Below are 109257 nucleotides of genomic sequence, written 5' to 3'. Positions count from 1 at the left end.
ACAGAGTCAACAACTTAATTCGTTAATTTTCTCTGTTCTCCCCGGCCACTCTGTGAAGTTGCTCACAGCGCCGTGTCGATGGATGCGCATTATAGGGAGCTGCTTCAGAATGGCAAGGGTTTATCGTAAAGTTTATTCCGTTTGCTGATTATTTGCGCTTTACGCTTATTTAACCCGCATTTTGATGGCTTTTGGTAGTTCTGCGAGGCTATTTAGCACCCAATCGGCCAGCGCTTCACCCGCTTCAGTTACGGGTTTACCGCTTCTCACCAGAACTTTAGTACCGACATTGGCAGCCAATGCGGCCTGCATGTCTTCAATTTTATCACCTACCATATAAGAAGCAGCCATATCGATGTTCAATTCTTGCTGTGCTTCTATTAACATGCCAGGTAACGGCTTGCGACATTCGCAGGTTTGACGAAACTCGTCGACACTTCCTTCCGGATGATGCGGACAGAAATAGATACCATCCAAATCCACACCGCGATCGGCCAGTGACCAATCCATCCATTCTGTCAGGCTGACAAACTGGGCTTCGGTAAACATGCCGCGGGCGATGCCAGATTGGTTAGTCACTAGCACTAAGGCAAAGCCCATTTCTTTTAATTCACGGCAAGCATCAATCACACCGTCAATAAACTGAAAGTTATCTATCTCGTGGACATAACCGTGGTCGATATTAAGAGTACCGTCACGATCTAAAAATATTGCGGGAACTGGCTGCGTCACTTATATGCTCCTGAGGACTGTAAACACCGCTAGTATTGCATGTTTCACCCATCATTGAGAATGAAGAGAAATAACCTTCCCAGTTGACTTAGACGTCTAGACGCCTTAACATCCGATCCATGCTTTGGTTTCACTAAAGTTTACTTTTTATCTAGCCACGGAAACTAACGATAAAATAAGAATAATATGATTAAACTCTCCAATATCAGCAAAGTGTTTCAGCAGGGATCGCGTGTTATTACCGCCCTCTCTGACGTGACTCTTCACGTCCCTGCCGGACAGATCTATGGCGTTATCGGCTCATCAGGCGCAGGCAAAAGCACCCTGATTCGCTGCGCCAATATGTTAGAGCGACCAACCAGCGGTCAGGTTCTGGTTGATGGTCAGGATCTGACTTCATTATCAGAACGCGAACTGACTCGCGCACGCCGTCAGATTGGCATGATTTTCCAGCATTTTAATTTGCTCTCCTCCCGTACCGTATTCGGTAATATTGCTCTGCCGCTTGAGTTGGATAACACGCCGCGCGCAGATATAAAGAAGAGAGTGCTCGAATTACTTGATTTGGTCGGTTTGGCTGATAAACAGGACGCCTATCCGGCTAACCTTTCCGGCGGACAAAAACAGCGCGTGGCTATTGCCCGAGCGCTTGCCAGCAATCCGAAAGTTTTATTGTGCGACGAAGCCACCAGCGCACTGGACCCAGCGACGACCCGTTCTATTCTGGAACTGCTGAAAGACATTAACCGTCGGCTGGGATTAACTATCTTGTTAATCACCCATGAAATGGACGTGGTAAAACGCATTTGCGATCAGGTTGCCGTTATTAGCGAAGGCAAGCTGATTGAGAAAGACAGCGTGAGCGAAGTGTTCTCCCATCCGAAAACGCCGCTGGCGCAGCAGTTTATTCATTCCACGCTGCATCTGGATATCCCAGAAGACTATGCCCTACGCATGAGCGCTGAACCTGCGTCTGACCGTGTGCCATTGCTGAAACTGGAATTTACCGGCAAATCCGTAGACGCTCCGCTGATTTCTCAGGCAGTACGTCGCTTTAACATCGATATCGGTATTCTGAGTTCACAAATGGATTATGCCGGCGGAGTTAAATTCGGCGTTATGTTGGCGGAATTGCACGGCGAAAGTGAAGATGGCCTGGCCGCAATCAAATTCCTGCAAGATCATCATGTAAAAGTAGAGGTTCTGGGTTATGTCTGAGGCAATGATGTGGTTAATGGGCCGGGGCATCTGGGAAACGATTGTGATGACCTTCGTTTCCGGCTTTTTCGGTTTTGTACTGGGCCTGCCAATTGGCGTGTTGCTGTATATCACACGTCCTGGGCAAATCAGCGCCAACAGTACCTTATATAAGACAGTCTCAGCGTTGGTGAATATTTTCCGCTCCATACCTTTCATTATTTTATTGGTTTGGATGATTCCATTCACTCGCATGATAGTAGGCACCTCTATCGGCCTACAGGCGGCAATCGTTCCTTTAACCGTAGGCGCTGCGCCATTTATCGCGCGTATGGTAGAAAACGCCCTACTGGAGATTCCATCTGGTTTGGTAGAAGCGGCTCGCGCCATGGGTGCCACGCCGTTCCAAATCATCAAAAAAGTATTATTACCAGAAGCTTTGCCCGGTTTAGTTAACGCGGCAACCATTACGCTGATTACTCTGGTCGGTTATTCCGCCATGGGTGGCGCAGTCGGTGCCGGTGGTTTAGGTCAAATCGGATACCAATATGGTTATATTGGGTATGACGCGACCGCAATGAATACCGTCTTAGTATTATTGGTTATTTTGGTCTATCTGATTCAGTTCTGTGGTGACCGGATCGTCAGAGCCGTGACTCACAAGTAATAATCAGCCTGCGATAGCGCTCACAGCGGCGCCTATTAAAATGAATGTCTATAGAGGAAAGGATATGTCTTTTAAATTAAAATCTATCGCGGCAGTCGGCGCGCTGATCGGAACCCTGCTTTTGGCCGGTTGTGGTCAGGAAGAAAAAGATACTAATCACATCAAAGTAGGTGTGATCGTTGGCGCTGAGCAGCAGGTTGCAGAAGTTGCGCAGAAAGTTGCGAAAGATAAATACGGTCTGGACGTTGAGTTAGTTGTATTCAACGATTATGTGTTGCCTAACGAAGCGTTGAGCAAAGGCGATATCGATCTGAATGCTTTTCAGCATAAACCTTATCTGGATCAGCAAATCATTGATCGCGGTTATAAATTGGTTTCCGTTGGTAATTCCTTCGTTTACCCCATTGCCGGTTACTCCAAGAAAATCAAATCACTGGACGAACTGCAACCGGGCTCCAGCGTCGCAGTACCTAACGATCCAACTAACCTAGGCCGTTCCCTGCTGCTGCTGGAAAAACAAAATCTGATCAAACTGAAGCCAGGCGTAGGCTTGCTGCCAACGAAGCTGGATATCATCGAAAACCCTAAAAACCTGAATCTGGTTGAGCTGGAAGCGCCCCAGTTACCGCGCGTTCTGGATGACCAGAAAATTGCGCTGGCGGTGATCAACACCACTTATGCCAGCCAGGTTGGTCTGACTCCGGCGAAAGACGGTCTGTTTGTCGAAGGCAAAGACTCACCTTACGTTAACCTGATCGTGGCGCGTGAAGACAATAAAGACGCGGAAAACGTGAAGAAATTCGTACAGGCCTACCAGTCTGAAGAAGTTTACGAAGCCGCGAATAAAGCCTTTAACGGCGGTGCTGTAAAAGGCTGGTAATTTTTCATTACTGATTTTAGTGAATATATCTTCAAGACGGGCTACGGCCCGTCTTGTTATTTGCATGATAGATTGCTTCAATAGCGCAACTTAAATATAAAAAGCAAAGGAATCTCTATGCGTGCGTTACCTCTCTGTTGGTTAGCTCTTTCGCTAACTGGATGTTCCATGCTGCAAACCGAATCATCCAATGGCGGGAAGATGTTGCCAAACCCACAGCCGACGGCCAAATCCACTCAAACTACGGCTCCGCGTTCTGCGCCGGTGAAACTGTATAAAACCGCCGAAGAGTTGGTCGGTAAACCTTTCCGTGATTTAGGGGAAGTTTCAGGTGAATCCTGCCAAACCAGCGCGCAAGACTCACCGCCGAATATTGCCACGGCGCGTAAGAGAATGCAGATTAAAGCCTCTTACCTGAAAGCAAACTCGGTATTGCTCCATGAATGTCAGATTATCAGCGGCGCGCCAGGTTGTTACCAGCAGGCGATTTGCCAAGGTTCTGCGTTGAACGTATCGTCAAAATGACCACGTTTTCCTTTGAGCAGATCGGCGTTATCCGGTCGCCCTATAAAGAAAAATTTGCAGTTCCTCGACAGCCGGGGCTGATTGAAGACGGCGGCGGTGAGCTACAATTACTGGCTCCTTATAATCAGCCAGAGGCAGTTCGCGGCCTGAATGATTTTAGCCACCTATGGATAATGTTTGTTTTCCATCAAACCATGGACGGCGGTTGGCGACCTACTGTGCGTCCTCCACGCCTTGGCGGCAATGCTCGTATGGGCGTATTTGCCACCCGATCGACTTTTCGTCCCAATCCCATCGGTATGTCGCTCATTGAGCTAAAAGCCGTGCGAGTGAAAGGTTCGGAAGTGGTGCTTGAGCTAGGGAGTCTGGATCTGGTCGACGGCACGCCGGTTATCGATATTAAACCCTACCTGCCCTTTGCAGAAAGCCAGCCGCTGGCTCGTGCCGGTTTTGCTCAATCAGCACCTGACGCCGATATGCCAGTAACATTTTCCGCTTATGCCCAACGGCAGTTAGCAGAAAATCAGGCGCGCTACCCGAATCTAGAGCGTTTTATTTCTCAGGTTCTGGCACAGGACCCTCGTCCGGCCTATCGGAAAAATGAAGTAGAAACGCGGGAATACGCAGTATTATTATTAGAGTTTAACGTTCGTTGGCGAGTTATTGGGCAGCAAACCGAAGTGTTATCCCTCGACCCACGCTAAATTTCGTGCTGTTCTCTTTTGACAACCGTTTCTCACTGGTAAACTAAGCTACTTTTACTGTTTTTGACTGCCTGACCAATCTCGGCAGCCTGTTGCAATTTGCAGTTCTAATGGAACCAAAACATCATGCGCACTAGCCAATATTTGCTCTCCACTCTAAAAGAGACGCCTGCCGACGCGGAAGTCATTAGCCATCAATTGATGCTGCGTGCCGGCATGGTTCGTAAACTGGCCTCAGGTCTTTATACCTGGCTGCCCACCGGTATCCGCGTTCTGAAAAAAGTTGAAAACATCGTTCGTGAAGAGATGAACAATGCGGGCGCTATTGAAGTTTCCATGCCGGTAGTTCAGCCCGCAGACCTGTGGCAGGAGAGCGGTCGTTGGGAGCAATACGGCCCTGAATTGCTGCGTTTTGTCGATCGCGGCGAACGTCCTTTTGTACTTGGCCCGACTCACGAAGAAGTGATTACCGATCTGGTTCGTGGCGAAATCAACTCTTATAAGCAGTTGCCGCTGAACTTCTTCCAGATTCAAACCAAGTTCCGGGACGAAGTACGTCCGCGCTTTGGCGTTATGCGCGCCCGCGAGTTTCTCATGAAAGATGCTTACTCTTTCCATACAACGCAGGAGTCTCTGCAAGAAACTTACGATGCCATGTATGCCGCATACAACCGTATCTTTGAACGTATGGGGCTGAACTTCCGCCCGGTTCTGGCTGATACCGGCTCTATCGGTGGCGACGCATCCCATGAGTTCCAGGTTCTGGCCGACAGCGGTGAAGACGATATCGTTTTCTCTACCGAATCAGACTACGCGGCGAATATCGAATTCGCGGAAGCCATGGCGCCAAACGAACCTCGCGCGGCCGCGTCGGAAGAATTGCGTGTTATTGATACGCCAAATGCGAAAACCATCGCTGAATTGGTAGACCAATTCCAGTTACCCATCGAAAAAACCGTCAAAACCCTGATGGTTCATGCCCATGAAGAAAGCGGCCATAAGCTGATTGCCCTGCTAGTACGTGGCGATCACGAGCTGAACGAAATCAAGGCGGAGAAACTACCGCAGGTTGCCAAACCGCTGACCTTCGCGAGCGAAGAAGAAATTCGCGCTATCGTAGGCGCAGGTCCTGGTTCTCTCGGCCCGGTGAACCTGCCAATGCCAGTGGTTATCGATCGCAGCGTTGCAGTTATGAGCGATTTCGGCGCTGGCGCAAACATTGATGGCAAACATTACTTCGGTATTAACTGGGAGCGCGATCTGCCGCTGCCGCAGATTGCTGATCTGCGTAACGTGGTTGAAGGCGATATCAGCCCAGACGGCAAAGGTACTTTGCAGATTAAACGCGGTATCGAAGTGGGTCATATCTTCCAGCTGGGCACCAAGTATTCCGAAGCAATGAAAGCGACGGTTCAGGGTGAAGATGGCCGCAATCAGGTCATGACCATGGGCTGTTACGGCATTGGGGTTTCCCGCGTAGTGGCGGCGGCGATTGAGCAAAATCATGATGACCGCGGGATTATCTGGCCAGATGCTATTGCGCCATTCCAGGTTGCTATTCTCCCTATGAATATGCACAAGTCTTTCCGCGTTAAAGAGCTGGCGGAAGAACTGTACGCCACTCTGCGCGCTAAAGGCATCGATGTCATTCTGGACGACCGTAAAGAACGTCCGGGCGTGATGTTTGCCGATATGGAACTGATTGGCGTGCCGCACAATATCGTTATTGGCGATCGCAACTTGGACAGCGAAGAAGTGGAATACAAAAACCGCCGTGCCAGTGAGAAGAAAATGATTAAAACCAGCGAAATCATTGAGTTCCTGCTGAGTGAAATCAAAGGCTAATCAGCCGAGAATGGATACCAAAAAGCCCTGTTTTTAACAGGGCTTTTTCTTTAGCTGAATCACTGAAAAACCAGTGAATAATCCGTCCGCTTACGATTATTTGCTATTACAGGTCTTACCCGCAGTGAACTTGATATTACCATCAGGAATCATGGACTTATCCCACTGTCCGTCTTCCATAGACGGTCGCATACCAAAATGTCCATTTAACGTCAGGAAAACCGGCTCGCCGGCGTTTTTCCGCGCATTCATATAACCGGTTTCCAACTCGACATTATTATCAACCGCGAAGCTATGGCCGGTAGCGCAGTCGGTAAACTGTGCCGCATCAGCCATATAAATATACATGCCGCGCAAAGGAATAGACGTCGTTGGCAAAGCTTCGCTGGCCGTTAACTGGTAGTTCAGAGAGGATTTAATCCGTTGTCCATTTTGATCCAACATTTCCAGATTCTTTCCTACCGGATGGAAATAGCGCTTCTCACCTTTAGCGCTGGTTAACACTAGCTTATCGGCGGTTCGCGCCCAGGTTCCCTGCTCTGAGAATGTCCTATCGCCATCTCTGGTATCGCGATAAGTTTCCTGCAATACGAAGGTGCCGTCAGCATCTAAAAATAAAGACGTATCCAGCCCACTGCAATCCGCGCAAGGCAATACGCCCTGATAACTTTGCAGCATCGGTTGTAAAGGTTGCTGTTTTGGCTGATAAAGGTTTTTACAGCCCAGCAGTGACAAAGCGCCAGCTGCTAATAACAAAGTAATACTGAGTTTTCTCACAGCTTATCTCCTACTGCGTACCAATCCTATGGACCCACACCCCTGCGGTATCAATCCTGATGTATTTTGCCGCGCAGCGCTTTAGTTGCACCTTTGCGGACTTTTCCTTCCACCCGCCGAATTTTAGAGCCTTTGGTCGGCTTGGTTGGTCGCCGGGTCTTCTCTACGACCATGGCTTGGCGAATCAGCGCCGCTAAACGGGCCAGAGCTGCCTCGCGATTCATATCCTGACTGCGGTATTCCTGAGCCTTGATAATCACCACCCCATCCGCCGTGACCAGATGATGATTCAGCGCCAACAGGCGCTGCTTGTAATACTCTGGCAGGCTAGAGGCCTTGATGTCAAAGCGCAAATGTATTGCCGTTGAGGATTTATTAACATGCTGGCCACCCGCGCCCTGAGCCCGGATCGCCGTTAGCTCTATCTCGCTGTCGGCCAGCGTCACGCTATTCGAAATATTTAACACACTTATTGCTCGCTGCCTTGCCATTCAGAAAAAGTGATTTCCAGATTATTCTGAGCATCAGAAAGCCAAATGGTTCCCTCTTGCAGGGTCGCCTGCAAATTCATGTTGCGAGCGGACATCGCAGCCAGTTTCGCCATTTGCTCATCATCCAGAAAACGTACCTGAAGATTTTCATGGCCGGAAAGTTTCTCTTTAACCTGCGGCCACCACACTTTCGCCGCGCGTTCCCCATAGGAATAAAGAACAACTTTTTTCGACTGATTGCAGGCTTTGCGCAAGCGCTTCTCGTCCGGCAGCCCTAACTCCACCCACAGCTCGATGCCGTTATGATCGTTACGCAGCCAGATTTCCGGCTCATCGTCCGCACTTAGGCCTTTGGTAAATAACAAACGCTCGTCCGCATGGCAAATCCACGCCAATAGCCGCAGCATCATGCGTTGATCGGTTTCGGAAGGGTGCTGTGCCACCGTCAGGTTAGTATCCATAAAGACATTGCGGTCCATATCGGCAATATTGACTGTGGCTTTGTGAATGGTTGCTTTTAGTGCCATGGGTGACCTCTTGATTTTCAGGAGGACAGTGTACTTGATCCCGCCTTTGCGCGCGCTGCTAACCCCACATAAACCGATTATTAATGGCTTTTAGTAAGCAAAGAAACCTTCCGCTGAACGCTGATATCTCTTCAACTCCTGTGCTATAGTCCTTATAAGTTCAGAGTTTATCTTCGTGGTTTTACAATGTGGTTTACCATTGAAAATCCACCGGGTTAAACTTTTCCGGGAGGATACCGTGCAACAATACTGTGAATTAGTACGTCGTTTTTATTCCGAGATTGGCAGTGGCGATCTTGGGTATGTGCCTGATGCGCTGGGCTGTGTATTGAAAGCATTGGACGAAGTTGCGGCAAATGACGCACTGCCGTCCTCCGTTAGGGAACAGGCGGCTTACGCCGCCGCTAACTTATTGGTGAGCGATTATGTCGATGAGTGAAGAGTATCAACCCATCAATTGCGATGATTACGATAATCTGGAACTCGCCTGCCAGCATCACCTGATACTGACGTTGAAGTTGAGAGGCGGTGAGATCGTAGAAGGTAAAGCCAGCGACCTGCTATTACGCAAGCATGTCGAATACCTGATTGTGGAAGAATCGGGGAAAATGCGCGAGTTACGGCTGGATCATATCGCCAGCTTCAGTCATCCAGAAATTGGAACTGTCGTGGTCAGTGCTTCGTAATCCTTTCGCCAAAAAAAACGGGCCGCTGAAAAGTGGCCCGTTTTGTTTTTAACCAAGGCGAAATATTAGGGTTTAAGGCTGGCATAGTAAGCCGCCAAATCAGACATATCCTCATCGGTCAAACCTGAAACATAGGCGCGCATCACCTCAGCCTGACCGCCAGAACGCCCGCCGGTTTTATACGCTTTTAGCGATTGCTCAAGATAGAGCGCATTTTGCCCTGCCAAATTCGGATACATCGGCACCGAAACCTTACCATTCATACCGTGACAGGCAATACAGGCGGCAGACTTCGCCTTACCGGCCTCAATATCATTTTTCGCCATTGCAGAAAAACTGCATAGGCTCAACGCCACTGCCAGACACACAACTGATTTCATCATTGATCCTCAAGACCGCTTTTATTATTCGTTATTTATTATGTTATTCAGCTGACGCCACTGAACGCACCAGCAGGCTCCGCCTTCTTCGGCTACGCCCTCTGGCGTGATAAATACGCCGATGGCGGCTATCAATTGCTCACCAAAATACAATAGCGGAATACGTTCGCGCTCCCAAGGCGGAATGCCTAATTCCTGCCACAATTTTTTAGCGCGCCGCGAATGCCGACGCCCAACGATTCTGATGTTCCCCTGTAGGCCAAAACGGACGCTAACAGGTTCATTTTCAGCGGGCACTCGGATTTTCTGTCCCTTCTCATCAGCCAGTTCCAAACGTCCCAGCCCGGCGGGTAGCTCCAACGGCGATGGCACAGACCACGGTAAAACTGTCGTAGTGATGGCTTCCAACTGCGGTAATACATACAAATATTGCCGAAAACGCCGTACCTGATGAGGAGCTAACTCCAGCACCGGTTCTGCATCAGCCCGCGCCAACGCCACTTCATTCCAAATTCGCTGTAGCTGTTCTCTGGCGGGCATCGCCACGCCTTTCTCTGCCAGCCAACGACGCAGCAAGGCACCGCGTTTAGCTTCCGACATTAGCGCTAAACCGTTGATCGCTAAAGAACCATCCGGTTGCCGTAGTTGCGCCAAGGGTTCAGATAATAGCTCATCTAACAATTGTTCCTGCTCAGCGCACAACTCCGCACTACGCGCCACCGATCGGGAAAAATGCGGCCAACGTTCGGATAAAACCGGCAATACTTTCAGACGCAGAAAATTACGATCGAAGCGATCGTCCTGATTGCTATCATCTTCTATCCATGCCAACTGGCAATCTTCGGCGTAACGCTCTAATTGTTTGCGAGAAATAGCTAATAATGGGCGCAAAATCTGCCCCTCAGCAAATGGCATAGCCGCAGCCATCGAAGCTAAACCCGCAGGGCCGCTGCCGCGTTTTAACGCCAGTAAAAAGGTTTCACTTTGATCGTCGAGATGCTGAGCGGTAAGTAAGGTTTCTCCTTCTGCCAAGTGGCTGGAAAAGGCCTGATAACGCGCGGTTCGCGCGGCGGCTTCTATCCCACTGTGGCGCGTATCGAGCTGTACCCGAACAACTTCAAATGGCACATTCCAGCCCTGACACTGTGCCTGGCAATGTTCCACCCAGTTTTCCGCCAGTGGATTCAAACCATGATGTATATGAATAGCGCGCAGGGTTAGAGACGGCAACAGACTGGCGCGCAGCTGCACCAAAGCGTGGAGCAACACGCTGGAATCAAGTCCACCGCTGAACCCCACCAGAAAACTGGTTTGCCCACGCAGGTTATCGGCAATATATTCAACGAGTTGTTGTGGCTGATTCATCGATACATCACCGAGACGGCTTCAATTCATACAGTTCCAACGGCAGCCCGTCCGGATCCTGAAAGAAAGTGAAACGCGATTGTGTATAAGGATCGATTCGCAGCGTTTCACAAGCCACGCCCTTCTCAGCCAATTGCTTAACGCTCAAATCAATATCATCTACCTGAAACGCCAGGTGACGTAAGCCACAGGCTTCCGGGCGGCTTGGCCGCGCAGCCGGAGCCGGGAAGGAAAATAACTCAATGATATAATTATCGTTTAATGCCAAATCGGCTTTCCAGGAATCACGCTCTGCGCGATAAACCTCACTCAGCAAAGTGAATCCCAATACGTCGCAGTAGAAATCCTTGCTGACCTGATAATCTGAGCCGATCACCGCAATATGGTGAATCTGGCGAATGTCCAACATGGCTGGCTCCATCATTATTTTTCACCCGCTGGCCAACGGGTGATGGGTTATCAACTGGTTTTCAGCACCTTAACCATATATCGTCCATCGTCGGCCAGATGAGCGCCGTGAATATCGGTTTCAAAGCCGGGATAGTGCTCGCCGATAGCACACAGCATCAGCAGGAAATCCAACACCGCTCGGCTTTCTTCGGTAATCATTTCACCCGGCATCACCACGGGTACGCCCGGCGGATAAGGCAGAATCATATTGGCAACCACTTTGCCAATCAGATCACCCATTTCACATTCTTCTATATTACCGCGGATTTGCTGTTGGAACATATCGTAAGGCGTCAGTTTCATTTCCGGCAATACGCTAAAGGACTGATGCATTAGACGCGGCAAGTCATGGTGACGAATAAGTTGATGTATGCCGGCGGCGAGATCCTGAATTCGCATATGACGATAAAAATCAGGATCTTCCGCATACAAATCCGGCAGCATATTTTTGACACGTAAATTCAGATCATAGGCGCGCTTAAACTCCATCAGCCCACGTAATAAACTCATGGCTTTGGTTTTATCTATACCAATACTGAACAGGAACAATAAGTTATACGGCCCGGTTTTCTCAACTATAACGCCACGCTCATCGAGAAATTTTGCCACTAGAGCGGCAGGAATACCTTCCTCCGTCAACTGCCCATCACTGTTCATTCCCGGCATCAGAATCGTGACTTTAATCGGGTCCAGATACATATGATCAGCGTCTGCCTTAGCAAAGCCATGCCAGTTTTCGCCCGGGTCTAGCGGCCAGCACTGGATGTCTTCAATATCATCTGGCTGCCAGACGTCAAAGAACCAGTTATCGCTTTCGGCTCTCAAGCGCTTAACTTCTTTACGGAAATGCATCGCGCGCTCAATAGAGCGCTGAATCAGCCGTTTGCCCGGTTTACCTCGCATCATGGCGGCTGCCGTTTCCATTGAGGCCACGATACCGTAATGTGGGGAAGTGGTCGTGTGCATCATATAGGCTTCATTAAAGGTCGATTCGTTATAATCGCCTTTTATATGAATCATCGAAGCCTGAGAAAATGCGGCCAGTAATTTATGCGTCGATTGGGTTTCGTAAATAACTTTACCGGGAATCCTATCGCCGCTCATTCCACTCTTACCATCGTAGATCTGGTGAAATTGAGTGTAAGGCACCCAAGCAGAATCAAAATGTATCGAAGGAACGTCCAGAGTCTGTTTAATATAATCGGTGTTATACAACAGACCGTCATAGGTTGAGTTAGTAATAACCGCATGGACAGGCCAGGTAGCCCCCGCCGTTTGCGCGATCTTTTCGTTGATGCTTTCGCGAGTAAACTCTCTCTTCGGTATTCCGCCCAAAATACCGTAGGCATTACGCGCAGGCCGCAAATATAGCGGCGTGATATCGCTCATCATCAATAAATGCGTCAGTGACTTATGACAATTACGGTCGATCAATATGCTGCAACCGGCTGGGGCAGAATACATGCCGACGATTTTATTGGCGGTCGACGTACCGTTGGTCACCATATAACTTTTTTCGGCGTTGAAAGTACGCGCGATATACTCTTCGGCTTCTAAATGCGGGCCGCTATGATCCAGTAAAGACCCCAGTTCGGTCACCGAAATAGAAATATCGGCTTTTAAGGTATTGGCGCCAAAGAAATCATAAAATAGGCTCCCCACCGGGCTTTTCTGAAATGCCGTGCCCGCCATGTGCCCTGGGGTGCAAAACGTATATTTTCCCTCTTTAACATAGTGAAACAACGCTTTGGTCAGCGGCGGCGTGATGACATCAATATACTCGGCGGTATACTGCTCAATATGCTGAGCAATATCATCGGCTGCGTTAAGCGCATATTCGAAGAAATACAGTGCCATGCGCATTTCATTCAGGCTGACATCCAGCGATGAGGTCGTATTGATAAAAGCATAAATCGGCAGGTATTCATTTAACTCGTTGATCTCGGTACACAGCGCCATGCTGTGCTGATCCCAATCGAAAATGACGCCAATAATCCGAGCGTTATGTTCAATCAGCTTGAGTAGATCCTGCCCATCTTTCGGGTAAACCAGTTGAAAACCTTTAGCTTGCAGAGCGCTGTGAAGCTCACGAATTGGCTCATCCTTATAGTAACCCCCCATTGGGCTCATAATGGCGATGATATTCATTTGTATAGTCCTCACATTTTTATTTATCCCTATAACAACATGAAAACTCGCCGCTGTGTACCTAATTAGATAATAATGTTGGAAATTCTATATCAGACACCATGCCATATATTGACTGCATTCTGGACAAAATAATAAATTTAATCACCGAGTGAATTAATCGGGCGAGATCAAAGCCACAATTAAAACTAAAAAAGAGAACGATCAGACAATAATAATTATCAAAACAAGCCCAGCCAGCAAATTAAATAACATCAAGTAATAATCAAAATGTAACTTATTTTAAGGCTTTTAAATTTTTGATTTACACTTAACACTTCACCATCAAAATATAATATTTTATTTCACAGGTTATAAGGATGGTGTTATGCAGGGAAAGTTTCTCTCTCTATTAATCAATACACTGTTTATTATTGGACTTCTATTTTTTTATATATCCGCCAGCTATGCTATTTACCCCGTTAACCTTGTATACCGCGCCGACACCCGGGACTTAGGGGAGATAAATGCAGCTAACGGAATGCGTCCTTGGGCAGGCCCACGCGTTGATTATGATCTTATACATCATTTTGATGGAGAATCTGTCGATGATTACACCAGTGCCTTTGTCTCTACCAGCGCTTCATTTCGTCATAGCATCGAGCACGCAGCATCACTTGCCAGAGCCAATAGCGAAGAGCCTTTTGAGGAAGACTTTCGAATTTTTATCTATGCCATAAGGCCAGAGTCAAACTTCTATGAAGTCGAAGGTTCTATCGCACATGCCAGAGATACCAGCGCCGAACACTCTCCACGACAAGCCGGATTATCAGCGCTATTGCATAATTATGGCGGAATGGAGGAATGGGTGGCGCTGGAAGGTATATCGGCGGAGCGGATCATTTCTTTTATCGAAATAACCGGAGAAATATTGCAGAATTATTATCAATCCGGTCAGCTATTTTCAAATGGCTTTTGGATAAATCGATGGCAGCCAAATTTAGGTTATAACTCAGCCAACGATGGTGATATCAGTAGCTCAGAATTTTATACCCATATTGGCAATCCGCGAGGTTATCGTGATGTAATACAAGGTGAAACACTGCCCCCATTAGCCGCCTCTTTTACTTGTATAACTCCCAACTCCAATTCCATGAAGAAAAGGCAGTTACAAAATAAAAGATGTAAAACCAGAAAAGGCAGACATTTTTATTTCGTCAACAGACTTATTGCGGCATTAGAGAATAACGTTGAATAAATAAACATATCTCAATGAGATATTAACCCACCATAATATAAATGATACACGGAGGTTATTTTGAATAAACCGATTATTTTTTCTCTGTTTGTTTCATTAACGCCTATTGCCTTTGCCGATGATACTCCTGGCTCCAGTTATGTCATCGATGGGACCGTCGCGGCCATTCGCGTATCGGATCAGGGGTGTCGGATTTCATTTAGTGAGAGAACCGAACCACGCGAAAATATGGTCTGGCATTTTAGTGACGTACCGATAATCTGTAATCTGGCTAAAACGGCTTATGTACTGCGGGAAAAGGTCAGAGTAAACGTGGAGATAAACCCGGATAAAAGTTACGTTAACACTATTTCTAGTATTATTCTTGGCGATACCAACTCAAAGTGGTTACCCAATAATCTCTGATTGAGCGGCTATTATTGCCCAATAAAAAACCCGGAGTCAAAGTGAGTCCGGGTTTTTGTCTGAAAGATTAAATCAGCAATAGCCGTAGTTCATCAACCGCTGGTAGCGGCGATTCAGCAACTCATCGTTATTCAATACATCCAGATCGCTCAGATCGGCCAGCAATTGCGCTTTCAGTGAAGCGGCAATGGCCTGATAATCGCGATGTGCACCGCCTAAAGGTTCAGGAATCACGGAATCGATCATCTTGAGCTCTTTCAGGCGTGGCGCGGTAATACCCATAGCTTCGGCAGCTAACGGCGCTTTATCCGCACTTTTCCACAGAATTGACGCACAGCCTTCCGGCGAAATCACCGAGTAAGTGCTGTACTGCAACATATTCACTTTGTCGCCTACGCCAATCGCCAACGCGCCACCGGAGCCGCCTTCACCGATAACGGTACAGACGATAGGCACATTCAGACGAGACATTTCGCGCAGGTTACGGGCAATGGCCTCTGACTGGCCGCGTTCTTCGGCGCCAACGCCAGGGTAAGCCCCCGGAGTATCAATGAAAGTAATGATCGGCAGCTTGAAGCGCTCAGCCATTTCCATCAAACGCAGCGCTTTACGGTAGCCTTCTGGAGCAGGCATACCGAAGTTGCGACGAATTTTTTCTTTGGTTTCACGGCCTTTCTGATGACCAATGATCATCACCGGACGGCCTTCCAAACGGGCAATTCCGCCGACGATAGCTTTATCATCAGCATAGGCACGGTCACCTGCCAGCTCTTCGAAATCCGTAAAAATGTTAGCGATATAATCCAGGGTATAAGGACGTCGCGGATGGCGCGCTAATTGAGCGACCTGCCAAGCCCCGAGGTCCGAAAAAATCTTCCGCGTCAGCTCAACGCTTTTCTCACGCAGACGCTGGACCTCTTCATCCAGATTAATATCTAATTTTTCGTCTTGACGGCTGACTGCAGTCAGCGAGTCAATTTTCGCTTCCAGCTCTGCAATCGGCTGTTCAAAATCAAGAAAATTCAGACTCATAGCATTCCTATTTTAGTCAAATTCCAGTTCCACCTGCTCATTACCAACCAGCGTCCGCAGGTCGATCAATAAACGGTCTGTCGGGGTAACACGCCACGTGGCACCAAATCGTAGTCTGGCGCGCGCATCTTCCCGTTGGTAATAAAGATGTACTGGGATCGTCCCCGATCGGTGGGGTTCCAACGATTGGCGGAGACGGTTCAAAAGCTGGTCATCAATTTGCCTGTCAGTCAGCGAGATAGCAAGCCCACGGGCATATTTTTCACGAGCTTCACTGATATCCATTAACTCACGGGCGGTCATTTTAAGTCCACCGCTAAAGTCATCAAAGCTGACCTGCCCACTGGCTATCAGGATACGGTCTTTTTCTAACAAATGCTGATATTTTTCCAACGCATCCGTGAACATCATCACTTCCAGACGCCCGGAACGGTCATCTAGCGTACAGATGCCGATACGATTTCCGCGTTTTGTTACCATCACGCGCGCAGCGATTACCAGCCCCACTGCTGTCGTCATTTTGCCCCGATCCGTCGGGTGCATATCTTTCAGGCGCAACCCACCGGTATAACGCTCGATTTCCTTTAGATACTGGGTAATCGGGTGACCGGTTAAATACAGCCCCAGCGTCTCCCTCTCACCGTCAAGAACCACCTGTTCCTGCCAGCGCGGTACGTTAGCATAAGATTGCTCGACCTGCTCAGGCGCATCCGCCAGTACGCCGAACATATCTGCCTGACCAATAGCTTCCGCTTTGGCATGCTGATCTGCCGCTTTCAGCGCTTCTCCGAGAGAGCTCATCAAGGCCGCACGATGCGGACCGAGACGATCGAAAGCGCCGGACATTATCAGTTTTTCCAGAATCCGTCGATTCAGTTTTTTGGTATCAACCCGCGCACATAAATCGAACAGATCTTTAAAGTAGCCGCCTTGGTTGCGGGCTTCCAGCATAGCTTCGATTGGGCCTTCGCCCACGCCTTTGATAGCGCCAATGCCGTAAACGATCTCGCCTTCATCGTTCACATGGAAATGATACAGCCCGCTGTTTATATCCGGCGGCAGGATTTTCAGCCCCATGCGCCAGCACTCATCCACCAAACCAACGACTTTCTCTGTATTATCCATATCAGCGGTCATTACCGCAGCCATAAATTCAGCCGGATAATGTGCTTTCAGCCACAAAGTCTGATAGGAAACCAACGCGTAGGCGGCAGAGTGAGATTTGTTAAAACCGTAACCCGCAAATTTTTCTACCAGATCGAAGATCTTAATCGCCAGTTCGCCGTCAATACCCTGACTTTTAGCTCCATCTTCAAACACGGAACGCTGCTTGGCCATTTCCGCCGGATTTTTCTTACCCATTGCGCGGCGTAGCATATCCGCCCCGCCGAGGGAGTAGCCCGACAGCACCTGAGCGATCTGCATAACCTGTTCTTGGTACAAAATAATGCCGTAGGTAGGCTCTAGTACCGGTTTCAGAGATTCATGCTGCCATTGGATATCTGGATAGGACAACTCTTCGCGACCGTGCTTACGGTCAATAAAGTTATCTACCATGCCTGATTGCAACGGTCCTGGGCGGAACAGCGCCACCAAGGCGATCATATCTTCGAAGCAGTCGGGTTTCAGGCGTTTAATCAGATCCTTCATCCCGCGGGATTCGAGCTGGAATACCGCCGTCGTTTCCGACCGTTGCAGCATATCAAAGCTCTTTTTATCCTCCAGCGGAATGGACGCGATATCGATGGGTTCCAGCCCGGTCTTGGCGCGACGGGCGTTGATCATCTCCAGCGCCCAGTTAATGATGGTTAGAGTACGCAAACCGAGGAAGTCAAACTTCACTAAACCGGCATATTCGACATCATTTTTATCGAACTGAGTAACCGGGTTATTCCCCTCGGCGTCGCAATATAGCGGCGCAAAATCGGTAATTTTGGTCGGCGCGATAACTACCCCACCGGCGTGTTTACCGGCGTTACGGGTAACACCTTCCAATTTACGCGCCATATCGATCAAGGCTCGAACTTCTTCGTCCGCTTCGTAAATTTCAGGTAACTGTGGCTCGGCGGCGAAGGCTTTTTCCAGCGTCATCCCCGGATCGGGCGGAATCAATTTGGAAATACGATCGACAAAACCATAGGGATGGCCCAGCACCCGGCCAACGTCGCGGATTACCGCTTTAGCGGCCATCGTACCGAAGGTAATAATCTGCGAAACCGCGTCACGGCCATACATTTCAGCAACGTGCTCAATCACCAGATCGCGTTTTTCCATACAGAAATCGACGTCGAAATCGGGCATGGATACACGTTCAGGGTTCAGGAATCGTTCAAAAAGCAGATCAAATTCCAGCGGATCCAGATCGGTGATTTTCAGGGCATAAGCCACCAGAGAACCTGCACCTGAACCACGCCCCGGCCCAACCGGTACGCCGTTATCTTTCGACCACTGGATAAACTCCATCACGATCAGGAAGTAGCCTGGGAATCCCATCTGGTTGATAACTTTAAGCTCGATATCCAGACGTTCATCATATTCAGGCCGCTTTTGCGCCCTGACTTCCGGATCCGGGAATAAAAATTCCAGACGTTCTTCCAGACCCTGTTTGGATTTTTCGATCAGAAAATCTTCGGTACTCATATCCCCGGTCGGGAATTGAGGCAGGAAATATTCACCCAGCCGAATTGTCACGTTACAACGTTTGGCAATTTCAACGCTGTTGATCAGCGCTTCAGGAATATCCGCGAACAGCTCGCACATCTGCTCTTCATCGCGCATAAACTGCTGAGGACTATAATTTTTTGGTCGTTTCGGATCGACCAAAGTGAAGCCATCATGAATCGCCACGCGAATTTCATGGGCATCAAAATCCGTTTCATCAATAAAGCGCACATCGTTGGTGGCAACCACGGGAATACCGCGTTCAGTCGCTAATGCTACCGCTACGTGCAGATAATTTTCTTCGTCCTGTCGTCCAGTACGGATTAGCTCTAAATAGTAGCTACCAGGGAAGTATTCATTGTAAAAATCAAGACATTGATCGACCTGAGCCTGATTGCCACGCAGCAAAAATTTGCCTACGTCGCCCATACGTCCGCCGGACAACAAAATCAGCCCTTCGCGGTGCTTAATCAGCCAGTCACGATCGATAACCGGCCCTGCGGGGCCATAGCCACGCTGATAAGCCTCGGAAATAAGCAGGGTAAGGTTTTGATAGCCTTCGTTGTTACGCGCCAGAATAGTCAGATGCGCAAACTCATCGCCCAGCATCTCGCTCTGCACACAGAAATCAGCGCCAATGATAGGTTTGATTCCCGCGCCGTGAGCGCTGCCGTAAAACTTCACCAAACCGCACAGGTTGGTAAAGTCAGTAATCGCTAACGCTGGCATGCCTAAGGCGGCAGCCCGCTTCACCAAGGGTCCAATCTTGGCTAATCCATCGATCATGGAATAATCGCTGTGAACACGCAGGTGGACAAAACGAGGTTCGGCCATATCCAGATACCAGAAATTAGTGGATTGAATCACACCCGCAGGACTGGGTGTCTCGGGGCATCATAACTATAACCTGTATCACGCAAACCATTGTATGGATGCAATTCGATATTCACTGGCTATACGTTGTTTCCATCAGGCAGTAGCAATGCGGGCCTATGCCAGCCCGAGCACGCGTTTAACCGGAGCAAAACTGCGACGATGGTGCTCTGTGGCACCCAATGCGGCCAACCGCTCTAGATGGAATGCGGTCGGATAGCCTTTATGCTGAGCAAAGCCGTAATCCGGAAACTCGGCATCCAGCAACGCCATTTCCCGATCGCGGGTCACTTTTGCGACGATAGACGCAGCGCTAATCTCAGCCACTCGGCTATCCCCTTTCACCACCGCGAGGGACGGCATCGGCAGTGCCGGACAACGGTTACCGTCGATTAAGACATAATCAGGCGCAATATGCAGCCCGGCAACCGCTCTCTGCATCGCCAGCATGGTAGCGTGCAATATATTCATATCGTCAATTTCTTCCGGCTCTGCGCGCCCCAGACTCCAGGACAGCGCCTTCTCGGTAATCTCGTCATAAAGCGCCAATCTGCGCTTTTCACTGAGTTTCTTTGAGTCTGCCAGCCCGATAATGGGTTGATTCGGGTCGAGGATCACTGCGGCGGTCACGACCGCGCCAACCAGCGGCCCGCGCCCGACCTCATCAACGCCGGCAATGAGATTTGCCTGCGGATAAATAAAAATATCGCTCATTGCTTCGCTAATTCCAATACCGCCTGTGCGGCCTGTTTGTCCGCATCGCAGCGAATGCTTTGGTGCAAGGCCAGAAAACGTGTTTTTAGTGCTTCAACCGCCTCGCCACCCTTCAATAAAGGTAATAAAGCGTCTGCCAATTTTTGCGGCTGACACTCTTGCTGTAGCAATTCGGGAACCAGTTCTTCGCCCGCCAGTAAGTTAGGTAATGAGACATAAGGCGTTTTCACCAAACGCTCCGCCAACCAGAAGGTGAAAGGCTTCATACGGTAACCCACAACCATCGGCGATTTGGCCAACATGCATTCCAGCGCGGCGGTGCCCGAAGCCAACAGAGTGGCATCGCTGGCGACCATTGCAGCTCTGGCTTTACCATCCAATAAATGGACGGATAATTCCGGTGCAACTTCGGCTTTTATACGTTCGAACTGTTCCCGACGCTTGCTGTTCACCAGCGGCACCAATACTTCTAAATCAGGGAATTGCTGCCGTAATATCTCGGCGGTGCGTAGAAAGTCGGCACTTAACATTTCGACTTCTGAATGCCGACTCCCCGGCAATAACGCCAGACAGTGGACATCAGTAGCGATACCTAATTCAGCACGAGCCGCCACACGATTGGCAACCAACGGCATGGCATCCGCCATGGTGTGACCAATAAAACGACAGGGAACGTTGAAACGATCGTAAAACGCTTTTTCGAAAGGCAGAAAAGCCAAAACCATATCTGTGGCTTTACCGATTTTGAAAACGCGCTTATGACGCCAGGCCCAAACCGAGGGACTGACGTAATGAATAGTGCGAATTCCGTTCTGCTTTAAGCGGCCTTCCAGGGTGATGTTAAAATCGGGAGCATCGATACCCACGAATACATCGGGAGAAAGCTCGCTGAAACGGCGCGTCAAATCCTTACGGATTTTAAGAAGACGCGGTAACCGTTCCAGCACCTCCACAACCCCCATCACAGCCAACTCTTCCATTTCGTACCAGGCTTCACAACCCTCGGCTTGCATTAAGGGGCCGGCAACGCCGACAAAGCGGGCATTGGGAACCTGAGCTTTAAGCGCCCGGATTAACCCTGCACCTAAAATATCGCCGGAGGTTTCTCCGGCAACTAACCCGATAGTTAATGGGCGATCGGCTGTCATGACAGGCTCTTGCATAAGTTAGCGGATAATACCGCGGGTCGAACGAGCGAAGAAATCGCTGAACGGCTTAACCGCAGGATGCTGCTCGGCCAATTCGGCAATTTCCGGCTTCACTTCATCCAAAGTACGTCCGCTGCGATACACTAGCTTGTAAGCATTACGGATAGCATGCAGAGATTCTTTATCAAAACCACGGCGTTTCAGCCCTTCGATATTAATACCGAACGGTGTCGCGTGGTTTCCTTGCGCTATGACAAAAGGAGGCACATCCTGCGCAACCCCGGAACAGCCGCCAACCATTACATGTGCACCGATCACACAGAATTGATGAACAGCGGTCATTCCGCCAATAATGGCATAATCATCCACTTCAACGTGGCCACCCAAAGTCGCGTTATTGGCAAAGATGCAGCGGTTGCCGATAATGCAGTCATGAGCGATATGGGCATTAATCATCAGTAGGTTATCGCTACCAACTTTCGTCACCCCGGTACCTTGTACCGTGCCACGGTGGATAGTCACACTTTCACGGATACGGTTACGATCGCCAATTTCCACCCGTGTCGGTTCGCCGGCATATTTCAGATCCTGGTTAGCTTCACCAATGGAAGCAAACTGGTAAATCTCATTATCGCGGCCGATTTTAGTCACGCCGTTCACGACAATATGGGATTTCAGTACTGTGCCTTCACCAATTTCCACCTGGGAACCGATATAGCAAAATGGGCCAATGTGAACATTAGCACCAATCACAGCACCTTCTTCAACGATAGCACTCGGGTGGATAAAGGCGGTTTTGTCAATCACGTATCAAGACTCCTTAGATGCGGGTACTGCTGCTGGTGCCGGTTTGCTGCGTGCGCACATCATGGTGGCAGTACAGACAATTTCACCGTCAACTTTAGCAACACCGGTAAAGCGGGTTAAACCACGACGCTCTTTGACGAATTCAACTTCCATAATCATCTGATCGCCAGGCACTACCGGGCGTTTAAAGCGGGCTTCATCAATACCAGCAAAGTAGTAAAGTTCGCCTGGTTCAAGTTTACCGCGGCTTTTAAATGCCAAAATACCGGTAGCCTGCGCCATTGCTTCCAAAATCAGTACGCCAGGGAAAATAGGCTTACCGGGGAAATGGCCTTGGAAAAAAGGCTCGTTGAAAGAGACGTTCTTCACTGCACGTAGAAATTTCCCTTCCTCAAAATCCAGGACGCGATCTACCAGCAAAAAAGGAAAACGGTGCGGCAGTAGATCTAAAATCTCTTCAATATGCAGAGTATGAGTGTCAGTAGTCAAAATACTCTTCCTGTCTAAAAAATTAATGCTATCAACGACACGGCCTGCTTTGACCCCAAAAGGAGATCATTAGGCAGGCCGCAAATTAGGAACTCTGTACGCTTCGGGCAGTAAGCGCCAATAGCTTTTGTTATTGGCTCAGAGTGGTAATTACTCTTTATCGATTTTACGTTCGACAGCTTTCAAACGCTTATTCATCTCATCGATATTCATCACCAGTGCTGCGGTTTTTCGCCACGTTTTATTTGGCTGCAACGGAATTCCGGAGGAGTATACCCCAGGTTCAGTGATTGGACGCATCACCATTCCCATTCCGGTCACAACAACCTTGTCGGCAATCTCCATGTGACCATTGATCACACTGGCACCACCGATCTGGCAATATCGGCCAACTTTCAGGCTTCCCGCCATGATAACGCCGCCCGCAACTGCGGTATTGTCGCCAATAGTCACGTTATGCGCAATCTGGCATTGATTATCAATGATGACACCATTACCGATAACCGTGTTATCTAACGCGCCGCGGTCGATAGTTGTACAGGCACCAATCTCCACGCGGTCACCAATTATTACGGTGCCAAGCTGCGGGATTTTGATCCAATTGCCACGATCGTTAGCGTAACCAAAACCATCTGCACCAATGACCGTACCGGATTGAATCAGGCAATGCTGCCCAATCTCAACTTCATGATAAACGGAAACATTGGCCCACAAACGGCTACCTGCACCGATACGTGCATTTTTACCGACAAAACAGCCCGCACCGATAACCACGTTATCACCCAGAACAACGCCGGACTCAATCACCGCATTTGCGCCAATTGATACCTGATTGCCCAAGGTTGCTTCAGGGGAAATCACTGCGCTTGGGGCGATGTCCTGAGCTGGCTGCGGAGTGGTATCCATAATCTGCGCCATGCGCGCATAGGTCAGATAGGGATTTTTAACGACTAAAGCAGCAACGTTACAATAAGGCAGATCTTCCTCGGTCAAAACCACGGCGCTAGCTTGGCAAGACGCGAGTTGTTCCCGGTAACGGCTGTTTGACAAAAACGTGATTTGCGCAGGTTTGGCAGAATGCATTGAAGCGATGCCGGTGATGACAATTTCGCCATCACCGTGCACTTGTGCATCCAACTGCTGGGCTAAATCAGCCAGTCGAATTGAAGGCATGTGTTATTTAACCTGTTTCAGCACGTCAGCAGTGATGTCTTTTGAGGAATCAGCGTATGCCACAGCATTCGCGTCGATAACCACATCATACCCACCTTTACTTGCAACAGATTTCACAGCGTCCTGAATACGGCTCAGGATTTTGTTACGCTCTTCCATCTGGCGACGACGGTTGTCTTGTTCAAACGCCTGCGCTTTTTGAGAGAAGGTTTCACGCTGCGCCATGACGTCTTTTTCCAGTTTGGTACGATCGCTGGCTTTCATGGTAGAACCGTCGCGCTGCAGCTTCTGCATTTTGGTCTGCAGATCGCGCTCCATTCCTTGCAGCTCGGTTGCACGGCCTTTGAATTCATTCTCCAGCTGCTTAGCCACGGTTTCACGCGCGGGTAATTGTTGGAAAATGCTGGAAACATTAACAATAGCAATCTTGTCAGCGGCTTGAACGCTGGCTGAAGCAGCCAATGCTAAACCAAGACCTGCGGCACACAACCACTTTTTCACTATAAACTCCTTACCATTACCCGTTTGTGTCAGAGACACCCTGAAATGCACTTGACGCCGGATTTATCCGATGCGGCAAAGGTAATACTAGATCACCTTTGCAACAGGGAGATCGGCGTCAGCGCGATCTTTACTTATCGATCAACAATTCTTGCTCAACTACTCAGTAGCCTGTTACCAGGTTTTACCGATGTTAAACTGGAACTGCTCGGATTTATCACCCGGATAGTCTTTGACCGGTTTGGCGTAAGAGAACACCAATGGACCCAGCGGTGACATCCACTGTAATGCTACACCCGCAGAAACGCGAATATTGCTTGGGTCGCTGTAGTCAGGAATCCCGGCGGCTCCCGTTGCCGCAGTGTTTTCCCAGTGGGTATCCCAAACGGTACCTGAATCGATAAAGATCGAAGTACGAACCGAGTTAGAATACTTTTCACTGATAAACGGCGTTGGCGTGATCAATTCGATACTCGCCACAGCCATGGCATTACCGCCCACAGCATCGGTAGATTTATTAACCGTAGCGCCATTATTCGCATAGTATGCAGCTTTAGGCCCGATGTTGTTCGAGCGGAAACCACGTACAGTGCTGGAACCACCGGCATAGAAGTTCTCATAGAACGGCATTTCTTTGCCACCGAGACCATCGCCATAACCTAAGCGCCCGCGACCTAACAGAACCCAAGAGCGATCCTGATCCAACGGCAGGTAGCCGGAAGTATCGAAGGTCACTTTGTAGAATTCATTATCGGAGCCAGGAACGGTTACTTTACCGTTAACCGAAGATTTTACACCGGAAGTCGGGAAGAAACCTCGGTCTAGGTTGTTATAAGTCCAACCAAGGTTCAGGGTAAAGTCATCAGCGGTGAAGTCAGCGCGGTCAGTATAGTTCGGCTTTTGGCCGACTGACTCGAGATAACGCCACATAGCAACCTGCGGCAACATGTCGGACAGACTGTTGTGCACATAGCCCACGCCTACGCGTAATGAGTTATTTTCGTTGATTGGGAACCCAAGGGTACCGTCAACACCGTAGCTGCTGTTGGTATAGCCAGACAGGTCTGCGTTATCCGCTTTAAAATCGTTGTAGAACACACGACCACCCAGACTCACACCGTCAACGGTGAAGTAAGGGTCGGTTAACGTAAATTCAGCATAGGTCTGGTAATCATTCTTAGTACCGTTAATCCCTACGCTGTTACCCGTGCCCAGCCAGTTATCCTGTTGAACACCCACCTGGAAACTCACGCCACTTTCAGTACCGTAGCCAATGCCGAAGTTCAGGCTACCGGTATTACGTTCTTTAACTTTGTAAACAATATCAACCTGATCGGCAGTACCCGGAACACGCTGCGTTTCCACATCGACGGTTTCGAAGTAACCTAAACGGTTCAGACGATCTTTACCTTGTTCAACCTGAGCGTTACCCAGCCATGCACCTTCCATCTGACGCATTTCACGACGAAGAACGGAATCTTTACTGGTGTCATTGCCTTCGAAGCGAACGTGACGCACATAGAAACGGTTACCCGCATCCACATTAATGTGCAGTTTCACGGTTTTATCCGCATCGTTGATTTCAGGCTGAGTCTGTACGCGTGGGTAAGCGTAGCCATAGCGACCTAACATCTTTTTGATGTCGTCTTCCATGCGCGTCACTTTACCGCCGTTATACAACTCGCCCGGCTCAATTTTGGTCAGCTTCTCAGCTTCAGACTGATGGCCCGCCAGATTCCCGTTGACCACCACGCTGCTCAACTTGTACTGCTCGCCTTCTGTCAGGTTGATTGTGATGTAGATGCCTTTTTTATCCGGCGTCAAACTCACCTGAGTAGAATCGATGTTGAAGCGTGCGTAACCGCGATCCAGATAGAAGCTACGCAGGATCTCAAGATCGCCTGCCAGTTTCTGTTTCTGATATTTACGGTCACCAACCACGTTCCACCAAGGCACTTCATCGCGCAGCTGGAAACGTGAAATCAGTTCGTCTGTGCTAAACGCATGGTTACCGACGATATTGATCTGCTGAATCTTGGCAGATACACCTTCGGTAAACACCAGCTTCAGATCGACACGGTTGCGCGGCAACGGCGTCACTACGGCTTTCACCGAAGCGCTGTATTTACCCACGCTGTAATAGAAGTCCTCCAGACCTTTTTCAATGCTGGAGATCGTTGTGCGGTCTAGTGCCTCGCCAACCCGAACGCCAGAGGCTTCAAGGTTCTGTTTAAGCATATCCTCTTTCACCGCTTTGTTACCGGAGAAAGTGATACTGGCGATCGTTGGGCGTTCTTTGACTTGAACAATCAGAGTATTACCATCGCGCAGAACGCGAACGTCCTCGAAGTTGCCTGTGGCAAACAACGCACGGATAGTATTACTGATGTCATCATCACTGACGGTATCGCCTACGCGAACCGGCATATTAAGTAACGCCGCACCGACGGCGACTCGCTGCAGGCCCTCGAAATGAATGTCTTTCACTACGAACCCGTCTGCACCGTATACGGTGGCGCTGCCAAACAGCAGCGACGCTATGAGCAACTTTTTCATCGCCATCGTTGTTATGCGTTCTTCCTAACCTATCCCCTGCCGTTAAAAGCGGGAGAAATCATTGAAAAGTGCAAGTCCCATCAACAGCATTAGCAATATCGAGCCAATGCGGTAGCTGAAATCTTGAACTCGCTCAGAAACCGGCCCACCCTTGAGCTTTTCTATCGCCAGGAAGAGCAGATGTCCACCATCTAATACCGGTAACGGGAACAGATTGATAATCCCCAAGTTGACACTAATCAGTGCCAAAAACATCAGGTAATAAACCAATCCGAACTCGGCTGAAACCCCTGCGCCCTGTGCAATGGAAATCGGGCCACTCAGGTTATTCAGCTTAACATCACCAGTAATCAGTTTACCCAACATGTTGACCGTCAACCGCATCAACTGCCAGGTTTTATCCCCAGCCTGATAGAGTGCCGTAAACGGACCATATTGGCGAATCGTTTTATACTCATCCGGAAGCGGTATAACTTTCGGAATTACGCCTGCAAAGCCTTCGGTTCTGTCTTTACCCGCCGATTTTGTATCTGGAATCAGGGTTAAAGACAAGGGAGAACCACCCCTTTCAATTTCAACTGCCAGCGGCTTGCCAGGATTTTCGCGTACCCGGCTGGCAAATGTCTGCCAACCTTCAACTAGCTGACCGTCAACTTTAACGATCCTATCCCCTGCTTGTAAACCCGCCTTTTGCGCTGCCGACTCTGTTTGAACCTCTTGCAGCACTGATTCAATCTGCGGGCCACGAGGAATAATCCCCAAAGTCACCACGGGGTCCTGCTTATCAGGCTCGAACGACCATTGACGTAAATCCAGAGTTTTCTGTACTACGTTATCAGAGCCAAAAGGGGCTACGCCAACTTGCACCTGCTGGTCGCCAATTTTACCGACCAGAGCAAGACGAACTGCAGACCAATCAGGCGTTTCGATACCGTCAACAGACTTAAGTTCCATTCCAGCAGAAATATCAGCCTGCGCAGCAATGGATTGTGGGGATATTTCACCCACAACCGGACGAAAGCTCGGGATGCCGATGATAAACACCAGCCAGTAGGCAAAAATAGCGAAGAGGAAGTTGGCGATAGGGCCGGCGCTGACGATCGCAGCGCGCTGGGCAATACTTTTATTGTTAAAAGCCTGATGGCGGAATTCCGGGGCAACGGCCTCGGCACGCTCATCCAGCATTTTCACATAACCGCCGAGGGGAATCAGGGCGATCACATATTCTGTACCTTGTCGATCGGTTCTGCGCCATAAGGCTTTGCCAAAACCGATAGAAAAGCGCTCAACACGGACTCCACAGCGACGCGCCACCCAAAAGTGGCCGAACTCGTGAACCGTAATTAAGATGCCCAGCGCAATGATAAATGCAGCCAGGTTCCAGAGTATGCTCATCATAATCCCTAAACTCCCCGTCAGTGACGGATTAAAACACTAACAGCATCAGGCAGGCAAATACCGGCACGGCTGCGGTCAGGCTATCGATACGATCCAGTATCCCGCCATGACCAGGAATCAGATGACCGCTGTCTTTGATTCCCGCTTCACGTTTGAACATACTCTCGGTCAAATCCCCGAGTACTGAGGCCAGAGCCGCAACCACAGAACACACTAACAGTTTTTCCGGAATCACATCCAGCGGAGCATAGCGGCCAAACAACCAGGCTATCAACGCCGATGACAGCAAGCCGCCTATCAACCCTTCCCAGGTTTTCCCGGGGGAAACTTTCGGTGCAAGCTTATGTTTGCCGAACATTTTGCCAAACATGTAGGCACCGGAATCCGCGCCCCACACCAGCAACATCACGTAAAGCAGCCACCAGGCACCGGTTGAATGATTTTGCTCATAACCGTACTGACGCAGCGCAAACATGCCCCAGAAGAATGGCACTATGGTCAGAATACCGAAGATAATTCTGATGGTTCGCGAGTCACGCCAGAAAGCAGCCGAGCGCGGGTAGGTCAACACCAGCAACAGAGCGGCTATCCACCACCCCATCGATGCCCAAAGCGGGCCACTGACTTGCAAATCGTGCACTGTAGGTTGATATTCTGGAATACTCAACCACATCGATACCAGCAAGAAACCGCAGAGTATCGCCAGCCAGATGCGCTGTGAGTGCGAAGCGAAACCAGCGAGCTGCCCCCACTCCCAAGCAGCCAGCATACATACAGCCAGCGTCACTATGGCAAAACCAATCGGAGGCAGCAAAAACAGCGCCCCGATGACGATAGGGATTAAAATCAAAGCAGTTATGAGACGATACTTCAGCAAAAGTTCCCCCTAGGATGCAGCAACATCGTTAGGTGTCGTTCCACCGAAGCGGCGCTCGCGTTGTGCAAATGCATTCAGCGCACCTTCAAAGACAAGTTCATCAAAATCAGGCCAAAGGACATCAGTAAAGTAAAGTTCAGCATAGGCTATTTGCCACAGCAGGAAATTACTGATGCGATGTTCGCCACCGGTCCTGATCACTAGATCCACCTGAGACTGTTCGTTCAGGCAAATATGAGAATTTAACAAATCCTCAGTGATATCTTCAGGTTGTAACAATCCCTTTTGAACCTGCCCAGCCAATTGGCGCATTCCCTGAATGATATCCCAACGTCCACCATAATTGGCAGCAATGTTAAGCTTCAAACCATCATTATTTTCCGTCAGCGCTTCAGAGCGTCGAATGCGTTCCTGCAGACGTCCACTGAAGCGGCTGATATCACCAATAACGCTTAAACGTACGTTATGTTTATGCAGACTTTTCACTTCGCTGTCCAGCGCTCGAACGAAAAGCTCCATCAGTGCGGTCACTTCCTGAGCAGGGCGATTCCAGTTTTCACTACTAAAAGCATAAAGCGTGAGCGCATCTAATTGATGAGTGGCGGCAAAACTCACCGCACGGCGAACTGATTTCACTCCCGCTTTATGACCGAAGATCCTTAATTTACCCTGGCGTTTAGCCCATCGGCCATTACCATCCATAATAATAGCAACGTGGCGCGGGCCTTGGGGGGACAAGTTAGCCCTATCTTCATTTACGGACGACATAACGCGAACATTCTTCCTCAATAAATACGACTGCTCTTCCCTAACATTAGGCCTCATGCGCACAAAAAAAGCCGTGTACTGAATCACGGCTTCTTATATGACAGCCAAACCAGAGGGTCTAAATACCCATAGAACCGTTAATCAAGGGTCTGTCTGCCCATTGACGGCGCAGACTATATCATCTCAGTCCGAGACGAACAAATTCCACCAATGAATAACATCACCTTCAACGACTTAATGCACCTAATGCTCGCTCAGCAGCAATTCGTGCCAAACGGTCAATATCTAAGACTTCATCGACTGAATTGGGTTCCTGCAATGCCAAACTTTCGAGCACATTTCTGTTTAATCTCGCAATATCTGTGAAACCGATACGCGATTGCAAGAAAGCCATGACAGAAATTTCATTAGCCGCATTTAACACTGTGGTCGCCGCTTGCCCTGCGTTAAAAGCTTCCATCGCCAGCTGCAGACACGGATAACGCTGATAATCAGGCTCTGCGAACGTCAGCGGGCCCATACGGCAAAAATCTAGCGCTTCAACGCCTGATTCTACCCGATTTGGGTACGCCATAGCGTGGGCGATTGGCGTGCGCATATCCGGTGTACCAAGCTGCGCCAGCACGCTTCCGTCCTGATAGCGAACCATCGAGTGAATCACCGACTGCGGATGCAGAATCACTTCAATCTGCTCAGCCGAAGCGTTAAACAGCCAGCGAGCCTCGATATATTCCAGCCCTTTATTCATCATGGTAGCTGAATCGACGGAAATCTTACGCCCCATCGACCAGTTTGGATGAGCGCAGGCTTGGTCTGGCGTCATTGTGGCAAACTGATCCAACGGCGTTTCACGGAAAGGACCGCCGGAGCCGGTCAGGATAATGCGCGATACACCATTCTCAATCAGAGAAGAATAGCCTAACTGTTGCTGAACGCGCTCTGGCAGGCTTTGAAAAATGGCATTGTGTTCACTATCGATGGGGAGCAGCTGCGCACGACTTTCTCGCACCGCGTCCATGAAAAGACGACCACAGGTAATCAAAGATTCTTTATTGGCCAGCAGCACTTTTTTACCGGCGCGGATCGCCGCCAGCGTAGGTAATAGCCCGGCTACGCCGACGATAGCCGCCATTACCTGATCGACTTCACCGAGAGCAGCAAGTTCGCAGGCCGCCTTTTCACCGGCTAATACTTCGGTTTTGCTACCTTGCTCAGACAGCAAAAGGCGCAGCGCCGCAGCAGAATCTTCGTCCGCCATTGCCGCATAACGCGGGGCAAATTCCAGACATTGTTCTGCCATTAATGAGACATTGCGCCCTGCAACCAATGCGGTGACGGCGAATAAATCGGGATTAGCCCGCACAACGGCCAATGTACTGCAGCCAACGGAGCCGGTAGAACCAAGAATAGTCAGTTGCTTCATGAGGGTGCTCTGAATAACTGTTTTTATGATAGGAAGATGCATCAGTATGAAACATCTGAGCCCGCAAGACTAAGACATTTAGCCCAAATATCAGCTGTTGTCTTCAATAAAACCGTACAGATGTAAAAAACAAAGCGCCGCCTAAGCGACGCCTTGCGGAACCGGTTAACGATTAGAAATTCATTAACTCAGCTTCTTTATCGGACAAAATAGAGTCGATTTTCTTGATGAAGGTATCAGTCATTTTCTGAACTTCATCCTGACAACGACGATCTTCATCTTCGCTGATAGCTTTATCTTTCAACAAGGCTTTAACCTTATCGTTAGTATCGCGACGCACGTTACGCACAGAGACACGGCCCTGCTCTGCTTCGCCACGCACCACTTTGATCAGGTCTTTACGACGCTCTTCGGTCAGCGGAGGCAGCGGAACGCGGATCACGGTGCCAGCTGAAGATGGGTTCAGACCCAAATCAGAAGACATGATCGCTTTTTCTACCGCGGCGTTCAGGCTGCGGTCAAATACGGTAATTGCCAGCGTACGGGAGTCTTCTACTACCACGTTGGCCAACTGGCGCAATGGCGTTGCGCTACCGTAATATTCAACCTGAATACCATCAAGAATACTTGGTGAAGCACGGCCAGTACGGATTTTATCGATATGGCCCTGGAATGCTTCTACGCACTTACCCATGCGCACTTCTGCATCTTTTTTAATTTCGTTAATCACGTTGCGAACCCTTGTAAACTGGTTACTTGGCAGGCTATACCTTGCAGCATAGCCGGTGAATATGTAAACCAGCAATTGCTGGTTAAAAGGGACTCAGCGCACAATTACGTGAAGCCCCTGATTAGAACGGCGCTATTTAGCGATCAACGTTCCTTCGTTTTCACCCATCACAACACGACGCAGCGCGCCAGGTTTGTTCATGTTAAATACGCGAATTGGCAAGTTATGGTCACGAGCCAGCGTAAAGGCGGCAAGATCCATCACTTTCAGTTCACGTTCTAACACGTCTTGATAGGTTAACTGTTCGTACAGCGTTGCATCAGGATCTTTCACAGGATCGGCTGAATACACACCGTCAACTTTGGTGGCTTTTAACACCACGTCGGCTTCGATCTCGATACCGCGCAAACATGCCGCTGAATCAGTAGTGAAGAATGGGTTGCCGGTACCGGCAGCAAAAATCACCACGCGATTGTGACGCAGTAGGCTGATTGCTTCAGCCCAGCTGTAATTGTCACATACGCCGTTCAACGGGATTGCCGACATCAGGCGGGCGTTCACATAGGCACGGTGCAGTGCATCACGCATTGCCAGGCCGTTCATTACGGTAGCCAGCATTCCCATGTGGTCGCCCACTACGCGGTTCATCCCAGCCTGTGCCAAACCGGCACCGCGGAATAAGTTACCACCGCCAATTACCACACCGACCTGAATACCCAGTTCGACCAGCTCTTTGACTTCCTGAGCCATACGATCCAAAACGCTAGCGTCGATACCAAAACCTTCCGCGCCTTGCAGGGCTTCGCCACTCAGCTTTAGCAGGATTCGCTGATATACGGGTTTTGCATTGGTTGCCATGGTGTTCTGTCCTAAGCAGCAGTAATAGTATTGGGGATTTGACCGTCATACATTCAAAACACCTATAAGTGCGCTGAAAGTTTACGGACTAAATTCTAGATTGGATAAAATGGAACCGCCTGTTGGCGGCCCCATTTTTAAGCATTAAGACTGTTTGCTCATTGCTGCAACTTCAGCAGCAAAGTCAGTCTCAACTTTCTCGATGCCTTCGCCCACTTCAAAGCGGATGAAGTTGATCACGTCAGCTTTATGCTCTTTCAGCAGCTCGCCAACGGTTTTGCTTGGGTCCATTACGAAATGCTGACCGGTCAAAGAAACTTCGCCGGTGAACTTACGCATGCGGCCTTCAACCATTTTCTCTGCGATTTCGCGTGGCTTGCCAGATTCCATAGCGATGTCCAACTGGATTTGGTGCTCGCGAGCAACAACTTCAGCAGGGACGTCTTCTGGTTTAACGTATTCTGGTTTGCTTGCAGCGATGTGCATAGCGATGTGCTTAACCAGCTCTTCATCAGCACCGGTAGCGGCAACCATAACGCCGATACGTGCGCCGTGCAGGTAAGTCCCCAGAATGTCGCCTTCCAGAGCAGCAACACGACGGATATTGATGTTTTCACCGATTTTAGCAACCAGGTTAGCGCGTTGTTCTTCGAACTGTGCTTTCAGCACTTCGATATCAACGATTTTGCCAGCCAGTGCTGCATCGATAACTTCGTCGCCGAATGCTTTAAAGCCAGCATCTTTAGCAACAAAGTCAGTTTCACAGTTCAGTTCCAGCATCACGCCGAATTTGCCGTCTGCAGAAACTTTCGCCAGGATGATACCTTCAGCAGCGATACGGCCTGCTTTCTTGGCAGCTTTAGCCTGACCAGATTTACGCATGTTATCGATCGCCAGCTCGATGTCGCCATCAGCTTCAACCAGCGCTTTCTTACATTCCATCATGCCTGCGGCAGTACGCTCACGCAGTTCTTTTACCAAAGCAGCGGTAATAACAGCCATTTCAATTTTCCTCGGTTCTCTCGTGAAGATAGTTCTCACTGTAGATACGCAAAGGGGGCCTATAAAAGGCCCCCTAACCAACATATTTCAATACCTGGTTAATAAGGGCTCAGTGACGAGCCTGTCTTATTATTCAGCTTCTACGAAGCTTTCTTCCGCTTGAACGGCCAGATCTTGAGAACGACCTTCACGGACGGCGGCAGCAACAGCGCTCAGATACAGTTTAACTGCACGGATTGCGTCATCGTTACCAGGGATAATGAAGTCAACGCCATCTGGATCGGAGTTGGTATCAACGATAGAGAATACCGGGATACCCAGGTTGTTAGCTTCTTTGATAGCGATGTGTTCGTGATCGGCGTCAACAACGAACAGTGCGTCAGGTAAACCGCCCATGTCCTTGATACCGCCCAGGCTGTTTTCCAGCTTGTTCAGCTCACGGGTACGCATCAGAGCTTCTTTTTTGGTCAGCTTTTCAAAGGTGCCGTCTTGAGACTGGATTTCCAGATCTTTCAAACGTTTGATGGACTGACGAACGGTTTTCCAGTTAGTCAGCATGCCGCCTAACCAGCGATGGTTCACGAAGAACTGGTCGCAGTTATGAGCAGCTTCTTTTACCGCTTCGCTTGCTGCGCGTTTAGTACCAACGAACAGGATCTTACCTTTACGGGAAGAAATCTTGGTCAACTCAGCCAGAGCTTCGTTGAACATTGGTACAGTTTTTTCCAGGTTGATGATGTGAACTTTGTTACGTGCGCCGAAGATGAAAGGCTTCATTTTCGGGTTCCAGTAACGAGTTTGGTGACCAAAGTGAACACCAGCCTGAAGCATGTCGCGCATGGAAACAGTTGCCATGATTAAAACCTCTATATTTAACGATTGGGGTTATGCCTCCACGTGTCCCATAACACCGACCCCACAAGCCTCCGCTATAAGACAGCGACTTTAGGGCACCCCGGTGTATGTGCCGACACGTGTGTGTTATTTACACATATGAGTGCGATTAGTACTACTTGGCTGAAGACTCATTGCTGCCCTAAGGACAAATGACGCAGAGCGGATCGCCGGCGCGCTTTATACCATAATCCGGCACCATACACCAACTTTTGTTGCATTTCGTGGCAGCATAAAAAGGAAAGTTTGGCAGCAATTTGCTGGGCTGGTACCATGTGCAACAGCATTTTTTACTTATTTAATCATAACAGCGGCCACGCTCTGGCCCCTGTGGACCTTTTCTTCATGGCTATCACAATTAAAACACCTGCAGATATCGAAAAAATGCGCGTTGCCGGCCGCCTGGCCGCCGAAGTGCTGGAAATGATCGAACCTTACGTAAAACCGGGCGTAACGACCGGCGAACTGGATCGTATCTGCCACGATCACATCACCAATAAGCAGCAGGCTATTTCCGCCTGTCTGGGCTACCACGGCTTCCCGAAATCAGTCTGTATTTCTGTTAACGAAGTCATTTGCCACGGTATTCCAAGCGACGATAAAGTGCTGAAAGACGGCGATATCGTGAATATCGACGTTACCGTAATCAAAGACGGTTTCCACGGTGATACGTCCAAAATGTTTATCGTTGGCAAACCAACTATTCTGGGCGAGCGCCTGTGCCGCGTCACTCAGGAAAGCCTGTATCTGGCGATTAAAATGGTGAAACCGGGCATTCGTCTGCGCACCTTGGGTAAAGAGATTCAGAAATTCGTCGAAGCGGAAAACTTCTCCGTAGTACGCGAATACTGCGGCCACGGTATCGGTGAAGGTTTCCACGAAGAGCCACAGGTTCTGCACTACGATGCAGATGACGGCGGCGTGGTGCTGCAACCCGGTATGGCTTTCACTATCGAGCCGATGGTTAACGCCGGCGATTACCGCATTCGCACCATGAAAGACGGCTGGACGGTAAAAACCAAAGATCGCAGCTTGTCTGCACAGTATGAGCATACTATTGTGGTAACTGAGAACGGCTGCGAAATAATGACGTTGCGTAAGGATGACACCATCCCCAACATCATAACGCACGAGTAATGACGACAAGCCGGCAATCGCCGGCTTTTTTATGGGCTGCGTTTTATATCAGGAACCCCTATGTCTGACCACAACACTGAAAACCCTCTCCCATCGGCATCAGTGAGGGCTCTCCCTGAGCAGCCTGCATTTCCCAGCACTTATTCTGATAGCGAACTCCACTGCCAACCGTTGAAACAACGTCTGGAAACCTTCCAGAACTGGCTGGCCGACGCCTTCAATGCAGGGGTGAGCGCGGAAAAACTGGTGGCAGCCCGTAGCAATTATATTGATGCTCTATTACAGCGACTGTGGTCATTTTATGGCTTTGAGCATATTCCGCAGACCGCACTGGTCGCCGTTGGTGGCTATGGGCGCGGCGAACTGCATCCCCTGTCCGATATTGATGTATTGGTATTAAGCGAGCAGCGTTTAAGCGATGAGCAGGCGCAGCGCGTCGGGCAGCTTATTACCCTGCTATGGGATTTAAAACTGGAAGTCGGTCACAGCGTACGCAGCCTTGAAGAATGTCTGCTGGAAGGCTTGGCTGATTTAACCGTCGCCACCAATTTGATCGAATCCCGCATGATTTGCGGTGATGTCGCACTGTTTTTGCAAATGCAGAAACACATTTTCAGCGACAGCTTCTGGCCCTCACCCGAATTTTTCGATGCCAAAATTGCCGAGCAACAAGAGCGGCACAAACGCTACCACGGCACCAGCTATAATCTGGAGCCGGATATCAAAAGCAGCCCCGGCGGCCTACGAGACATTCACACCTTGCTGTGGGTTGCCCGCCGCCACTTTGGTGCCACCACGCTGAGTGAAATGGTCGAGTTCGGTTTCCTGACCAAAGCGGAAAGCAACGAGCTTATCGAATGCCAAAGCTTCCTGTGGCGCATCCGTTTTGCCCTTCATCTGGTCTTAAATCGCTACGATAACCGGCTGCTGTTCGACCGCCAGCTTAGCGTGGCACAACTGCTTCGTTATCAGGGAGAAGGCAACGAACCGGTGGAGCGCATGATGAAAGATTTTTATCGTATGACGCGTCGTGTCAGCGAACTGAACAATATGCTGCTACAGCTATTCGATGAAGCCATACTGGCACTGGATACTAATGAAAAACCACGGCCTTTGGATGATGATTTCCAGCTACGCGGCAATCTGATTGATCTACGGGATGAGCAACTGTTTATCCGCCAGCCCGAAACCATCATGAGAATGTTTTACCTGATGGTTCGCAATCAGGATATCATGGGAATCTATTCCACCACCGTGCGCCAACTGCGCCACGCTCGCCGCCACCTAAAACAGCCGCTGTGTACCATTCCAGAGGCTCGTAAACTGTTTATGGCTATTCTGCGCCATCCGGGAGCCGTTTCCCGCGCCTTACTGCCAATGCACCGCCACAGCGTGCTGTGGGCCTATATGCCACAGTGGGGCAGTATTGTCGGCCAGATGCAGTTTGACCTGTTCCATGCCTACACCGTCGATGAACACACTATTCGGGTATTACAAAAACTGGAAAGCTTCGCCGACGAATCAACTCGTCCGCGTCATCCATTATGCGTAGAGCTATATCCGCGCCTGCCGCAGCCGGAATTACTGTTGCTCGCCGCGCTGTTCCACGATATAGCCAAAGGGCGCGGCGGCGACCACTCAATTCTCGGCGCGCAGGATGTGCTGGAATTTGCCGAATTACACGGATTGAACTCGCGGGAAGCTCAGCTTGTTGCTTGGCTAGTTCGTTGCCATTTATTGATGTCAGTGACGGCTCAGCGTCGTGATATTCAGGACCCAACGGTTATTCAGCAATTTTCTGCCGAAGTACAAAGTGAAACGCGCTTACGCTACCTGATTAGCCTGACGGTGGCTGATATTTGTGCCACCAATGAAAACCTGTGGAATAGCTGGAAGCAGAGTTTATTGCGCGAGCTATATTTCGCCACTGAAAAGCAGCTGCGACGAGGCATGGAAAACAGTCCGGATCTGCGAGAGCGCGTGCGCCATCACCGTCTCCAGGCGCTGGCATTACTGCGAATGGATAATATTGACGAAGAAGCGCTTCACAGAATCTGGAGTCGCTGCCGCGCCGATTATTTCCTACGCCATTCACCAAATCAATTAGCCTGGCATGCCCGTCACTTACTTGAGCATGATTCCACCAAACCTTTGGTGCTAGTCAGTCGCCAGGCTACGCGGGGCGGCACAGAAATCTTTATCTGGAGCCCGGATCGCCCTTCCCTATTCGCTGCCGTGGTGGGTGAATTAGATCGGCGTAATCTGAGCGTTCACGACGCTCAGATTTTCACCAATCGTGACGGTATGGCGATGGATACCTTTATCGTGCTAGAACCGGACGGCAGCCCGTTGGCGCAGGATCGGCATCCGGTAATTCGTCATGCGCTGGAACAGGCAATGACACAGCCGAACTATCAGCATCCGCGGGTCAGACGTTTATCGCCCAAACTGCGTCATTTCAGCGTGCCTACCGAGGCTAACTTCCTGCCAACTCATACAGATCGCCGTAGTTATCTCGAACTGATCGCCTTGGATCAGCCGGGATTATTGGCCAGAGTTGGGGAAATATTTGCTGATTTGGGATTATCACTTCACAGCGCTCGCATCACCACTATTGGCGAAAGAGTTGAGGATTTATTCGTATTAGCAGATAAGGATCGTCGGGCATTGAATGCCGAAACGCGAAAGGAATTAGCACAACGGTTGACAGACACCCTCAATCCGAACGATAAACTGTGATACAAATAACTTTTTAACGATTATTTTTTCTTACAACCTTTCAACTTCAGGAAAGAGAACCGGATGCAGCAACTACAGACCGTTATTGAAAACGCCTTCGAACGCCGTGCAGAGATCACTCCGGCTAACGTAGACACCGTAACGCGCGAAGCCATTAACCACGTTATCAATCTGTTAGATACCGGCGCATTGCGCGTAGCGGAAAAGATTGAAGGCCAGTGGGTAACACATCAATGGCTGAAAAAAGCCGTTCTGCTCTCCTTCCGCATCAATGATAACCAAGTGATGGAAGGTGCAGAAACTCGTTATTACGATAAAGTCCCAATGAAATTTGCTGATTACGACGAAGCGCGCTTCCAGCGCGAAGGCTTCCGCGTCGTACCTCCGGCTACCGTGCGCAAAGGCGCTTACATTGCCCGTAACACCGTGCTGATGCCTTCCTACGTCAATATCGGCGCTTTCGTTGACGAAGGCACCATGGTTGATACCTGGGCGACAGTAGGTTCTTGCGCACAGATCGGTAAAAACGTGCACTTATCCGGCGGCGTTGGCATCGGCGGCGTATTGGAGCCATTGCAGGCTAACCCAACCATCATCGAAGATAACTGCTTCGTAGGCGCACGTTCAGAAGTCGTTGAAGGGGTTATCGTCGAAGAAGGCTCCGTGATTTCCATGGGCGTATTCATCGGTCAAAGCACTCGTATTTACGATCGCGAAACCGGCGAAATCCATTACGGTCGCGTACCGGCTGGTTCGGTTGTGGTTTCAGGTAATCTGCCGTCCAAAGACGGTAGCTACAGCCTGTACTGTGCGGTTATTGTGAAGAAAGTCGACGCAAAAACCTTGGGTAAAGTCGGCATTAACGAGTTATTACGTACCATCGACTAACATTCAACTAGCGGGCCAATCAGCCCGCTATTTTTTTGTCTTGTAAGCAGTTATCGCCTGCAATCACATATTATGGCAACAATAACCGCCATAATAGAAACTGTGGAATATAAAACCAATAAGGTGGCGCTATGTATGACAACCTGAAAAGCTTAGGAATCACTCAACCGGAAGATGTCGATCGCTACAGCCTGCGTCAGGAGGCCAATAACGACATTCTGAAAATTTATTTCCGCAAAGATAAAGGCGAGTTTTTTGCTAAAAGCGTCAAATTCAAATATCCGCGTCAGCGTAAAACCGTAGTTGCGGACAACGCCGGACAAGGTTACAAAGAGATTCACGAAATTAACCCGAATCTGCGTTATGTGATTGATGAGTTGGACCAACTCTGCAAACGCGATCAAGTTGAAGTGGACTTGAAACGCAAAATTCTGGATGACCTGCGTCATTTGGAAAACGTGGTTGCTCACAAAATCTCTGAAATTGAATCCGATCTGGAAAAACTAACGAAAAGCGGCCGCTAATACCTGCCCATAATCCGTTAGGAACAAGATAGACAATCACAAAACAAACAGTAAAAAGTGGCGATATCTGTTCGCCACTTTTATTTACATCAATTTATTTACGCTGAGCGTGTGAGCACGGCTACGGCTGGATTCCAACCCGGTTTATTTCAGCAACTGGCCCCATTGCTCTACCCACGGGCAGGAAACCGCCTCAGGCTCCGGCTGCTCAATCGCATCAATTTCCAAGATCTCGCCGATACGCGTCGCGCCCTGCTCCTGCAATAAAGCGTCAAAAGCACGACCTGCGCCACAGTAGTTATCGTAGCTGCTATCGCCTAATGCAATAACGCCGTAGCGCAGCTCAGGCTGGTAACCAACCTGATCGCGCACAGCCTGAAACAACGGCGCGATATTGTCAGGAAAATCACCTTGCCCAGTGGTGGACGTGATCACTAACGCATAATGCTGGCGATAATATTGCCAGGCTTCCAGCGTACCTTCGTCAAATAGCTTAACTTCGTGGCCTTGCTCATTCAGTATGTTTTCAGCTTCTTCCGCAACTAAAAGCGCATTGCCATAAACCGTACCGACAAAAATACCCACCTGAGCCATAAAAAACCTTCTTTAAATTACCAATAAGTTACTCACTATCCTGACCTTCGTCGCCAAGAAACTCAACCCTTTCAAGCTCAGGGAGAAGGCCTTCCCAGCCAAATTGTGACATCACGCCCTGCCAGGCACTGTCCCAGCGCGCAGATAGCGCCAAGGATTCACCGGTGACCGGATGATTCAGCGATAAATGGCTGGCATGTAACATTAAACGTGAGCAATCAAAATGTTGCGACATTCCGCGATTCTGACGTAAATCGCCATGCGTGCTGTCCCCCAGAATCGGGTGACGAATATGCGCCATATGACGTCGTAACTGATGTTTACGCCCGGTTTCCGGAGTCAGTTCCATCAAGCTGTAGCGAGCGGTTTCGTAGCGACCAATAGCAACCGGCATCTCGGCTCTCGCTAACGCACGGTAATGCGTAATCGCTGGTTTTGGCGCTTTATCCTGGCTGGCAAACTTATCGGCAATTTTGTCCAACTCTTCGGTCAAAGCGTAGTCGAGAGTGTCGTCTTCTAACACATAACCGCGTACAACCGCATGATAAACCTTCTTAACTTCATGTTGTTCGAACTGTTGTGACAATGCGCGTGCCACTTCGCTAGACAGCGCCATCAACAATACGCCGGAAGTCGGACGATCCAAACGGTGTAGGGTATACACATGCTGTCCAATTTGGTCACGCACCGTTTGCATCACAAAAACGGTTTCATTACGGTCAAGCCAGCTGCGGTGTACCAGCCAACCGGCAGGCTTATTAACCGCAACAATATGTTCATCTTGATAAAGTATTTCGAGCATTATTCGCTTTCTATGTTTAACAGGTCATCGAGACGCTGCAACTGCGCCAGAAGAAGACTGCAATCCGTCTGATGATCTTTCAACGCCACCTCAAAATAAGGCGTTACGGCAAAGCGGGTCGGTAAGGGAGCATTTTTTTCTAGCAGCGCATTCATTCGCGGTAGCAATACCCACTGAAGCCATTGCTCAGCGGCCATGGTATCGACGCAAAAAGGCTCAACGCTTTCAAAGGCCTCAGCCTCAGGCGGAGATGACTGCCAAAGATTAATGGTGCGTAATGCCAGATCGATATCCTGTAAAATCTGGCGTACCTGATTGTTTAGACTCATGTTTTAATTCTCGACCAAAAATGGGCCAACACAGGCCAGAAAGGAAGGTTCACTCCAGATAATCCGGATGAAAACAAAAGCGCGCAAGCATACCATCGAAGCGCAGGAGACCCAACTATCGGCTAACTAAATCCGCTATCAGTAAACTAATTAAAGGAAGCGAGCCTAAGCCGCAGTGAAAAAAAGCATAAAAAAAGGGGTACTGTTTGACCAGTACCCCTCTGTTCGTTTTATAGCAATCCAGCTAAATTGATGCTCCCTGCTCAATCCTTGAAAACTTTTCCTGCGGTTATCCTAACCAGCAATCCTTCGCGATGTCCTACACCATCCTGGTGCGATCCTTAGGTCATCCTAACCCACCAATAATCCTTTATCGGCTCCCTATCTCCATCCTGGAGGTGTCCCTTGTTTCGTCCTAAAACATCCCTTCACTCGTCCTGAGCAGTCCCTGATTTCCTTCATCCTGAAGCTGCATCATCCCGATGCTGTTCCTTTCCAACCAGATCCTATCTGGTGAATAAAGGATCGCTTAATTGGCGAACAGAGACAAGATACTGTAAAGCCTCTTATCTATACGTTTTAATAGACAAAAAATTGAATGTTTATAACGGAGTGATTTTATTGAGAATAATTCTCACGCAAGAAAATCATCTTCAAAAAATAGAAGCTATGTCTTACAGGCCGTGTGAGAGATCTCTCACACGGAAATCAGATAACCTTAATTAAATTAAGGTTTAGATTGGCATTACTGGGCGCAATGCATCGAGGAAATGGCTCAGGTTGGAGGCTAAAAGCGTACGTTGATTACTGCCAAAGTGCTCCAAAACGACATTGCCAGTAACGTTGCACAGCGATGCCATTGTCATTTCAGATTCTGTCGTTGCCAGAAACAGCGTCGGGGACAGTTTGAGCCGTTTTTGCGTAACCAAATGACCGATAAGGTTTTCCTGTAATCGAGTAAAATCATCCTCACTCCATACCTGCAACAGAGTAAAACGATGATCGCCCAACTCCGCGGTCATATCTCCCGCATACTGCAGCGTGTAAAAGGTATGAATATCGTCATGTAACTGGATTTCTAACGCGCGAGCCACGTTTTCTAACGTTGCTGCCGGCAAGAATGGCTGCGGAAGCCAATAAATCTGATCCTCGTGCGTTTCCGTGATACAAGGCGAAGCCACCCCGTACAACTCGTGGCTGGCTGGCGCATGGGCGGTTTGCTGCTGCCATAGTTCAACGTAGCGCTGCGTAAAGCTCTGTAGAGCGGTTGAAACATTCTGGTCCATATTTTCTCTCAACATCCGATAAGCCTGCGCTAAACTGGGAAACGAAACTTCGCCTTCAGCGACAATGCCTAGCGCGGCATAAATGGTAAACTGTCGGCTATTGTACCGATCTCTCACCTAGGGAACAGCATGTCTTCATATCAAGATCATCAGGCTCTGGCCGAACTCACTTTAGGTAAGCCTACCGCTTACCGTGACCACTATGATGCGGCCTTGCTACAGGCAGTTCCCCGCAGTATGAATCGCGAGCCGCTGGGATTATATCCTGATAACCTTCCCTTCCACGGCGCGGACATTTGGACTATGTATGAGTTGTCCTGGCTCAATGCCAACGGCTTGCCGCAGGTTGCCGTCGGCGAAATCAGCCTGAATGCCGATAGTGTTAATCTTATCGAATCCAAGAGTTTTAAGCTGTATTTGAACAGCTTTAACCAGACTCCGTTTAGCGATTGGGAAAGCGTTCGCCATACTTTACAACAAGACCTATCTATCTGCGCGCAGGGCGAAGTCAGTGTCACACTCTATAAACTGAGTGATATAGCCGGGCAACCTATTGCTGATTTCCATGGAGAATGTCTGGATGAACAAGATATTCGCATCGATAATTACGAATTCAGCACCGATTATCTGAAAGATGCCACGGGTCAACAGATCGTTGAAGAAACGTTGGTCAGCCACCTATTGAAATCCAACTGCCTGATCACTCATCAGCCAGATTGGGGTTCGGTTCAAATCAGCTACCGTGGCCCACAAATCAATCGTGAAGCATTGTTGCGCTATCTGGTTTCCTTCCGTCATCACAATGAATTTCATGAGCAATGTGTGGAGCGTATTTTCAACGACTTAATGCGCTTCTGCCAGCCTGAAACGCTGTCGGTCTATGCCCGCTATACCCGCCGCGGCGGCCTGGATATCAACCCTTGGCGCAGCAATACCGACTTCACTCCGTCGAACGGGCGTTTAGCGCGTCAATAATGCGTGCCATTACGCAACATTGGCAGTAAAAATCTCGTTAGTATTGGCAAAAAACAAGGGACAACGTTAAGGTGAATTGAAGTGTGTTACGGCAATAATGAACGATAAAGACTGCCGTCACCTGAAGAACAATTTATGTGATATTTCAATGGAGACATCGAGAGCGGAGCTCTGGTACGCAAAAAAGCGAGATCATAAAGAGAATAGCCGCTCTCTGGTGCAATGCAGTTACGACGGCCCCTCTGCGGGGCGTAAAGGAGTCATTTTGATTACACATATTAGCCCGCTTGGCTCAATGGATCTGTTGTCTCAGCTCGAAGTTGACATGCTAAAACGCACTGCCAGCAGCGACCTTTACCGCCTGTTCCGTAATTGCTCTCTGGCGGTATTGAATTCAGGTAGCCAGACCGATAACAGCAAAGAGCTGCTATCTCGCTACGAAAACTTTGATATCAATGTGTTACGTCGCGAGCGAGGCGTCAAGCTGGAGCTGGTCAATCCGCCAGAACATGCCTTTGTTGATGGACGAATCATCCGTTCACTACAAGCTAACCTGTTTGCGGTTCTGCGAGATATTCTGTTCGTGAATGGTCAGATCGTCAGTGCCGGACGTTTCCAGCACCTGAATATGGAAAACTCCAGCCATTTGACCAATCTGGTATTTTCTATCCTGCGTAACGCCCGCGCACTGCATATTGATGAAGATCCTAATATGGTGGTGTGTTGGGGCGGGCATTCTATCAATGAAATTGAATATCTGTATGCCCGCAAGGTCGGTAGCCAACTGGGTCTGCGTGAACTAAATATTTGTACTGGCTGCGGGCCAGGTGCGATGGAAGCGCCGATGAAGGGCGCGGCGGTAGGCCATGCGCAGCAGCGCTACAGACAAGGTCGTTTCATCGGTATGACCGAGCCTTCAATTATTGCCGCTGAGCCGCCAAATCCTCTGGTTAACGAACTGGTAATCATGCCAGACATCGAAAAACGTCTGGAAGCCTTTGTACGCATAGCTCACGGCATTATCATCTTCCCCGGTGGCGTTGGTACCGCAGAAGAGTTGCTCTATTTGCTTGGGATTTTGATGAATCCTGAAAACAGCAATCAAGTTTTACCTTTGATTCTGACCGGGCCAAAAGAGAGTGAAGATTATTTCCGGGTATTGGACGATTTCATCGTGAATACATTAGGAGAGAAGGCGCGGACTTACTATCAGATTATTATCGACGATCCGGACGAAGTGGCTCGCCAAATGAAAAAAGCCATGCCACTGGTGAAAGAAAATCGCCGAAATACCGGCGATGCCTATAGCTTCAACTGGTCTATGCGCATTGAACCAGACTTGCAATTGCCATTTGAACCAACCCACGAGAACATGGCTGCACTGAATTTATACCCTGATCAACCGGCAGAAAAGCTGGCTGCAGCACTACGTCGGGCATTTTCAGGCATTGTGGCTGGTAATGTAAAAGAAGTCGGCATTCACGCCATTGAGGCTTATGGGCCTTATAAATTACACGGCGACCCACAAATGATGAAGCAGATGGATCATTTGCTACAGGGCTTTATTGCTCAGCATCGAATGAAATTACCGGGCAGCGCATATACGCCATGTTATGAAATCTGCCCTTAAACGCGAGCGGCTACGCGTGCTCAATAAGGTTTAAGCGGCAGTGAGGATAATCCCCGATACTTAGTCATTCTAAGTATCGGGAGAGTACGGGGAGTAATAAAGTCGATGCGATAGCATGACGTATCAGAAGTATCAGAAGTATCAGAAGTATCAGAAGTATCAGAAGTATCAGAAGTATCAGAATTATCAGAATTATCAATAATACCGATTTTATTTTCACCCACACAATTTCGACTATCAGGACTCTTGCCTTCAGGTTATGGATATACACCTTCTTATCGTTGACGCTCTCAATCTCATTCGCCGCATCCATGCAGTGCAAGGTTCCCCTTGTGTAAATGCCTGTACCCATGCATTACAGCAACTTATTTCACACAGCCAGCCTACCCATGCGGTTGCCGTTTTTGATGAGGATGACCGTTCCGATAGCTGGCGCCACCATTGTTTGCCGGATTACAAAGCTGGGCGATCGCCAATGCCGGATAATTTACAGCAGGAAATGCCGCAGCTTAGACAAGCTTTTGCCGAACTGGGCGTCCCCTGCTGGCACTCTCCCGGCAATGAGGCCGATGATTTAGCCGCCACGCTAGCAGCTAAAATTGCCGGAGCCGGACATCAGGTCACCATAGTTTCTACCGATAAAGGTTACTGCCAGTTATTGGTGCCAAACGTACAGATTCGGGATTACTTTCAGAAACGCTGGCTGGACTTACCATTCGTCAAACAAGAGTTTGGCGTTGCCCCACATCAATTACCTGATTATTGGGGGCTAGCCGGTATCAGCAGCAGCAAAATCCCCGGCGTAGCAGGGATAGGCGCTAAAACGGCAGCGGTGTTATTGCAACAGGTCAACAGCCTGGAAGAGTTATATCAAAACCTAGAACAGGTTCCGGAAAAGTGGCGAAAAAAGCTGCAACAGCATCAGGACATGGCCTTTATCTGCAAACAGGTAGCCACGCTTAAAACAGATTTACCGCTGAACGGTAACCTGCAACAGCTACGCTTAGGCCATAGTTAAGGGAGCAATCGGCCTAATGCTGGTCACTTAAGGTGACCAACTGCCTTTTTATCCGAGCTGGTAAGATTACGGGCATGCTCAGGAAAAGTGAGATTGATAATGCCGAGGGCTTGTGAAAGTTCCATTAAAAAGGGTTCATGCAGAGACATGAACCCTTTTACATCAACCAACGGATCGGTCAACCGCTCATTAAACGATCGGCATTAGCCAATCGCCCCCCTGATTTTACATCTTAGCTATTGAATCTCTGCCGTTGACCCGAAGGTTTTAAAGATCGGGGTTTGAACGTTTAATTTTGAATCCCGAGCGCCCAATCACTCACGTTTGGCTGTGAGTGAAATCATAGATTTAGCTTTAACCAACAACTAAATACGTTCATCTCTACGACCTGGAACGCCAGCCCAGATACGACGAACATGCACGGTCACTTCCTCACGATCGTGATAAAGCTGTTTAGCCTGAATATGCGCATTAATACCGTTTTCTTTCAACTGTTCATCCATCATCGCCAGGTTTTGCAACACTTCTTCGTAGCGCTTTTTCATTGGCAATTTAAGATTGAAAATTGCCTCACGACACCAGCCATTGACCAGCCAGTCGGTAATCAGCTGCGTTACTCGCGCTGGCTTTTCAACCATATCGCAAACCAGCCAATAGATATTGCTGCGCGTTGGCTCATATTTGAATCCGTCCGCACGGTGATGAGTCACCTGCCCGGTATCCATCAGACTCTGGGCCATAGTGCCGTTATCCACCGCCTGCACCATCATGCTGCGTTGAACCAGCTGATAAGTCCAGCCACCCGGACAAGCGCCGAGATCCACCGCGTGCATGCCGCTTGCCAAGCGTTCTTCCCACTCATCCGCAGGAATAAATTCGTGGAAAGCCTCTTCCAGCTTCAGCGTCGAACGGCTTGGTGCATCCGAAGGGAATTTCAGGCGCGGAATCCCCATATACAGAGGAGAGTTGTTGTTACTGTAGGAATAACCGACATAACAGCAACCAGAAGCGATAAAGAATACGTGAACCACCGGACGATGCGGATTTTCACGAGTCTGCAAAATCTTCTGTTCACGCATCGCGGCACGCAGCGGCACCGTCAGTTTGCGGCAGAATTTAAGCAATTCTTTACTCTCATTGGTGTCCGGCACTTCAACTCGCAGTTCACCGGCTTTTTCCACCACGCCGACCAACATCCCTACGATCGGAGACACTCGGTCTTCCGGCGGCAGATCCTTTAGCAGTTCGCCAACAACCATCATTTGCCGAGCAAAAATCAGCTCTTTAAACGGCAGCTCGCGAATCAGGCGATCCGCATCTTCATGCTGGTAACACTCGAATAAGACATAACCGCTATTATCTTTTACCCGAGCAAAACCAAAGACTTCGTGTTCTGCGGCCTTGGCGGTAATTTCCGCCGCACACTCTTTTTCAAAGCCTTGACGGCAATATAAAGCAATTTTATTCATGGCGTTCTGCCCTTTTCCGTAGACGCAGCGCGCCAATCAACATCAAAATCCATCCCGCCAGAAAGCATACGCCGCCAATCGGCGTGACATATACCCAAAGTTTCAGGTGCGATAGAGCCAGGCAGTAGAGACTGCCACTAAATAACAGGGTGCCGAGGGCCAATAAAGCGCCGCTCCAGTAAAACCAAATACTGATCTGGCGCTGCATAGCAACGGCCAAAGCGAGAATAGCCAGAGTATGAAATCCCTGATATTCCAAACCGGTACGGATCCAGGCCATTTCATTTACGCCCAGACTTCCGCTTAATACGTGTGCGCCAAAAGCACCAAAAGCGACATAGAAAAAACCGCTGATAGCGGCAAAGATCAGCATCAAACGACCACTCATCGTTATTTACCTTATTTTATAGATAGTTACCGTGGTGAAATTAGGTAATTTTGCGTTTTTTCACGATCAATTTTCGTAGCGGAATCGTAATTTCTCTTGTTCACTGGCTGCCCGAGCCAGAATCCACTGACGAAAGGCAGCTATTTTACCCAGTTCTGCCTGACTGTCATGACAAACCAGATAAAAAGCATTTTTACTTACCAGAACCTCATTGAACGGACATACCAACCGCCCCGCTTCGATTTCGGTCTGAGCCATCACATTATTCACCAAAGCAATACCCTGACCGTGAACCGCGGCCTGAACCACCATGGCACTGTGACTAAAAATCGGCCCCTGCTGCACATTAATTTGCGGAACGCCCAACTGACGGGTATAGGCCAACCAGTCGCGGCGGGAAGTATCATGCAACAAAGTATGATTAGCCAGATCTGCCGGCATTTTCAGCGGATGTTCGCCCATTAGCAGGCTAGGAGCACAAACTGGCAGCAGAAACTCGGCGTACAATCTTTCGGTGCGCAGCCCCGTCCAGTTGCCGCGACCGTAGAAAATAGCCACGTCTACATCATCTGCCAATTTATCTTCTTCACGGTCAACGGCCTGGATTCTGACGTCAATCCCCGGATAAGCTGAGTTAAAGCTAGATAAACGCGGAACCAACCATTGAATAGCAAAACTCGGCGGTAAACTGACCGTTAATGCCCCCTTGGCGCTACGGGCCTGTAATTTGCGCGTAGCTTCGTTAATCGAAGTGAAAATTTCTTTAATATCCAGGTAGTAACTTTGCCCTTCTTCCGTCAGCAGTAAGGAACGGTTACGTCGACGGAAAAGCTTCAGGCCCAGAAAGTCTTCCAGAGATTTAATCTGGTGGCTAACGGCGGCCTGAGTGACAAATAATTCATCCGCCGCCTTAGTAAAACTGAGGTGGCGCGCGGCCGCATCAAACACGCGGAGAGCATTAAGGGGTGGCAATCGTTTTGACATGAATTGGATACTTTTTTATAACGGCTCATCCGCGGATGAAACCCTTTGTTTACTTATTAGTTTTTGTAATGCGAGCCATTATAAATTGTCCGTTGATGATGCGCCAGCAAATACCTATAGTGGCGGCACTTCCCGAGCCGGAACGAAAAGTAAGTTTAGTATCCAGGTACTGAATTGCTTTTGGCTTTGTGGTTGTGATGTTGTGTTTGCAAATGGTCTGGAATGCCAGACATAGTAGCTAAGCTACTGTTTTTTCACTTCCTGTACATTTACCCTGTCTGTCCATAGTGATTTTATGCAGCACCGCCCCATAAAGCGGTGCTTTTTTTTATCTTAAGTTTAAGCTTCACTGCGCGTTGCACGTCAGAAAAGCTTAAACTTAATCAGGTAGTCAGGCTAAAATCCGCCGGTATTATTTCCCTTCCGCCATTTCTTTTACTTCGGAACGGTTAATTTGCTGTTCTGTGCCGTTGGCATCAATGTAACTGATCATACCGGTATCATTATCGACTTTAGGTTTACCATCGGCGACGATGGTGCGACCATCATTGGTATGCATGACATAGTTGCTTGAGCAGGCTGCGAGAGTAAAAGTAAGCATTAAAGCGGAAAGTACGGCAGCTGTCTTTTTCATGGATCACTCCTTGCAGATTAAAATACTGAAAAAAATAATTTAGATTATTAAATTAATTATTCGCCAGACACTATTCAGCATAACAAACTTATTACATATTTCCATGAATCTGGGCAATTAGCGGGCTAATTACCCGTTAAACACCGAAAAATAAGAATGATCTTAGCTTTTCAGAGGATTTGAGCACTGTATGAAGTCTTTTAACCCCGCAGCTTTTCGCGCAGAATTCCCGGCTATCAATAGTTCGGGAATTTACCTGGATAGCGCCGCTACCGCGCTGAAACCCCAAGGGGTGATTGATGCCACTCAACAGTTTTATGCGCAAGATGCGGCCACGGTACATCGCAGCCAGCATCAGGCCGCTCGTTCCCTGACCTTGCGTTTTGAACAAGCTCGTCAGCAAGTCGCTGATTTTATTAACGCTCCCACGGCAGAAAATATTGTCTGGACCAAAGGCACTACCGAAGCGATTAATCTGATCGCGCAAAGCTACGCTCGCCCTCGCCTCCAACCCGGAGATGAAATTCTGGTGAGCGAAGCAGAACATCATGCCAATCTGATTCCCTGGCTAATGGTCGCAGAGCAAACTGGCGCAACCTTGGTAAAACTACCGCTGGGCAGCGACTTTCTCCCTGATTTTCAGCAGCTACCCGCGTTATTGACCGGGAAAACGCGCATTTTAGCGCTGGGGCAAATGTCTAATGTCACCGGCGGTATGCCTGATTTGGCTTTGGCTATCGATCTGGCACACAGTAAAAACTGCATAGTGGTCGTTGATGGTGCTCAAGGTGTGGTACACAGCCCGGCGGATGTTCAGGATTTTGATATTGATTTTTATGTTTTTTCTGCTCATAAACTCTATGGCCCGACGGGAATTGGCGCGTTATATGCCAAAACAGAACTGCTGGAAGAAATGTCTCCTTGGCAGGGGGGCGGTAAAATGCTGACTCAAGCTTCCTTCGCCGGTTTTACTCCGCAGGATGCTCCTTACCGTTTCGAAGCAGGAACCCCCAATATCGCCGGGGTTATCGGCCTGTCCGCCGCACTTAGCTGGCTTGAAAATATTGATATTGAAGCGGCAGAAGAATACAGCAGTGGTCTGGCTACGTTAGCGGAAGAAAAACTGAGCAAACTGGACGGATTTCGCAGTTATCGTTGCTCTCACTCCAGCTTGCTGGCTTTTAACTTTGACGGAGTACACCACAGCGATTTGGTAACACTGCTGGCAGAGCAAGGTATCGCTCTGCGCGCCGGTCAGCATTGTGCTCAGCCGCTAATGAGTGCGTTGGGTATCAGCGGTAGCCTGCGAGCCTCGTTCGCGCCCTACAATACCCGTGAAGAAGTAGAAAGCCTCTGCTCAGCGATAACTTTCGCGCTAACATTATTGCAGGATTAATGAAAACCTCAGGAAAAGCTGAGGCTCACTGAATAGAAAAGAGAAGAAAATGACCGCCCCACATCCATTTGGCCAAGAAGTTACCCGCGACGACCTTATCGAGAAATTCAGTACTCTGAAACAGTGGGAAGATCGCTACCGCCAACTGATTTTGCTGGCTAAGCAGTTACCGCCGATGGATGAATCGCTGAAACAAACTGAATTCGAACTGTCCGGCTGTGAAAACCGAGTCTGGCTTGGCCACGAACTTTTGGCGGATGGCCGACTGCATTTTTATGGGGACAGCGAAGGCCGAATCGTTCGAGGTTTACTGGCGGTATTACTGACCAATGTGGAAGGGAAAACGCCCCAACAGATTTTGAATCAAGATCCGTTAGATTTGTTTGATCGACTGGATCTGCGCCAACAGCTAAGCAGTTCCCGCGCCAGCGGTTTACAGGCACTGGCGCAGGGCTTTAAAACGATTGCTGCTCGCTATCAGAATCCGATTTAGACCGCCTGAAGTTGTCGCGCCGCTTTTGCCAGCATTTTTTTCAGGGCATGAGAGACCGCAACAAAACCGAAGGTGGCGGTGACCATAGTCACCGAACCGAATCCTGAGGCGCAATCCATCTTTTTAGGGCCTTCCGCAGTGCTGCGGGAGGCACAGACGGAACCATCAGGTTGCGGATAAACCAGCGGTTCAGTGGAAAAAACGCAATCAATCCCGAGCTTACCTTTGCTGTTTTTCACTACGTTATAATCGCTTTTCAGCCTTTCACGCAGTTTAGCTGCCAACGGATCCTGAATCGTCTTGGCTAAATCAACAACTTCAATCCGAGTTGGATCTATCTGACCGCCAGCGCCACCGGTTGCTATAACCGGAATTCTATAGCGACGGCAATAGGCCAGTAATGCCGCTTTGGGACGAATGCTATCAATTGCATCAATGACATAGCTAAAGTTTCGATCCAGCATCTCAGCCACGTTGTCTGGCGTAATAAAGTCATCAATGCAGGTAACCTGACATTCAGGGTTAATCGCCCGAATACGCTCGGCCATAACCTCTGTTTTAGACTGCCCCACATATTGTCTCAGCGCATGTACCTGCCTGTTGGTATTGGTTACACACACGTCATCCATATCAATCAGAGTAATGGCACCGATACCGGTTCGGGCTAAGGCTTCTGCCGCCCAGGAACCCACTCCGCCAATACCAATCACGCAAACGTGAGCCTGCGAAAATACCGCCAGCGCCTGTTGACCATAAAGACGGGCTATGCCACCAAATCGCTGTTGATAAGCTTCAGAATACAGTGTGCTCATAACCTTATTTGTACCTTATAGAGAAATAACCTAAAACCAGTCTACGAATGCAAAAGCGGCCAATTGGCCGCTTGATAAGCTGTGACTGTAAACAGAGTCACGCCATGAGTCGCCTAGTTGTTCACTAAAAGCGAAGAGCTGGAAGGCGTGTTAGCTTTATCACCTTTATAAGCGGTAAACATTGGGCCACCGCTTTGAGCATTTTTCAGCACCCATACACGGCCATAATGGTTATAGAAACCAGCAGCCTGACCGGCTTCATGACCAATACCCTGATAAATATCGAAATGCTGACCTTTGATTGCTCCACCGACGTCCAGTGCAACCATCAGGCGCATTTGATATTGCCCGGTAAATTTGCCCTGTTCGTCCAGCAGCGGCACTTCGGCCAGCAGCGTTGTTCCCGCAGGAATTAATGAACGATCCGATGCAACGGAAGCTTTCGCAATCAATGGAACCGCGCTCGCACCTTTTACCGGGGCGTACATTTCCGGTTTAAAGAACACAAAGGACGGGTTCTGCTCTAATAACTCTCTGACTTCAGCTTCACTGTGCGTTTCAGCCCATTTACGAATAGCCTGCATCGACATATCGGCCTTAGCGACTTCACCGCGGTCGATCAGCACTTTCCCAATGCTGCGGTAAGCATGGCCATTTTTGCCTGCGTAACCAAAGAAAGTCAGAGGCCGCCCATCACCAAAATCTACGTAACCGCTGCCCTGCACTTCCATCATAAAGTTATCCATCAACGAATTGGTGTAAGCGATAACTAAATTGCGATCATCCAATGCGCCCGCGTAGATTCCGGCGCGATCCGGCAGACGGCCTTTGCCTTTTTTAGATGGCATACGGTACAGAGGATGACGGAATTCTCCTTGCGGCGTATAGCGAGCTTGTAAAACCGGAGTGTAATAGCCGGTAAACTGGACGTTTCCAAAATTATCCACCCCTTCCATTTGATAAGCGTTCAAACCAAACAGGCTGAGTTTGCTGGTATCCGCACCCGCTAACATCCAGTTTTGGACTGCTTCAAAAGTATTACTGTGGCGGTTGTAAAGATTAGGTGAAGCCTGATTAATCACTTTCACCTGATCTGAATAATCTTTTGCGTTGACCGGCTTACCCGTGGCGCTGGGTTCATTCACCAGTTCCAGAGAATGGCTCAATCGACCATCCTTATATTGTTGACCACGATCGGTGGGCCGTGACTGACAACCAGCCAATACTGCAATCATTAATCCGCTCAGTAGGTATTTGCCCCAACGTCCTTTCATTACACGCCTTCTTATACACACATTTTATCTTCCGGCTGAACGATAACAAACGCCTATGGATAAAGGAATCAGTAGCCACAAAAAATCATATACTGACTCATATTGCCCATTACGTAGAAAAACAAACCACATAGTTCACAAATTAGTCAATTGATTGTCTTTATGCAGTTTAAATGCCAAAAGCACTTGCAAGAAATGTGATCCAGAGTATAGTGCGCTGAATCGGACGCGGGGTGGAGCAGCCTGGTAGCTCGTCGGGCTCATAACCCGAAGGTCGTCGGTTCAAATCCGGCCCCCGCAACCAACCGATACTGATTACCAGCAGTATCAAATGTCGTCCGATAGTCTTGAAATAATAGTAAAATAAGTTGTTAGACGGACGCGGGGTGGAGCAGCCTGGTAGCTCGTCGGGCTCATAACCCGAAGGTCGTCGGTTCAAATCCGGCCCCCGCAACCAACAACTTGATAGTCAGTAGAAAATAAGCATTAAGACGGACGCGGGGTGGAGCAGCCTGGTAGCTCGTCGGGCTCATAACCCGAAGGTCGTCGGTTCAAATCCGGCCCCCGCAACCAATTCTTAATCACAGTTTTCTAACTCAAGACACCCTCAAGGGTGTTTTTTTGTTTCTGGCCTCCGGAAACTACCCTATCCCGTCTGACTTCCCTAATGTATTTCCTTACTCCATTCCCAATCAGCCAATCCTTGGACCGATAAATTCCAAAGCGCCTTAATACCATTCCCAGCGCCATTACACCCGAGCAACTGCCCCACCGTTAGCAAAGTAAGCTTTGATTCCGGCAAATACAGATTCAGCAATTTGTTGTTGGAAATGACTGGTACGTAATTTACGTTCTTCTTCTACGTTACTGATAAAGGCGGTTTCTACCAGAATCGAAGGGATATCCGGCGCTTTTAATACGGCAAATCCAGCTTGATCAACTCGATTTTTATGCAGTTTATTAATTTTACCCAATCGATGTAACACTTCTTTACCAAATTTTAGGCTGTCGTTAATCGTCGCGGTCTGTAGCAGGTCAATCATGGTGTGATCCAGATAGCGGTCGCCGCTTTTACTGACGCCGCCGATCAGGTCAGCCTCGTTCTGGGTTTGCGCCAGGAATTTCGCCGCCGTACTGGTTGCACCTTTGGTGGATAACGCAAATACCGACGAACCCCGAGCGGCTCTATTGGTAAACGCATCTGCATGAATCGAAATAAACAGATCGGCGCGCTGCTTACGGGCTTTTGCCACCCTGACTTTCAGCGGGATAAACACATCTTCATTTCGCGTCATAAATACCCGCATATTTGGCTCACGCTGAATCAGCGCGCGAAGGCGGCGGGCAATTTGCAGCACAATGTCTTTTTCGCGAGTTTTGTTTTTCCCTATTGCGCCAGGGTCTTCGCCACCGTGCCCAGGATCCAGCATAATAACAATCGGGCGATCACGTCCTGCCTTACCCGCCCGAGCCGATTCGGCCGGCAAGGTTCGCTCCACGTTACCTTTGTTGTAATCCTCAAGTAGCGCCAACAAAGGATCGTCTTCCTCGGAAACGCCTCCCTTAGCGGGATAAAGATCGACAACCAGACGGTTACGGAATTTGGAAACAGGCTTCAGGGTAAACAGCTGCGGGCTAATACTTTGCTTGAGTTCCAATACTAGACGCACGGTATTTTTATCAAACTGTCCAACGCGAGCCTGCTTTAAGTAAGGATCGCCAGATTGGATTTGCTCACCAATCTCTTTCAGTACGCTATTGAGATGAACGCCTTCGATATCCACCACAATTCTGTCGGGATTCGTTAAAGCAAATTGGCGATATTTAAGTGGCGTATTCGATTCCAACGTCACACGGGTATAGGTTGAGGAAGGCCATACCCTAACGGCAACTACCTGAGATGCGGAGGCAAATCCAACCTGACTAACACTGAGTAACCAGGTTGCAGCTACGCCTTGCAGTAAACGGCGACGCGCGGGATTATGATCTGAATTTGCCATGGAACTCCAAAGTAACTACCAATAAACGATGAAAAAACAACCAAAAAAGATAATGATGGCAAAACTTTAGCGAATCACTCCTCCTCTGTCATCAGAAAACATTTTTATGTTATTCAATTTATTACTCTCTCATAGCCATACACATGCATTTAATAGCAATTTCTTGCTTGCCTTCACGGCCATAAAAGAATAAAAATACAAAAATACCGAATAAAAATTCAAAGAGGGTCTGCCGTGAAGGAACGTAGTACTGAACTGGTCCAAGGGTTTCGCCACTCAGTTCCCTATATTAATGCGCACCGGGGCAAGACGTTTGTCGTCATGCTCGGCGGGGAAGCGATCGAACATGAAAACTTCGCCAATATTGTCAATGACATAGGGCTATTGCACAGTCTAGGGATTCGTCTTGTGGTGGTTTATGGTGCCCGCCCACAAATCGACAGCAATCTCGCTCAGCATAACTATGAACCTATTTATCATAAGCATACTCGGGTAACTGATTCCCGAACTCTGGAGTTGGTTAAGCAGGCAGCAGGATTACTTCAGTTAGATATCACCGCTCGTTTATCCATGAGCCTGAACAACACGCCACTGCAAGGTGCTCATATCAACGTCGTCAGCGGTAACTTTATTATCGCGCAGCCGCTCGGCGTGGATGATGGTGTTGATTATTGCCACAGCGGCCGTATTCGCCGTATTGATGAAGAAGCGATTCATCGTCAACTGGATAGCGGGGCTATCGTTCTGATGGGGCCGGTGGCCGTTTCTGTCACCGGAGAGAGCTTTAATCTGACCTCTGAAGAGGTGGCAACGCAGCTTGCGATTAAGCTAAAAGCGGAAAAAATGATCGGTTTCTGCTCATCTCAAGGGGTAACGGATAGAGATGGGAATATTATTTCCGAGTTGTTCCCCAACGATGCCCAGAAACGCATTGAAGAACTGGAGCAAGAAGGCGACTACCACTCCGGCACGGTACGTTTCCTGCGTGGGGCATTAAAAGCCTGTCGCAGTGGCGTTCGTCGCAGCCATTTACTGAGTTATCAGGAAGATGGAGCACTAGTGCAAGAACTGTTCTCCCGCGATGGTATCGGTACCCAAATCGTAATGGAAAGCGCAGAGCAGGTAAGACGTGCAACTATTAACGATATTGGCGGCATACTGGAGCTTATTCGTCCATTGGAACAACAAGGTATTTTAGTGCGCCGCTCCCGTGAGCAGTTAGAAATGGAAATTGATAAATTTACTATCATCGAGCGTGATAATTTGACTATCGCCTGCGCGGCTCTCTATCCATTCCCAGAAGAACACATTGGCGAAATGGCCTGCGTAGCGGTTCATCCCGATTATCGCAGTTCGTCCCGCGGTGAAATGCTGTTAAAGCGGGTAGCCAATCAGGCACGCCAGATGGGGCTGAAAAAGCTGTTTGTGTTAACCACTCGCAGCATTCACTGGTTTCAGGAGCGCGGTTTTACTCCCGCAGAAGTGGAAGTTTTGCCCGTTGAGAAGCAGGAACTGTACAATTATCAACGGCGTTCAAAGATCTTGCTGGCAGATCTATAGCTCATTGATATAAATAGCCCGTTGATATAAATAAATTTGAATCTGAGAATTTAAAAAGCGCAGCTCGTTACCGGTAAAGCTAATAATCGATGGTACAAATTATTAGTGGGGGTTCGAGCTGTAACTTTTATTTATGGGCAGCGCTTATGTGTAGATAGATGCCGATGCGTAGATGCTGATGCGTCGAAACGACAGATTTCTTATACGACGAACGTCAAAAACCAAGCAAACAAAAAAATAGCAACAAACTGATTTATAACGATTTATACATTCCCCTGCCGTTACTCTTTTTTGCTCATCAACATACCAAAACATTAACTGAAAGCCCATCACCTAACCCTTCCGCTGATAAGCTTTACCAGGCTTTCCATCCGCTTACGTTGAGATATTGCGACCATTTCCCCCATTAAACATGGCACCCAAATCACCGGCTAAACGCTAGCGAATTAAGCGTTCCACCAAACCACTGCGTCGCTGAGTTGGAGTCAATATTGCGCTGGTCAATACCTTATCAGTGCAATAGAGCGTTAAGTGCTTCCGAGCACGGGTTATCGCCGTATAAACCAATTCTCTGGTGACTACCGGAAGAAAATGGTTCGGTAAAACTAACGCCGTGTGCTCAAACTCCGATCCCTGAGACTTATGCACAGTCATCACATAGGCTGTTTCATGGCTGGGCAAACGACTCGGTTGTACCGATTTAATGCTGCCATCAGGTAACTGGAAATGAACGCGTAAATCGCCTTCAGAGTCATATAAAGCAATACCAATGTCGCCGTTGAATAACCCAAGGGCGCTATCATTGCGGTCAATCATTACAGGCCGGCCAAGATACCAGCGACCTGATGGCCCAGGAATCCGGCGAATCAATCCTTTCTGGTTGAGAATCTGCTCAATTCGTTCGTTCAGACCGCTAACGCCAAATGGCCCGGTTCGAAGCGCACAAAGCAACTGATAACGACCAAATTCAGTCAATATAACAGCGGGATCGGCCCCCTCAACCACCTGCTGCAAATAACGCTGATAACCGACGAGGCTATGGTGTAATAGAAGTTGGTAGTCCTCAGCGTCAGATAACGGGAAATACTCAATATCTTCGAAGTTGCCATTCAATATGGAGAGTGCCTCACGAGGCTTACCCGCGTTGACCGCTAACGCCAGTTGTCCAATGCCGGATTTCTCATCAAAACGGTAGCTTTTCCGGAGCAAACACAGGCTATCGCGTATATTTGCCGCGTTATCGATAGCAGTTCCAGCAAGCTGGCAACCGGTCAGACGCGTCAGCTCTTCTGCCCGCTTTGGGCTATACCCTGACTCTACCAGCCGGCAGATATCCCCTAAAACGGCACCGGCTTCAACCGATGCCAATTGGTCCCTATCTCCGAGGAAAATCACTCTAGCCTGCGGTGGCAGTGCCGCAATCAATTTTGCCATCATAGGTAAATCAACCATCGATGCTTCGTCTACCACCAATACATCCAAATTCAACGGATTTCCCCGGTGAAAGCGTAAACGTTGGCTATTGGGTTGAGCGCCAAGCAGGCGATGTATCGTTGAGGCCTGATCGGGAAACAGCTTTCTTTCGTTTTCACTGAGCGGCAGAGCGCTACTGGCCTTACCTAATGATTCCGTTAATCGCGCGGCAGCTTTCCCGGTCGGGGCAGCCAATTGAATACGCAATCTTTTCACTTCATTCAATTGCACCAGCGCCGTTAACAGCTTGGCCACCGTAGTCGTTTTTCCGGTGCCTGGCCCGCCGGAAATCACCGAAATTCGGCGAGTCACGGCAACAGCCGCAGCCACCTTCTGCCAATCGATTTCACTCGATGACGAACCAAACAGGTTATCCAGAATCCCTCGTAACCGTTTCTCATCGATTGGTTCATTCACTTCATCACGGGCAATAAAATCTGCTACATCGCCCTCACTCTGCCACATACGCTGCAAATAGAGGCGTTCCTGCTGTAATACCAAAGGCGTAGGTAAAGAGCCATCACTGATTGCATCCGAATTTTCTAACGCAGCCTGCAAATCTGCAGCATCCGGTTCGCCGGCAGCTTGCCATAACGCATGAGCCAAATCGGGCTGGCGCCCGCAAAACAGTCGTTCCGGATGCAATCTATCTAAAGGCAGGCAAACGTGCCCGGCTCCGGTTTCAGCGCTTAAATATGCTGCTACTAACTGGATTAAAGGAGAATTATCAGTGGCAATCATCCGTGCAAACTGAACGTCTAACGGGCGCAATAGTTTGTCGCTAACCGCCTGTTCCAGCAGCGTTATCATACTGACTCTCCTTCTACGTTCACGGATTCCCCGCTAAATAGGCGATCCATTCCTTCAACCAAGGCGATATCCGGCCGACAGTCAAAAACGCCGTTTCCGGGTTTTTGGCTGTCGGCACCACGTAAAAAGAGATAAATCACGCCGCCAAAGTGCCGCTGATACTCATAGTCGGGTAAACGATGGCGCAAATAACGATGCAGAGCCAAGGTATAGAGCTGATACTGCAAATCATAGCGATGTTCAGCCATAGCCTGTTCCATCGCCTCTCTGGTATAGGCGCTGCTATCTTCCCCCAGCCAGTTTGATTTGTAGTCCAACAGATAATATTTACCCTGCCAGCAAAATACCAGATCGATAAAACCTTTTAGCATTCCTTGAACCTGCTGGAAATCCAGCTTGGGGCAACGGGCGGATAGAGGGTCATAGTACCTGACCAAAGCATCCAGTTCATTTGGCTGCAATAAACGCTCGATAGGTAGGTAAAACTGCAGCTCTGCTTGCTTCTCCTTCGGTGATAAATGGCTCAATGTCACGCCTGTATTGTTTAACGGCGTAGTGAGGATATCGGTAATCCATTGATACAAAACCGGTTGCCATTCATCCCCTAGCCCCTGCTGCTGTAGTTGCTCAGCTAACCAGGCTTCGTCGAGGGGCTGACTGAAGTCCAAAGGTTCCAGTAAATCATGTAAAAAGGTTCCAGGCGCAGCGCCTCGCGGGAAGGTATGAGCCGTCAAACCCGCTTCTTCCGTAGGCCCTTGTTCTCCAGCAGCGTCGGTGTCCAGCTTCGGTAATAGCTCCTGAGGTAACACATCGTCTGCCGGAATACTGATATTTTTGGACGAGCCGTGTTGTTGTAACCCCGAATAACTGGTTACACGCCAGTTATCGAACATTCTGCGGGAGAAGGTACGACCAGCCAGCTCGGGCATAGGTTCGTTTTGCTGCTGCCACTGACGATCATCCAGCCGTTCGACCACGGTGACCGCAATATCCTCATCGGATAATTCAGCCAGTTTTTCAGCCAGGTAAACGGCGTCTCCTGCCTGCGCAGCTTGAACCAGGTAACCGAGAGCACTGAGATGCATATCACTCTCCCCCTGTTTTTTCCGGCCACCTTTAATGAGGGGAGCAATACCTATGCTACAGTGATAAACCGAGCGGGTAAGGGCAACGTATAACAGGCGAAGATCTTCAGCTAACCGCTCTTCTTCAGCCAGTTGCTTACTCTCGTCACTGGCGTTCAAATCCAGCAGGGCTTCAAAATTGGTTCTATCGTGGTACAACACATCCTGTTGCTGCCTGAAATTGCCCACAAAAGGCAACCAGACCAAGGGGTACTCCAATCCTTTCGACTTATGAATGGTGATGACCTGCACCAAATGGCGATCGCTTTCGAGCCTTAACTGTTGATTTTCCGATTGATGGTTGGGCTGAGCAATCTGTTGAGCCAGCCAGCGAACCAGACCATGCTCACTTTCTAACTGCGATTCTTCTTCCTGCAATAACTCCCCCAAATGCAACACGTCAGTCAGCCGCCGCTCACCACCAGCCGTAGCCAGCAGATTTTCAGCCAATCCCCTACGCGCAATAAGCTCACGTAGCATCGGTAAAACACCACGTTTTTGCCAGTGTTGGCGATAGCGATCAAACTCCTCAACTAACGCATCCCAAGCTTTTTCATCGTGATTAAGGGCATCTAACATCTGCGCATCCAGCCCCAGCAAACTGGTCGCCATAGCGCTGCGTAATGCCCTTTCTTGCTCTGGTGCCAATACCGCCTGCAACAACCACAATAAATCCTTGGCTTCTGGGGTATCAAATACGCTGTCTCGGTTGGACATATACACCGAAGGAATAGAAAGCAGACTTAAGGCATCACGTATTAACGCAGCTTCCGCGCGGCTACGCACCAGAATAGTGATATCCGACGCTTGTACCGGACGCGGCCCATCCGGTGTCTGTAAAATCGCCTTTCCATGCTGCCCGGCGGTTAGCCAATCACGAATCTGCACGGCACATTGGCGAGACATAAGCTGCTGATATTCACTCACACCAACGCCATCACCATGCTGTAACCAGAAATGCAGTGCAGGCTGCGTAAGACCCTCAATCTGGAAATCCAATACCTGGTTTTTCTCTGCCGCCGCAACTTCAATAAAGGGTATTTGCTCGAATAAAAAAGGCGCTTTAACTCGGCTAAATAAGCGGTTTACCGAACGAACCATCGGAAAAGATGAACGCCAGTTGGTTTCCAACGTGTAGTGAGCATTAACCTCAGAGCGAGCACGAATATAGGTAAAGATATCCGCACCACGGAATGCATAGATCGCCTGTTTGGGATCGCCGATAAGCAACAGACCGCAATCTTTCTGGCGGCCATACAGCGTATTGAAGATGCGGTATTGTTGAGGATCGGTGTCCTGAAATTCATCAATCATTGCAACGGGATAACGCTGCCGGATAGCGTCAGACAACATTTCACCGCCCGGCTGCTGTAAAGCAGCATCCAAACGGCTGAGAAGATCGTCAAAACCGAGCTCTGCCCGCTGCCGTTTCTCCTGCTGAACACTCATTCGAATTTCGCTGATAGCTCGAGCCAAAATCAGGTCTCGCAGCGTTAAGGGTTGTTCAAACAAAACGTCAATCGCGGTAAATAGTGGATGTTCAGGAACCGCACCTTTTTTGGTTTTTTCAAACAAAACTGTCTGGCGAAACTTCTCTAATTCTTTGGGCAAGAGATAGTCTAGGGTTTCCTGCTCGGCCCATAGCCCAACTTTCTCAAGCCAATTGGGGAGATGTTTACTGCTGTAACTACGCTTATCAACCCCTGATTCGCTAATCAAAGCAGCCAGTTCATGGGCGCTTTGACGCCAGAATTCTTTTAACTCATCGATCTTCGTGATGACCTGCTGATGACGGCTGAGAATCGTTTCGTCATCCCCAGGAGTTTGTCGCAGCTTAGGCGCCTCCCCCTGTAAATATGCAGATAAATCTTTGAGTAACGCTTCTGGTCCACTCCATTCCTGACTCACTACCGTGGCAACAGCCAAAGGCAATGGATAACAGTGACGACGCCAAAAATCGGCACAGGCCTGCCGCCGCAGCGGTAATTCATCCTGAATCAGTTTTTGTTCGAACAGAATCCCGGATTCAAATGCGTTATTAGCCAGCATCCTCTGACAAAAACCATGAATGGTATAAATCGCGGCTTCATCCATTTGCCGCTCGGCCGCAAGTAGATACGCCGCAGCAGCGGGTAAATCCGTGATCTCTGCCAATAACGCCCGATGCGCGGGATTACTACTCTGCCCTCGCACACAGGCGATACGTAATTCATGAATATTGTTACGGATTCTCCCCCTCAACTCTTCGGTCGCTGCTTCGGTAAAGGTTACCACCAAGATTTCCTCTACGGTCAGCGGGCGTGGGTAAGCGGAGCTTCCCCCCAATCCGAGTAACAATCGTAAATAGAGCAATCCGATAGTAAAAGTTTTACCCGTACCGGCCGACGCTTCAATCAGGCGTTCGCCATAAAGCGGTAAAGTCAGCGGTTCAAGGCGTTGGGGAGAATTTGTCATCATGGCACCAATACTTTCCGTGGCAGAGTTTGCTGTAACGAGGACACGTTAGGATAAGTTTTCCACCCTTTAGGAGCAGCATAACTCCCCACATCCTTTCCGTTACCTTTAACCTGAGAAAGCAACGCAAGCCCCTGAGGTTTAATCACTGCCTGCTGGAAATAGTCAGCTAGCTCGGCGTTATTAATTAGCCGAACCTGAGCGATCAATTTATCTCGAGTATCAAAAGCAAAATTATTTCGATTAAAGTCATTACTGAAGCGGCTGGCTTCTTCACCCAACGTCTGCGGGCGTTGCAGCAGTTGGTTAATCAGTCCCTGCTTATACTGCTCGAAATCTGCCGGTTTCATATCCCGCAAACGCTTCTCAGCCTGAGGATAGAAAGCCTGATAGCGTTGATAGAGGTACTTAGGTTGCTTGCTATTACTTTGCAGCAAGAAACCTATTCCCCATTGACGCCCTACCGACATCGGGAAGGCAAAGACGGCATAGCCTAACTGCTCCTCGGTACGCAACCGGTCGTAGAACCACGGTTGAATGATTTGCCCCAACAGGTTGCTGTAAGCCATGCTTTTGATTTCATCATAGCCAGTAGGAATATATACCGCAGCCAGAGCCGCATCAGTGCTACTACCAATTCGTTGTAAATTGGCCAGCTGCACCTTATCAACGATTACGTCTTCGTTGGTCCACCAATTTGTGCCAATGCAACCCAGCTGGTTTTTCAGGGCTTCAGCTAACTCGCTAACCTGTTTAGGTGCCATATTCCCGATAGCCAGGATTTCAACCGCAGACTCCTTAAGTAAACTATCACGGTAAGCGATCACGTCCTGCACTGTGATCGTATCGAGGAGCTTACTTCTTTCACTACGCTCGGTATAAGGCACGCGAGAAAGCATTTTTATCGGCTGAATCGCCAGTTCAAATGCTTTTCCTTTATCCGCAATAGCCAGCTGTTCGCGATACCAGGATTTAGCCTGCGCCAACTGCTCTTCTGTCGGAGTGAAGCTGGAGTACCCTACGACTAAAGAGGTCAATAGCTGAGGTAAACGCTGAGTAAAACCATTGGCATTGACGTATAAACCATTGTCCGGCCCGGTCGAGAAGCTAATGCCACCGATAGATGCCTGATAGCTCAATTGATCGAGAGAAAGTGAAGCCAGATAGTCTGTCAGAGCGAACAATACCTGATGACGAGCATCGTCCAGCGCATGTTGATTACGGAATGCGAGAGAGATATCCGCTTTAGGTTCATCGGCAAAATACTGGCTAGGCATATAGAACACCCGTAAACCTGGCTGATCGACGATTTTCTCTGGTCGGGTCATTTTTTTATCGACTTCAACCAAAGAAAAATTATCAGGAATATAAGGATTTAGCGTCGGTAAAGAGAGCGCGACTTTTTGTTCTAAATTTTGCCACTCTTTCAACTGCTGCGGCGTGATTTTGTTCACCTGATAAGGTGCATCAACAAAGTAAGCCGTTTTGTTATGTGGTTCATCAGGGCTGATGTACCAGATTCGGGCATTTTCCGGCGTCATTTCCGCCAATCGTGCTGCAATGGCTTTAGGATCAAAACGATCGGCCAGATAAGGCGCATCAAGCGTATGCTCGACCGGTACTCGCAGCATCATATCCACCAGCCACTCAATATAATCCATATCCCGAGTGATAGATGGATAACGGAAATCCAGGTTCAATACATGTGCAATTTCGTCAAAGTAGCTTTTATTAATGCCTTCTTTGGCCAACATTTTCAGATATTCAAAAATAGCCGCAACGACTAAATCTCGCTGTGCCAGCCCTTTATCTGTCAAGGATACTGAGATTGAAAATACTCCACCGTTGCGATCAACCATAGGATCGGCCCCTGCGTTGATCGAGTCGGCAAGCCCCTGCTTTTGTAGCCAATCAGATAAGGTGTTTTTGCTACGGTTACCAATCAGATAACTAATATAAGTATCTGTCTTGCTTCGAAATTCGGCACTATTGTTGTCGATGCGAAAATCAATTTTCAGCTGCTTACGCGGCTGTGCGGGAACATAGTGAATGATGATGCCGGTTTGCTCAGCGGTAACCACAGGTACGGTGATAGGTGGAACCTTGGCATCATGATTAGGAATACGACCAAACGTATCTGCCGCTAACTGAGCCAGCTTATCCAGAGGCTGGTTACTATAAATTACGCCAACCATCAGGTTTGCGGAATAATAACGCTTATAAAAATCTAACAGTTCATCGTGCAACTTTCCGTCAGGCTTATCTCTCAGCGTCTCCAAATTTCCACCGGAAAAACGAGCGCTAGGGTGAGCCGGATTGAGCGTTTCTGCGTTAACTTGCCCAATGCGCATACCGTCACGAGAACGGGCCATAGTCAGTTCGGCATTGACCGCGTTACGCTCACGATCGGCATTAATCGGATCCAGCAGAGGCTCGGCAATAGCATCGGCCAAACGTTCGAGCGCAGGTGCTAAGGCGTCATTTTCCACTTCCAGATAAAATGCTGTGCGATAAGAAGCCGTGCTGGCATTGTGGCTACCACCGTGTTTTTTCAGGAATTCCGAAAGATTTCCCGGTTCAGGGAATCGCTTCGACCCCATAAGAACCATATGTTCAAGGTAATGAGCTAACCCCAACTGATTATCAGGATCTTCCAGCGTGCCAACAGGCAGCGCCAAAGCAGCCAAAGACTTAGGCGCATCCTGGTCAGAAACCAAAAGTACCGTCATACCGTCAGCCAGTTTTATTGCCTGATATTTGCGTTGATCGTGTTGGCTTTTATGAATGGTTTCCGCTAATGGTTGCCAACCTGTCGAAGCCCAGCTAACCGGCATCCACAACCATAATAAGAAAATTACACCGGCGATACGGGTAAGCTGTTTGTGCATTCCTTTCTCCCATGACCCTAAAAATATGGCACCAGAATTTTGTCGCGTTTGTTGAGTACCAAACGTTTGGCACCTAGTTTTTCCACAGGCTGATACTCATCAGCAAATCTCAAAAAATGTAATATTTAGGACAATAAAACAATCAGTTAGCAAAAGGTGAACAGCTAAATAAAAAGTTCGAATACTATTGCCATTTACTCTTCACCGCCCAATTGTTGTTAAACTCGATTGTGCTGCGCAACAGGTAATAAGTAACGTTCCGTTTCTTGTAAAATCATCGCCAGACGAGCGCTGTCCATGTGGCGGAAAACTCGTTGAATGTAAGGATCTTCTCCCTCTCCAGCTATTTGCTGAGATCCCTGCCAAGCCAATAAAAGCTTGTTGCGGGCTTTTTCCTGCGTGTCTTCATCCCACAGAATTTGTCCAGACTCCGCATTAAAACACTGACTGAGCCAAGCCCAGCCACTTTTGCTCAAAAGCAATAATGGTCGGCTCATTCCTTTTTGGTAACCCTCGAGTAATATCTGCAGATTAGCCTGAGCCTCACAGGCCTCCAGAGGCCCAAAACGCCATGCGGTTCCTTTTCGACCATACATTCGGCTTTCGCCTTTTCCGCCCGCTGCACAGTAAACCACGTGTTCAACCCAAAGAAGCAACCCATCCACTGCGGTTAGAGCCGCTGGCCGCCAGCGAACTAATCCATCGGCTTGCACCTGATGTATCCAGCCGGTGATAGACATGTTTTCCACAGTGATATTTAATTCAAGGCTATATGTCTCGCAGCGCTCCTCTCTGACTTGCTCGGCAAGCAAGGCCATTTCTTCGAGCTGACCGCGCCAGTAAATCTCGCCAAATGCCCCGAAAGGAAGATCGCCACTCGCTCGCGCTCTAGCAAAAACTTTATCAACATCTGACTGCTCTACTAATGCATTCAATAACTGAGTATTTAGTTGATAACGGCTGAGATTATCCAGCGTGAATGGCTCTTCGTCTGGTAATTCCGTCTCTTCGATAACGAAGTTAACCCCCAAACGACGCTGGAAAAAGGCTCGAATCGGGTGACGATAAAAGCGGGTTAAGTCATCCAGTAGCAGTTCTTGTACTGGCTCCGGCGAGAGCGGCTGATTAAAATCAGGATGAGCCTTCCCCTTTGCGCCTGCAGCAGGCAACCATTCCACCGCATAGCTTTGCATTTCACTACCCTGAATAAAGTTCTCTATCGCGAAGGGTACTCGCGCATGCCAGTTTTGTAAGTGATCAATAACCTGTTGTGCGCTTTCATCCACGCTAACAGACTCATCGCCGGGAAGATGGAAACTCTGACCGATATATTCGATCAATTCACTCACCAGTACCGATGGATAGCGCAGACTATTATCCTGAATCGAACGCCCGATATAGCTGATATACAGACGCTGTTGTGCTGACAGTAGAGCCTCGAGGAACAGATAGCGGTCGTCGTCCCGACGGCTGCGATCTCCACGCTGAATTTGTTTAGCCATCAAATCAAAGCCCAACGGGGGCAGAGTGCGCGGGTAGACACCGTCGTTCATTCCCAACAAGCAAACCACTTTGAATGGGATTGAGCGCATCGGCATCAATGTGCAGAAGTTTATTGGCCCTGCCAGGAACCGCTGACTGATTCTCTCGTTATCCAACCGAGAAGCCAGTTCTTCTCGCAGTAAAGTCAGGGGAACACATTCAGGATACTGGGCGCTAATGCCATAACCGATCACTTTTAACCATTGCTGCTCAATCAGAGCAAGCACCGCTTCAGTTTCATTATCCTGTTCAAAAAAGGTATCGAGCAGTTGGCGACATAGCGGCGACCATTCCGCCAGCGTTCGCGCCTCACTCAATTGCTGCCTCCAACGACTCAGTTGCATCAGCATTTCGGCTAATTGCCCAACTATTTCTGCCGCCAGACCACTGGCTTCATCATATGGCAGAACATCATGCCAATCGCCGGCCTCACTGCTCATCGCGTAACCCAATAACATGCGAGTCAATCCAAAGCGCCAGGTATGCTGCCCCGTAGCCGGTAACGATAATTCGCGGACATTATCATCATCCAGCCCCCAACGAATGCCGGATTCACCGACCCACTGGCGTAAGCGTCGCAGCCCGTGTTCATCAATACCAAATTTGTTAGCTAGGGCTGGAACTTCCAGTAGCGCCAATACCTGCTCGGAGGTAAAACGGCTTTGAGGCAGGTCCAGCAAGGTAATGAAAGCCTGCAGCGCAGGATGTGCCTGACTGGCTTTCCGATCTGAGATAGCAAAAGGCAGGTAACGATCGGCAGAAACATTACCAAAAACCGCCTGAATATAAGGCGTATAGCTATCTATATCCGCAACCATCACAATGATATCTCTTGGCGTCAAACTGGGATCTTCCTCCAGCATGGCCAAGAGTTGATCCTGTAAGACCTCGACTTCTCTTTGTGGGCTGTGACAGATATGCAGGCAGATAGAACGATCAGACGGATCCAAAAGACGTTTTTTATCGCTGGAGGCTAACGTTTCTGGGGTTGTACCAATAACGGCGTGATCTTCTAGCTCCAGCATATCGTGTTGAATCGCGTGCAGCAGATTATCAGGCTCAATATCGACAAAAGCATGTACCTCTTGAATCTCATCGACCTGAGATAACAAATACATATGGTCGCGCCCCAAGCGTCCCCAAGAAGCCAAAAGAGGGTTACTTAGCTCTTGCTCCCCTTCCTCGTTAAACAGTAGTGCAGCATTCTCCGGCTCACGGAATAGGCTTAACTCCAGTTTTTCGCGATAATGTCGACGTTTACGGCTCTGCAACTTTGCCAGAAAAGCGTAATTCTGGATATCGCCCCAAAAATAGCGGCAAGGATTGGTGAACATCAGGTGAATATCAATATGTTTACCTAAGGCTTGCAACGCCGACAGGTAGATTGGTGGTAATGCAGAAATACCACAGATAAAGACTCGTTTAGGCAAACCCGGAGGGCAAACGTCGGTTTCAAGTAAGGTGCGAATAAACCGTTGATAAAGATTGGCACGATGCCATTCTGGCTGCTGAAGCTGACGTGTATATTCGGTTAAAGCTTTCCAAAGCGGAGCCTGCCATTCCTGAGCCTCGTCCAGACCGTCGACTCTAAGCCCTTGCTCCCAAGCCTCCAGCCACTTGGGTCGATATACCAAATATTGGTCAAACAGGTCAGAGACCCGCGCCGCTAGCTGATAAATTTTTCGTTTATCGCCATCGTCACTCAGGTAGCGCTGTAGCGACGAAAAGACGGGTTCGTTTAGTAAATCGGGAAGTAGCCACATCAGTTTCCAAGTCATGGCATCTTTGCTGAAGGCGCTTTCTTTCGGTATGCCAGGTAATACCTTAGTAAACATATCCCAGATGAATGTTGCGGGCAGCGGGAACTCGATATTAGCCGCAATGCTAAACTGTTGTGCCAATTGCATCTGTAGCCATTGCGCCATTCCGGGGCTTTGCACCAAAATAACTTCCGGCTCAAAGGGATTATCCAACGGATCTCTTTCTATCAATGCCGTAGTCAGCGTTTTGAGTAAATCTAATTGATTAGAATGATAAACCGTGAACATCGCGACTCCCAAATGGCGCATATAATCTATAGGTCAATCGGGTCATTCCTGATGAATTCCCTCTAGTACCCAATACTCTAGCCTGACATAGCCTAATGTAACAGGTTATAAACCTATAAGAGATTCATAACCCCTTACTTCCCCGATAACAGTAAAGCCGATAAAGCTCGACTCGCTGTCGCAGCGGCGTAAGGATCTCAACGTTTAACCTCTCGCACAAGTCATCAACCCGCGTAATCACACTGTTATGTTGCCAGCCTGTACGTTGCCAGCCTGTCTTCGGTGGCCACGTCATTGACTCTGCAAGTTCCCTGGTCATAAAAGACTCGGTTTCATACTGAGCTAAAAGCCACGCCTGTTTTCCATGCCATTCCCGATAAAAACCCTGCAACAATATTTGGTGATATTGCAATACTCCGAGTAAGGAAACTGACAATAACAAAACCGCTATCATGACCTCAGGTAAGCTCAAACCCTGCTGACTGTTTTGATTGATGAACCGCCTCTCCATGGTCTTATTTTTCCTGCTAGAAATTGCTATTAGCCTGAGCAAAATTCCCTCTCCTTTTCCGGGCAAAAATCCAGCCAACCCTGAGCGATACCAACAATATGATGTCCCTCCGGCGAAACTTGCGCGTTGTCTGGAGCAACTCGCTGATAAAGATCTATTTTGTGCCCGTGGCGGTTCCCCCCCCCTTCTCCCCTTAATACGAAGATATTTGGTGTAACACTCGCTTTAATACAAACCCTCAATGCTTCTGAAAGATGCTCCTGACAGTGCCACAATCTTTTACTCTGTCGGGGGGGGACTACCTGATGCAAAGGCCATCTCTGGCTTATTCCCCAGCTCAGGGCGGAAATCGCCAGGTTATAGCTACGCAGGTAATGTTGCTCATTACGACTCATCAGTAGCAGATTATCTAACTGCCTATGCATGGCCTGAAGCAACAAGAGGCTCAGAGCAAAAACGAAAGTCATCGTCATCAGTATGGCGCTACCGTTCTGCGAAGATTTTCTCATAGGTTGTAACCTCGGACTCTACGCTGCAACTCTTGCCGTATCTGCGTTCGCTTCCCTACCTGCCCAGATAAGTTAAGGGTTAAGAGATTTCCCCTTAACGGAATATATTCTCGTTGTACGTCAAAGCCAGTGACAAAAACTTCTGTTGCATCAAATAACCTTTCCCACCCACTACTTTGACAATCCGTTTCCCCGCGAGCACTTTCCAGCTGATTTTTACGTAGTCGATAGCCAAAATACTCGGAATGCTTATGCCTTATCCCCTCCCACTGACCGTTTCGATTCAGGTCGTAAGCCACAATGACGCAAGAATTGGCTTTCTCTCCTGAATACTGCCCCAGAAACAACCGCTTCCCTTGACAGAACCCATTGCAGAACCCGGCTCGGCGCAGATCTTTTTCAATGATTGAGAGAACCCGTTGCATTGATAATTCAAGCCGATAATGCTGATAAACTGCCGTCAGCCGCTGGCGTAGTTGCGGATAAATATTCACACTGCTTAAAACCATCATGCTGCCAAATATCAAGGCAACCATCACCTCCGGCAGGCTGAATCCGTCAGGGAAACAACAACCGAAACATCGGCTTCTTTTCGTTCGAAGGTTAGGGTCAGTGACTAACATAGTGGTATCCGAAACTGAGCATGTTTCTCTCCGCACAATCTGATTCGTCCATGATTCGAAATAACTAACCGAATACGACCTGCCGCATTAGCCAGAATAATTCGCCCCGGTTGCGCAGTGTTCCTTAGGCCATAAAATCCAAGGCTCTCAGGCGTTAACTCAACCAAAGTAATACCTGAGTAATCGGGCGTGAATAACCATCCATCCTGCGCCTGACACCCTTGTAATGGCTGCTCCCCGCTACCAATACACCAGGTATCATCGAAGCTGTGCCAGAGCAATGCCGGCCTATTCAACCAAAAAGCGTCAGCCTGCAAGCGAGTTAAGAAACCTAGTAACTGCCGAGCGGTTATCTCTAGCCTCTCCCGCTGCTGATAATGGCTCCAATGTTGAAAACTGCTGACTGAGATGTAAGCAAGCAGAGCCAGCACCAGTAGCCATTCAATCAGGCTAAACCCGCGTTGTTTCATACATACATGAGTTTTCATCCGGCGAGTTTAAGGAAATCACCAAATGAAGCCAGAGGTAGAATGAGAAGTCTGGAGAGGCTCCGCAACCTCTTTAACGGTGGTGTAATGGCGGCTGTCAATCTGCGTAGCAACACGCATTTCTAAACTGAAAATGAAAATAAGAAGGTCTGGGGAGAAATAAAAAAACGGAGCCGTTTGGCTCCGCTCTGTTCTGAGACTCATTTATTAAACAAGTCAGTTATAGCTGTTGTATTGACGGTTAAATAGCTATTGGAGCTTTAATCCCCGGATACGGATCGTAGCCTTCAATTTCAAAATCTTCAAAGCGATAGTCAAACAGCGACTCAGGTTTACGCTTGATCACCAGCTTCGGCAAAGCACGCGGCTCCCGGCTCAGTTGCAAATGAGTTTGTTCTATATGATTGCTGTACAGGTGAGTATCCCCGCCCGTCCAGACAAAATCGCCGACTTCCAGCTCGCACTGTTGCGCCATCATATGCACCAACAGCGCGTAACTGGCAATATTAAACGGCAAACCGAGGAATACATCGCAAGAACGCTGATACAGCTGGCACGAAAGCTTGCCATCGGCCACGTAGAACTGGAAGAAAGCATGGCACGGTGCCAGCGCCATTTGATCCAGCTCGCCAACGTTCCAGGCAGAAACAATGATACGGCGTGAGTCCGGATCTTGTTTTAGCTGCTCCACAACTTTACTCAATTGATCGATTTGGCGGCCGTCTGCCGCTCCCCACGCCCGCCATTGCTTACCGTATACCGGGCCTAAATCACCGTTTTCGTCCGCCCATTCATCCCAGATAGAAACGTTATTATCCTTCAGGTAACCAATGTTGGTATCCCCGTTCAGGAACCATAGCAGTTCATGAATAATGGAACGCAAATGGCAACGCTTGGTGGTGACCAGCGGGAAGCCTTCCTGCAAATTGAAACGCATCTGATGCCCGAAAACCGACAGAGTACCGGTTCCCGTACGGTCAGCTTTTGGGGTGCCCTCATCAAGCACTTTTTTCATCAAATCCAGATACTGTTTCATGTCACCTCACGAAAGTTGTTGCTGAGGACGGCGGTACGCCCAAATCATCATAATAATACCGGCCACAATCATTGGCACAGACAAAATCTGCCCCATGCTGATTACACCGTCGAACAGGCCAAGCTGCGCATCTGGCTGGCGGAAACATTCCACCACAATACGGAAGAAGCCATAACCAATCAGGAATAGCCCCGACACGCTGCCCATTGGGCGCGGTTTGCGGATAAACAGATTCAGGATAATAAATAGGACTACACCTTCCAGAATCATTTCATATAGCTGAGACGGATGGCGTGGCAACACTCCATACTGGAACAGAATGCTTTGTAACTGAGGATCGGTCGCTGCCAGCGCAATATCTTCACTACGTGAGGTTGGGAACAACATCGCCCACGGAGTATCCGTGGTTACTCGTCCCCAGAGTTCGCCGTTAATAAAGTTACCTAAGCGACCGGCACCTAAACCGAATGGAATCAGTGGCGCTATAAAATCGGAAACCTGGAAGAAATGGCGTTTTGTGCGATGGGCAAACCACAACATGACGCAGATAACGCCGACCAGCCCACCGTGGAACGACATGCCGCCATCCCAGACTTTAAACAGGTAAAGCGGGTTATCAATAAACATCGGCAGGTTATAAAACAGGACATAGCCTAAACGTCCGCCGACGAACACGCCGACAAAACCAGCATACAATAAATTCTCTACTTCATCTCTGGTCCAGCCGCTGCCAGGCTTGTTTGCACGGCGAACCGCCAACCACATGGCAAAAACGAAGCCCACCAAATACATTAAACCGTACCAATGGAGAGACACCGGCCCGATGGAGAAAATGATCGGATCAATATTAGGAAACGCCAGATAGCTGTTGCTCATCTATCACCACAATATGTCTAGGATTTTCCCCAAATTGGGGGCTGCAGGGAGCGCATGATAGCATAGGCAGGCGACATTCAGGGGAACGGCAAAGGGAAAAGTTCTGTAAACAATGACGGCGAATATTCCCGCCGCCCTCTGACTGCTCAGCTATTTTCCGCCTCGAATCAGCCCGCCTAAACCGCGGCGTTCCATAAATGCGGCAGTTAAATGACGCACATCGGTGGTCATTTGCGCCGTCAATACACGCTCTGCCAAAGCTTCCGCTTCGGCCAGATCAACATTACGCAGCAGGTATTTAATTCGCGCCACGCTGCGCCCATTCATACTCAAATGACGATAGCCTAGACCTATCAGCAGTAAAGCGCCCATAGGATCTCCGGCCATTTCACCGCATAAACTGACCTGTAAACCGGAATCGGTCGCCTGCACCAGTATTTGCCGCAGCACTTGCAGCATAGCCGGATGCAAACTGTCATACAGCGAAGCAACTCGCGTATTATTCCGATCAACCGCCAACAGATATTGTGTTAAGTCATTGGTCCCAACCGAAATAAAATCCACCCGAGATTTCAGGTACGGCAACATAAAGATCATCGCCGGTACTTCGATCATCACGCCAAGGCGCGGCTTTGGTAATTCATACCCCAGCGCTTCTTCCACTTCCCGTCCGGCTCGATCGATCAAGCGCTTCGCTTCATCCACCTCTTCCAGACTGGTGATCATTGGCAGCAAAATCCCCAGATTGCCGGTACCGGCATTGGCCCGTAGCATCGCCCGTACCTGAATCAGAAAGATCTCCGGCTGATCCAGCGTGATCCTTATCCCTCGCCAGCCCAGACACGGATTTTCCTCGCTGATCGGCATATAAGGCAGCTGTTTGTCAGCACCGATATCCAGCGTTCTAAGTGTGACCGGTTTTTGCGGATAAAGCTGTAACATGCCCTGATACTGGGCCACCTGCTCTTCTTCGGAAGGAAAGCCGCTCTGGAGCATAAAAGGAATTTCGGTACGATACAGGCCGACGCCATCGACGCGCCCGCCGAGCAGTTGCTCATGTTCCGGACTTAAACCCGCATTGAGCAGCACCTGAATACGTTCGCCACTTTTCAGCTCAGCGGGTTGCTCAACATCGTCTTCGGCCAGCTTGCTCAGCTCGATTTCTTCGTTAACCAGACGCTGGTATTCCTGCACCAGCACCGGCTCTGGATCCACCAGAATCTCGCCGCGATAGCCATCAACAATCAATAATCTTTGGCTTAATAGGGAAGGCTGAATATCCGCACCCATTACGGTAGGAATACCCATGGCGCGCACCAGAATCGCCGCGTGCGAATTTGCTGCACCATCGCGCACCACTACGCCCACCAGACGATCCTGAGGAACTTCAGCCAACAAAGTGGCGGTTAATTCATCAGCGACCAGAATAAAACGCTCAGGCCACTGGCTCGCGCCGGAGGTGCTGTCATCGAGATGGAAGAGTAAACGCTGCCCCAGAGCACGCAGATCGCCGGCTCTTTCACGCATATAAGTGTCTTGCAGGCTGGCAAACTGAGCAGCAAACTGCTCCACAACTTGCTTGACCGCCCATTCCGCAACGGAACCGGCGTCAATTTCAGCAAACAACTCCCGCTTCAGGCGAGCGTCGTTTAATAAGTGGGAGTAAAGGTCAAAAATAGCCGCACTTTCTTTCTGGGAACTAGCGGCAAAACGCTTACTGAAACGACGAAACTCGGCCGCCGCTTCTTCCAATGCCTGAGTTAAGCGTTCACGCTCACGCGCGCTATCCAAGGTTGAGGCTTTGTAAACCTGATCCAGTGAAGGCTGGGTAGTGTCCTGCCAACCTTCTGCAACCGCCACGCCCGGTGCGGCAGCCAGTGCCCGAATGCGAGTTTGACGATATTGACCAAAAATAGCGTTGAGCTGAGATTGAGACAGAATGGCCGCCAACTGTGTGGCCAGCGTGACCATAAATGATTCTTCGCTTTCATCGAATTGACGATGTTCTCGCTGCTGCACCACCAGCACGCCGAGCAATTGCCGACGATAAATAATGGGAACACCGAGAAAAGCGCGGAAGCTATCTTCTTTAACCTGCGGGACATACTTAAAACTGGGGTGACTTTGCGCATCAGCCAGGTTGATCGGTTCGGCCAGTCGCCCGACCAATCCCACCACACCTTCATCAAAAGCCAGCGTAATAGTGCGACCCCGAGGCTTTTTCAAACCTCGGGTCGCCATTAGGTAATAACAACGACGGTCATTATCTGCCAGATAAATCGAGCAAACTTCCGTGTTCATCGCCAGACAGGTTTCATTGACCAACAGCTCTAACGCATCCGTCAGGCTGGCTGCCATCGCAACTTTCTCTACGACTTCTCGTAAACGCGTGAGCATGATTGGATAACTTAACCTCTTTTCCGGCGATAAGCGGGTGGTGTCCGCGGCGGAGTCACCTCCTGCATCGGCATCACTGTAGCAGCAAATTCCTTCATCACGCGGCGGTAGACATCCCGTTTGAATGACACCACCTGACGAACCGGATACCAGTAGCTTACCCAGCGCCAACCATCAAATTCTGGCGTGCTGCTGCGCTGCATATTGATATCGGCATCGTTACACATTAACTGCAGTAAAAACCATCTCTGCTTTTGGCCGATGCAAACCGGCTTTGTATCCCAACGCACCAAACGTTTCGGTAATTTATAACGCAGCCAGTTACGGGTTGAAGCCAGTATTCGGACGTCCTTTTTATTCAGTCCAACTTCTTCAAACAGTTCGCGGTACATCGCCTGTTCCGGCGTTTCGCCAGGGTTGATTCCTCCTTGAGGAAACTGCCAAGAGTGCTGACCGTAACGTCTGGCCCACAACACCTGCCCCTGCCTATTACAAATTACAATACCCACGTTCGGGCGGTAGCCATCATCATCGATCACCGGACTACCTCGATAAGCTTAATACTCAAAGATGCTCTGATTGTTTCACACTACCAACAGGCGGTAAACCACTGCTTATCAGTGATTGAAACACCATGACCTTGGGATAACTCACAGATATTGGCAAAGTTATAAACACCCTCGGCCAGGCTCGGCTAATTTTATTCACTTTTTCTGTGGATATATGTGTGCAGAACTCAGGGGTAAGACGGGTACAACTCATTTTAAGTAAATTATACACGAATAACAAAAAACAAATTAAATCATATTTTTCATCAAATTAAGTTATGCACAGGGTATAAGTAAAGTGCAAAAATGTGATCTGTATCCGTTTATGATCCTTGGCTGATTAAAGATCCACCAATGCGGTTTTTATCCACAGATAATGCGGCTAAGTTACACAAAAAATGGCTAAACTCGCAAAAAAACCCTGCGTCAAGGCTGTAAATTGAACCAGTATTCATGTTTCAACCAGGTTATCCCACAAATCTGTGGATAAATAGGTGTAAGATCCTGTTCATTGTTGCTGGCAGCTAGTGTACAAATCGATGAAAACAAAATCACAGCCCGGTTTAAGTGCTAAAAAATCACTGTTAAATCATGCTATTATTAATTTTCATTCACAGCGATAATTAAAGTTCGCTGCGGTGTATTAAAGCAGTGCATTTTTTAACCCATCCTGATGAGTTTTTTCACTATGTCGGTTTATTCACAACCCCCAGCACCACCGGTAGACGAACAACAGCTCGTGGATCGCGCTCAGGCGCTGGCAGGCTTCACGCTAGGAGAGCTTGCCGCCCGGGCTAACTGGCCTATTCCTGCGAATCTAAAGCGTGATAAGGGGTGGGTTGGTATGCTATTGGAGTTTTATTTAGGTGCCAGCGCTGGCAGTAAGCCCGAACAGGATTTTGCAGATATTGGCATCGAGCTAAAAACGATCCCAATCAGTGCGCAAGGTAAACCGTTAGAAACGACATTTGTGTGCGTCGCGCCCTTAACCGGAAATAGCGGCGTAACCTGGGAAAGTAGCCATGTTCGTCATAAACTGGCGCGAGTTTTATGGATTCCGGTTGAAGGTGAACGACAAATTCCACTCGCCGAACGTCACATCGGCGCGCCATTGTTGTGGAGCCCAAACGCAGAAGAAGAAGAGCTGCTGCGCCGCGATTGGGAAGAATTAATGGATCTGATTGTGTTAGGTAAGGTGGAAAGTATCACTGCCCGCCACGGTGAAGTATTGCAATTGCGTCCCAAAGCGGCGAATAGCCGAGCCTTAACCGAAGCTATCGGCGAAAAAGGCCAGCCAATTCTGACGTTGCCGCGCGGGTTTTACCTAAAGAAAACCTTCACCGCGCCCTTGCTGGCTCGGCATTTCCTGCTTTAGAGATTGTTCTGAGCCGTACTGAGGTTATGATCCATTAATAACAGCGTATAATTACATTCTTGTATTTTTTAAGGTGTGTAAACGCAATGTTTGAATGGATTGCCGATCCAAATGCCTGGCTGGCACTGGGCACGTTGACGATTCTGGAAATTGTTCTGGGTATTGACAATATTATTTTCCTTTCTCTAGTCGTAGCAAAATTACCTAAAGCCCAACAAAACAAAGCTCGTCGCATTGGGCTGGCCGGTGCCATGCTAATGCGTTTGGCATTACTGGCCTCTATCGCCTGGGTTATTCGCCTGACTAATCCATTATTTACGATGATGGAACATGGGGTTTCCGCGCGGGATCTGATTTTGTTACTCGGTGGACTCTTCCTGATTTGGAAAGCCAGTAAAGAAATCCACGAAACGGTAGAAGGCAGCAATAACGATCATCAGAGCAATGTCAGCACGTTCTTTGGTGCCATCGTACAAATCATGCTGTTGGATATTATCTTCAGCCTGGATTCTGTTATTACCGCTGTGGGACTTTCCGATCATCTCTTTATTATGATGGCGGCGGTGGTTATTTCCGTGGGCGTGATGATGTTTGCCGCCAGACCTATTGGCGAATTTGTTAACCGTCATCCTTCCGTCAAAATGCTGGCACTGGCATTCCTGATTTTAGTGGGGTTCACCCTGATGCTGGAAAGCGTTCAAATCCACATTCCGAAAGGCTACATTTACTTCGCCATGTTCTTCTCTATGGGCGTTGAAACGCTGAACCTGCTGCGCAGCAAAAAGAATAAAACCAATAATATTTAAACCTAATTTCTGCGGGTGCAACCTTATGCGCCCGCATCACTCTTTTTTGCTCACATTCATCTCATGCCCTTCCCCCGTATCTACGGCTTCGATATAGTCGGATAAGGCCGTTTTATTTTCGCCTGGTAATTTCGGACATTAAGGAAGGTCGGCAATGCAATATCACCGTATCCCCCACAGTTCTTTAGAAGTAAGCCTGCTGGGTCTGGGCACCATGACCTTTGGTGAGCAAAACAGCGAAGCCGATGCCCACGCTCAACTGGATTACGCCATCTCGGCAGGTGTTAACCTAATTGATACCGCCGAGATGTACCCAGTACCGCCCAAACCTGAAACTCAGGGACTGACCGAGCAATATATAGGTAGCTGGCTTAAAGCCCGCGGTTGTCGCGAAAAAGTGATCCTGGCAAGCAAGGTTTCTGGCCCGTCACGCGGAAACGATCAACCTATTCGCCCTGCGATGGCATTGGATCGCAAAAATATCCGCATTGCGCTGGATGCCAGCCTTAAACGCCTCAATACCGATTATCTCGATCTCTATCAATTACATTGGCCACAGCGGGAAACCAACTGCTTTGGCAAACTGAATTACCGCTACGCGCAGGAAACCGCCACGGTCACACTGCTAGAAACGCTGGAGGCACTGGCAGAACAAGTCCGCGCAGGTAAAATCCGCTATATCGGCGTGTCTAATGAAACCCCTTGGGGTGTGATGCGCTATCTGCAATTAGCAGAAAAGCACGACCTGCCGCGAATCGTTTCTATCCAAAACCCTTACAGTTTGTTAAATCGCAGCTTTGAGGTAGGTCTGGCTGAAATCAGTCAGCACGAAGGTGTAGAGTTACTGGCTTACTCCAGCCTGGCATTCGGCACGCTTAGCGGTAAGTATCTGAACGGCGCCAAACCACCTCAGGCACGTAATACGCTATTTAGCCGCTTTACTCGCTACTCTTCGCCGCAGGCACAGTTAGCCATAGCCGAATACGTGGCGCTGGCTAAAAAACACGGACTGGACCCAGCTCAAATGGCGTTGGCTTTTGTTCGTCAACAACCGTTTGTCGCCAGCACGCTGCTTGGTGCAACCACGTTGCCACAGTTGAAAAGCAATCTGGATAGCTTGCATCTGATTCTGGATGAAGAAGTTTTGCAAGGTCTGGAAGAAATTCACACTCGTTATACTTTCCCCGCACCTTAACTGTAGCAGTGGTCGCTAAATGCAAAAAGGCCGTCACATTGGACGGCCTTTTCTATATAAAATTATATAATTATATCAGCGTCGTTTCTGCCACCACTGCCATACCCACAGTGACGCTATAGCCAAAGCGAAGATGACACCGAACCCAATGCCTACGGCCACCACCGGTGCACCCAGTTTGATTACCAGAGAATACAGCGCCAGCATCAATAACATCGCGGTATTTTCACCTAAATTCTGTACCGCAATGGCATTGCCTGCGCCCACGCTGTGTTTTCCACGCTCTTGCAGCAATGCATTAAGAGGAACCACAAAGAAGCCGCCGAGAATCCCGATCGTCACCAGTAATAAATAAGCCATCGGCATACTCTGTTGCAAAGAGAATGCCGCTACCGCAACGCCGATCAAAACCCCGGCAGGCATACAGCGTCTGACCGTTTTCAGTGTAACAAAGCGCGCTGCCGCCGCTGCGCCGATCACAATCCCCACCGCTACCGTTGCGTTAAGGATCGTCGGCGTCGCGTTATCAATGATCCCCAATGCCACCGGAACCCAAAGTACCAGTAGAAAACGCAAAGTGACTCCCGCCCCCCAAAAAAGGCTGGTTCCGACCAGCGAGAAACGCGTTTCCCCATCTCGCCACAGCGTCTTACAAGCGGCAAAAAAGCGACGACTCATCACTGTCGGACGCCAAGATTGTCCACGACGGGCGGCGGAAAGACGAGGAATAAACAGGTTAGCGACCACCGCAGCGGCGTAAACCAGCGCACACACGCCTAAAGCGATACTCAGATTCCAGTCCGCTAACATTCCTCCAGCCACAGAGCCAATCAAAATTGCGGCAATGGTTGAAGCCTCCATTAAACCGTTGGCTTTCACCAATTGATCGCCGGAAGTAATTTCTCCCAGGATACCGTATTTAGCTGGTGAATAAGCCGCAGCACCAATCCCAACCAAGCTATAACCGAAGAACGGATTCAAGCTAAAACAGATGGCTAACGCCCCCGCTAATTTCAGAGCATTAGCGGTCATCATGACTCGTCCTTTGGCAAAACTATCGGCGAACTGACCGACAAAGGGTGCCAAAATGATATAAGTCGCGACAAAGGCCATTTGTAAAATCGGCTGGCTCCAATCGGGATAAAGCTGCTGCTTAATCACTGCCAACGTAACGAATAACAGCGCGTTATCACCAAAGGCCGAAAAAAACTGCGCCGCCAAAACGGCCATCATTCCGCGAGATAATAATGGCTTATCATCTGTTGCCCCGTGCTGGGTCATGCTTCCATCTCCGGGTGCTCCGCCATTTTAGCCAGAGTGACAAAATCGGGTTTACCGCTGCCTAGTAACGGCAAAGCTTTCAACGGGCGAATATCGCGCGGAACGGCTAACTCTGGAACGCCACTTTCCCGCGCCGCGGCGGATAAACGTTCACGCGTCATATTGCTATCCGTTGTGAACAACACCAATGCCTCTCCTTTCCCACTATCGGATTTTGCCGCAGCCGCGTGTTGATAATCAGGAGAAACCCGCAGTGCCAGCTGTTCAACGCTTTCCAGAGACACCATTTCCCCTGCTAGCTTAGCAAAACGTTTCATTCGGCCACGAATAGTGCAAAATCCTTTTTCATCTATTGAGACGATATCACCGGTGTCATACCAACCGTTCTGTAGCTCTCCATCAGCATTTTCCGCTACCGGTGGCTCCAGCACATCAGGTTTTTCAACGCGCAGATAACCTTTCATAATATTTGGGCCGCGCAATTGCAAGCGGCCACCCTGTTCAATTCCAGGAACTTTGATCAATCGAGCTTCCATCGTCGGCAAAATTCGCCCAACCGTACCGACTTTAGCCGCCATTGGCACATTAATCGCCACCACCGGCGCGCATTCCGTTACGCCGTAGCCTTCAAGGATGCGAATACCGAATTTATCCTGCCAAATCTGTTTGGTTCCTTCCGCCAATTTCTCTGCGCCAGCAACCACATAGCGCAAGCGGGCGAAATCATAAGGATGAGCAAAACGAGCGTAATTACCAAGAAAAGTCGAAGTACCAAACAACACGGTACAGTTTCGATCATAGACCAGTTCTGGCACGACCCGATAATGCAGCGGGCTAGGATAGAGAAATACCCGACTACCAGTCATTAATGGCGTGAATAATCCAACCGTTAGACCAAAAGCGTGGAACAACGGCAATGACGACATAAAGCGATCTCGAGGCGTAAAATCAGCAATAGTGCGAATTTGCTCGACGTTGGCAAGTAAACTTCCGTGAGAATGCACAACACCTTTGGGATGGCCTTCCGAACCTGAAGTGAACAGAATCAGCGCTGCATCTTCCGCTTTCTGAGCCACCATAGCGCGACGAGGGAGAAAGAGATGGAATAGAATCCAGAGTTTATCCGTCAGACTAACCGTATCCTTTAAATCCTCCAGATAGACCCAATGGGCCTCGCTCACCTGTTCAGGTAAATGAGTTAGCTTCCCTTTCTCAAGGAACTGGCGCGACGTCACAATGGTTTTCAGGCTGGCCGCAGTCATGGCACTTTTCAGCCCTTTAGCGCCGGAAGTGTAATTAAGTAAAGCCGGAATACGCCCACTCAGTGAAGCACCGAAAATAGCCGCGGCGGTAATAGTTGCGTTAGGCAAAAGCATACCGACTCGCTCACCCGATTCGGTAAAACGTTGTAATATCCGGCTCACTCCCAAGGATTTCTTTAATAACGTCTGATAACTATCTTCTTTAAAAGCGATATCTTCGATACACGGCTTATGGCGACCATAACGATCTCTGGCAGACAGCAAAGCTTCGAACAGCGTTTCACGTGGGATTATAGCCATACGTGCCGCCATCATAATCTCATGAAGCTTTTCTCCTGCCAGTATTCGGCGTTCTTTGGCTCTGGGTGCCTCAGGCATCGGTAATTGGGTTGCTGGCAGGACGTAAATACTGATTTTGGGGAACCATTGAAGCTTTAATATCCCCCCCAGGCGGCCAAAGTGACTCAACTCAGGCCCCTCTAAACGCACGGGAATAACTGTCGCACCTGATTTCGCCGCAATAAAGGCCGCACCATCATAAATCTTCATCAATGAACCGGTCACGGTAATCCGGCCTTCTGGGAAAATGACGACGGGTTTTCCCTGCTCGACCATTCTTACTAACTGCTTGATCGACATAGGTTTTGCTGGATCTAGTGGTACGAAATCTACGTAAGACTTTAGCCAACGCATATACCAACTTTCCGTCACGCTGGAATACACGGCAAACACAGGTTTTATCGGTAAGAACAACGCCAATAATATTCCATCGAGAAATGAAACATGATTGGGAGTAATCAGAATTTTTTGATGGGAGAACTGATCGCCGATACCTTCAATGGTGACGCGAAACAGTCGACGAAAAAGGGCGCGCAGTAAGCGGAGAATCATATCCATTTCTCTATCAGTCGATGAGTCAGATAAATGCAGAATACTATAATCACAGCATTTATTCCGCTAACCAACGTAAGAGAATCTGCATGGAAAAAAGAATAAAAAAAAACCTACGTATCTACGTAGGTCGGTGTAAATAAAAAACTGGCTCTAACACACAGCGTATGTTGATTACTCACCAATTAATACCTCTGGGATATCAACTGTACCGACTTAACCCAAAGCTCAGCCAGCAAATAATCGCAATATTTACGCGCAAAGTGTAACCAGCAATGAACTTTGTCAGAAACAAGATATATGCTGTTAATTCATGTAACTACGGCCATATTTAAGGCTGAAGTTACCGGCTTCTCATCAACTGTATCCCTGCCAATTGCGCCATTATTATAACGCTCTGACCTCCACCAAACAGCTCATTGCATTTGGGCCCTGCGTTAGTGGTGACGTTCCTATATCCAAAGTTAATACATTCGGGTTTCCAGACTGCTCTATCTGATGCCGCTGTTGGCCAAAACCGGGATCAAACCAGGCTCCAGTCGCCATCAAAACGACGCCTCTCGTCACACCGTCCGTAATGCTCACACCGGCCAGACAACTGCCGCGAGCGTTGCTAACCAGCACTTCCATACCTTCGGTAATAGTTCGTGTAGCGGCATCATCTGGATGCATAAATAAGGTTTCGTGTCCGGCAGTTTTGTTTGATTGCGCCAGCGGCGCGGGATCAAGCTGGCTGTGTAGCCGATCCGCTGGCTGGATTGAGATCAAATGCAATGGCCATTTTTCAGCATCGACACTGCCCAACCACTCTACCGGCGGTTTCCATTCAGCGTGAGGACCAAAATCTTCATATTGATAGCCCGCAATTTTCTCACTGAACAATTCTATTTTACCGCTGGGTGTCTGTAAGGGATGCGCCTGAGGATTCGAACGGAACTCATCGAAGAAAACGAACTCTTTCTGCGGGGCAGGCAAGCCAACATAGCCCTGCCGCCAGAAATCCTCAAAGTCCGGCCATTCCACGCCTTCGGCACGCTGCGCTACACCGCACTGTTGATAGATATGCGCGATCCACGCCATTTCATCCCGATTTTCAGTGAAAGCTTCCCGATAACCTAAACGTTCGGCTAAATCAGCAAAAACATCAAAATCGTTTCGCGCCTGATGCTGCGGAGCTATCGCCTGATGCATGGCTAAAACATAACGATCGCGCGAGGAACCACCAATATCATTGCGTTCCAGAGAGCTGGTGATGGGTAGCACGATATCCGCCATTTTAGCCGCTGGCGTCCACCAGATATCCTGCACAATAACGGTATCTGGCTTTTGCCACCCTTTCACTAGCCGATTCAGTTGCTGATGATGATGGAAAGGGTTTCCTCCCGCCCAGTGCACTAAGTGTATATCGGGGTAGGTATGGGTTTCCCCTTGAAATGAGTAACTCTGCCCCGGTTGAAGCAGCATATCGCAAATTCTGGCAACCGGAATTGCCAGCCCGGACGGATTTTTACCCACCGACATAGTCGGTGCCGGTGTATCTATACGCGGGTTCCCAACGCCATTCATTGAGCCGTGCCCGAAAGAAAATCCGCCGCCGGGTAAGCCGATTTGCCCCAACATCGCCGATAGCGCAATCATCATCCAGTAAGGTTGCTCACCTCGATGAGCGCGCTGGATGGAATAAGAACAAGTGATAAAACTACGTACACCAATCAATTGCAGTGCAAGTTTTGCAATGCGATCGGCAGGAATACCAGTAATCTGGCTGGCCCACTCCGGAGTTTTGGCTACACCGTCATGAGTGCCGCGAATATACTCCGCCAACTGCTGGTAGCCAACGCAGTGACTAAGAAGGAAAGCCTTGTCTTCAGCACCACGGCGCTGAATTTCATAGGCCAGCCCCAGCATCAGCGCGACATCAGTATTCGGACGAATGGGTATCCATTCCGCATTTACGAATTCCGGGCAATCATCACGCATAGGGCTGATATTCACGACCGGAGTGCCTTTTCTCACCAGTTTTTCCAGCCAGGGCTTGAGAGAGTGCTCCGCAGCACCACCGGATGATACCTGCGCATTTTTTAACGCTAAACCGCCAAAAGCGATAAAAATCTCGCAGTGTTCCACCACACTTGGCCAGGAAGTCACTCGTCCAGTCAGTGGGCTAAACGTTCCAATGACGTAGGGCAGGAAAAACTGAGCCGCACCCCAACTGTAATTACCCATTTGGTCAACGCCGCCACCGCCGCTAAAGTAAAAACGCCGAACTAGCGAACGAGCGTGGTGTACTCGCCCTGCGGAAGACCAGCCATAAGAACCGGTAAATAGGCCAGACGGGCCATATTGCTCTCTGACTCGGCGGTTTTCTTCCGCAACCAGATCCAGCGCAACATCCCAATCTACCTCAACGAAATCTTCCCGCCCGCGTAAGGTACGATCGCTTCCCTCTCGTTTCTGCAACCATGAACGGCGTACCGCCGGTTTTCGGATGCGTTTATCGGAATAAACCATAGGTACGATAGAGTTTAATAGCGGCGAAGGATCGGGATCTTCTACAAAAGGTTCACAACGAATGAGTTTTCCGTCTTCAACCACGGCGGTATAAGCGCCCCAATGAGCAAGCTGCGGGTAATGAGTAATGGTCATGGCGCTCTCATATAGATCAGTAAAATAGATAAACCTGCAGATGAAAATACCTTCGCCAGCTAGCTAGTTCAACGAACTAATTAAGCTAAACAAGTTCTATTTTGCCTAACCTTCCGGTACTCACCTTAAGTCGCAATAGAAAATGCTCTCTTTTCCGTTTTATTTGGTTTTATCTGGCCAAGTTGCGATCTCTCCCCCTTGCGAGAAGCATTTTTTTCCGCAAAACTGAAGGATGTAAGCGATTACCCTAAAAGTTTATGGAAAAGAAATGGCCACTATTAAGGATGTTGCCAAACTGGCAGGCGTGTCTGTTGCTACAGTTTCACGCGTAATCAACCAATCCCCCAAAGCCAGTGAAAGTTCCCGCGCGGCGGTTTTAAGCGCAATGGAACAGCTACAGTATCACCCAAATGCCAATGCCAGAGCTCTTGCACAACAATCAACAGAAACCGTTGGCCTCATCGTTTCCGATGTTTCGGACCCCTTTTTTGGTGCAATGGTCAAGGCTGTTGAGCAAATTGCCTATGCCACAGGGAATTTCCTGCTAATTGGTAACGGTTACCATAATGCCGATAAAGAACGGCAAGCCATTGAGCAGTTGATTCGCCATCGCTGTGCCGCATTAGTAGTACATGCGAAAAAGCTGCCCGATGAAGAGCTTGTTTCATTGATGAAACAAATTCCCGGAATGGTTTTAATCAATCGGACACTGGCAGGATATGAAACACGCTGTGTCGCTCTTGACGATCGTTACGGTGCCTGGCTGGCAACCCGTCACCTTATTCAGCAAGGTCATAAACGCATTGGAATTATCTGTTCAAACCACCAGATTTCAGACGCTATTGACCGTCTTCAGGGCTATCTGGATGCGCTAAACGAGCATGATATTCCCGTGGATGAAAAACTGATCGCTTATGGCACACCAGATGAACTGGGCGGCGAGCAGGCAATGACCGAGTTATTAGGTCGCGGCAAGCAAATCACTGCAATAACCTGCTACAACGATTCAATGGCCGCTGGTGCTTTATCAGTACTTAGCGATAACAGCATTGATGTACCACAGGAAATCTCTCTTATTGGTTTTGATGATGTTCTGATCTCTCGTTATTTACGCCCTCGCCTTACCACTATTCGCTACCCGGTAGTTGCGATGGCAACTCAGGCAGCAGAGCTGGCTTTGGCTCTGGCTAACCAGACCCCACTCCCTGAAATCACCAACATGTTCAGCCCAACGCTGGTTCGTCGGCACTCGGTGACCAATCCGCCAAATCGTACAGAACATACGGAGTAACCTGCACTTATCCCTATTATGTTAAACTGCGCGCCCTGGATATCAGACTGGCTAAGAGGTTAGTGCTTAATGATTACTATGCTAGATGTCTCTATACGTGCTGGCGTTTCAAAAGCGACGGTTTCTCGCGTATTAAACGGCACTGGGCAAGTGAAAGAAAGCACCCGGGCTGCGGTTTTCAAAGCAATGGACGAACTTGGCTATCGCCCTAACTTTTTAGCCCAATCTTTAGCGAATAGAAGCTCAAACAGCATTGGCCTGGTGGTTTCCAATTTTAACGGCCCTTACTTTGGTCGCCTGCTACATCAAGCAGCCACGCTCACCGAAGCCAGCGGCAAACACCTGATCGTAACTGATGGCCACGATACACCAGAAGGAGAGCGTCAAGCCGTCCGGCTGTTGGCAGACAGGCGCTGTGACGCCATCATTCTCTATACGCGTTTTATGGCTGAGGCTGACCTGATGGCGTTACTTACCAGCCTACCCACTCCGCTTATGGTGGTTAATCGCGATTTACCTCAAGCGCGTGAGAGGTGTGTATTCTTTGAGCAGCAACAGGCCGCTTTTAACGCCGTTAGTTATCTGATCCAGCAGGGTCACAGAGATATTGCCTGTATCACTGGCCCTATTAATACGCCGACTGCGCTATCCCGTCTGTCTGGTTATCGTCAGGCACTGGCCGTTCATGATATTCCTTGTAATGATTCGCTGGTTGTTCAGGGCGACAGCAACGTGGCCAGCGGCTATTCCGCCTGTCATGAATTACTGCATCATAATCGGCATTTCACCGCTCTTTTTGCCAGCAATGACGATATGGCAATAGGTGCTATGAAAGCACTTAATCAAGCTGGAAAGAAAATGCCCCAAGATGTATCGCTATTCGGTTTTGACGATGAACCCAGCGCAGCCTATCTGCAGCCGGCGCTGTCCACCGTATACCTGCCTATTGACGCGATGATCGAGGCTGCGATAACTCAAGCTTTAAAATTAATCGATGGCAAAAGCGTTAATCCCTTATCACCTTTCATCGGCGAGTTAAAAATTCGCGAATCTGTCTCTCCCGGCCCCTATAAACCCTAAGTTACTGTTAGACAAAACCGCTCGCCATACCTTATTCGCCAAGATGCGAGGCGTTTCGCATTCTTTATCCTGACATTTCCCTTGGGATAAAAAATGCTTCATTCTGCTTTAAAACTTGGCCAACCTCATATTTCACAGGACGAGAATGGAGGTATTAATGTTTAAAATCATTGGATTGAGAAATACAAAGCGGCTAACTCACATTCGTGACGGAGAATACCTGAGCAATTTAAGGCTCTATCATCAACAGCGCGGGTATTCAAAAATATCAGGGCAGAATCATGCAGGGAAAGGGAGTGGGGGTTTGCAACGCAAGGCTCAGACCGCCAACGGCAGCCTAAGCATCAGTCTTCGCCAATCTTTAAAGCATTTCCAAGGCAACCAGTTCTTCGATAGTTTGGCGGCGGCGAATCAATCTCGGTTTCCCATTTTCAAACAAAACTTCTGGCAGCAATGGGCGACTGTTGTAATTGGAAGACATCGACGCACCATATGCCCCGGTATCATGGAACACCAAATAATCACCTATTACAGCCCGGGCCAAAGCTCTGGTTTCCAGCCCACCGCCAGCTTGCTGAGTAAATACGTCACCAGATTCACACAATGGTCCGGCAATCACCGAATCAATCAAAGGCTCATTGGTAATATCTCTGCCATCGGCAGGTAATAACGAAATATGGTGATAGCTACCGTACATGGCGGGTCGCATCAGATCGTTAAAACCAGCATCGACTAATACATAATGACGGCTACCCATATTTTTTACCGCCCTAACCTGTGCAACCAGAACGCCTGATTCAGCAACAAGAAAACGGCCAGGCTCAATCTCAAGGCTAATTGGGTGGCCTAAATGTTCAGCGATTTGCTGTCTGGCTTTATTCCATAGGCCGTAATAATGTTCGGTATCGATAATATCCTCCCCATATTGGTAGGGAATGGATAAGCCCCCGCCGGCAGATATCGCGCTGATATCCTGATCCAATTCGATTACCTGACGTACCATAGCAGCACAGACTTGTTCCAAATGTTGATAATCAACACCAGAACCAATATGCATATGAATGCCAACCAGCTTTAACGAGTATTTTTGGATTTCGGCTATCGCCGCAGGCAGATCTTGATGCCAGATACCGTGTTTGCTGTTCTCTCCACCGGTATTAGTTTTCTGACTGTGCCCGTGGCCAAATCCGGGGTTTACCCGGAGCCATACGGGATGCCCCGGTGCATGCTCACCAAGCTGAGTTAGCATATCAATTGATCCAGCGTTAACCGGTATATCTAACTCGACAACACGCAGCAGAGTCGTCTGATCCAATAAATCAGCGGTAAATACAATCTCTGCAGGCTCTTGGCCCGGCTGAAAACCGGCTAACAAAGCTCTTTCAATTTCCCCTAATGAAACGGAGTCGACCTTAACACCCTGCTCACGCATTAAACGTAGAATATGAATATTCGAACACGCTTTCTGCGCAAAGCGTATCACATCAAAATTACGCAACTGATTGATACGTTGTGCAATAATATCTCCGTCATAAGCCCAAACCGGGCATCCGAAGCGCGCAGGTAATGCCAGCAGGTTTTCGGCATTCAGGGCGGAGGAAGTATCAGTCAGAGAGAGCGGCATAGGGTTTCCTTTTGGGTAAATCTATTCTGATTAATTTATTGGCTAACTCATTATTAGTCATTCACTTTGGCATTCAAAATATCTATTTACGCACAGTCTATTCATTTATGATATAGCATGAATGCGTTGAAACAGATCAAATCGCCGGTGCACAGGAGCGAATAATGCCCGCTATTTCATTACGACAAATAGAGATTTTTCATGGTGTTATGACAACTGGCAATTTGACGGAGGCCGCAGCTCTCTTACAAACCTCACAGCCAACGGTAAGCCGCGAACTGGCTCGTTTTGAACAGTTAATTCAACTTAAGCTTTTTGATCGTGTACGCGGTCGGCTCTACCCAACGGCGCAAGGATTAAGACTTTTCGAAGAGGTACAGCGCTCTTATTACGGTTTAGACCGCATTGTGCAAGCCGCGGACAGTATTCGCCAGTTCCAACAGGCGCAGCTCTCAATTGCCTGTTTACCCGTTTTTTCACAATCACTACTACCGGCGGTGTGTAAGCCTTTTATCGATCGTTACCCGGAAGTGAGCTTGAATGTAATACCGCAGGAATCGCCGTTGTTGGAAGAATGGTTATCGGCTCAACATCATGATTTAGGTCTGACCGAAAATACACAAACGCCTGCGGGAACCCAACGATATACATTAATGACGCTCAATGAGGTTTGCGTTTTGCCTGCGGACCATCCATTGCAAAGCAAAAAGGTGTTAACACCGCAGGATTTCAACGGTGAGAATTTTATCAGCCTGTCGGTAACCGATAGCTACCGACAATTGCTGGATAATTTGTTTAATGAAGAAGGAATTAGTCGCCGTTTAGTGATGGAAACCCACAGCGCAGCATCAGTTTGTTCAATGGTACGAGAAGGCGTCGGCGTGTCTATCGTGAATCCGCTTACCGCACTCGATTATGCGGCAAGCCATCATGGGCAAGGCGTTTGCGTGCGCCCCTTTAGCGTCGAGGTTCCTTTCACGGTTAGTCTAGTTCGGCCATTGCACCGCCCCTCTTCCGAATTAGTCGACACTTTTATTGCTCATCTAAAACAGCAGGTAACACGCTTTAAGACACGTCTGACCAACGTCATTACCCGCTAACTTGGTTAACACCAGCGAGTCGCGAACGCCGGAAAGTATAAAGGCACAAGAACAGCCCAAGCAGTGCAAGCAATGCAGCAGCTAAAGGCACTGCATTTAATCCTAAGCCTTGTGCAATAACCACACCGCCGACCCAGGCACCTAATGCGTTACCCACGTTAAAAGCAGCAATATTCAGAGTAGAAACCAGATTAGGTGCTTTTTTCCCATAAGCGACAACGTTGATTTGTAACGCTGGCACGGCAGAAAATGCCGCCGCAGACCATAAGAACAAAGTCAGTTCTGCTGCTAGCAATGAATAACTGCTCCAGCTAAATAAGGCAGAGAATACGGCAATCAGCAAAAAGGTCATGGTCAAACTCACTGACAAGCGCCAGTCTGCTAAACGACCACCAACGATATTCCCAAGAGTTAAACCTAATCCCATCAGTAATAGCGTCCAACTGACGCCAGAGGCGGAAACCTTGGTTACCTCAGTCAATAACGGTGCGATATAAGTGAACAGAGCAAACATAGAGGCGGCGAATAACACTGTCATCATCAGTGAAAGCCAAATTCCCGCCCCGCGCAACGCAGCGATTTCTTTGCATAAATCCGTAGGTATTTCATCTTTAGAATCAGGGAGTTTGGCATATAGGGCGAACAGTGATAACAGCCCAATCGCGGCCACAACCCAGAAAGTCGATTGCCAGCCAAATGCCTGCCCCAACGCTGTTCCCAGCGGTACGCCCAACACATTAGCCAGCGTTAGTCCGGTGAACATTAATGCTACCGCGGAAGCCCGGCGATTAGGCGGCACCAAATTGGCCGCTACGACGGCACCAATACCGAAGAAAGCACCGTGACATAACGCAGTAATAATGCGAGCCAGCATCAAAAAATCGTAGCTGAACGCTAAAGCGCACATAACGTTGCCAATTATAAAAATAACCATTAGCAACAATAGCGTCTTTTTACGCGGCAATTTTGCCGTTAGTACCGCCATAATAGGCGCGCCAATGGCTACGCCCAGAGCATAACCACTAATTAACCACCCAGCTGTTGGTATAGAAATATGTAAATCACCGGCCACCTCCGGTAATAACCCCATAATAACAAACTCGGTCGTACCTATAGCAAAAGCACTTAACGCCAGTGCCAGTAGCGAAACAGGCATACAAAAACTCCCAGTCAAAAATATCCCTCAGCCGTTACGCGGACGGATTAACAATGTAAAGATCTTATGCTCGGCCTAAAAAACCGACGGGTTATTGAGTCGAAAAGAATGACAGAATAAGTGGGAGCGAGTGTAGGCTCATCAATATAACCTTATAAATTTCAAGTATTTATTTTCTCATCCTGCGAAACAGAAGTAACATGAATGCAAATAGAAAAACCAGAGTTAAGCGAAATCAATCAGGTTTGAAAAAGAGATCCTAGGTTAACTATATGAAGATAGTAATAACGCTTTCCTCTGAACCTGAATATAAATATGTTCGAGAAGGTTACTAACTCGATTCATTTCATCATGTCTTGCCATTGTTCACTGGTCGCAAACCACTCAATTAAGAAGTCCAGCAGAGTTCTTAGCGTTGTAGGCATCTGTCGCCGCGAAGTATAAATACCATAAATGCCCATCGCCTGAGGTTGGTAATCTGGCAATAGCTGGACTAAATCACCAGCGATAATATGTGGCATAGCCGAATAACTGGGCTGAAGAGTAATTCCTACGCCTTCCAAAGCTCCGCTGAGCAGGACAACCGACTCATTAGCGCTCAGGTTGCCGCTAACCGGTACCGAAGATTTAATCCCCTCCTGATCGAAATGCCACAAACTTTTGCCAAAATAAGAATAGGTCAGACAATTGTGCAGAGCCAAATCCTGGGGAGTCTGGGGAATTCCCTTATTTTTCAGATAGGAAGGAGCAGCACAGACTACGGAATAACAGGTAGAAAGCGGACGAGCAATTAAATTAGGATCTAATTCATTGGTGATGCGGATGGCCAGATCTATTCGTTCCTCAACCAAATTGATAGCGCGGTTATTCATCTGTAAATCAATAGCAACCTGAGGGTAACGCTGCAAAAATGCCGCGACAGCAATGCCCAGCGCAGTTTGAGCTAAGGATTGGGAACAACTGATCCTGAGTAATCCACGCAATACATCGCTTTCGCCCCCATCAACCAGATCCATTTCATTAGCCAAAGCCAGCATTTTCCGGCAACGCTCCAGAGTGGTTTCTCCCGCGTGAGTTAAACTAAGTTTACGCGTTGTCCGATGCAATAATCTGGCACCAGCCCATTGCTCCATCTGCGCCAGATAGCGTGTCACCATCGCTCGGGACATCTCTAGCGCTTCTGCGGCAGCAATCATACTGCCCCGATCGACGATGGCTACAAATACTTCAGCGGCCGTTACTCTATCCATAATTAGTCCTATTTAAGCAACAAACAATTGCTCATTATCCGGTTTTTATTGCGTGATATGCAATTTATTATTATTCCCGTACCCAGCAGCTAACAGCCAATAGGATGACTAATATGTTTACTAAAACCCTTTTACAGATGACTTTTGCCAGCATTGCAACTTTCGGGGCTATTTCCACCGCCGTTGCAGCGGAACCGCTGAAAATGGAAGTGTATAACCCTGGCGAGAAAAGTATTTTCCCTGTTTCTTCTGAAATTATCAGTGGAAAAACTGAGGTTGTATTGATTGATGCTCAGTTCCAACGTAATGATGCAGAAGCACTGATTAAGAAAATCAAAGATAGTGGCAAAAAGTTGACCACCATTTATATCAGCCAATCTGATCCTGATTTCTACTTCGGCCTTGATGTCATCACCAAAGCTTTCCCTCAAGCAAAAGTGATCGCAACACCGCAAACTATCGAAGAAATTAAAGAAACAAAAGACGGTAAAATTGCGTATTGGAGCGGGATTCTGAAAGATAATGCACCAAAAACTGTCATTGTACCTCAACCGTTAGTAGGCAATAGCTTCACCGTTGACGGTGAAAAAATTAGCGTAGAAGGTTTAGATGGCCCATCGCCAGAGCGTACTTTCGTATGGATTCCAGCACTGAAAGCCGTTGTGGGTGGCGTGGCGGTTTCCGGGGATATTCACCTGTGGGCCGCCGATAATCAAACTGTGGAATCTCGCGATAATTGGTTAAAAACACTGGATGCGATTAAGGCATTAAAACCCGTTACCGTAGTACCTGGTCATTTCCTGGGTGATGCGCCGCAAACATTGGAATCAGTGAATTTCACACAAAAATACCTGACAACGCTAAATGCTGAAATTCCGAAAGCAAAAGATTCAGTGGAATTGATTTCGGCGATGAAAAAACATTATCCAAATCTTAAAGATGAATCTAGCTTGGAATTAAGTGCGAAGGTGCTGAAAGGTGAAATGAAATGGCCACAATAATTGCCATCTATCAGAGCTGCAGCATTTAAAGCATTCACGAGGAAATAAATATGTCCGGTACCACATTACACTACATTTTCGATCCACTGTGCGGATGGTGCTACGGCGCCGCCCCACTGGTAAAAGCGGCGCAGGCCATACCAGGGCTTTCCATCAGTTTCCACGGAGGTGGAATGATGACTGGAGAAAACCGCCGTCAGATAAATGCAGAGTGGCGTAGTTATGTTATGCCTCACGACCAGCGCATTTCAGGACTGACCGGACAGCCATTTGGCGATCGCTATTTCGATGGGTTGCTGAAAGATACTTCAGCCATACTAGATTCGGCTCCACCAATTACCGCTATTCTTACGGCAGAAATAATCGCAGAACGCGGTTTAGATATGTTGCACCGTATTCAGCACGCACATTATTTTGAAGGTCGTCGGATCGCAGATACGCCAGTGTTGATCGAGTTAGCTACAGAACTAGGTTTAGATGTACAGTCATTTAGCCCAGTATTTCAGGAAACCTTAAGCACGGCGACGGCTCAGCATATTGCTAATAGCAGAGCTTTTTTGGCTAAGGTACATGGCCAAGGTTTCCCGACCTTTATTCTACAAAATGAAAAGGGCGAAATGCAGATTATTAATGCTGGACAATATCTTGGAGATCCAGCGGGATGGACTCAGATGTTAAATGAAGCTATACCTTAGAGATATTACGAGTCTGGTTGATTCATTTATTTTGACAATCAACCAGACAACTTATTTTTGCGCAACTTTAAGAATATAGAATAATTTTTTGGTAAAACGCATATCACTTTTTACCCGCCCCATAACCCACTGTTTAAATCGCCACTTATATACGAAAAAAAATCATACAATCTATAAATATAAAAGAAAGATTCAGGTTTTTTTGCAGTTAATATTATTGACTCGTTCCAATAGTCTTGCCGTTCCCAAAGGATGACCTTGGGATTGCTCCATAATAACCGTATTACAATCCAACAAGAAAAATAGAGGATAACTTATTACATAAGGCGCTTTGAGTAAATTATTTAGCTCTTCATCATTGCTCTCTTCAGGAACCATAGAGACTACTTTTCCATTAAAGATATTCATCTTGATATCTAAAACTCTAAACAACATTTCCCGATTAACTTTAAAGCTTGCATGATCATCATAAATATCAGCAGAGGTAGTAATCTCACGACCCAAAATGGTAACTCTGGCATTAAGATGGTACTGGTCTAATGGTGTTTTAATTAACTGGTTTACTTCCCAATACCCCTCTATTTCTCTCATGGGATTGAAGTAGGCATACAGAAAACCAAAGCTACTACCAATAATCCCACCCAAAAATGCAGATAGAACACAAAAACCAATTATTTTCTTGTACATAAAAACTCACCGTCCACTCGCCCACAAACGTTATAGCTTCCGTCACTATTTTTTTTCAACATAAGGTTAGGATGCTTACGATAAAGCTTTAAAAAATCCGCGTCTTTCTTTTCATCCAGATTAATAAGTATAGGCAAATCCTGATACTTTACTTTGAAGATGTTAATCTGGTATTCATTAAAGAAGAAAACAAATGAAAAATAAAAAGCCGCGCTAAAAGAAAGTACAACAAGCAATAACTGTGTTAACTGGAAAGGCTTTCTTACATTACGAGAAATTAATTGAGCGTCGTCATTAATTACCTCTAGCACTGTAGGAGTTAATTCATTTTCATCAGCGTTATAAAATACCCGTTTAGGCTCCAAACCTAAACAATATCCTTTTTTTGGTATAGTAATAATTAATTCATGTTTTTTATCATTTAGCGCATTGCGCAGGTTACTGATAGTTTGCGTCAAGGTATTGTCCGTAACATAGCTATCAGTCCAGATTGTCTTTTCTATTTGCTCACGAGAGACAGGGTCTGGATAATTATCACACAATAGAGCAAGAACTTCGGACTCTTTATTTCTAAGTTTTACCTCATTCCCATCGTGTTCAACCGCTCTAATCTTAGGGGTAAAAGTGATATCTCCAATAAAAATCCTATCCATTAGTCCTCCGTTTCAACATCCATGCCGCTTTGTCGGCCTGCTTGGACCTGTCCCATAGCAATAGAAGTTTCAGTATGGCATTGAAATAACTACACAACCCCTAAAAATATCAATCCATGAATGTTCTAACAAAAAATCAATAAACTATAAAACACCACATAAGCGCAAAATTCAATATAGAAATCCGAAAAATAGATTTTTACATCATATATCACACAAAAACATCGGCGATTCTCATGTAAGTATCCTCGCTTCAGTTCCACATTCTTTTTGAAATTTCCAGTTTATCGGCCATCAGCCGGTATGCTTTTGGTGTCAGATTATCCGGGGATGCATGGGGCCGCTCAATGTTATATTCAGCCAGCGATCCGTCATTTCCCGTGCTTCATTCAACGTTCTAAATAGGCAAAATCCAGTATTTCGGTCCAGTACGTCTTGTTAAAACGTAAAACATCCGATAAACGCGTTCAGTGTCGGCTTACCCGGTTTGATGAATTCTAGCCGCACACCATGGGTCTTCAGCCCATTGTGCAAAGCCAGTGATATCAGTTCCAACCCATTATCCATCCGCATCTTCAGCGGATATCCACGGTTTTCCTCTATCCTGTCCAGCTCGCGGACAGCACGCTGCGCTTGGATAGTCAGGTCAATTTCGATAGCCAGAGCTGCACGGTTAACATCATCCTTTACCTTGAAGCGCCGAAAACGTCGATCGCACACCAACTCGTCGTGCATAAAATCGATAGACCCGCTCTGATTGAGTACTCCCGGCGTGGCAGCGGAGTCGGATTACGATAACATAGCGGGGATAGCGCTCAGCATTCCAGACTCAGATCTGCAACCATCTGTTTCAGAAGATGATTTTATCCTCAAGATCTTTCATCTTTTTCATATCAGAGGCTCGCATCCCAACTTGCTTGGCTCTCCAGTTGTAGTCTGAGGCTTCAGAAACCCCAGCTGCGCGGCAGGCATCCTTAACGGTGCGTCCGGCTTCGACGGACTTCAGAACGGCAATGCTCTGGTGCTCAGTGAATCGGGCTTTTTGCATGGTGAACGCCTAAAAAGACATAATTAATATGTCGGTAGATCTTTAGAAGTAAATGGTTCGTTTTGATGGAATAGGGGCAGATCCAAAGGCTGCTCAATTTCTCCCGTTAGATATTTATGAGCCAACATTAAACAGCTACGAATATCAGAAACGATACCAAGAATCCGCGAAAACATTTCATGGATTGAACACCCGGAATTACAATTTGAAGGAGAGATAGTTGAAGAGTTTTCCAATTCGCCTTCTCTTTCAGAGAGATTAAATAGTAATACTAAAGAATCGTGAACACTTATTGATGAACACCGAATCCCAAGGGTGAACTCTATCAAACAAGGGCTATTCCTTCAGACGTATCTGAAGACGAACAAGCCGAACGAAGGAAACGCTCAAATGTAGGCCATAATGTAACAGGAATAATGGCACGCAGGTTTGAATCCTAACGTCAGGGTGAAATATATACAATCATAAGATTAACAAGTGAGATAGTCACAATTGTGCTGGCAGACAGTTTTGACAGTGAACAAGATATATAATTGATAGCATCAGGGGCCAACCCAGCCTATATCCCGACACCAACAGCAAATGATGCCATTCGAGATGCAGGTACCACTGGTGTCGGCGTTTTGGCCAAATATCTTAAGCAAAAAGTGGCAAAAGCGTTGATCTCAAAAGTTATCTCGCCCCCCTCAGCTATTGTTAAAGAAAAATAGGTTTTACTTTTAAAAAAGAACGTTTAATTAAGAGCTAACTAATCGAGATTGCCTACAGCTATAGCGTCGGCTATCTTATATTTACTCTTGAGAAAAAACCAACAACAACTATTACCAACAGTTTGTTAAACTCAATATCACAGACAATAATTTATTATTGTAAACAGAAAAAATCATGCTTTCGGAATATAAAAATTTTGAATATGAGCAAAGCCTCAAACTCATTTAACAATCGGCGCAAATGCTATCTATTTTTAATTATAGTTCCGCATCCCACCCCCTTAATTCATACCTTTGTTGTATTAGCGTAGCTCGACCACTTTGAATTTTATACAATGTAATCAACTTATAATTCCCAACGTCATTATCTAGCTTAATAATAGACATTAGATATTTATGTTCTATGGTTAGCATATCACGGAAATATGAAGATAACTCATTTCTGATAGTAGAGTTAATTCCAGTGAATAACAGGTTTATAAATTCATCGACTTCTACCCAACCTCCATCCGGTTTACTTTTTATTACGTTGATTATGTTATCTTTTGGCACCTTGGAGAGTAACAATATGAATATAAGTTCAACATGGCTTTCATTTATGGAGTTTATATTTATATGGACTTTATCATCAGGTAAATAGCAGACTCTATTTTTATCAAAATTTTTAATTTTATGTTCCACATTATTTCGCCCCAGAATATCTATAAGATATTTTGAGCTTTCTTCCCAAACTTTCTCGTCAACGCCAAGTTTTTTAGCTATATAGTCTAATTTCTCCCTATCTATCTTAGCTTTGTATCTCAAAGTATAAAATGCGTTTATATTAAAACACTCTGTAATAGAAATAATTGATAAATTTAATGCAGTACCACCCACTATTATTTTTTCATTCACAATCAATACTTCATCACTCTCAGCACTCATATTTATTTTTTTCATAGCAATGCCTTGCACACTTAATAACCATTCCTTTTCTTTATTTATCTCCAACACTCTTTTGTGAAAATAAAAGAATCTACTCCAAACATCATTCACCTTCATCAAGGCTGAACTCATAAGAGAAATTATGATTAAAACAAAGATCAGTGCAATACCTGATTGTTTCTTAATTAACATTTAATCATTGCCATTCATCATGATTATTTTATTAATTTCACCATACTTATCCAGATCTATAATAATTTCAATTGCCATCGGATGTTTACTAAATTCATTCCAGTAATCTTGCCATTTACCTTTTGAGAAAAACCTAAACTTTATGCTTTTCACTCCTGTTAATATTCGTTCTTTTATCACTTCACCTGATCTCTGAGGATAAAATAACGCATCATCAACATTAATTGCGCGAATTCTCTCTAAACTTTTATTATTAATCTTATATCCTACTTTTTCCAACTGATAGTAATAACCGACACTATTTACATTAAGTTTATTATTCCTCACTATTTCAATAGTATTGGATACACCTCCTGATTTACCAACAAAGAAATCGATAGGACCATTATTAGTGATCTCTTTTGGCGTTCTTACTATCGCATGAGTTAAATCATTCTCTATGATATAAATAGAATTTCTTATATCTTCAAGTTCATCTAAATGACTGATCACATTTGACGTCGTTCTCAATGTCACTTGCAATACCTGGTACATCGCTAAACTCAATAGTGAAAAGATACTGATTGCCAAAATCACTTCTATAAAGGTGAAGCCATTGTTATATTTCAGAATCAATTTATCACCCTGTAATATTTAAAATGTAAGGGAGTATCCATATTATTTTCAATTTTCACTTCAATATCTATTAACATCAAACCAAAATATTCAACATCTTCACTTCTGGCGCGCCACTGCCATTTTTTCTCGATCATATATTCATCACCAGAGATCCAATCATTACCAGGAGGATTGCGATTAAGTATCATTTCATTTAATTTATTTTCTGCTATTAACACAGAAAATATATCACTCTTAACCTGGTTATTTAAGTATATGCTTTGCGTCATAAATTGAAGTATAGCAAGACCTGTAGTGGAAAATATAATTAAGGAGAACATAACTTCAAGTAGAGTCATCCCTTTACTTTTTTTTATTATTACATCTGAAATATTCATGTTCTTGTTATATTTAAAGAATAGTTATTATAATCAATAACACTCACTCCGTATTTATCATACAGATTTATTGACAAACTTGATTCTGGTAATAATGGGTAAAGGATGAAATAAAAAAAATGATGATCTGAGTTTGCATCTCCCCATTCATCATACCCAGTCAACACAACTTTCATATCTAACACTGAATTGCCAAAATCTCTTTTTAATGCTTTTCTTCCATAATATACTTGCTCCCAGGATTTATCTGGCCAAAACTTGCTCTTTGCTATTTTATTGTCCCCGTTACATTCTTTTAAACATAGTTTTTCTACAGCCCATCCCTTTACATTTATTCTAATAATGTACACAGTCTGCTCAAACTTCCCTAGTTTTCTTATCCAATCTATAGTGGTATATAAATGCTCGGCCTCAGTAATAGCATCTTTTTTATCATCCTTTATTTTAAAAATAGCTATTACTGACATGGAGGATAAAATAAAAATTACCAACATTAATTCTAGCAATGTAAAACCATAAAACCTAGTTTTGCGTTCCGCTATCTGCATGCTCATTTAGCCAATTACCTATATCATCGCTAGTGCCGATTTCACCATCAGGACCTTTAGATAAAACATCTATACTGTTATAAAAACCAGGATTTTTTATTATATAACTATTACCCCATGGATCTTTCGGCAACCTACGTAAATAACCACCAGACCGAAAATTCTTTGGTAAAGGCTCTTCTAACGGCATTTCCACTAATGACTTAATTCCTTGCTCCTCGGAAGGGAATAATCCATTATCCAGCCTATACATATCTAAAGCATTTTCAAACGTAGCGATATCAGTAATAACTTTTTGTATATCAGCCTTACTTTTGTTTCCCATAAGATTAGGTATCGTTAAACTCGCCAGCAAACCCAAAATGACGATAACTATCATGACCTCTAGCAAGGTAAATCCTTTGTAATATCTACTTTTTTTACACATAATCTTTTAACCGCCCCAAAATAAATTAAGCCATATTGTTAAGTAACAATATTGGCTGTAAAACAGATAAAACAATAAATAGAATTAATGAAGCCATTATGATGATGAGTGTCGGCTCAAATATACTCATTGAGATCTCTATGATTCGTTCAAATTCCTCATCTATAATATCTGCCGTTTTTTCTAACATGATATTTAAATCACCGCTTTTCTCGCCTGAATAAATCATATGTCTGGCTAATGGAGGAAAAATATTGGTATGACTCAATGCAGCCGAAAGACTCGCTCCTTTTTCTACCAATGATACTCCCTGTTTCATTTCTAGTTTAATTGATTCGTTAGTTAAAACTGTCAAACCAATTTTCATCGATTGCATCAAAGGAATCCCACTAGAGCACAGTATAGCCAGCATTCTTATATAGCGTGAAGCATGTATCTTTTTAATCACTTTACCTATAACTACAACTTTAAGTAACTTTCTATGAACATAGAATTTATATTTTAACTTCCTCATACCAAAAACATTAATCATTAAAAAAATGACAATGGATATCATTAACAATGAAAAATAACTGCTCATAAAGTCACTTATCGACATTAAAACCCTAGTTGATAGAGGGAGATTTTGTTTCATGAAAACAAACTGTTCTATGACTTCTGGGATTACCGCAGTGAGTAAGACCGAAATAACTGCAAAAGACACTAATATAAGCATGACAGGATAGACTAATGCCTGAATGAATTTATTTTTATTAAGATGTGACTTCTCAATATTATCAGCCAACCGTTTCAGGATAAGATCTAACTTTCCGGATGATTCACCAGATTTTATCAATGCTCGGTACAACACGTTAAAATCTCGTGGAAATGATTCCAGAGAATCAGATAATGAGTAGCCAGAGATAATATTATTTCTTATCTTTTCTAAAGTGATAGATACTGATTTTCGTTCAGTTTGCTGCGATACGGCTAATAATGCCTCATCAACTGGGATGGATGCCGAAGTTAAAATGGCAAGTTGTCTCGTTAAAACCAACAGTTCTCTTTTATTAATTGTTTTCTTGATTCTTCCATACCAGTTTATAGCATTAACTTTTTTTATATTTAAGAGTGTTAATCCACGAGCACGTACTAGCTCTCTTGCCCCTCGGATACTTTCCGCTTCAACTTGCCCCTTACACCTTGAGCCATTCTTATTTATGGCAGAATATTTAAATATGATCATCAATATTCTCCCGAGTGACTCGAATCACTTCCTCTAATGTAGTCATTCCTTGTGTTATTTTAACTATCCCACTATTCTTTATTCCCACTGTTATTTTTCTTGCGAGTTTCTCTAACTCAATCTCACTACCTCGTCGATAAATACAGTTCCTTATGCTTTCATCCACAATAAGTAACTCATGAATAGCCGTTCTCCCTCTATAACCAATAAAATTGCATTGTTCACACCCAACGGCTTTAAAACCGGAAATTAAGCCATTATTTGCCTCATGCAAATCAGAAAATTGAAACTGGTGAGGGCTACGGCAGTAAACACAAAGTTTCCGTACCAAACGTTGAGAAATGACCGCCAGCAATGAGCTTGCCAACATAAAGGTTTCGATCCCCATATCTTGCAAACGAGTTACTGCGCCAGTGGCGGTATTGGTGTGCAGCGTTGAGAGTACCAGGTGGCCGGTTAATGAAGCCTGAGTCGCTATCTTAGCCGTTTCTGTGTCTCGTATTTCGCCAATAAGAATAACATCAGGGTCCTGCCGTAAAATGGCACGTAATCCTTTAGCGAAGCTCATATCCACTTTAGGACTAACTTGCGTTTGCGCGATACCATTAAGATCAAATTCGATCGGATCTTCTATTGTCATAATATTACGAACGCTACTATCAATTTCCATTAACGCAGCATAAAGTGTCGTACTTTTACCCGAACCAGTTGGCCCTACCACCAATATCATTCCATGAGGTTGCTGCAATAACTTCCTTATTAACTTATAGTTACCGCCCTCCACCCCAAGAGCCTTGAGATCTAACTTCACACTACTTTTATCCAAAATTCGCAGTACAACCCGCTCACCGTGGTTAGATGGTAAAGTTGACACCCTGACATCCAACGCTCGCCCACCGACTCTTACCGCAATTCTCCCATCCTGCGGCACTCTCTTTTCCGCAATATCTAGTCTTGCCATAACTTTTATTCGGGACACCAGTAAGGCCGTTAGTTCCACCGGCGGTTCAAGAATCTGATTTAGCATGCCATCAATTCTGAATCTTACTAGCAATCTTTGCTCGAAGGGCTCGATATGAATATCGGACGCAGCTTGCTTCACTGCTTCAGACAAAACGGCATTTATAAGGCGAATAATTGGCGCATCGTCGGTCGTATCCAGTAAGTCATCATCTTTTGGCAATTGTTCTATGAGGGTGCTAAGAGCTAATTCATTACCGATATCCGTCATTATTTGATGGGCTTGCTGGGCATCATTCTGGTAGAAATCGACCAACCTGGATTCAAACTCCTCATCGGTAACCAAGGCCAGTACTACCTTTCCAGAAGCAACTCTCTGCCCTTCGAGTAAATCATCAAACGACGCTGAACAACGGCAAACTAAATGACAACCATGTTCCATAGGGATAAGTAATACGCCATATTTTCTTGCCCAACTAAATGGCATAGGTTTATTAATTATGGTTGTCGACAGCGACTTCAATTAACCCCCCCTCTACCATAAAAAGAGTTAATATCTTTCTTTATTAAATTTATTACCTCTTTATTATTTATAGTAGACAATCTACGAACATCACTATATTCATTCACCTTAACTTCTGAATTGACTAACAAGCTTCTACTTTTTTCATTTTTTTCATTGAAAGCTCTAAACTTATCTGATGTTTCATATAAATATTCATCAGCCTCTCTTATTATTGTAGGCTTAATGAACAAAATTAGATTTCTCTTTTCTACTCTATCTTTATTTTGTCTGAATAATGCGCCAATGATAGGAATATCACCAAGTATAGGCACTTTGTTTATAACATTCGTAATTTTCTTGTCTAATAACCCGCCGACGACGACTGTATCTCCACTTTTAACCAGCACGGCATTATTGACGATTCTTTTATTGAACGTTGAACCTATATTATCTTTATCTGCACTAGAGTTCTCTGCCACACTTGATACCTCTTGGCGGATCTCCAGTAATACCGTATCCCCTTTATTTATTTGTGGTTTGACCTTTAAAATAATACCGACTGACTGACGAGATATCGTGTTATAAACCTTATCTGTGGGTGTCGTTTGCTGTGATGAAAGAACAGGTACTTCTTGGCCAACGCTAAATTCAGCATCCATATTATCCAGTGTTACTATGCTGGGCGTAGCCAGAATATCATTACTTGAATTTGTAGCCAGAGCGGTGAATAAACCCGCCCAATTTCCACGATAAAATCCCGTCGCCAGCCCGCTCATACCATTCACCACAGCACTCATATTCCCTTGAGCACTATTGGTTATTTTTCCAGAGTCAAGCAAACTAACACCACCACCGTGACTGTTTGCCCATTGAATCCCAAGGTTCATGCCTTCACCATCCTGAGCTTCCACAATAATGGCTTCAACCAGGACCTGAGCACGCCTAATATCGAGCTTAGTTATAACCTGCTCTAAATCATACATAACCGTAGGCGCTGCACTAATAATCAATGCATTAGTCTGATTATCAGCTTTAATCATGATTTTTTTATTTGGGGAAAAAGCAGGCACTGATTTTTTCTTATCATCTTTTAGGCTAGAACTTACACCATTTAACACATCTAGTAAGTTTTCAGCCTTGGCATACTTCAAATAAATCACTTTTGTATTTCCATCTGCCGTCTGTTCCTGATCAAGTTTCCTTATTATTGATACCGTATTTTTACGAGCCCCGGCATCTCCATTTATCAGGATTGAATTAGTTCTTTCATCAGCAACAAGCTTTACTTCCTGCGGCATTTCTTTCTTTGACGAGCTGTTTGCTCTCAAAAGTTCATTGACGATCCGTGCGATATCCATCGCAGATGCATGTTTCAGCTTAAAGACTTCTGCTATTGAGTCACTTTCACGATCAAATTTATCAATAATAGATATTAATCTATTGACCACTGCGGCTCTTCCAGTGATTAGCAACGAGTTATTCGGTTCGTAATGTACGATACTGCCAGAATCTGTATTATCATTTAATTGCCGTAATAACGGCGCTATATTTTTAGCTGAAATATACTTTAACGGCACTATTTTATTAATAAGCTCATCACCATTAAAAATATCATCCTGCGTAATAATTACTGATGCTGAGCCTTTTGCTCTTTTGGCGGGAACTACCTTCAATATATTATTCGGCATCTCAATTACAGTAAAACCATACACGTCAAGGACGTTAAGAAAAAACTGTCGATACTTATCTTCATCCATATTTTCGTAACTACGAATTGAAATTGTCCCCTTTACTTTAGGATCCATGATTATAGTTTTATTTAATATCCTACTTGCCGAGTTTACGAACTCTCTGATATCAGCATCTTCCAACCTTACAGTGTAATCATTTGCATAAGTTACAACCGAAAATAGCTGTACAGCTATGATGGCGACAGACAAGCACAGTTTGTTTTTTATATTTATAAAAATAATAAAAAACAAAAAAAACGGAAACTTACTTTTTTCCACATAAATAGTTCTTATAATAGAGAGCGGCATTGCTTACCCCTAAGTTATGAGATTATGAATTGATTACATAACGCCATCTCTTAAAATCATTATAAATAATTCACTATTCTTACTAACTACAATTCCATCTTCAATTATTTTTAAAATTTTAGTCTCACCATCACTAAGAAAATCATTTTTAAAATACGTTTTATTTATCTGATTACTTGAAACTATAGCCATAGATGATGAATTAGAACTGGTTATTGTTCCTGTCAGGCGTGAATCCCCATAGTATTTTTTAATGAGTAAAAACTCATCACGACTCATATTTTCAACGTCAATATCATCTAACTTTTTTGTGTATGTAGAAACAGCTTTTTCTTTTTCACCAAATATACCAATGGCTTTTACTCTATCTATATCGTAATTAATTTTATCCAACGATACTTTCTGATCTAACTTAACCTTTCTTTCATCATTTTTATATAAAATAACAACGTCATTGTTGGCATGAGTTTCGTTATAAAAATCATTTATTAATAAAAATGCATTATATATACAAAAAATTACGGGTAAAAAAATTGAAAACCTGTGAGAACTACTTAACAAAAAGGTGGCATAACTTAATTTAATAATTTTAAGCATTGACCACCTTTTTCCATTAAAAGTATGTTACTTAAATATAGCTGATAAGTGCTAATTATTTTTAGCACTTATCTAACTACTAACTTGAGATCAACAATAGCCATAAAAACGATCATCACAATGATTATTTCCTGTAGCACACAGCAAACTTGTATCAAGGCGCAAGCCATATCTGTTGATGGTTTTAATGATATCGGCAGGAATCTCAAATTCAGACAGTAAGGTTCTAAATTTGTGAATTAATTGATGGTAATTATTATCTGAAATACCTTTATGGTTTTCATACCAAACAACCTTTATAATATCTTGCTTTCTATTCACATCATTGAATAAGCACATAACCAAGCGTTTTTGCTTTTCATTAATGTTGATAGTTAGCTTTCTGTTATGAAAGTGGATTTTATTCATGCAACAATCAACGGATACCTCAGAACCATAGTCAATGATGCCTTTTCCGTTAATGTCGATAAACTTACTCTCAGTAACTACTGACACAGTATTAACATACATAGATAACTCCCCAAGTAAAATAATAAAAACAAAAAATACGTAAAATCATAATTATCAATAAACAATAAGTACGGTAATAATTATTGTTATCATCCGTTAGATAAAGCAAATCAAATTATATAAAAAGATATATTTTTATATATTATGTTTTCCAAAGCAATCTTTCACATAGACTCAAACGCACGCAACTCACTGAATATATGAAAGAAAAATACAAAACAAAGAGCAATGATTTTTGAATGTTAAATTATCACAGTCCCTTTTCACATCGAAATCATACTAATTAATCATTATGCATATCCATATAATTACATTTAATCTTTAAGAAGGTTTAGGCCTTACTGTTAAAAGTACAGATAATTACTGCATTTGAAAAGAGGAATTTATCGAAATAAGCAACCTATATATAACAGTTAAACTTAAACTTATAACAGAATACCATTTAATATGAGTTATCATTCATTATACCGCTGAAATAAGTAATTATTATCATGTAACTATAGTTCATAAGACATCTTTACTTTTATAAGAATTATATAATTACATCTAAATTCACTAGCTAATGAATTATTTATATCTTTGATGATAATTTTGTATTGAATACGAATATCACATCAAAATCAGTTAAGTTAAGTTAAGTTAAGTTAAGTTAAGTTAAGTTAAGTTAAGTTAAGTTAAGTTAAGTTAAGTTAACACACAATACGAATCCAGACTAAACAATCAAAGAACACAAATTAAAATTAATAGAATTGATTCCAATAAGAATATTTTATTAATGATGTTTATATATTTAATATTGCGTGAACATTTAATTTATTATTATCTATAGTTCAACACACACTATATAAAATCATTAATAAAATAGAAATTTTTATTTTTAACATCGATGTGGATAATATTAAGTTCAATTTACTACATGCTGTTACATTGTAAGAAAAAAAACTATTACTTCACAAAGTGAAACTCCAATTAAATAAAATTACGACATAAGTTTATCAATTAAAAACGGAGACCAACGCTAACCAACTTAAGGTTAGTGATAATAATACATTAGCATAGCCAACTCGCAAGAATAGCTTATTTGCTTTACTGAAAACCATTAAATTTAAACATCCTCTCGTAGACCGAACCCGCTATTTTTTATTTCATTAATCAATCCTTACTCAAAAATTTAATAAAATTAAAATTAAAAAGTTGGGTGTAATATGTAATAGACGTGGCTTTATCGTGTTCGGTAGTTAGTGAATTTATATTTTTTTTGCATTACAGCATTTAGAAAATGGCCTAAAAAAATAAACTCTATCAAGGCACTATAAAGCAAGCTGAAAAGCCAGCTCAGAAATTGGAAGTATATACATACAATATTGATGAGGTAGCGACCCAGCGTAATAAAAATGAACTTAAG

General features: G+C 47.0%; 94 protein-coding genes, 3 tRNA genes and 1 pseudogene. 31 read left to right on the top strand and 67 right to left on the bottom strand.

Annotated elements, in window-relative coordinates; translation table 11 throughout:
- Positions 1 to 165: 165 nt before the first annotated feature.
- The gene (gene gmhB, locus ACQ4OC_RS15425) at positions 166 to 732 is read right to left on the bottom strand and encodes a D-glycero-beta-D-manno-heptose 1,7-bisphosphate 7-phosphatase (protein WP_064514741.1); all 567 of its coding nucleotides are present in this window, start codon (positions 730 to 732) and stop codon (positions 166 to 168) included.
- A gap of 186 nt (positions 733 to 918) precedes the next feature.
- Between gmhB and metN the strand changes: the two genes are divergently transcribed.
- The 6 genes from metN to proS all read left to right on the top strand — a co-directional run bounded on the left by metN (position 919) and on the right by proS (position 6550).
- Positions 919 to 1950: a methionine ABC transporter ATP-binding protein MetN gene (gene metN, locus ACQ4OC_RS15420; RefSeq protein ID WP_064514742.1), complete on the top strand. Its 1032-nt coding sequence runs from the start codon at positions 919 to 921 to the stop codon at positions 1948 to 1950.
- The gene (locus ACQ4OC_RS15415) at positions 1943 to 2596 is read left to right on the top strand and encodes a methionine ABC transporter permease MetI (RefSeq protein ID WP_064514744.1); all 654 of its coding nucleotides are present in this window, start codon (positions 1943 to 1945) and stop codon (positions 2594 to 2596) included. Before metN ends, ACQ4OC_RS15415 begins: the two co-directional genes overlap by 8 nt.
- 64 nt (positions 2597 to 2660) lie before the next feature.
- Positions 2661 to 3476 carry a MetQ/NlpA family lipoprotein gene (locus ACQ4OC_RS15410; protein WP_064514747.1) on the top strand — a complete coding sequence of 272 codons (816 nt, stop codon included), beginning with the start codon at positions 2661 to 2663 and terminating at the stop codon, positions 3474 to 3476.
- A gap of 117 nt (positions 3477 to 3593) precedes the next feature.
- Positions 3594 to 4001, top strand: a complete 408-nt coding sequence (rcsF, locus tag ACQ4OC_RS15405; protein WP_430971327.1) for an Rcs stress response system protein RcsF — start codon at positions 3594 to 3596, stop codon at positions 3999 to 4001.
- Positions 3998 to 4705 carry a tRNA (N6-threonylcarbamoyladenosine(37)-N6)-methyltransferase TrmO gene (gene tsaA, locus ACQ4OC_RS15400; RefSeq protein ID WP_120806922.1) on the top strand — a complete coding sequence of 236 codons (708 nt, stop codon included), beginning with the start codon at positions 3998 to 4000 and terminating at the stop codon, positions 4703 to 4705. Before rcsF ends, tsaA begins: the two co-directional genes overlap by 4 nt.
- 126 nt (positions 4706 to 4831) lie before the next feature.
- Complete coding sequence (gene proS / locus ACQ4OC_RS15395) at positions 4832 to 6550, top strand: proline--tRNA ligase (protein ID WP_064514753.1); 1719 nt, start codon at positions 4832 to 4834, stop codon at positions 6548 to 6550.
- A 96-nt stretch (positions 6551 to 6646) separates the two neighbouring features.
- Here proS and nlpE read toward each other — a convergent pair whose 3' ends face one another.
- From nlpE to ACQ4OC_RS15380, 3 genes are read right to left on the bottom strand one after another with little or no spacing between them, the layout of a single operon-like run.
- Entirely contained in the window at positions 6647 to 7327 is a 681-nt protein-coding gene (nlpE, locus tag ACQ4OC_RS15390) for an envelope stress response activation lipoprotein NlpE (RefSeq protein ID WP_120806921.1), read from the bottom strand.
- A gap of 50 nt (positions 7328 to 7377) precedes the next feature.
- Positions 7378 to 7794 (bottom strand): alternative ribosome rescue aminoacyl-tRNA hydrolase ArfB, encoded by a 417-nt coding sequence (gene arfB, locus ACQ4OC_RS15385; protein WP_049599972.1) that lies wholly within the window; start codon positions 7792 to 7794, stop codon positions 7378 to 7380.
- A gap of 2 nt (positions 7795 to 7796) precedes the next feature.
- A complete protein-coding gene (locus ACQ4OC_RS15380; protein ID WP_064514757.1) occupies positions 7797 to 8345 on the bottom strand; it encodes a YaeQ family protein in 549 nt (182 codons plus the stop codon).
- A 238-nt stretch (positions 8346 to 8583) separates the two neighbouring features.
- On the opposite strand from ACQ4OC_RS15380, the gene ACQ4OC_RS15375 reads away from it, so the two are divergent.
- Both ACQ4OC_RS15375 and rof read left to right on the top strand, forming a co-directional pair.
- Entirely contained in the window at positions 8584 to 8784 is a 201-nt protein-coding gene (locus ACQ4OC_RS15375; protein ID WP_049599966.1) for a YaeP family protein, read from the top strand.
- On the top strand, positions 8771 to 9031 hold the full coding sequence (rof, locus tag ACQ4OC_RS15370; RefSeq protein WP_049599964.1) for a Rho-binding antiterminator: 261 nt from the start codon (positions 8771 to 8773) through the stop codon (positions 9029 to 9031). Before ACQ4OC_RS15375 ends, rof begins: the two co-directional genes overlap by 14 nt.
- A 65-nt stretch (positions 9032 to 9096) precedes the next feature.
- Here the strand turns inward: rof and ACQ4OC_RS15365 are convergent, their stop codons facing one another.
- Genes ACQ4OC_RS15365 through ACQ4OC_RS15350 form a run of 4 tightly spaced genes read right to left on the bottom strand, consistent with a single transcriptional unit; the run spans position 9097 to position 13374 of the window.
- Positions 9097 to 9414 (bottom strand): c-type cytochrome, encoded by a 318-nt coding sequence (locus tag ACQ4OC_RS15365; RefSeq protein WP_084414307.1) that lies wholly within the window; start codon positions 9412 to 9414, stop codon positions 9097 to 9099.
- 21 nt (positions 9415 to 9435) lie between these two features.
- Complete coding sequence (gene tilS / locus ACQ4OC_RS15360) at positions 9436 to 10776, bottom strand: tRNA lysidine(34) synthetase TilS (RefSeq protein WP_430971326.1); 1341 nt, start codon at positions 10774 to 10776, stop codon at positions 9436 to 9438.
- A 7-nt stretch (positions 10777 to 10783) separates the two neighbouring features.
- Entirely contained in the window at positions 10784 to 11185 is a 402-nt protein-coding gene (locus ACQ4OC_RS15355; RefSeq protein ID WP_430971329.1) for a VOC family protein, read from the bottom strand.
- Positions 11186 to 11235: 50 nt separating this feature from the next.
- Positions 11236 to 13374: a lysine decarboxylase LdcC gene (locus ACQ4OC_RS15350; RefSeq protein ID WP_430971325.1), complete on the bottom strand. Its 2139-nt coding sequence runs from the start codon at positions 13372 to 13374 to the stop codon at positions 11236 to 11238.
- Between the two features lie 367 nt (positions 13375 to 13741).
- On the opposite strand from ACQ4OC_RS15350, the gene ACQ4OC_RS15345 reads away from it, so the two are divergent.
- Both ACQ4OC_RS15345 and ACQ4OC_RS15340 read left to right on the top strand, forming a co-directional pair.
- Complete coding sequence (locus ACQ4OC_RS15345; RefSeq protein WP_064514766.1) at positions 13742 to 14611, top strand: hypothetical protein; 870 nt, start codon at positions 13742 to 13744, stop codon at positions 14609 to 14611.
- A gap of 60 nt (positions 14612 to 14671) precedes the next feature.
- Positions 14672 to 15016, top strand: a complete 345-nt coding sequence (locus tag ACQ4OC_RS15340) for a hypothetical protein (protein ID WP_064514768.1) — start codon at positions 14672 to 14674, stop codon at positions 15014 to 15016.
- A gap of 72 nt (positions 15017 to 15088) precedes the next feature.
- Here the strand turns inward: ACQ4OC_RS15340 and accA are convergent, their stop codons facing one another.
- From accA to rpsB, 17 genes are all read right to left on the bottom strand, one after another.
- The gene (gene accA, locus ACQ4OC_RS15335) at positions 15089 to 16048 is read right to left on the bottom strand and encodes an acetyl-CoA carboxylase carboxyl transferase subunit alpha (protein ID WP_064514770.1); all 960 of its coding nucleotides are present in this window, start codon (positions 16046 to 16048) and stop codon (positions 15089 to 15091) included.
- A gap of 12 nt (positions 16049 to 16060) precedes the next feature.
- Positions 16061 to 19543 carry a DNA polymerase III subunit alpha gene (gene dnaE, locus ACQ4OC_RS15330; RefSeq protein ID WP_064514772.1) on the bottom strand — a complete coding sequence of 1161 codons (3483 nt, stop codon included), beginning with the start codon at positions 19541 to 19543 and terminating at the stop codon, positions 16061 to 16063.
- Positions 19544 to 19699: 156 nt separating this feature from the next.
- The gene (gene rnhB, locus ACQ4OC_RS15325) at positions 19700 to 20296 is read right to left on the bottom strand and encodes a ribonuclease HII (protein ID WP_430971324.1); all 597 of its coding nucleotides are present in this window, start codon (positions 20294 to 20296) and stop codon (positions 19700 to 19702) included.
- Positions 20293 to 21459, bottom strand: a complete 1167-nt coding sequence (lpxB, locus tag ACQ4OC_RS15320; RefSeq protein ID WP_430971323.1) for a lipid-A-disaccharide synthase — start codon at positions 21457 to 21459, stop codon at positions 20293 to 20295. Before lpxB ends, rnhB begins: the two co-directional genes overlap by 4 nt.
- A gap of 3 nt (positions 21460 to 21462) precedes the next feature.
- Positions 21463 to 22251, bottom strand: a complete 789-nt coding sequence (gene lpxA / locus ACQ4OC_RS15315) for an acyl-ACP--UDP-N-acetylglucosamine O-acyltransferase (protein ID WP_049599940.1) — start codon at positions 22249 to 22251, stop codon at positions 21463 to 21465.
- A gap of 3 nt (positions 22252 to 22254) precedes the next feature.
- Entirely contained in the window at positions 22255 to 22740 is a 486-nt protein-coding gene (gene fabZ / locus ACQ4OC_RS15310) for a 3-hydroxyacyl-ACP dehydratase FabZ (protein ID WP_064514778.1), read from the bottom strand.
- A gap of 150 nt (positions 22741 to 22890) precedes the next feature.
- Entirely contained in the window at positions 22891 to 23913 is a 1023-nt protein-coding gene (gene lpxD, locus ACQ4OC_RS15305) for a UDP-3-O-(3-hydroxymyristoyl)glucosamine N-acyltransferase (protein WP_064514780.1), read from the bottom strand.
- A gap of 3 nt (positions 23914 to 23916) precedes the next feature.
- On the bottom strand, positions 23917 to 24414 hold the full coding sequence (gene skp / locus ACQ4OC_RS15300; RefSeq protein WP_049599935.1) for a molecular chaperone Skp: 498 nt from the start codon (positions 24412 to 24414) through the stop codon (positions 23917 to 23919).
- Between the two features lie 174 nt (positions 24415 to 24588).
- Positions 24589 to 26976 (bottom strand): outer membrane protein assembly factor BamA, encoded by a 2388-nt coding sequence (gene bamA / locus ACQ4OC_RS15295; protein ID WP_064514782.1) that lies wholly within the window; start codon positions 26974 to 26976, stop codon positions 24589 to 24591.
- 36 nt (positions 26977 to 27012) lie between these two features.
- Complete coding sequence (gene rseP, locus ACQ4OC_RS15290; protein WP_064514783.1) at positions 27013 to 28368, bottom strand: sigma E protease regulator RseP; 1356 nt, start codon at positions 28366 to 28368, stop codon at positions 27013 to 27015.
- A gap of 28 nt (positions 28369 to 28396) precedes the next feature.
- Positions 28397 to 29245, bottom strand: a complete 849-nt coding sequence (gene cdsA, locus ACQ4OC_RS15285; protein ID WP_120806918.1) for a phosphatidate cytidylyltransferase — start codon at positions 29243 to 29245, stop codon at positions 28397 to 28399.
- Between the two features lie 9 nt (positions 29246 to 29254).
- Positions 29255 to 30013: a (2E,6E)-farnesyl-diphosphate-specific ditrans,polycis-undecaprenyl-diphosphate synthase gene (gene ispU / locus ACQ4OC_RS15280; protein WP_064514787.1), complete on the bottom strand. Its 759-nt coding sequence runs from the start codon at positions 30011 to 30013 to the stop codon at positions 29255 to 29257.
- Between the two features lie 226 nt (positions 30014 to 30239).
- Positions 30240 to 31436, bottom strand: a complete 1197-nt coding sequence (gene ispC, locus ACQ4OC_RS15275) for a 1-deoxy-D-xylulose-5-phosphate reductoisomerase (protein WP_120806917.1) — start codon at positions 31434 to 31436, stop codon at positions 30240 to 30242.
- 172 nt (positions 31437 to 31608) lie between these two features.
- Entirely contained in the window at positions 31609 to 32166 is a 558-nt protein-coding gene (gene frr / locus ACQ4OC_RS15270) for a ribosome recycling factor (protein WP_049599918.1), read from the bottom strand.
- Positions 32167 to 32298: 132 nt separating this feature from the next.
- A complete protein-coding gene (gene pyrH, locus ACQ4OC_RS15265; protein WP_004719674.1) occupies positions 32299 to 33024 on the bottom strand; it encodes a UMP kinase in 726 nt (241 codons plus the stop codon).
- Positions 33025 to 33168: 144 nt separating this feature from the next.
- Positions 33169 to 34026 carry a translation elongation factor Ts gene (gene tsf, locus ACQ4OC_RS15260; RefSeq protein WP_064514791.1) on the bottom strand — a complete coding sequence of 286 codons (858 nt, stop codon included), beginning with the start codon at positions 34024 to 34026 and terminating at the stop codon, positions 33169 to 33171.
- A gap of 129 nt (positions 34027 to 34155) precedes the next feature.
- A complete protein-coding gene (gene rpsB / locus ACQ4OC_RS15255) occupies positions 34156 to 34881 on the bottom strand; it encodes a 30S ribosomal protein S2 (RefSeq protein WP_049599912.1) in 726 nt (241 codons plus the stop codon).
- Between the two features lie 384 nt (positions 34882 to 35265).
- On the opposite strand from rpsB, the gene map reads away from it, so the two are divergent.
- From map to ACQ4OC_RS15235, 4 genes are all read left to right on the top strand, one after another.
- Positions 35266 to 36057 (top strand): type I methionyl aminopeptidase, encoded by a 792-nt coding sequence (gene map / locus ACQ4OC_RS15250; RefSeq protein ID WP_064518334.1) that lies wholly within the window; start codon positions 35266 to 35268, stop codon positions 36055 to 36057.
- A gap of 60 nt (positions 36058 to 36117) precedes the next feature.
- Positions 36118 to 38796, top strand: a complete 2679-nt coding sequence (gene glnD, locus ACQ4OC_RS15245) for a bifunctional uridylyltransferase/uridylyl-removing protein GlnD (protein WP_064514793.1) — start codon at positions 36118 to 36120, stop codon at positions 38794 to 38796.
- 63 nt (positions 38797 to 38859) lie between these two features.
- Entirely contained in the window at positions 38860 to 39684 is an 825-nt protein-coding gene (gene dapD, locus ACQ4OC_RS15240; protein ID WP_049599907.1) for a 2,3,4,5-tetrahydropyridine-2,6-dicarboxylate N-succinyltransferase, read from the top strand.
- Positions 39685 to 39815: 131 nt separating this feature from the next.
- Positions 39816 to 40208: a DUF3461 family protein gene (locus ACQ4OC_RS15235; RefSeq protein ID WP_049599904.1), complete on the top strand. Its 393-nt coding sequence runs from the start codon at positions 39816 to 39818 to the stop codon at positions 40206 to 40208.
- Between the two features lie 144 nt (positions 40209 to 40352).
- Here the strand turns inward: ACQ4OC_RS15235 and ACQ4OC_RS15230 are convergent, their stop codons facing one another.
- From ACQ4OC_RS15230 to syd, 4 genes are all read right to left on the bottom strand, one after another.
- Positions 40353 to 40802 (bottom strand): flavodoxin, encoded by a 450-nt coding sequence (locus tag ACQ4OC_RS15230; protein ID WP_064514795.1) that lies wholly within the window; start codon positions 40800 to 40802, stop codon positions 40353 to 40355.
- 28 nt (positions 40803 to 40830) lie between these two features.
- Positions 40831 to 41604, bottom strand: coding sequence for a tRNA pseudouridine(65) synthase TruC (gene truC, locus ACQ4OC_RS15225; RefSeq protein ID WP_430971322.1), 774 nt, complete (start codon positions 41602 to 41604; stop codon positions 40831 to 40833).
- Entirely contained in the window at positions 41604 to 41933 is a 330-nt protein-coding gene (locus tag ACQ4OC_RS15220; RefSeq protein ID WP_064514799.1) for a YqcC family protein, read from the bottom strand. The genes truC and ACQ4OC_RS15220 overlap by 1 nt, the downstream gene beginning before the upstream one ends.
- A gap of 734 nt (positions 41934 to 42667) precedes the next feature.
- The gene (gene syd / locus ACQ4OC_RS15215) at positions 42668 to 43219 is read right to left on the bottom strand and encodes a SecY-interacting protein (protein ID WP_120806924.1); all 552 of its coding nucleotides are present in this window, start codon (positions 43217 to 43219) and stop codon (positions 42668 to 42670) included.
- Between the two features lie 129 nt (positions 43220 to 43348).
- On the opposite strand from syd, the gene queF reads away from it, so the two are divergent.
- The 3 genes from queF (at position 43349) to xni (ending at position 46842) form a co-directional block, all read left to right on the top strand.
- Positions 43349 to 44194 carry an NADPH-dependent 7-cyano-7-deazaguanine reductase QueF gene (gene queF, locus ACQ4OC_RS15210; protein ID WP_430971321.1) on the top strand — a complete coding sequence of 282 codons (846 nt, stop codon included), beginning with the start codon at positions 43349 to 43351 and terminating at the stop codon, positions 44192 to 44194.
- Positions 44195 to 44459: 265 nt separating this feature from the next.
- Positions 44460 to 45824: a nucleotide 5'-monophosphate nucleosidase PpnN gene (gene ppnN, locus ACQ4OC_RS15205; RefSeq protein WP_064518338.1), complete on the top strand. Its 1365-nt coding sequence runs from the start codon at positions 44460 to 44462 to the stop codon at positions 45822 to 45824.
- A gap of 259 nt (positions 45825 to 46083) precedes the next feature.
- Positions 46084 to 46842, top strand: coding sequence for a flap endonuclease Xni (gene xni / locus ACQ4OC_RS15200; RefSeq protein ID WP_064514806.1), 759 nt, complete (start codon positions 46084 to 46086; stop codon positions 46840 to 46842).
- A gap of 365 nt (positions 46843 to 47207) precedes the next feature.
- Here the strand turns inward: xni and rlmM are convergent, their stop codons facing one another.
- The 4 genes from rlmM to ACQ4OC_RS15180 all read right to left on the bottom strand — a co-directional run bounded on the left by rlmM (position 47208) and on the right by ACQ4OC_RS15180 (position 50317).
- Positions 47208 to 48311 (bottom strand): 23S rRNA (cytidine(2498)-2'-O)-methyltransferase RlmM, encoded by a 1104-nt coding sequence (gene rlmM, locus ACQ4OC_RS15195; protein WP_064514808.1) that lies wholly within the window; start codon positions 48309 to 48311, stop codon positions 47208 to 47210.
- Positions 48304 to 48699 (bottom strand): DUF423 domain-containing protein, encoded by a 396-nt coding sequence (locus ACQ4OC_RS15190; RefSeq protein WP_120806914.1) that lies wholly within the window; start codon positions 48697 to 48699, stop codon positions 48304 to 48306. The genes rlmM and ACQ4OC_RS15190 overlap by 8 nt, the downstream gene beginning before the upstream one ends.
- A gap of 66 nt (positions 48700 to 48765) precedes the next feature.
- Positions 48766 to 49683, bottom strand: coding sequence for a transcriptional regulator GcvA (locus ACQ4OC_RS15185; RefSeq protein WP_064514810.1), 918 nt, complete (start codon positions 49681 to 49683; stop codon positions 48766 to 48768).
- Positions 49684 to 50095: 412 nt separating this feature from the next.
- Positions 50096 to 50317 carry a YgdI/YgdR family lipoprotein gene (locus tag ACQ4OC_RS15180; RefSeq protein WP_064514812.1) on the bottom strand — a complete coding sequence of 74 codons (222 nt, stop codon included), beginning with the start codon at positions 50315 to 50317 and terminating at the stop codon, positions 50096 to 50098.
- Between the two features lie 190 nt (positions 50318 to 50507).
- Between ACQ4OC_RS15180 and csdA the strand changes: the two genes are divergently transcribed.
- On the top strand, positions 50508 to 51713 hold the full coding sequence (csdA, locus tag ACQ4OC_RS15175) for a cysteine desulfurase CsdA (protein ID WP_064514814.1): 1206 nt from the start codon (positions 50508 to 50510) through the stop codon (positions 51711 to 51713).
- Positions 51714 to 51762: 49 nt separating this feature from the next.
- Positions 51763 to 52206 carry a cysteine desulfurase sulfur acceptor subunit CsdE gene (gene csdE / locus ACQ4OC_RS15170; RefSeq protein ID WP_430971320.1) on the top strand — a complete coding sequence of 148 codons (444 nt, stop codon included), beginning with the start codon at positions 51763 to 51765 and terminating at the stop codon, positions 52204 to 52206.
- Here csdE and tcdA read toward each other — a convergent pair.
- Positions 52203 to 53018: a tRNA cyclic N6-threonylcarbamoyladenosine(37) synthase TcdA gene (tcdA, locus tag ACQ4OC_RS15165; protein ID WP_430971319.1), complete on the bottom strand. Its 816-nt coding sequence runs from the start codon at positions 53016 to 53018 to the stop codon at positions 52203 to 52205. The two genes, csdE and tcdA, sit on opposite strands and share 4 nt — an antisense overlap.
- A gap of 113 nt (positions 53019 to 53131) precedes the next feature.
- Positions 53132 to 54292 (bottom strand): murein transglycosylase A, encoded by a 1161-nt coding sequence (gene mltA / locus ACQ4OC_RS15160; protein WP_049599868.1) that lies wholly within the window; start codon positions 54290 to 54292, stop codon positions 53132 to 53134.
- A 227-nt stretch (positions 54293 to 54519) separates the two neighbouring features.
- Between mltA and ACQ4OC_RS15155 the strand changes: the two genes are divergently transcribed.
- From ACQ4OC_RS15155 to ACQ4OC_RS15145, 3 genes are all read left to right on the top strand, one after another.
- Positions 54520 to 54596, top strand: a tRNA-Met gene (locus tag ACQ4OC_RS15155).
- Positions 54597 to 54672: 76 nt separating this feature from the next.
- Positions 54673 to 54749: transfer RNA gene (locus ACQ4OC_RS15150), tRNA-Met, on the top strand.
- Positions 54750 to 54788: 39 nt separating this feature from the next.
- A tRNA-Met gene (locus ACQ4OC_RS15145) sits at positions 54789 to 54865 on the top strand.
- Between the two features lie 176 nt (positions 54866 to 55041).
- Here ACQ4OC_RS15145 and amiC read toward each other — a convergent pair.
- The gene (amiC, locus tag ACQ4OC_RS15140) at positions 55042 to 56292 is read right to left on the bottom strand and encodes an N-acetylmuramoyl-L-alanine amidase AmiC (RefSeq protein ID WP_064514820.1); all 1251 of its coding nucleotides are present in this window, start codon (positions 56290 to 56292) and stop codon (positions 55042 to 55044) included.
- Between the two features lie 234 nt (positions 56293 to 56526).
- Between amiC and argA the strand changes: the two genes are divergently transcribed.
- Positions 56527 to 57852, top strand: coding sequence for an amino-acid N-acetyltransferase (gene argA / locus ACQ4OC_RS15135; protein WP_430971318.1), 1326 nt, complete (start codon positions 56527 to 56529; stop codon positions 57850 to 57852).
- A 438-nt stretch (positions 57853 to 58290) separates the two neighbouring features.
- On the opposite strand, the gene recD is transcribed toward argA, so the two are convergent.
- The 12 genes from recD to rppH form a co-directional block, all read right to left on the bottom strand.
- Positions 58291 to 60135, bottom strand: coding sequence for an exodeoxyribonuclease V subunit alpha (gene recD / locus ACQ4OC_RS15130; RefSeq protein ID WP_064514823.1), 1845 nt, complete (start codon positions 60133 to 60135; stop codon positions 58291 to 58293).
- Entirely contained in the window at positions 60132 to 63716 is a 3585-nt protein-coding gene (gene recB / locus ACQ4OC_RS15125) for an exodeoxyribonuclease V subunit beta (protein WP_120806847.1), read from the bottom strand. The genes recD and recB overlap by 4 nt, the downstream gene beginning before the upstream one ends.
- Entirely contained in the window at positions 63713 to 66601 is a 2889-nt protein-coding gene (ptrA, locus tag ACQ4OC_RS15120; RefSeq protein ID WP_064514827.1) for a pitrilysin, read from the bottom strand. Before ptrA ends, recB begins: the two co-directional genes overlap by 4 nt.
- Positions 66602 to 66819: 218 nt before the next feature.
- Positions 66820 to 70191 (bottom strand): exodeoxyribonuclease V subunit gamma, encoded by a 3372-nt coding sequence (recC, locus tag ACQ4OC_RS15115; protein WP_430971317.1) that lies wholly within the window; start codon positions 70189 to 70191, stop codon positions 66820 to 66822.
- Positions 70192 to 70315: 124 nt separating this feature from the next.
- Positions 70316 to 70702, bottom strand: a complete 387-nt coding sequence (locus ACQ4OC_RS15110; RefSeq protein WP_064518341.1) for a prepilin-type N-terminal cleavage/methylation domain-containing protein — start codon at positions 70700 to 70702, stop codon at positions 70316 to 70318.
- 29 nt (positions 70703 to 70731) lie between these two features.
- The gene (locus ACQ4OC_RS15105) at positions 70732 to 71211 is read right to left on the bottom strand and encodes a YgdB family protein (protein ID WP_430971316.1); all 480 of its coding nucleotides are present in this window, start codon (positions 71209 to 71211) and stop codon (positions 70732 to 70734) included.
- The gene (locus ACQ4OC_RS15100) at positions 71208 to 71834 is read right to left on the bottom strand and encodes a prepilin peptidase-dependent protein (RefSeq protein WP_084414309.1); all 627 of its coding nucleotides are present in this window, start codon (positions 71832 to 71834) and stop codon (positions 71208 to 71210) included. Before ACQ4OC_RS15100 ends, ACQ4OC_RS15105 begins: the two co-directional genes overlap by 4 nt.
- The gene (locus ACQ4OC_RS15095) at positions 71828 to 72304 is read right to left on the bottom strand and encodes a prepilin peptidase-dependent protein (protein ID WP_235601016.1); all 477 of its coding nucleotides are present in this window, start codon (positions 72302 to 72304) and stop codon (positions 71828 to 71830) included. The genes ACQ4OC_RS15100 and ACQ4OC_RS15095 overlap by 7 nt, the downstream gene beginning before the upstream one ends.
- 259 nt (positions 72305 to 72563) lie before the next feature.
- Positions 72564 to 73358, bottom strand: a complete 795-nt coding sequence (thyA, locus tag ACQ4OC_RS15090; protein ID WP_064514837.1) for a thymidylate synthase — start codon at positions 73356 to 73358, stop codon at positions 72564 to 72566.
- 6 nt (positions 73359 to 73364) lie between these two features.
- Positions 73365 to 74234, bottom strand: a complete 870-nt coding sequence (gene lgt, locus ACQ4OC_RS15085; protein ID WP_049599839.1) for a prolipoprotein diacylglyceryl transferase — start codon at positions 74232 to 74234, stop codon at positions 73365 to 73367.
- A 150-nt stretch (positions 74235 to 74384) separates the two neighbouring features.
- A complete protein-coding gene (gene ptsP, locus ACQ4OC_RS15080; protein ID WP_064514839.1) occupies positions 74385 to 76631 on the bottom strand; it encodes a phosphoenolpyruvate--protein phosphotransferase in 2247 nt (748 codons plus the stop codon).
- Positions 76632 to 76642: 11 nt separating this feature from the next.
- Positions 76643 to 77170, bottom strand: coding sequence for an RNA pyrophosphohydrolase (gene rppH, locus ACQ4OC_RS15075; protein ID WP_049599834.1), 528 nt, complete (start codon positions 77168 to 77170; stop codon positions 76643 to 76645).
- Positions 77171 to 77867: 697 nt separating this feature from the next.
- Here rppH and mutH point away from each other — a divergent pair.
- The 3 genes from mutH (at position 77868) to ACQ4OC_RS15060 (ending at position 80555) form a co-directional block, all read left to right on the top strand.
- Entirely contained in the window at positions 77868 to 78554 is a 687-nt protein-coding gene (gene mutH / locus ACQ4OC_RS15070; RefSeq protein ID WP_064514841.1) for a DNA mismatch repair endonuclease MutH, read from the top strand.
- Positions 78555 to 78640: 86 nt separating this feature from the next.
- The gene (locus tag ACQ4OC_RS15065) at positions 78641 to 79360 is read left to right on the top strand and encodes a TerC family protein (protein WP_430971315.1); all 720 of its coding nucleotides are present in this window, start codon (positions 78641 to 78643) and stop codon (positions 79358 to 79360) included.
- A 154-nt stretch (positions 79361 to 79514) separates the two neighbouring features.
- A complete protein-coding gene (locus ACQ4OC_RS15060; protein WP_064514845.1) occupies positions 79515 to 80555 on the top strand; it encodes an NADP(H)-dependent aldo-keto reductase in 1041 nt (346 codons plus the stop codon).
- Between the two features lie 75 nt (positions 80556 to 80630).
- Here ACQ4OC_RS15060 and lplT read toward each other — a convergent pair whose 3' ends face one another.
- The 3 genes from lplT to ACQ4OC_RS15045 all read right to left on the bottom strand — a co-directional run bounded on the left by lplT (position 80631) and on the right by ACQ4OC_RS15045 (position 86635).
- Positions 80631 to 81836 carry a lysophospholipid transporter LplT gene (gene lplT, locus ACQ4OC_RS15055; RefSeq protein WP_120806850.1) on the bottom strand — a complete coding sequence of 402 codons (1206 nt, stop codon included), beginning with the start codon at positions 81834 to 81836 and terminating at the stop codon, positions 80631 to 80633.
- On the bottom strand, positions 81833 to 83989 hold the full coding sequence (aas, locus tag ACQ4OC_RS15050; RefSeq protein WP_064518343.1) for a bifunctional acyl-ACP--phospholipid O-acyltransferase/long-chain-fatty-acid--ACP ligase: 2157 nt from the start codon (positions 83987 to 83989) through the stop codon (positions 81833 to 81835). Before aas ends, lplT begins: the two co-directional genes overlap by 4 nt.
- 387 nt (positions 83990 to 84376) lie before the next feature.
- Positions 84377 to 86635 carry a molybdopterin guanine dinucleotide-containing S/N-oxide reductase gene (locus ACQ4OC_RS15045; protein WP_430971314.1) on the bottom strand — a complete coding sequence of 753 codons (2259 nt, stop codon included), beginning with the start codon at positions 86633 to 86635 and terminating at the stop codon, positions 84377 to 84379.
- A 268-nt stretch (positions 86636 to 86903) separates the two neighbouring features.
- Between ACQ4OC_RS15045 and galR the strand changes: the two genes are divergently transcribed.
- Both galR and ACQ4OC_RS15035 read left to right on the top strand, forming a co-directional pair.
- Positions 86904 to 87926, top strand: coding sequence for an HTH-type transcriptional regulator GalR (gene galR / locus ACQ4OC_RS15040; RefSeq protein WP_064514851.1), 1023 nt, complete (start codon positions 86904 to 86906; stop codon positions 87924 to 87926).
- A gap of 69 nt (positions 87927 to 87995) precedes the next feature.
- On the top strand, positions 87996 to 89006 hold the full coding sequence (locus tag ACQ4OC_RS15035) for a LacI family DNA-binding transcriptional regulator (protein WP_064514852.1): 1011 nt from the start codon (positions 87996 to 87998) through the stop codon (positions 89004 to 89006).
- A 361-nt stretch (positions 89007 to 89367) separates the two neighbouring features.
- Here the strand turns inward: ACQ4OC_RS15035 and lysA are convergent, their stop codons facing one another.
- Positions 89368 to 90630, bottom strand: a complete 1263-nt coding sequence (gene lysA, locus ACQ4OC_RS15030) for a diaminopimelate decarboxylase (protein WP_064514854.1) — start codon at positions 90628 to 90630, stop codon at positions 89368 to 89370.
- A 164-nt stretch (positions 90631 to 90794) separates the two neighbouring features.
- Here lysA and ACQ4OC_RS15025 point away from each other — a divergent pair, with 164 nt between their 5' ends.
- Positions 90795 to 91730 (top strand): LysR family transcriptional regulator, encoded by a 936-nt coding sequence (locus ACQ4OC_RS15025; RefSeq protein ID WP_064514856.1) that lies wholly within the window; start codon positions 90795 to 90797, stop codon positions 91728 to 91730.
- On the opposite strand, the gene ACQ4OC_RS15020 is transcribed toward ACQ4OC_RS15025, so the two are convergent.
- Both ACQ4OC_RS15020 and ACQ4OC_RS15015 read right to left on the bottom strand, forming a co-directional pair.
- Positions 91720 to 92886, bottom strand: coding sequence for an MFS transporter (locus ACQ4OC_RS15020; RefSeq protein ID WP_064514858.1), 1167 nt, complete (start codon positions 92884 to 92886; stop codon positions 91720 to 91722). The genes ACQ4OC_RS15025 and ACQ4OC_RS15020 overlap by 11 nt on opposite strands.
- A 341-nt stretch (positions 92887 to 93227) precedes the next feature.
- Positions 93228 to 94136 (bottom strand): LysR family transcriptional regulator, encoded by a 909-nt coding sequence (locus ACQ4OC_RS15015; protein ID WP_430971313.1) that lies wholly within the window; start codon positions 94134 to 94136, stop codon positions 93228 to 93230.
- A 113-nt stretch (positions 94137 to 94249) separates the two neighbouring features.
- Here ACQ4OC_RS15015 and ACQ4OC_RS15010 point away from each other — a divergent pair, with 113 nt between their 5' ends.
- Positions 94250 to 95137 (top strand): MBL fold metallo-hydrolase, encoded by an 888-nt coding sequence (locus tag ACQ4OC_RS15010; RefSeq protein WP_430971312.1) that lies wholly within the window; start codon positions 94250 to 94252, stop codon positions 95135 to 95137.
- Positions 95138 to 95187: 50 nt separating this feature from the next.
- A complete protein-coding gene (locus ACQ4OC_RS15005) occupies positions 95188 to 95832 on the top strand; it encodes a DsbA family protein (protein ID WP_064514863.1) in 645 nt (214 codons plus the stop codon).
- 192 nt (positions 95833 to 96024) lie between these two features.
- Here the strand turns inward: ACQ4OC_RS15005 and ACQ4OC_RS15000 are convergent, their stop codons facing one another.
- The 13 genes and pseudogenes from ACQ4OC_RS15000 to ACQ4OC_RS14940 form a co-directional block, all read right to left on the bottom strand.
- Positions 96025 to 96519, bottom strand: coding sequence for a hypothetical protein (locus ACQ4OC_RS15000; RefSeq protein ID WP_064514865.1), 495 nt, complete (start codon positions 96517 to 96519; stop codon positions 96025 to 96027).
- The gene (locus tag ACQ4OC_RS14995; RefSeq protein ID WP_064514867.1) at positions 96504 to 97172 is read right to left on the bottom strand and encodes a winged helix-turn-helix domain-containing protein; all 669 of its coding nucleotides are present in this window, start codon (positions 97170 to 97172) and stop codon (positions 96504 to 96506) included. Before ACQ4OC_RS14995 ends, ACQ4OC_RS15000 begins: the two co-directional genes overlap by 16 nt.
- A gap of 253 nt (positions 97173 to 97425) precedes the next feature.
- Positions 97426 to 98220: pseudogene (locus ACQ4OC_RS14990) on the bottom strand (transposase).
- A 968-nt stretch (positions 98221 to 99188) separates the two neighbouring features.
- Positions 99189 to 100046, bottom strand: coding sequence for a hypothetical protein (locus ACQ4OC_RS14985; RefSeq protein ID WP_430971311.1), 858 nt, complete (start codon positions 100044 to 100046; stop codon positions 99189 to 99191).
- Positions 100047 to 100661, bottom strand: coding sequence for a type II secretion system minor pseudopilin GspJ (gene gspJ / locus ACQ4OC_RS14980; protein ID WP_162975232.1), 615 nt, complete (start codon positions 100659 to 100661; stop codon positions 100047 to 100049).
- Entirely contained in the window at positions 100658 to 101041 is a 384-nt protein-coding gene (gspI, locus tag ACQ4OC_RS14975; RefSeq protein WP_064514875.1) for a type II secretion system minor pseudopilin GspI, read from the bottom strand. Before gspI ends, gspJ begins: the two co-directional genes overlap by 4 nt.
- On the bottom strand, positions 101038 to 101595 hold the full coding sequence (locus ACQ4OC_RS14970; protein WP_430971310.1) for a pilus assembly FimT family protein: 558 nt from the start codon (positions 101593 to 101595) through the stop codon (positions 101038 to 101040). Before ACQ4OC_RS14970 ends, gspI begins: the two co-directional genes overlap by 4 nt.
- Positions 101564 to 102016: a type II secretion system major pseudopilin GspG gene (gene gspG, locus ACQ4OC_RS14965; protein WP_064514879.1), complete on the bottom strand. Its 453-nt coding sequence runs from the start codon at positions 102014 to 102016 to the stop codon at positions 101564 to 101566. Before gspG ends, ACQ4OC_RS14970 begins: the two co-directional genes overlap by 32 nt.
- 25 nt (positions 102017 to 102041) lie before the next feature.
- Positions 102042 to 103241: a type II secretion system F family protein gene (locus ACQ4OC_RS14960; protein ID WP_430971309.1), complete on the bottom strand. Its 1200-nt coding sequence runs from the start codon at positions 103239 to 103241 to the stop codon at positions 102042 to 102044.
- Positions 103228 to 104688: a type II secretion system ATPase GspE gene (gene gspE, locus ACQ4OC_RS14955; RefSeq protein ID WP_430971328.1), complete on the bottom strand. Its 1461-nt coding sequence runs from the start codon at positions 104686 to 104688 to the stop codon at positions 103228 to 103230. The genes ACQ4OC_RS14960 and gspE overlap by 14 nt, the downstream gene beginning before the upstream one ends.
- A 32-nt stretch (positions 104689 to 104720) precedes the next feature.
- A complete protein-coding gene (gene gspD / locus ACQ4OC_RS14950; protein ID WP_084414312.1) occupies positions 104721 to 106745 on the bottom strand; it encodes a type II secretion system secretin GspD in 2025 nt (674 codons plus the stop codon).
- A gap of 33 nt (positions 106746 to 106778) precedes the next feature.
- On the bottom strand, positions 106779 to 107342 hold the full coding sequence (locus ACQ4OC_RS14945) for a hypothetical protein (protein ID WP_120806858.1): 564 nt from the start codon (positions 107340 to 107342) through the stop codon (positions 106779 to 106781).
- Positions 107343 to 107432: 90 nt separating this feature from the next.
- Positions 107433 to 107852 carry a winged helix-turn-helix domain-containing protein gene (locus tag ACQ4OC_RS14940; RefSeq protein WP_049599767.1) on the bottom strand — a complete coding sequence of 140 codons (420 nt, stop codon included), beginning with the start codon at positions 107850 to 107852 and terminating at the stop codon, positions 107433 to 107435.
- Positions 107853 to 109257 lie beyond the last annotated feature (1405 nt).

This window comes from Yersinia sp. J1 (genome assembly GCF_050586585.1).
Taxonomy (GTDB): Bacteria; Pseudomonadota; Gammaproteobacteria; order Enterobacterales; family Enterobacteriaceae; genus Yersinia; species Yersinia entomophaga.
The sequence above is the reverse complement of the archived record's forward strand: the minus strand, read 5'-3'. Positions and strand labels throughout refer to the sequence as shown.

What these genes read in the sequence shown, in the direction of transcription:
- gspE (WP_430971328.1), bottom strand. Translation starts at nt 104,688, where the DNA reads ATGCCATTTAGTTGGGCAAGAAAATATGGCGTATTACTTATCCCTATG.
- recB (WP_120806847.1), bottom strand. Translation starts at nt 63,716, where the DNA reads ATGATGACAAATTCTCCCCAACGCCTTGAACCGCTGACTTTACCGCTT.
- ACQ4OC_RS15020 (WP_064514858.1), bottom strand. Translation starts at nt 92,886, where the DNA reads ATGCCTGTTTCGCTACTGGCACTGGCGTTAAGTGCTTTTGCTATAGGT.
- ACQ4OC_RS14940 (WP_049599767.1), bottom strand. Translation starts at nt 107,852, where the DNA reads ATGTATGTTAATACTGTGTCAGTAGTTACTGAGAGTAAGTTTATCGAC.
- mutH (WP_064514841.1), top strand. Translation starts at nt 77,868, where the DNA reads ATGTCGGTTTATTCACAACCCCCAGCACCACCGGTAGACGAACAACAG.
- ACQ4OC_RS15045 (WP_430971314.1), bottom strand. Translation starts at nt 86,635, where the DNA reads ATGACCATTACTCATTACCCGCAGCTTGCTCATTGGGGCGCTTATACC.
- ACQ4OC_RS15015 (WP_430971313.1), bottom strand. Translation starts at nt 94,136, where the DNA reads ATGGATAGAGTAACGGCCGCTGAAGTATTTGTAGCCATCGTCGATCGG.
- rpsB (WP_049599912.1), bottom strand. Translation starts at nt 34,881, where the DNA reads ATGGCAACTGTTTCCATGCGCGACATGCTTCAGGCTGGTGTTCACTTT.
- glnD (WP_064514793.1), top strand. Translation starts at nt 36,118, where the DNA reads ATGTCTGACCACAACACTGAAAACCCTCTCCCATCGGCATCAGTGAGG.
- ACQ4OC_RS15000 (WP_064514865.1), bottom strand. Translation starts at nt 96,519, where the DNA reads ATGTACAAGAAAATAATTGGTTTTTGTGTTCTATCTGCATTTTTGGGT.
- xni (WP_064514806.1), top strand. Translation starts at nt 46,084, where the DNA reads ATGGATATACACCTTCTTATCGTTGACGCTCTCAATCTCATTCGCCGC.
- gspI (WP_064514875.1), bottom strand. Translation starts at nt 101,041, where the DNA reads ATGAATATTTCAGATGTAATAATAAAAAAAAGTAAAGGGATGACTCTA.
- ACQ4OC_RS14945 (WP_120806858.1), bottom strand. Translation starts at nt 107,342, where the DNA reads ATGCTTAAAATTATTAAATTAAGTTATGCCACCTTTTTGTTAAGTAGT.
- syd (WP_120806924.1), bottom strand. Translation starts at nt 43,219, where the DNA reads ATGGACCAGAATGTTTCAACCGCTCTACAGAGCTTTACGCAGCGCTAC.
- ACQ4OC_RS15025 (WP_064514856.1), top strand. Translation starts at nt 90,795, where the DNA reads ATGCCCGCTATTTCATTACGACAAATAGAGATTTTTCATGGTGTTATG.
- ACQ4OC_RS14995 (WP_064514867.1), bottom strand. Translation starts at nt 97,172, where the DNA reads ATGGATAGGATTTTTATTGGAGATATCACTTTTACCCCTAAGATTAGA.
- gspG (WP_064514879.1), bottom strand. Translation starts at nt 102,016, where the DNA reads ATGTGTAAAAAAAGTAGATATTACAAAGGATTTACCTTGCTAGAGGTC.
- lysA (WP_064514854.1), bottom strand. Translation starts at nt 90,630, where the DNA reads ATGCCGCTCTCTCTGACTGATACTTCCTCCGCCCTGAATGCCGAAAAC.
- ACQ4OC_RS15060 (WP_064514845.1), top strand. Translation starts at nt 79,515, where the DNA reads ATGCAATATCACCGTATCCCCCACAGTTCTTTAGAAGTAAGCCTGCTG.
- bamA (WP_064514782.1), bottom strand. Translation starts at nt 26,976, where the DNA reads ATGGCGATGAAAAAGTTGCTCATAGCGTCGCTGCTGTTTGGCAGCGCC.
- ACQ4OC_RS15180 (WP_064514812.1), bottom strand. Translation starts at nt 50,317, where the DNA reads ATGAAAAAGACAGCTGCCGTACTTTCCGCTTTAATGCTTACTTTTACT.
- recC (WP_430971317.1), bottom strand. Translation starts at nt 70,191, where the DNA reads ATGTTCACGGTTTATCATTCTAATCAATTAGATTTACTCAAAACGCTG.
- tcdA (WP_430971319.1), bottom strand. Translation starts at nt 53,018, where the DNA reads ATGAGCACACTGTATTCTGAAGCTTATCAACAGCGATTTGGTGGCATA.
- ACQ4OC_RS15220 (WP_064514799.1), bottom strand. Translation starts at nt 41,933, where the DNA reads ATGAGTCTAAACAATCAGGTACGCCAGATTTTACAGGATATCGATCTG.
- ACQ4OC_RS15010 (WP_430971312.1), top strand. Translation starts at nt 94,250, where the DNA reads ATGTTTACTAAAACCCTTTTACAGATGACTTTTGCCAGCATTGCAACT.
- ACQ4OC_RS15190 (WP_120806914.1), bottom strand. Translation starts at nt 48,699, where the DNA reads ATGAGTGGTCGTTTGATGCTGATCTTTGCCGCTATCAGCGGTTTTTTC.
- ispU (WP_064514787.1), bottom strand. Translation starts at nt 30,013, where the DNA reads ATGTCGTCCGTAAATGAAGATAGGGCTAACTTGTCCCCCCAAGGCCCG.
- thyA (WP_064514837.1), bottom strand. Translation starts at nt 73,358, where the DNA reads ATGAAACAGTATCTGGATTTGATGAAAAAAGTGCTTGATGAGGGCACC.
- ACQ4OC_RS15350 (WP_430971325.1), bottom strand. Translation starts at nt 13,374, where the DNA reads ATGAATATCATCGCCATTATGAGCCCAATGGGGGGTTACTATAAGGAT.
- ACQ4OC_RS15100 (WP_084414309.1), bottom strand. Translation starts at nt 71,834, where the DNA reads ATGTTAGTCACTGACCCTAACCTTCGAACGAAAAGAAGCCGATGTTTC.
- ACQ4OC_RS14970 (WP_430971310.1), bottom strand. Translation starts at nt 101,595, where the DNA reads ATGAGCATGCAGATAGCGGAACGCAAAACTAGGTTTTATGGTTTTACA.
- ACQ4OC_RS14960 (WP_430971309.1), bottom strand. Translation starts at nt 103,241, where the DNA reads ATGATCATATTTAAATATTCTGCCATAAATAAGAATGGCTCAAGGTGT.
- galR (WP_064514851.1), top strand. Translation starts at nt 86,904, where the DNA reads ATGGCCACTATTAAGGATGTTGCCAAACTGGCAGGCGTGTCTGTTGCT.
- lgt (WP_049599839.1), bottom strand. Translation starts at nt 74,234, where the DNA reads ATGAGCAACAGCTATCTGGCGTTTCCTAATATTGATCCGATCATTTTC.
- map (WP_064518334.1), top strand. Translation starts at nt 35,266, where the DNA reads ATGGCTATCACAATTAAAACACCTGCAGATATCGAAAAAATGCGCGTT.
- rlmM (WP_064514808.1), bottom strand. Translation starts at nt 48,311, where the DNA reads ATGAATAAAATTGCTTTATATTGCCGTCAAGGCTTTGAAAAAGAGTGT.
- recD (WP_064514823.1), bottom strand. Translation starts at nt 60,135, where the DNA reads ATGATAACGCTGCTGGAACAGGCGGTTAGCGACAAACTATTGCGCCCG.
- lpxD (WP_064514780.1), bottom strand. Translation starts at nt 23,913, where the DNA reads ATGCCTTCAATTCGACTGGCTGATTTAGCCCAGCAGTTGGATGCACAA.
- gspD (WP_084414312.1), bottom strand. Translation starts at nt 106,745, where the DNA reads ATGCCGCTCTCTATTATAAGAACTATTTATGTGGAAAAAAGTAAGTTT.
- ACQ4OC_RS15035 (WP_064514852.1), top strand. Translation starts at nt 87,996, where the DNA reads ATGATTACTATGCTAGATGTCTCTATACGTGCTGGCGTTTCAAAAGCG.
- tsaA (WP_120806922.1), top strand. Translation starts at nt 3,998, where the DNA reads ATGACCACGTTTTCCTTTGAGCAGATCGGCGTTATCCGGTCGCCCTAT.
- ACQ4OC_RS15105 (WP_430971316.1), bottom strand. Translation starts at nt 71,211, where the DNA reads ATGAGAAAATCTTCGCAGAACGGTAGCGCCATACTGATGACGATGACT.
- ACQ4OC_RS15230 (WP_064514795.1), bottom strand. Translation starts at nt 40,802, where the DNA reads ATGGCTCAGGTGGGTATTTTTGTCGGTACGGTTTATGGCAATGCGCTT.
- csdE (WP_430971320.1), top strand. Translation starts at nt 51,763, where the DNA reads ATGACCGCCCCACATCCATTTGGCCAAGAAGTTACCCGCGACGACCTT.
- ACQ4OC_RS15110 (WP_064518341.1), bottom strand. Translation starts at nt 70,702, where the DNA reads ATGGAGAGGCGGTTCATCAATCAAAACAGTCAGCAGGGTTTGAGCTTA.
- rof (WP_049599964.1), top strand. Translation starts at nt 8,771, where the DNA reads ATGTCGATGAGTGAAGAGTATCAACCCATCAATTGCGATGATTACGAT.
- ACQ4OC_RS14985 (WP_430971311.1), bottom strand. Translation starts at nt 100,046, where the DNA reads ATGTTAATTAAGAAACAATCAGGTATTGCACTGATCTTTGTTTTAATC.
- queF (WP_430971321.1), top strand. Translation starts at nt 43,349, where the DNA reads ATGTCTTCATATCAAGATCATCAGGCTCTGGCCGAACTCACTTTAGGT.
- ACQ4OC_RS15365 (WP_084414307.1), bottom strand. Translation starts at nt 9,414, where the DNA reads ATGATGAAATCAGTTGTGTGTCTGGCAGTGGCGTTGAGCCTATGCAGT.
- pyrH (WP_004719674.1), bottom strand. Translation starts at nt 33,024, where the DNA reads ATGGCAACCAATGCAAAACCCGTATATCAGCGAATCCTGCTAAAGCTG.
- truC (WP_430971322.1), bottom strand. Translation starts at nt 41,604, where the DNA reads ATGCTCGAAATACTTTATCAAGATGAACATATTGTTGCGGTTAATAAG.
- csdA (WP_064514814.1), top strand. Translation starts at nt 50,508, where the DNA reads ATGAAGTCTTTTAACCCCGCAGCTTTTCGCGCAGAATTCCCGGCTATC.
- lpxB (WP_430971323.1), bottom strand. Translation starts at nt 21,459, where the DNA reads ATGCAAGAGCCTGTCATGACAGCCGATCGCCCATTAACTATCGGGTTA.
- dnaE (WP_064514772.1), bottom strand. Translation starts at nt 19,543, where the DNA reads ATGGCCGAACCTCGTTTTGTCCACCTGCGTGTTCACAGCGATTATTCC.
- lplT (WP_120806850.1), bottom strand. Translation starts at nt 81,836, where the DNA reads ATGACCCAGCACGGGGCAACAGATGATAAGCCATTATTATCTCGCGGA.
- mltA (WP_049599868.1), bottom strand. Translation starts at nt 54,292, where the DNA reads ATGAAAGGACGTTGGGGCAAATACCTACTGAGCGGATTAATGATTGCA.
- ACQ4OC_RS15185 (WP_064514810.1), bottom strand. Translation starts at nt 49,683, where the DNA reads ATGTCAAAACGATTGCCACCCCTTAATGCTCTCCGCGTGTTTGATGCG.
- ACQ4OC_RS15095 (WP_235601016.1), bottom strand. Translation starts at nt 72,304, where the DNA reads ATGAAACAACGCGGGTTTAGCCTGATTGAATGGCTACTGGTGCTGGCT.
- ACQ4OC_RS15410 (WP_064514747.1), top strand. Translation starts at nt 2,661, where the DNA reads ATGTCTTTTAAATTAAAATCTATCGCGGCAGTCGGCGCGCTGATCGGA.
- dapD (WP_049599907.1), top strand. Translation starts at nt 38,860, where the DNA reads ATGCAGCAACTACAGACCGTTATTGAAAACGCCTTCGAACGCCGTGCA.
- ACQ4OC_RS15380 (WP_064514757.1), bottom strand. Translation starts at nt 8,345, where the DNA reads ATGGCACTAAAAGCAACCATTCACAAAGCCACAGTCAATATTGCCGAT.
- ACQ4OC_RS15005 (WP_064514863.1), top strand. Translation starts at nt 95,188, where the DNA reads ATGTCCGGTACCACATTACACTACATTTTCGATCCACTGTGCGGATGG.
- ACQ4OC_RS15345 (WP_064514766.1), top strand. Translation starts at nt 13,742, where the DNA reads ATGCAGGGAAAGTTTCTCTCTCTATTAATCAATACACTGTTTATTATT.
- ptrA (WP_064514827.1), bottom strand. Translation starts at nt 66,601, where the DNA reads ATGCACAAACAGCTTACCCGTATCGCCGGTGTAATTTTCTTATTATGG.
- ispC (WP_120806917.1), bottom strand. Translation starts at nt 31,436, where the DNA reads ATGAAGCAACTGACTATTCTTGGTTCTACCGGCTCCGTTGGCTGCAGT.
- ACQ4OC_RS15415 (WP_064514744.1), top strand. Translation starts at nt 1,943, where the DNA reads ATGTCTGAGGCAATGATGTGGTTAATGGGCCGGGGCATCTGGGAAACG.
- ACQ4OC_RS15235 (WP_049599904.1), top strand. Translation starts at nt 39,816, where the DNA reads ATGTATGACAACCTGAAAAGCTTAGGAATCACTCAACCGGAAGATGTC.
- ptsP (WP_064514839.1), bottom strand. Translation starts at nt 76,631, where the DNA reads ATGCTCACGCGTTTACGAGAAGTCGTAGAGAAAGTTGCGATGGCAGCC.
- tsf (WP_064514791.1), bottom strand. Translation starts at nt 34,026, where the DNA reads ATGGCTGTTATTACCGCTGCTTTGGTAAAAGAACTGCGTGAGCGTACT.
- proS (WP_064514753.1), top strand. Translation starts at nt 4,832, where the DNA reads ATGCGCACTAGCCAATATTTGCTCTCCACTCTAAAAGAGACGCCTGCC.
- tilS (WP_430971326.1), bottom strand. Translation starts at nt 10,776, where the DNA reads ATGAATCAGCCACAACAACTCGTTGAATATATTGCCGATAACCTGCGT.
- rseP (WP_064514783.1), bottom strand. Translation starts at nt 28,368, where the DNA reads ATGATGAGCATACTCTGGAACCTGGCTGCATTTATCATTGCGCTGGGC.
- ACQ4OC_RS15065 (WP_430971315.1), top strand. Translation starts at nt 78,641, where the DNA reads ATGTTTGAATGGATTGCCGATCCAAATGCCTGGCTGGCACTGGGCACG.
- amiC (WP_064514820.1), bottom strand. Translation starts at nt 56,292, where the DNA reads ATGGCAAATTCAGATCATAATCCCGCGCGTCGCCGTTTACTGCAAGGC.
- rcsF (WP_430971327.1), top strand. Translation starts at nt 3,594, where the DNA reads ATGCGTGCGTTACCTCTCTGTTGGTTAGCTCTTTCGCTAACTGGATGT.
- rnhB (WP_430971324.1), bottom strand. Translation starts at nt 20,296, where the DNA reads ATGAGCGATATTTTTATTTATCCGCAGGCAAATCTCATTGCCGGCGTT.
- accA (WP_064514770.1), bottom strand. Translation starts at nt 16,048, where the DNA reads ATGAGTCTGAATTTTCTTGATTTTGAACAGCCGATTGCAGAGCTGGAA.
- metN (WP_064514742.1), top strand. Translation starts at nt 919, where the DNA reads ATGATTAAACTCTCCAATATCAGCAAAGTGTTTCAGCAGGGATCGCGT.
- aas (WP_064518343.1), bottom strand. Translation starts at nt 83,989, where the DNA reads ATGATTCTCCGCTTACTGCGCGCCCTTTTTCGTCGACTGTTTCGCGTC.
- ACQ4OC_RS15355 (WP_430971329.1), bottom strand. Translation starts at nt 11,185, where the DNA reads ATGTTGGACATTCGCCAGATTCACCATATTGCGGTGATCGGCTCAGAT.